The 112,587-nt window shown below is 59.2% G+C and carries 107 protein-coding genes, 1 tRNA gene, 1 pseudogene and 1 other annotated feature (1 of these 110 only partly in view); of the genes and pseudogenes, 52 read left to right on the top strand and 57 right to left on the bottom strand.

Annotation, left to right across the window (positions count from 1 at the left end; translation table 11 throughout):
* Positions 1-415, top strand: partial view of a bifunctional transcriptional activator/DNA repair enzyme AdaA gene (locus AC3EMD_RS00545; RefSeq protein WP_012967052.1) — the end only. Its footprint begins 644 nt before the window's first position; 415 of the gene's 1,059 nt are visible here — the last part of the coding sequence; its start codon lies off the left edge, out of view; it ends in the stop codon at positions 413-415.
* Between the two features lie 57 nt (positions 416-472).
* Here the strand turns inward: AC3EMD_RS00545 and AC3EMD_RS00540 are convergent, their stop codons facing one another.
* Positions 473-1,723 (bottom strand): chloride channel protein, encoded by a 1,251-nt coding sequence (locus AC3EMD_RS00540; RefSeq protein WP_032756021.1) that lies wholly within the window; start codon positions 1,721-1,723, stop codon positions 473-475.
* 275 nt (positions 1,724-1,998) lie between these two features.
* Here AC3EMD_RS00540 and AC3EMD_RS00535 point away from each other — a divergent pair, with 275 nt between their 5' ends.
* A complete protein-coding gene (locus tag AC3EMD_RS00535) occupies positions 1,999-2,616 on the top strand; it encodes a trimeric intracellular cation channel family protein (protein WP_012540300.1) in 618 nt (205 codons plus the stop codon).
* Positions 2,617-2,621: 5 nt separating this feature from the next.
* Here the strand turns inward: AC3EMD_RS00535 and ligB are convergent, their stop codons facing one another.
* Positions 2,622-4,298, bottom strand: a complete 1,677-nt coding sequence (gene ligB, locus AC3EMD_RS00530) for an NAD-dependent DNA ligase LigB (protein WP_048268328.1) — start codon at positions 4,296-4,298, stop codon at positions 2,622-2,624.
* Between the two features lie 257 nt (positions 4,299-4,555).
* Between ligB and gmk the strand changes: the two genes are divergently transcribed.
* The 7 genes from gmk to fpr all read left to right on the top strand — a co-directional run bounded on the left by gmk (position 4,556) and on the right by fpr (position 12,387).
* Positions 4,556-5,179 carry a guanylate kinase gene (gene gmk, locus AC3EMD_RS00525; protein ID WP_002922664.1) on the top strand — a complete coding sequence of 208 codons (624 nt, stop codon included), beginning with the start codon at positions 4,556-4,558 and terminating at the stop codon, positions 5,177-5,179.
* A gap of 54 nt (positions 5,180-5,233) precedes the next feature.
* Positions 5,234-5,509 (top strand): DNA-directed RNA polymerase subunit omega, encoded by a 276-nt coding sequence (gene rpoZ / locus AC3EMD_RS00520; protein ID WP_000135058.1) that lies wholly within the window; start codon positions 5,234-5,236, stop codon positions 5,507-5,509.
* A gap of 18 nt (positions 5,510-5,527) precedes the next feature.
* Positions 5,528-7,648: a bifunctional GTP diphosphokinase/guanosine-3',5'-bis pyrophosphate 3'-pyrophosphohydrolase gene (spoT, locus tag AC3EMD_RS00515; RefSeq protein WP_008806818.1), complete on the top strand. Its 2,121-nt coding sequence runs from the start codon at positions 5,528-5,530 to the stop codon at positions 7,646-7,648.
* Between the two features lie 4 nt (positions 7,649-7,652).
* Positions 7,653-8,342: a tRNA (guanosine(18)-2'-O)-methyltransferase TrmH gene (gene trmH / locus AC3EMD_RS00510; protein ID WP_008806817.1), complete on the top strand. Its 690-nt coding sequence runs from the start codon at positions 7,653-7,655 to the stop codon at positions 8,340-8,342.
* 5 nt (positions 8,343-8,347) lie between these two features.
* Positions 8,348-10,429, top strand: a complete 2,082-nt coding sequence (gene recG / locus AC3EMD_RS00505) for an ATP-dependent DNA helicase RecG (protein WP_008806816.1) — start codon at positions 8,348-8,350, stop codon at positions 10,427-10,429.
* Between the two features lie 50 nt (positions 10,430-10,479).
* Positions 10,480-11,490, top strand: coding sequence for a class II fructose-bisphosphatase (gene glpX, locus AC3EMD_RS00500; protein ID WP_016161970.1), 1,011 nt, complete (start codon positions 10,480-10,482; stop codon positions 11,488-11,490).
* A 150-nt stretch (positions 11,491-11,640) separates the two neighbouring features.
* Positions 11,641-12,387, top strand: a complete 747-nt coding sequence (fpr, locus tag AC3EMD_RS00495; protein ID WP_002922904.1) for a ferredoxin--NADP(+) reductase — start codon at positions 11,641-11,643, stop codon at positions 12,385-12,387.
* Here the strand turns inward: fpr and AC3EMD_RS00490 are convergent, their stop codons facing one another.
* A complete protein-coding gene (locus AC3EMD_RS00490; RefSeq protein ID WP_004173894.1) occupies positions 12,388-12,816 on the bottom strand; it encodes a DUF805 domain-containing protein in 429 nt (142 codons plus the stop codon). It lies immediately after the preceding gene.
* A 112-nt stretch (positions 12,817-12,928) separates the two neighbouring features.
* Here AC3EMD_RS00490 and AC3EMD_RS00485 point away from each other — a divergent pair, with 112 nt between their 5' ends.
* Both AC3EMD_RS00485 and tpiA read left to right on the top strand, forming a co-directional pair.
* Entirely contained in the window at positions 12,929-13,528 is a 600-nt protein-coding gene (locus tag AC3EMD_RS00485; RefSeq protein WP_008806815.1) for a YiiQ family protein, read from the top strand.
* Between the two features lie 109 nt (positions 13,529-13,637).
* Positions 13,638-14,405: a triose-phosphate isomerase gene (gene tpiA, locus AC3EMD_RS00480; protein ID WP_002922909.1), complete on the top strand. Its 768-nt coding sequence runs from the start codon at positions 13,638-13,640 to the stop codon at positions 14,403-14,405.
* Positions 14,406-14,497: 92 nt separating this feature from the next.
* Here the strand turns inward: tpiA and AC3EMD_RS00475 are convergent, their stop codons facing one another.
* From AC3EMD_RS00475 to zapB, 4 genes are all read right to left on the bottom strand, one after another.
* Positions 14,498-15,802, bottom strand: a complete 1,305-nt coding sequence (locus tag AC3EMD_RS00475) for an SLC13 family permease (RefSeq protein WP_302073878.1) — start codon at positions 15,800-15,802, stop codon at positions 14,498-14,500.
* 64 nt (positions 15,803-15,866) lie between these two features.
* The gene (locus AC3EMD_RS00470) at positions 15,867-16,637 is read right to left on the bottom strand and encodes a CDP-diacylglycerol diphosphatase (protein WP_162493227.1); all 771 of its coding nucleotides are present in this window, start codon (positions 16,635-16,637) and stop codon (positions 15,867-15,869) included.
* Positions 16,638-16,827: 190 nt separating this feature from the next.
* Positions 16,828-17,817 (bottom strand): sulfate ABC transporter substrate-binding protein, encoded by a 990-nt coding sequence (locus AC3EMD_RS00465; RefSeq protein WP_002922936.1) that lies wholly within the window; start codon positions 17,815-17,817, stop codon positions 16,828-16,830.
* 151 nt (positions 17,818-17,968) lie between these two features.
* Complete coding sequence (gene zapB, locus AC3EMD_RS00460; RefSeq protein ID WP_008806812.1) at positions 17,969-18,214, bottom strand: septal ring assembly protein ZapB; 246 nt, start codon at positions 18,212-18,214, stop codon at positions 17,969-17,971.
* Between the two features lie 442 nt (positions 18,215-18,656).
* Between zapB and AC3EMD_RS00455 the strand changes: the two genes are divergently transcribed.
* Together AC3EMD_RS00455 and glpK are read left to right on the top strand one after the other, a co-directional pair.
* Positions 18,657-19,508: an MIP/aquaporin family protein gene (locus tag AC3EMD_RS00455; RefSeq protein ID WP_302073877.1), complete on the top strand. Its 852-nt coding sequence runs from the start codon at positions 18,657-18,659 to the stop codon at positions 19,506-19,508.
* Positions 19,509-19,529: 21 nt separating this feature from the next.
* Positions 19,530-21,041 carry a glycerol kinase GlpK gene (gene glpK, locus AC3EMD_RS00450; protein ID WP_004873089.1) on the top strand — a complete coding sequence of 504 codons (1,512 nt, stop codon included), beginning with the start codon at positions 19,530-19,532 and terminating at the stop codon, positions 21,039-21,041.
* A 114-nt stretch (positions 21,042-21,155) separates the two neighbouring features.
* Here glpK and gltS read toward each other — a convergent pair whose 3' ends face one another.
* The gene (gltS, locus tag AC3EMD_RS00445; RefSeq protein ID WP_008806809.1) at positions 21,156-22,358 is read right to left on the bottom strand and encodes a sodium/glutamate symporter; all 1,203 of its coding nucleotides are present in this window, start codon (positions 22,356-22,358) and stop codon (positions 21,156-21,158) included.
* A 284-nt stretch (positions 22,359-22,642) separates the two neighbouring features.
* On the opposite strand from gltS, the gene AC3EMD_RS00440 reads away from it, so the two are divergent.
* The 4 genes from AC3EMD_RS00440 to AC3EMD_RS00425 all read left to right on the top strand — a co-directional run bounded on the left by AC3EMD_RS00440 (position 22,643) and on the right by AC3EMD_RS00425 (position 29,074).
* Entirely contained in the window at positions 22,643-24,034 is a 1,392-nt protein-coding gene (locus tag AC3EMD_RS00440; protein WP_008806808.1) for a nucleobase:cation symporter-2 family protein, read from the top strand.
* A gap of 140 nt (positions 24,035-24,174) precedes the next feature.
* Complete coding sequence (locus AC3EMD_RS00435) at positions 24,175-25,872, top strand: AsmA family protein (protein ID WP_302073876.1); 1,698 nt, start codon at positions 24,175-24,177, stop codon at positions 25,870-25,872.
* Between the two features lie 250 nt (positions 25,873-26,122).
* On the top strand, positions 26,123-27,682 hold the full coding sequence (locus tag AC3EMD_RS00430; RefSeq protein ID WP_012967044.1) for a PTS transporter subunit EIIC: 1,560 nt from the start codon (positions 26,123-26,125) through the stop codon (positions 27,680-27,682).
* Between the two features lie 12 nt (positions 27,683-27,694).
* A complete protein-coding gene (locus tag AC3EMD_RS00425) occupies positions 27,695-29,074 on the top strand; it encodes a family 4 glycosyl hydrolase (RefSeq protein ID WP_064171294.1) in 1,380 nt (459 codons plus the stop codon).
* Between the two features lie 674 nt (positions 29,075-29,748).
* Here AC3EMD_RS00425 and AC3EMD_RS00420 read toward each other — a convergent pair.
* From AC3EMD_RS00420 to AC3EMD_RS00410, 3 genes are all read right to left on the bottom strand, one after another.
* A complete protein-coding gene (locus tag AC3EMD_RS00420; RefSeq protein WP_012967042.1) occupies positions 29,749-30,471 on the bottom strand; it encodes a MurR/RpiR family transcriptional regulator in 723 nt (240 codons plus the stop codon).
* A gap of 158 nt (positions 30,472-30,629) precedes the next feature.
* Positions 30,630-32,948, bottom strand: coding sequence for an alpha-xylosidase (gene yicI / locus AC3EMD_RS00415; protein WP_302073875.1), 2,319 nt, complete (start codon positions 32,946-32,948; stop codon positions 30,630-30,632).
* 12 nt (positions 32,949-32,960) lie between these two features.
* The gene (locus AC3EMD_RS00410) at positions 32,961-34,355 is read right to left on the bottom strand and encodes a glycoside-pentoside-hexuronide family transporter (RefSeq protein ID WP_008806802.1); all 1,395 of its coding nucleotides are present in this window, start codon (positions 34,353-34,355) and stop codon (positions 32,961-32,963) included.
* Between the two features lie 292 nt (positions 34,356-34,647).
* Between AC3EMD_RS00410 and AC3EMD_RS00405 the strand changes: the two genes are divergently transcribed.
* The 4 genes from AC3EMD_RS00405 to AC3EMD_RS00390 all read left to right on the top strand — a co-directional run bounded on the left by AC3EMD_RS00405 (position 34,648) and on the right by AC3EMD_RS00390 (position 36,789).
* Positions 34,648-34,742: transfer RNA gene (locus AC3EMD_RS00405), tRNA-Sec, on the top strand.
* A gap of 167 nt (positions 34,743-34,909) precedes the next feature.
* Positions 34,910-35,377, top strand: a complete 468-nt coding sequence (locus AC3EMD_RS00400) for a DUF3237 domain-containing protein (RefSeq protein WP_008806801.1) — start codon at positions 34,910-34,912, stop codon at positions 35,375-35,377.
* Positions 35,378-35,489: 112 nt separating this feature from the next.
* A complete protein-coding gene (locus tag AC3EMD_RS00395) occupies positions 35,490-36,497 on the top strand; it encodes a zinc-binding alcohol dehydrogenase family protein (protein ID WP_008806800.1) in 1,008 nt (335 codons plus the stop codon).
* A 1-nt stretch (position 36,498) separates the two neighbouring features.
* Positions 36,499-36,789 carry a putative quinol monooxygenase gene (locus tag AC3EMD_RS00390; RefSeq protein WP_008806799.1) on the top strand — a complete coding sequence of 97 codons (291 nt, stop codon included), beginning with the start codon at positions 36,499-36,501 and terminating at the stop codon, positions 36,787-36,789.
* A gap of 51 nt (positions 36,790-36,840) precedes the next feature.
* Here AC3EMD_RS00390 and AC3EMD_RS00385 read toward each other — a convergent pair whose 3' ends face one another.
* Entirely contained in the window at positions 36,841-37,539 is a 699-nt protein-coding gene (locus tag AC3EMD_RS00385) for a winged helix-turn-helix transcriptional regulator (protein WP_247098696.1), read from the bottom strand.
* 371 nt (positions 37,540-37,910) lie between these two features.
* Between AC3EMD_RS00385 and AC3EMD_RS00380 the strand changes: the two genes are divergently transcribed.
* A complete protein-coding gene (locus AC3EMD_RS00380) occupies positions 37,911-38,960 on the top strand; it encodes an NAD(P)-dependent alcohol dehydrogenase (RefSeq protein ID WP_247098695.1) in 1,050 nt (349 codons plus the stop codon).
* On the opposite strand, the gene AC3EMD_RS00375 is transcribed toward AC3EMD_RS00380, so the two are convergent.
* Positions 38,957-39,910 (bottom strand): GlxA family transcriptional regulator, encoded by a 954-nt coding sequence (locus tag AC3EMD_RS00375; protein WP_070612038.1) that lies wholly within the window; start codon positions 39,908-39,910, stop codon positions 38,957-38,959. The two genes, AC3EMD_RS00380 and AC3EMD_RS00375, sit on opposite strands and share 4 nt — an antisense overlap.
* Before the next feature lie 21 nt (positions 39,911-39,931).
* On the bottom strand, positions 39,932-40,711 hold the full coding sequence (locus AC3EMD_RS00370) for an MBL fold metallo-hydrolase (RefSeq protein WP_032731505.1): 780 nt from the start codon (positions 40,709-40,711) through the stop codon (positions 39,932-39,934).
* Positions 40,712-40,878: 167 nt separating this feature from the next.
* On the opposite strand from AC3EMD_RS00370, the gene AC3EMD_RS00365 reads away from it, so the two are divergent.
* Entirely contained in the window at positions 40,879-41,439 is a 561-nt protein-coding gene (locus AC3EMD_RS00365) for an NUDIX hydrolase (protein WP_247098694.1), read from the top strand.
* On the opposite strand, the gene AC3EMD_RS00360 is transcribed toward AC3EMD_RS00365, so the two are convergent.
* The 3 genes from AC3EMD_RS00360 to AC3EMD_RS00350 form a co-directional block, all read right to left on the bottom strand.
* The gene (locus AC3EMD_RS00360) at positions 41,429-42,283 is read right to left on the bottom strand and encodes a DMT family transporter (RefSeq protein ID WP_101859455.1); all 855 of its coding nucleotides are present in this window, start codon (positions 42,281-42,283) and stop codon (positions 41,429-41,431) included. The two genes, AC3EMD_RS00365 and AC3EMD_RS00360, sit on opposite strands and share 11 nt — an antisense overlap.
* A 24-nt stretch (positions 42,284-42,307) precedes the next feature.
* On the bottom strand, positions 42,308-43,117 hold the full coding sequence (nlpA, locus tag AC3EMD_RS00355) for a lipoprotein NlpA (RefSeq protein WP_302073874.1): 810 nt from the start codon (positions 43,115-43,117) through the stop codon (positions 42,308-42,310).
* 127 nt (positions 43,118-43,244) lie between these two features.
* Complete coding sequence (locus AC3EMD_RS00350; RefSeq protein WP_302073873.1) at positions 43,245-44,150, bottom strand: AraC family transcriptional regulator; 906 nt, start codon at positions 44,148-44,150, stop codon at positions 43,245-43,247.
* 116 nt (positions 44,151-44,266) lie between these two features.
* On the opposite strand from AC3EMD_RS00350, the gene AC3EMD_RS00345 reads away from it, so the two are divergent.
* The gene (locus AC3EMD_RS00345; protein ID WP_004145017.1) at positions 44,267-44,803 is read left to right on the top strand and encodes a carboxymuconolactone decarboxylase family protein; all 537 of its coding nucleotides are present in this window, start codon (positions 44,267-44,269) and stop codon (positions 44,801-44,803) included.
* A gap of 19 nt (positions 44,804-44,822) precedes the next feature.
* Here AC3EMD_RS00345 and AC3EMD_RS00340 read toward each other — a convergent pair whose 3' ends face one another.
* Positions 44,823-45,293, bottom strand: a complete 471-nt coding sequence (locus AC3EMD_RS00340) for a nuclear transport factor 2 family protein (RefSeq protein WP_016161992.1) — start codon at positions 45,291-45,293, stop codon at positions 44,823-44,825.
* Positions 45,293-45,922 (bottom strand): pyridoxamine 5'-phosphate oxidase family protein, encoded by a 630-nt coding sequence (locus AC3EMD_RS00335; protein ID WP_050887385.1) that lies wholly within the window; start codon positions 45,920-45,922, stop codon positions 45,293-45,295. The genes AC3EMD_RS00340 and AC3EMD_RS00335 overlap by 1 nt, the downstream gene beginning before the upstream one ends.
* A 38-nt stretch (positions 45,923-45,960) precedes the next feature.
* On the opposite strand from AC3EMD_RS00335, the gene AC3EMD_RS00330 reads away from it, so the two are divergent.
* On the top strand, positions 45,961-46,932 hold the full coding sequence (locus AC3EMD_RS00330; protein WP_162493226.1) for a LysR family transcriptional regulator: 972 nt from the start codon (positions 45,961-45,963) through the stop codon (positions 46,930-46,932).
* Here the strand turns inward: AC3EMD_RS00330 and AC3EMD_RS00325 are convergent.
* Complete coding sequence (locus tag AC3EMD_RS00325; RefSeq protein ID WP_032740353.1) at positions 46,929-48,422, bottom strand: MDR family MFS transporter; 1,494 nt, start codon at positions 48,420-48,422, stop codon at positions 46,929-46,931. The genes AC3EMD_RS00330 and AC3EMD_RS00325 overlap by 4 nt on opposite strands.
* An 80-nt stretch (positions 48,423-48,502) precedes the next feature.
* Between AC3EMD_RS00325 and AC3EMD_RS00320 the strand changes: the two genes are divergently transcribed.
* The gene (locus AC3EMD_RS00320) at positions 48,503-49,150 is read left to right on the top strand and encodes a TetR/AcrR family transcriptional regulator (protein WP_023298366.1); all 648 of its coding nucleotides are present in this window, start codon (positions 48,503-48,505) and stop codon (positions 49,148-49,150) included.
* Positions 49,151-49,653: 503 nt separating this feature from the next.
* Here AC3EMD_RS00320 and AC3EMD_RS00315 read toward each other — a convergent pair.
* Positions 49,654-50,070, bottom strand: coding sequence for a GNAT family N-acetyltransferase (locus AC3EMD_RS00315; RefSeq protein WP_302073872.1), 417 nt, complete (start codon positions 50,068-50,070; stop codon positions 49,654-49,656).
* On the opposite strand from AC3EMD_RS00315, the gene AC3EMD_RS00310 reads away from it, so the two are divergent.
* On the top strand, positions 50,045-50,161 hold the full coding sequence (locus AC3EMD_RS00310; RefSeq protein ID WP_012540280.1) for a hypothetical protein: 117 nt from the start codon (positions 50,045-50,047) through the stop codon (positions 50,159-50,161). The two genes, AC3EMD_RS00315 and AC3EMD_RS00310, sit on opposite strands and share 26 nt — an antisense overlap.
* Here the strand turns inward: AC3EMD_RS00310 and AC3EMD_RS00305 are convergent.
* Positions 50,121-50,243, bottom strand: a complete 123-nt coding sequence (locus AC3EMD_RS00305; RefSeq protein WP_046620780.1) for a hypothetical protein — start codon at positions 50,241-50,243, stop codon at positions 50,121-50,123. The genes AC3EMD_RS00310 and AC3EMD_RS00305 overlap by 41 nt on opposite strands.
* Positions 50,244-50,449: 206 nt before the next feature.
* Here AC3EMD_RS00305 and eefA point away from each other — a divergent pair, with 206 nt between their 5' ends.
* The 8 genes from eefA (at position 50,450) to AC3EMD_RS00265 (ending at position 61,229) form a co-directional block, all read left to right on the top strand.
* Positions 50,450-51,574 carry a multidrug efflux RND transporter periplasmic adaptor subunit EefA gene (gene eefA / locus AC3EMD_RS00300; protein WP_049165270.1) on the top strand — a complete coding sequence of 375 codons (1,125 nt, stop codon included), beginning with the start codon at positions 50,450-50,452 and terminating at the stop codon, positions 51,572-51,574.
* A complete protein-coding gene (gene eefB / locus AC3EMD_RS00295) occupies positions 51,574-54,681 on the top strand; it encodes a multidrug efflux RND transporter permease subunit EefB (RefSeq protein WP_004151514.1) in 3,108 nt (1,035 codons plus the stop codon). Before eefA ends, eefB begins: the two co-directional genes overlap by 1 nt.
* Positions 54,682-54,684: 3 nt before the next feature.
* Positions 54,685-56,049: a multidrug efflux RND transporter outer membrane subunit EefC gene (eefC, locus tag AC3EMD_RS00290; protein ID WP_004889164.1), complete on the top strand. Its 1,365-nt coding sequence runs from the start codon at positions 54,685-54,687 to the stop codon at positions 56,047-56,049.
* A 45-nt stretch (positions 56,050-56,094) separates the two neighbouring features.
* Complete coding sequence (locus AC3EMD_RS00285; RefSeq protein ID WP_016162000.1) at positions 56,095-57,258, top strand: multidrug effflux MFS transporter; 1,164 nt, start codon at positions 56,095-56,097, stop codon at positions 57,256-57,258.
* A gap of 162 nt (positions 57,259-57,420) precedes the next feature.
* Positions 57,421-58,323: an N-acetylmuramic acid 6-phosphate etherase gene (gene murQ / locus AC3EMD_RS00280; protein ID WP_012967024.1), complete on the top strand. Its 903-nt coding sequence runs from the start codon at positions 57,421-57,423 to the stop codon at positions 58,321-58,323.
* 24 nt (positions 58,324-58,347) lie between these two features.
* Entirely contained in the window at positions 58,348-59,778 is a 1,431-nt protein-coding gene (gene murP / locus AC3EMD_RS00275; protein WP_008806779.1) for a PTS N-acetylmuramic acid transporter subunit IIBC, read from the top strand.
* Between the two features lie 151 nt (positions 59,779-59,929).
* Complete coding sequence (locus tag AC3EMD_RS00270; protein WP_002923118.1) at positions 59,930-60,832, top strand: DMT family transporter; 903 nt, start codon at positions 59,930-59,932, stop codon at positions 60,830-60,832.
* Between the two features lie 106 nt (positions 60,833-60,938).
* A complete protein-coding gene (locus AC3EMD_RS00265) occupies positions 60,939-61,229 on the top strand; it encodes a YicS family protein (RefSeq protein ID WP_002923120.1) in 291 nt (96 codons plus the stop codon).
* Positions 61,230-61,232: 3 nt separating this feature from the next.
* Here AC3EMD_RS00265 and AC3EMD_RS00260 read toward each other — a convergent pair whose 3' ends face one another.
* The 4 genes from AC3EMD_RS00260 to galB are packed head-to-tail and all read right to left on the bottom strand — an operon-like array spanning position 61,233 to position 64,635.
* Positions 61,233-62,096, bottom strand: coding sequence for an NAD(P)-dependent oxidoreductase (locus AC3EMD_RS00260; protein WP_032731515.1), 864 nt, complete (start codon positions 62,094-62,096; stop codon positions 61,233-61,235).
* Between the two features lie 2 nt (positions 62,097-62,098).
* Positions 62,099-63,184, bottom strand: a complete 1,086-nt coding sequence (locus tag AC3EMD_RS00255; protein WP_060619540.1) for a 4-oxalomesaconate tautomerase — start codon at positions 63,182-63,184, stop codon at positions 62,099-62,101.
* Positions 63,185-63,898, bottom strand: coding sequence for a 4-carboxy-4-hydroxy-2-oxoadipate aldolase/oxaloacetate decarboxylase (locus AC3EMD_RS00250; RefSeq protein ID WP_038421920.1), 714 nt, complete (start codon positions 63,896-63,898; stop codon positions 63,185-63,187).
* Complete coding sequence (gene galB / locus AC3EMD_RS00245; RefSeq protein WP_008806774.1) at positions 63,895-64,635, bottom strand: 4-oxalmesaconate hydratase; 741 nt, start codon at positions 64,633-64,635, stop codon at positions 63,895-63,897. The genes AC3EMD_RS00250 and galB overlap by 4 nt, the downstream gene beginning before the upstream one ends.
* A gap of 127 nt (positions 64,636-64,762) precedes the next feature.
* Here galB and AC3EMD_RS00240 point away from each other — a divergent pair, with 127 nt between their 5' ends.
* Entirely contained in the window at positions 64,763-65,989 is a 1,227-nt protein-coding gene (locus AC3EMD_RS00240; RefSeq protein ID WP_023323406.1) for a LysR family transcriptional regulator, read from the top strand.
* Here AC3EMD_RS00240 and AC3EMD_RS00235 read toward each other — a convergent pair.
* The 3 genes from AC3EMD_RS00235 to AC3EMD_RS00225 all read right to left on the bottom strand — a co-directional run bounded on the left by AC3EMD_RS00235 (position 65,986) and on the right by AC3EMD_RS00225 (position 69,785).
* On the bottom strand, positions 65,986-67,248 hold the full coding sequence (locus tag AC3EMD_RS00235) for a gallate dioxygenase (protein WP_008806772.1): 1,263 nt from the start codon (positions 67,246-67,248) through the stop codon (positions 65,986-65,988). The genes AC3EMD_RS00240 and AC3EMD_RS00235 overlap by 4 nt on opposite strands.
* Positions 67,249-67,261: 13 nt before the next feature.
* Complete coding sequence (locus tag AC3EMD_RS00230) at positions 67,262-68,632, bottom strand: MFS transporter (protein ID WP_008806771.1); 1,371 nt, start codon at positions 68,630-68,632, stop codon at positions 67,262-67,264.
* A gap of 211 nt (positions 68,633-68,843) precedes the next feature.
* Positions 68,844-69,785 (bottom strand): LacI family DNA-binding transcriptional regulator, encoded by a 942-nt coding sequence (locus AC3EMD_RS00225; protein ID WP_032691298.1) that lies wholly within the window; start codon positions 69,783-69,785, stop codon positions 68,844-68,846.
* 293 nt (positions 69,786-70,078) lie between these two features.
* Between AC3EMD_RS00225 and AC3EMD_RS00220 the strand changes: the two genes are divergently transcribed.
* The 4 genes from AC3EMD_RS00220 to AC3EMD_RS00205 all read left to right on the top strand — a co-directional run bounded on the left by AC3EMD_RS00220 (position 70,079) and on the right by AC3EMD_RS00205 (position 73,651).
* Positions 70,079-70,393 carry a PTS sugar transporter subunit IIB gene (locus AC3EMD_RS00220; RefSeq protein WP_004145041.1) on the top strand — a complete coding sequence of 105 codons (315 nt, stop codon included), beginning with the start codon at positions 70,079-70,081 and terminating at the stop codon, positions 70,391-70,393.
* An 11-nt stretch (positions 70,394-70,404) separates the two neighbouring features.
* Complete coding sequence (locus AC3EMD_RS00215) at positions 70,405-71,727, top strand: PTS cellobiose transporter subunit IIC (protein WP_008806769.1); 1,323 nt, start codon at positions 70,405-70,407, stop codon at positions 71,725-71,727.
* Between the two features lie 97 nt (positions 71,728-71,824).
* The gene (locus tag AC3EMD_RS00210; RefSeq protein ID WP_002923158.1) at positions 71,825-72,127 is read left to right on the top strand and encodes a PTS lactose/cellobiose transporter subunit IIA; all 303 of its coding nucleotides are present in this window, start codon (positions 71,825-71,827) and stop codon (positions 72,125-72,127) included.
* Between the two features lie 144 nt (positions 72,128-72,271).
* Entirely contained in the window at positions 72,272-73,651 is a 1,380-nt protein-coding gene (locus AC3EMD_RS00205; protein WP_012540271.1) for a carbohydrate porin, read from the top strand.
* A 164-nt stretch (positions 73,652-73,815) separates the two neighbouring features.
* Here the strand turns inward: AC3EMD_RS00205 and nepI are convergent, their stop codons facing one another.
* Entirely contained in the window at positions 73,816-75,009 is a 1,194-nt protein-coding gene (gene nepI, locus AC3EMD_RS00200) for a purine ribonucleoside efflux pump NepI (RefSeq protein ID WP_023323408.1), read from the bottom strand.
* A 211-nt stretch (positions 75,010-75,220) separates the two neighbouring features.
* On the opposite strand from nepI, the gene AC3EMD_RS00195 reads away from it, so the two are divergent.
* Both AC3EMD_RS00195 and AC3EMD_RS00190 read left to right on the top strand, forming a co-directional pair.
* Positions 75,221-75,580 carry a type II toxin-antitoxin system RelE/ParE family toxin gene (locus AC3EMD_RS00195; protein ID WP_023323409.1) on the top strand — a complete coding sequence of 120 codons (360 nt, stop codon included), beginning with the start codon at positions 75,221-75,223 and terminating at the stop codon, positions 75,578-75,580.
* Positions 75,564-75,887 carry a helix-turn-helix domain-containing protein gene (locus tag AC3EMD_RS00190; RefSeq protein WP_004173862.1) on the top strand — a complete coding sequence of 108 codons (324 nt, stop codon included), beginning with the start codon at positions 75,564-75,566 and terminating at the stop codon, positions 75,885-75,887. Before AC3EMD_RS00195 ends, AC3EMD_RS00190 begins: the two co-directional genes overlap by 17 nt.
* Positions 75,888-75,985: 98 nt before the next feature.
* Here the strand turns inward: AC3EMD_RS00190 and AC3EMD_RS00185 are convergent, their stop codons facing one another.
* Together AC3EMD_RS00185 and AC3EMD_RS00180 are read right to left on the bottom strand one after the other, a co-directional pair.
* Positions 75,986-76,510 carry an SRPBCC family protein gene (locus tag AC3EMD_RS00185; protein WP_016162009.1) on the bottom strand — a complete coding sequence of 175 codons (525 nt, stop codon included), beginning with the start codon at positions 76,508-76,510 and terminating at the stop codon, positions 75,986-75,988.
* Between the two features lie 102 nt (positions 76,511-76,612).
* Positions 76,613-77,065: a DUF1198 domain-containing protein gene (locus AC3EMD_RS00180; protein ID WP_032691299.1), complete on the bottom strand. Its 453-nt coding sequence runs from the start codon at positions 77,063-77,065 to the stop codon at positions 76,613-76,615.
* Between the two features lie 105 nt (positions 77,066-77,170).
* Between AC3EMD_RS00180 and AC3EMD_RS00175 the strand changes: the two genes are divergently transcribed.
* Positions 77,171-78,076 carry a LysR family transcriptional regulator gene (locus AC3EMD_RS00175; protein WP_022064559.1) on the top strand — a complete coding sequence of 302 codons (906 nt, stop codon included), beginning with the start codon at positions 77,171-77,173 and terminating at the stop codon, positions 78,074-78,076.
* Positions 78,077-78,123: 47 nt separating this feature from the next.
* On the opposite strand, the gene uhpT is transcribed toward AC3EMD_RS00175, so the two are convergent.
* From uhpT to ivbL, 7 genes are all read right to left on the bottom strand, one after another.
* Positions 78,124-79,515, bottom strand: coding sequence for a hexose-6-phosphate:phosphate antiporter UhpT (uhpT, locus tag AC3EMD_RS00170; protein ID WP_050887787.1), 1,392 nt, complete (start codon positions 79,513-79,515; stop codon positions 78,124-78,126).
* Between the two features lie 145 nt (positions 79,516-79,660).
* Positions 79,661-80,989: an MFS transporter gene (gene uhpC / locus AC3EMD_RS00165; RefSeq protein ID WP_110214020.1), complete on the bottom strand. Its 1,329-nt coding sequence runs from the start codon at positions 80,987-80,989 to the stop codon at positions 79,661-79,663.
* Between the two features lie 11 nt (positions 80,990-81,000).
* A complete protein-coding gene (uhpB, locus tag AC3EMD_RS00160; RefSeq protein WP_162542802.1) occupies positions 81,001-82,482 on the bottom strand; it encodes a signal transduction histidine-protein kinase/phosphatase UhpB in 1,482 nt (493 codons plus the stop codon).
* 17 nt (positions 82,483-82,499) lie between these two features.
* Positions 82,500-83,093: a response regulator transcription factor UhpA gene (uhpA, locus tag AC3EMD_RS00155; protein ID WP_002923282.1), complete on the bottom strand. Its 594-nt coding sequence runs from the start codon at positions 83,091-83,093 to the stop codon at positions 82,500-82,502.
* A 152-nt stretch (positions 83,094-83,245) separates the two neighbouring features.
* Positions 83,246-83,533: an acetolactate synthase small subunit gene (ilvN, locus tag AC3EMD_RS00150; RefSeq protein WP_002923283.1), complete on the bottom strand. Its 288-nt coding sequence runs from the start codon at positions 83,531-83,533 to the stop codon at positions 83,246-83,248.
* A 3-nt stretch (positions 83,534-83,536) separates the two neighbouring features.
* Positions 83,537-85,225, bottom strand: a complete 1,689-nt coding sequence (gene ilvB / locus AC3EMD_RS00145; protein ID WP_087498914.1) for an acetolactate synthase large subunit — start codon at positions 85,223-85,225, stop codon at positions 83,537-83,539.
* 104 nt (positions 85,226-85,329) lie between these two features.
* Complete coding sequence (ivbL, locus tag AC3EMD_RS00140; protein ID WP_002923286.1) at positions 85,330-85,425, bottom strand: ilvB operon leader peptide IvbL; 96 nt, start codon at positions 85,423-85,425, stop codon at positions 85,330-85,332.
* Between the two features lie 12 nt (positions 85,426-85,437).
* Between ivbL and AC3EMD_RS00135 the strand changes: the two genes are divergently transcribed.
* The 5 genes from AC3EMD_RS00135 (at position 85,438) to emrD (ending at position 88,977) form a co-directional block, all read left to right on the top strand.
* Positions 85,438-85,605 (top strand): hypothetical protein, encoded by a 168-nt coding sequence (locus AC3EMD_RS00135; protein WP_162493225.1) that lies wholly within the window; start codon positions 85,438-85,440, stop codon positions 85,603-85,605.
* A gap of 452 nt (positions 85,606-86,057) precedes the next feature.
* Positions 86,058-86,177 carry a type I toxin-antitoxin system toxin TisB gene (gene tisB, locus AC3EMD_RS00130; protein ID WP_004145059.1) on the top strand — a complete coding sequence of 40 codons (120 nt, stop codon included), beginning with the start codon at positions 86,058-86,060 and terminating at the stop codon, positions 86,175-86,177.
* A gap of 90 nt (positions 86,178-86,267) precedes the next feature.
* Positions 86,268-86,714 (top strand): GNAT family N-acetyltransferase, encoded by a 447-nt coding sequence (locus tag AC3EMD_RS00125; protein WP_012540266.1) that lies wholly within the window; start codon positions 86,268-86,270, stop codon positions 86,712-86,714.
* Positions 86,715-86,783: 69 nt separating this feature from the next.
* Positions 86,784-87,617 carry a DMT family transporter gene (locus tag AC3EMD_RS00120; RefSeq protein WP_012967016.1) on the top strand — a complete coding sequence of 278 codons (834 nt, stop codon included), beginning with the start codon at positions 86,784-86,786 and terminating at the stop codon, positions 87,615-87,617.
* Positions 87,618-87,792: 175 nt separating this feature from the next.
* Positions 87,793-88,977 (top strand): multidrug efflux MFS transporter EmrD, encoded by a 1,185-nt coding sequence (gene emrD / locus AC3EMD_RS00115; protein ID WP_012540264.1) that lies wholly within the window; start codon positions 87,793-87,795, stop codon positions 88,975-88,977.
* Positions 88,978-89,136: 159 nt separating this feature from the next.
* On the opposite strand, the gene dsdC is transcribed toward emrD, so the two are convergent.
* Together dsdC and AC3EMD_RS00105 are read right to left on the bottom strand one after the other, a co-directional pair.
* Entirely contained in the window at positions 89,137-90,060 is a 924-nt protein-coding gene (gene dsdC / locus AC3EMD_RS00110; protein WP_302073871.1) for a DNA-binding transcriptional regulator DsdC, read from the bottom strand.
* Positions 90,061-90,073: 13 nt separating this feature from the next.
* A pseudogene (locus AC3EMD_RS00105) lies at positions 90,074-90,193 on the bottom strand (hypothetical protein); the annotation flags it as partial.
* Between the two features lie 91 nt (positions 90,194-90,284).
* Between AC3EMD_RS00105 and dsdX the strand changes: the two are divergent.
* Positions 90,285-91,622 carry a D-serine transporter DsdX gene (gene dsdX / locus AC3EMD_RS00100; RefSeq protein WP_302073870.1) on the top strand — a complete coding sequence of 446 codons (1,338 nt, stop codon included), beginning with the start codon at positions 90,285-90,287 and terminating at the stop codon, positions 91,620-91,622.
* Positions 91,623-91,639: 17 nt separating this feature from the next.
* Positions 91,640-92,968 (top strand): D-serine ammonia-lyase, encoded by a 1,329-nt coding sequence (gene dsdA, locus AC3EMD_RS00095; protein WP_046881943.1) that lies wholly within the window; start codon positions 91,640-91,642, stop codon positions 92,966-92,968.
* A gap of 3 nt (positions 92,969-92,971) precedes the next feature.
* Here dsdA and AC3EMD_RS00090 read toward each other — a convergent pair whose 3' ends face one another.
* The 5 genes from AC3EMD_RS00090 to AC3EMD_RS00070 all read right to left on the bottom strand — a co-directional run bounded on the left by AC3EMD_RS00090 (position 92,972) and on the right by AC3EMD_RS00070 (position 97,210).
* The gene (locus AC3EMD_RS00090) at positions 92,972-93,394 is read right to left on the bottom strand and encodes a radical SAM protein (RefSeq protein WP_032430009.1); all 423 of its coding nucleotides are present in this window, start codon (positions 93,392-93,394) and stop codon (positions 92,972-92,974) included.
* Between the two features lie 74 nt (positions 93,395-93,468).
* Positions 93,469-93,831, bottom strand: a complete 363-nt coding sequence (locus AC3EMD_RS00085; protein WP_023298383.1) for a DUF202 domain-containing protein — start codon at positions 93,829-93,831, stop codon at positions 93,469-93,471.
* Complete coding sequence (locus AC3EMD_RS00080; protein ID WP_002923305.1) at positions 93,821-94,168, bottom strand: YidH family protein; 348 nt, start codon at positions 94,166-94,168, stop codon at positions 93,821-93,823. The genes AC3EMD_RS00085 and AC3EMD_RS00080 overlap by 11 nt, the downstream gene beginning before the upstream one ends.
* Before the next feature lie 100 nt (positions 94,169-94,268).
* Positions 94,269-95,591: a 6-phospho-alpha-glucosidase gene (locus tag AC3EMD_RS00075; protein WP_008806754.1), complete on the bottom strand. Its 1,323-nt coding sequence runs from the start codon at positions 95,589-95,591 to the stop codon at positions 94,269-94,271.
* Positions 95,588-97,210 (bottom strand): alpha-glucoside-specific PTS transporter subunit IIBC, encoded by a 1,623-nt coding sequence (locus tag AC3EMD_RS00070; RefSeq protein WP_124037481.1) that lies wholly within the window; start codon positions 97,208-97,210, stop codon positions 95,588-95,590. The genes AC3EMD_RS00075 and AC3EMD_RS00070 overlap by 4 nt, the downstream gene beginning before the upstream one ends.
* Positions 97,211-97,508: 298 nt before the next feature.
* Between AC3EMD_RS00070 and AC3EMD_RS00065 the strand changes: the two genes are divergently transcribed.
* Complete coding sequence (locus AC3EMD_RS00065) at positions 97,509-98,255, top strand: GntR family transcriptional regulator (protein WP_008806752.1); 747 nt, start codon at positions 97,509-97,511, stop codon at positions 98,253-98,255.
* On the opposite strand, the gene AC3EMD_RS00060 is transcribed toward AC3EMD_RS00065, so the two are convergent.
* From AC3EMD_RS00060 to ibpA, 3 genes are all read right to left on the bottom strand, one after another.
* The gene (locus tag AC3EMD_RS00060; protein WP_012540259.1) at positions 98,223-99,884 is read right to left on the bottom strand and encodes a putative transporter; all 1,662 of its coding nucleotides are present in this window, start codon (positions 99,882-99,884) and stop codon (positions 98,223-98,225) included. The two genes, AC3EMD_RS00065 and AC3EMD_RS00060, sit on opposite strands and share 33 nt — an antisense overlap.
* Before the next feature lie 145 nt (positions 99,885-100,029).
* On the bottom strand, positions 100,030-100,458 hold the full coding sequence (gene ibpB / locus AC3EMD_RS00055; RefSeq protein WP_008806750.1) for a small heat shock chaperone IbpB: 429 nt from the start codon (positions 100,456-100,458) through the stop codon (positions 100,030-100,032).
* A gap of 116 nt (positions 100,459-100,574) precedes the next feature.
* Complete coding sequence (gene ibpA, locus AC3EMD_RS00050) at positions 100,575-100,988, bottom strand: small heat shock chaperone IbpA (RefSeq protein WP_004151523.1); 414 nt, start codon at positions 100,986-100,988, stop codon at positions 100,575-100,577.
* Positions 100,982-101,057 (bottom strand) — a sequence feature (ROSE (Repression Of Heat Shock gene Expression) occurs in the 5'-region of heat shock genes and acts as an RNA thermometer to modulate expression.). (Overlaps the previous gene by 7 nt.)
* A gap of 245 nt (positions 101,058-101,302) precedes the next feature.
* Here ibpA and AC3EMD_RS00045 point away from each other — a divergent pair.
* On the top strand, positions 101,303-101,635 hold the full coding sequence (locus AC3EMD_RS00045; RefSeq protein WP_004151524.1) for a YceK/YidQ family lipoprotein: 333 nt from the start codon (positions 101,303-101,305) through the stop codon (positions 101,633-101,635).
* A 1-nt stretch (position 101,636) separates the two neighbouring features.
* Here AC3EMD_RS00045 and AC3EMD_RS00040 read toward each other — a convergent pair whose 3' ends face one another.
* From AC3EMD_RS00040 to dnaA, 8 genes are all read right to left on the bottom strand, one after another.
* A complete protein-coding gene (locus AC3EMD_RS00040) occupies positions 101,637-102,863 on the bottom strand; it encodes a YidR family protein (protein WP_046622907.1) in 1,227 nt (408 codons plus the stop codon).
* 77 nt (positions 102,864-102,940) lie between these two features.
* The gene (locus AC3EMD_RS00035) at positions 102,941-104,074 is read right to left on the bottom strand and encodes a BamA/TamA family outer membrane protein (RefSeq protein WP_080923867.1); all 1,134 of its coding nucleotides are present in this window, start codon (positions 104,072-104,074) and stop codon (positions 102,941-102,943) included.
* Positions 104,071-105,153, bottom strand: coding sequence for a hypothetical protein (locus AC3EMD_RS00030; protein WP_302073869.1), 1,083 nt, complete (start codon positions 105,151-105,153; stop codon positions 104,071-104,073). The genes AC3EMD_RS00035 and AC3EMD_RS00030 overlap by 4 nt, the downstream gene beginning before the upstream one ends.
* Before the next feature lie 149 nt (positions 105,154-105,302).
* Positions 105,303-106,115 (bottom strand): sugar-phosphatase, encoded by an 813-nt coding sequence (gene yidA / locus AC3EMD_RS00025; protein WP_008806746.1) that lies wholly within the window; start codon positions 106,113-106,115, stop codon positions 105,303-105,305.
* Between the two features lie 200 nt (positions 106,116-106,315).
* The gene (gene gyrB / locus AC3EMD_RS00020; RefSeq protein WP_012967008.1) at positions 106,316-108,730 is read right to left on the bottom strand and encodes a DNA topoisomerase (ATP-hydrolyzing) subunit B; all 2,415 of its coding nucleotides are present in this window, start codon (positions 108,728-108,730) and stop codon (positions 106,316-106,318) included.
* 28 nt (positions 108,731-108,758) lie between these two features.
* The gene (gene recF, locus AC3EMD_RS00015) at positions 108,759-109,832 is read right to left on the bottom strand and encodes a DNA replication/repair protein RecF (protein WP_008806744.1); all 1,074 of its coding nucleotides are present in this window, start codon (positions 109,830-109,832) and stop codon (positions 108,759-108,761) included.
* Positions 109,833-109,978: 146 nt separating this feature from the next.
* Positions 109,979-111,079, bottom strand: a complete 1,101-nt coding sequence (gene dnaN, locus AC3EMD_RS00010; RefSeq protein ID WP_008806743.1) for a DNA polymerase III subunit beta — start codon at positions 111,077-111,079, stop codon at positions 109,979-109,981.
* Between the two features lie 4 nt (positions 111,080-111,083).
* Positions 111,084-112,487 carry a chromosomal replication initiator protein DnaA gene (gene dnaA, locus AC3EMD_RS00005; protein ID WP_012540254.1) on the bottom strand — a complete coding sequence of 468 codons (1,404 nt, stop codon included), beginning with the start codon at positions 112,485-112,487 and terminating at the stop codon, positions 111,084-111,086.
* Positions 112,488-112,587: the final 100 nt, after the last annotated feature.

The following is a 112,587-nucleotide window of genomic DNA, read 5'->3' as shown; positions in this document are numbered from 1 at the left end:
GGAGACAGAATTCAGCGACCTGCAGCGACGGTTCGACGCCAGCATCATCGCCGGTGAAAACGCCCACACCCGGCAGGCGCAACAGGAAATAACGGAGTATTTTGCCGGGCGGCGTCAATCGTTCGAGGTGGCGCTTGATACCCCAGGCAGCGAATTCCAGCGAGCGGTCTGGCGCCATTTACAGTACGTTAGCTTCGGTGAGACGACGCATTATCAATCGATTGCGATGGATATAGGTAAACCAACGGCCACGCGCGCGGTGGCTGCAGCAAACGGCGCTAACCGCGTCGCGATTATCATCCCCTGCCATCGAATTATCGGCAAAGATGGTTCGATGACCGGTTACGGCGGCGGCGTTGCACGTAAAAAATGGCTTATTAACCATGAGGCAACCATCAGGGAAAAATGCGGCTGATTTTACTTCCCGGATGAAGGGCCCCTCCCTGTTCACTTTCACTGCGGCTCGGTAAACCTATTTTTTGTCCAGCGCCCGGCAGGTTAAAAACGCCCCTGCCGCGCACAGCAGCGCCGGAGCCAGATAGCTGTGATCCATGTGGGTGAACTCCATCACCAGCACCACCGCAGTCAGCGGCATCTGCATGGAGGCGGCGAGAAACGCGGCCGCCCCCACCAGAGCGAAGCTGCTTTTATCTCCACCAGGGAAGCCGAGCTGCCAGAGCGCGCAGAGCAGCAGACTGACCAGTCCGCCTACCGCCAGCCCCGGGGTTAACAATCCACCCTCCGCGCCGCCGCGCAGCACCGCCAGGATCACCACCATCTTCAACACTAACAGGATAGCGACCATAGAGAGAGGCAGCCCGTCGCTGAGCGCCAGCTGCATTGGTCCCTTGCCGTTGCCCGGAAGTTCCGGGAAATAAAGGCTCAGGATGGCAAGAAGGGAAAACCCCAGCAGACAGAACACCGGCATCTGCCAGTTACTTCGGACGCGTGAACGCGCTGCGCTGGTCGCTTTACGAAAGAGCCAGGCGCCGGTGCCAAGAATCGGGCCCGCCAGAATCGCCCACCAGAGAAAGGAATGCGGAAGCGTGCTGGAAACAAAATGGTATTGCGATTCATCCCCTAACCCCAGGGTAGCCGTCCACGCGGCAATCGCCGAGGTCATTATCGCCGCCAGCGTTTTTTCCCAGCTAAACGACAGCAGCATGACCTCAAGGCTGAACAACGCCCCTGCCAGCGGGACGTTATAGACCGCCGCCAGACCGGCGCCCGCCCCACAGGCGATCAGGGTGCGGGTTTCATCTTCCAGCAGGCCCAGCTTACGCGCCACCATCCCCGCCCCCAGCGCGCCCATTTCCCGGGGCGCCACTTCGCGGCCAAGCGGGGAACCCAGCGCTACGGTGACGATCTGCAGCAGGGCGTGGATCGTCGTGGTGCCTGCTGGCATGGGTACGGAAGGGTTGGCCACCGCCGCCGCAATGGAAACCCGCTTCTGCCCATAGCGACCAAGCAGCCACCAGCCAAATCCGGCGACGACGCCGCCGGCCACGATTGCCGCGATGCGGCGTGGCCAGGACGACTCCGTGACGCCCTGTAAAAATGACACCGAACCGACGATCTGCCCGGCACTGTAGCCAAAAGCCAGGTGCTGTATCGCGTGTAAAATCAGCGCCAGCACCATGCCGGCCAGACCAGCCAGAATCCCGGTTAATACCACGGCTATCAGGCGGGTCAGATTGTTTTTATTCCCGGCGGCGACGCTCATTTTCTCAGGCCTTGAAAAGGAAAAATAAAAGAATAAAGGACGAGACTTAAACATTGCGTAATCATAGTGTCTTCGATAGTGATACCCGTCGCTTCACTTAGCATTACTTTTTCTAATCAATAAAAATACCTAAAAAATCAATAAACCTTTAAATCAAGCCATCACAGATACTACTTCCATTAATTTTTCCTGGCGTAAATGATTCGCTTTAGAAAATCTCAATCGTGATCCTGCGCACAAATCGTTAACCTGCCCGCCATTATCTGGGGGGATCTATGCTGCTTCATGTTCTGTATTTAATCGGTATCACCGCGGAAGCCATGACCGGCGCGCTGGCTGCCGGGCGCCGGCGGATGGACACGTTTGGCGTCATCATTATCGCCACCGCGACCGCGCTGGGCGGGGGTTCCGTTCGCGATATCCTGCTGGGACATTATCCTCTCGGCTGGGTGAAACATCCGGAATATGTCATTATTGTCGCTGTCGCCGCCGTCCTCACCACCATTGCCGCTCCAGTGATGCCTCACCTTCGCCGGCTGTTTCTGGTGCTGGACGCGCTGGGGCTGATCGTGTTTTCCATCATCGGCGCGCAGATCGCCCTGGATATGGGCGAAGGTCCGATCATCGCCTCTATCGCCGCGGTCATCACCGGCGTTTTTGGCGGCGTACTGCGCGATATGTTCTGCAAACGCATTCCGCTGGTCTTCCAGAAAGAGCTCTATGCCGGGATCTCGTTTGCCGCAGCCGTACTCTATATTGCCCTGCAACATTACGTCAGCAGCCACGATGTGGTGGTGCTGGCTACGCTGCTGTTCGGCTTTACCGCCCGCATGCTGGCACTGCGCTGGAAACTGGGGCTACCGGTCTTCCACTACACCCATGATAGCCACTAACCGCCTCAAAATCCGGGGATGCGCTGCCCACTGAGCCATTGCGCCAGCGCCACCACATCCGGATGGTGCAGGAAGGCCACCAGCTGGCGGGCTCTGATCTCCCCCACGCCCGGCAGCGCGCGCCATTGCGCTTCACTTTTTGCCGCCAGCAGATGCCAGTTTTCGCTTTCGAGCTGCGTCAGCGCCCCCTGAGGCACCGGGAGCCCCATCGCCAGCACCCAGCGGATAAAAGGCCGTTTGCGAACGAGATCAAATTGATGCCAGAGGTGCTGCCCGCGGGCAGCGGAGATCCCTGGCACCGCCTGCAGCTGCTCCACCGTAAGCGCCAGCCAGGAAAAAATATGCGTCATCGGGTTTTGCTGCTGAATGGCGCGCCATAAATGTTCCCCCACGCCATCGACATCCAGCGCGGACTTTGATGACAGCCAGATCAGCCGGGAAAGAAACTGTTCGCTGCACTCAGGGGTGGCGAAATAGCAGGTTAGCGCATTGAATTTCGCCGCCGGCGGCGTCGGTTTATGGCGCTCGGCCGTCCGCCAGACGACGGCGTCGATCCGAGGAATACCCTGCCCTGCCAGACTGATCTGCAGCTGATCGCCAACCCCAATATCCAGCGCCTGCCAGCGGGCCACAGAGCCAACATTAACCCGCTGCACGCGTTTATCATCCAGCCGCTGGGGCTCAAGCTGGGCCACGACGTTGAGCCTGCCGCTGCGGCCAGTGCTGAAATGGATCGCCCGTACCTCCATCACTTGCGAGGCCGGAGGATACTTCCAGGCCGCCAGCCACTCTCCCTTTCCGGGAGACCAGGCACGTCCCGGCGGTTCGCGCCCTTCGCGCACAATCACGCCATCGCTGACGAAGGGAAGCGGCGAGCGATACCAGCGCTGGCGCCACTCCGCCACCTGTTCGACGCGCGTCGCCGGGTGGGTATATTGCCCGCTGTACTTAAACCCCGCCTGCGTCAGCAGCTGCTGTCGACGGCGCATATCCGACGGGCCGTCTGGCCAGGCCCAGATAAAAACGTCCAGTTGACTGAGCGCCGCCGCCGCGTCGGCTCGCATCATCAACCCGGCGACTTTCGCCCGCGCGTTCATCCCCCCAGCCTGCTGCTGAACATGGCCGTCCCGGCGCAGAAACAGCTCCCCCTGCAGCACGCTGTTGGCCAGTTCACCGGTCGTCACTTTCGCCAGCGCCGGGATCTGCCGCGCTCGGGCGGTCCATGCCTCACCGCGCAGACCATCGCCGCGGCTAATGGCCTGAACCAAACTCCCCTGGCGATAGACCAGGGTCACCGCCACGCCGTCCACTTTAGGCTGTATCCACAGGTCGGTTTTATTTTTCATCCAGTGGGCCACGCTGACCTCATCCACCAGCTTGCGCACGCCGGTATGGGCCACCGGATGACGCGCATCGCCGGTGGGCGGAGGCAGATCGTCATCTTCAGGCGTCGTGCCCGGAAAGCATTGTCGCCACTGCGCCAGGCGCAGGGTGAGCTGGTCGTAAACCTCATCGCTCACTTCGCTGGCGCCTTGTCGCCAGTAGTCCTCTTTCCAGGCGACAATTTGCTGATGAAGGCGTGAAATCTCCTGCCTTCCTCTGGCCGGCGGCCAGTCCGGACACGTCGCCAGCGCGCTGGCAGAGAACATCCCTAGCGCCAGCCACCACCCTCCTTTTCGCATAGCAGTCCCTCCTTCATCACCTGGCGGAGAGTCTGCTGTAGAACACCGCGAACCGCGATGGGTACTTTTTCGCCTTGCGAAGCGCCTTCCAGGATTTACGCCTCATTGCAGCAACGGCTGGCGAATTCAGGAAAACGGCAGGCAAAATGAAAGAAACCGCGGCAAAAAGTGTGACAATGACTGCGTCACGCCGCGGCGACGTGTATAATAGGCTCGTATGTAGGACCTCTTTCGATAACCACATACAAAAGACACTCATGGCTCAAGGCACGCTTTATATTGTTTCCGCCCCTAGCGGCGCGGGTAAATCCAGCCTGATTCAGGCTTTATTAAAAACCCAACCGTTGTATGACACCCAGGTATCGGTTTCCCATACCACGCGGGCGCCGCGTCCGGGTGAAGTGCACGGCGAACACTATTTCTTCGTGAATCACGACGAATTCCGCTCGATGATTGGCGAAAACGCGTTTCTGGAACATGCAGAGGTCTTTGGCAACTATTACGGCACGTCGCGTAAAGCGATCGAGCAGGTGCTGGCGACCGGCGTCGATGTCTTCCTCGATATCGACTGGCAAGGTGCGCAGCAGATCCGTAAAAGCATGCCCGGCGCACGCAGCATTTTTATTCTGCCGCCGTCAAAAGATGAACTGGACCGTCGCCTGCGCGGCCGCGGCCAGGACAGCGAAGAGGTGATCGCGAAACGGATGGCCCAGGCCGTTGCGGAAATGAGCCATTACGCGGAATATGATTACCTGATTGTGAACGATGATTTTGACACCGCCCTGAGCGACCTGAAAAATATCATCCGCGCTGAACGTCTGCGCATGAGCCGCCAAAAGCAGCGACATGGCGCTTTAATCACCAAACTATTGGCAGACTGAACCCACATTCAGTATCATGCCCAGTCATTTCTTCACCTGTGGAGCATTTTAAGTATGGCACGCGTAACTGTTCAGGACGCTGTAGAGAAAATTGGTAACCGTTTTGACCTGGTACTGGTCGCCGCGCGTCGCGCTCGTCAGATGCAGGTAGGCGGAAAGGATCCGCTGGTACCGGAAGAAAACGATAAAACCACCGTTATCGCACTGCGCGAAATCGAAGAAGGTCTGATCAACAACCAGATCCTCGACGTACGTGAGCGCCAGGAACAGCAAGAGCAGGAAGCCGCTGAATTACAAGCCGTTACCGCGATTGCTGAAGGTCGTCGTTAATCACACAGCGGGTCGCCCTTGTATCTGTTTGAAAGCCTGAATCAGCTGATTCAAAACTACCTGCCGGAAGAGCAAATCAAGCGCCTTCGGCAGGCGTATCTCGTTGCACGTGACGCTCACGAGGGTCAGACACGTTCAAGCGGTGAACCCTATATCACGCACCCGGTCGCGGTAGCCTGCATTCTGGCCGAGATGAAGCTCGACTATGAAACGCTGATGGCCGCGCTGCTGCATGATGTGATTGAAGATACCCCCGCCACCTACCAGGACATGGAACAGCTTTTTGGTAAAAGCGTTGCCGAACTGGTAGAGGGGGTGTCGAAACTTGATAAGCTCAAGTTTCGCGATAAGAAAGAGGCGCAGGCCGAAAACTTTCGCAAAATGATCATGGCGATGGTGCAGGACATCCGCGTCATCCTCATCAAGCTTGCCGACCGCACCCACAACATGCGTACTCTGGGCTCGTTACGCCCGGATAAACGCCGCCGCATCGCCCGCGAAACGCTGGAAATTTACAGCCCGCTGGCGCACCGTTTAGGTATCCATCACATCAAGACCGAGCTCGAAGAGCTGGGCTTTGAAGCGCTGTACCCTAACCGCTACCGCGTCATTAAAGAGGTGGTCAAAGCGGCGCGCGGCAACCGTAAGGAGATGATCCAAAAGATCCTCTCTGAAATCGAAGGGCGTTTGCAGGAAGCGGGGATCCCCTGCCGCGTCAGCGGTCGCGAAAAGCATCTGTACTCCATCTACTGCAAAATGGTGCTTAAAGAGCAGCGTTTTCACTCGATCATGGATATCTACGCCTTCCGCGTTATCGTCCATGATGCCGATATCTGCTATCGCGTGCTCGGCCAGATGCACAGCCTCTACAAACCGCGTCCAGGTCGTTTCAAAGATTACATCGCCATTCCGAAAGCGAACGGCTATCAGTCTTTGCATACCTCGATGATCGGCCCCCACGGCGTCCCGGTCGAGGTACAAATTCGTACCGAAGACATGGACCAGATGGCGGAGATGGGGGTTGCGGCGCACTGGGCTTATAAAGAGCACGGCGGCGAAAGCAGCACCACCGCGCAAATCCGCGCTCAGCGCTGGATGCAAAGCCTGCTGGAGCTGCAGCAGAGCGCCGGCAGCTCGTTTGAATTTATCGAGAGCGTAAAATCCGATCTGTTCCCGGATGAGATTTACGTTTTCACCCCGGAAGGTCGCATTGTCGAACTGCCCGCCGGTGCCACGCCGGTGGACTTCGCCTACGCGGTGCATACCGATATCGGCCATGCCTGCGTTGGCGCGCGCGTCGATCGCCAGCCTTATCCGCTGTCGCAGCCGCTCTCCAGCGGCCAGACTGTCGAAATTATCACCGCGCCGGGCGCACGCCCGAATGCCGCCTGGCTGAACTTTGTCGTCAGCTCGAAAGCGCGCGCCAAGATCCGTCAGTTGCTGAAAAACCTTAAGCGCGACGATTCGGTCAGCCTTGGCCGTCGTCTGCTCAATCACGCGCTGGGCGGAAGCCGCAAACTCGCCGAGATCCCGCCGGAGAATATCCAGCGCGAACTCGATCGCATGAAGCTGGCCACGCTTGACGATCTGCTGGCGGAAATCGGTCTGGGCAACGCCATGAGCGTCGTGGTGGCGAAAAACCTGCAGCAGGGCGAAGCCGCTGCGGCGCCGGTACCGGCTAACGCGTCGAACCACGGCCATCTGCCGATCAAAGGCGCCGATGGCGTGTTGATCACCTTCGCCAAGTGCTGTCGCCCGATCCCAGGTGACCCGATTATCGCCCACGTCAGCCCGGGTAAAGGGCTGGTTATCCACCATGAATCCTGTCGTAACATTCGCGGCTACCAGAAAGAGCCGGAGAAATTTATGGCAGTTGAGTGGGATAAAGAGACCGCTCAGGAGTTCATCACCGAAATCAAGGTGGACATGTTTAACCACCAGGGCGCGCTGGCTAACCTGACGGCGGCGATCAACACCGCGTCTTCCAATATCCAGAGCCTGAATACGGAAGAGAAAGATGGCCGCGTATACAGCGCCTTTATCCGCCTGACCGCGCGTGACCGCGTGCATCTGGCGAATATCATGCGCAAAATCCGCGTCATGCCGGACGTGATTAAAGTCACCCGTAACCGAAACTAGCTTTATGAACTCAAAGCGCTACGAGCGTATCTGCGAGATGCTCGCCAGGCGTCAGCCTGACCTGACGGTCTGCATGGAGCAGGTCCATAAGCCTCATAACGTCTCTGCGGTCATTCGGACCGCAGATGCCGTTGGCGTACACGAAGTGCATGCCGTCTGGCCAAGCAGCCGGATGCGTACCATGGCCTCCGCCGCCGCGGGCAGCAACAGCTGGGTGCAGGTGAAAACCCACCGCACCATCGCAGATGCCGTCGGCCACCTGAAAGGCCAGGGTATGCAAATCCTCGCCACTCACCTTTCCGACAAAGCCATCGATTTTCGTGAAATCGACTATACGCGTCCAACCTGCATCCTGATGGGCCAGGAGAAAACCGGCATCACCCAGGAAGCGCTGGCGCTGGCCGATCAGGACATCATTATCCCGATGATCGGCATGGTGCAGTCGCTGAACGTCTCCGTCGCCTCGGCGCTGATCCTTTACGAGGCGCAGCGCCAGCGGCAAAACGCCGGGATGTACCAACGCGCCAACAGCATGCTGCCGCCGGAAGAGCAGCAGCGCCTGCTGTTCGAAGGCGGTTATCCGGTGCTGGCCCGCGTCGCCCGACAAAAAGGTCTGCCTTACCCCCACGTCAACGAGCAGGGCGAAGTGGAAGCCGATGACGCATGGTGGGCTACCATGCAGGCAACGAGGTAAACCTGATGTCAGGCCGCCTGCTCGATGCCGTTCCGCTCAGCTCACTCACCGGTGTGGGCGCTGCGCAAAGCAGTAAACTGGCGAAGATCGGCCTGCATACGGTTCAGGACCTGCTGCTGCACCTGCCGCTGCGTTACGAAGATCGCACCCATCTTTACCCGATAGCCGAGCTGCTTCCCGGGGTTTATGCCACCGTGGAAGGCGAAGTGCTCAACAGCAATATCACCTTCGGCGGCCGGCGGATGTTGACCTGCCAGATCAGCGACGGCACCGGCATCCTCACCATGCGCTTTTTCAACTTTAACGCGGCGATGAAAAACAGCCTCGCGACTGGTCGTCGGGTGCTGGCCTACGGTGAAGCCAAACGCGGGAAGTACGGCGCCGAGATGATCCACCCGGAATACCGCGTCCAGGGCGATATGAGCACCCCGGAGCTTCAGGAAACGTTAACTCCGGTCTATCCGACCACCGAAGGCATCAAGCAGGCGACCCTGCGCAAGCTCACCGACCAGGCGCTTGAGCTCCTGGAAACCTGCGCGATTAGCGAACTCCTCCCACCGGAGCTGGCGCAGGGGATGATGAGCCTGCCGGAAGCGCTGCGTACGCTGCACCGTCCGCCTCCCTCCTTGCAACTTAGCGAGCTGGAAAGCGGCAAGCACCCGGCGCAGCAGCGTCTGATTCTGGAAGAGCTGCTGGCGCATAACCTCAGCATGCTGGCGCTGAGGGCAGGCGCCCAGCGCTATCACGCCCTGCCGCTCGGCGCCAACGATACCCTGAAAAACCAGCTGCTGGCCTCCCTGCCCTTTAAGCCCACCGGCGCGCAGGCGCGGGTTACCGCCGAGATCGAACACGATATGGCGCTGGACGTGCCGATGATGCGCCTGGTGCAGGGCGATGTTGGCTCCGGTAAAACGCTGGTCGCCGCGCTGGCCGCCGTGCGCGCTATCGCCCACGGCAAACAGGTGGCGCTGATGGCGCCCACCGAACTGCTTGCCGAACAGCACGCCAATAACTTCCGTAGCTGGTTTGAACCGCTGGGCATAGAAGTCGGCTGGCTGGCGGGCAAACAGAAAGGCAAAGCCCGTCAGGCGCAGCAGGAGGCTATCGCCAGCGGCGAAGTGCAGATGATTGTCGGCACTCACGCCATCTTCCAGGAGCAGGTGCAGTTTAACGGCCTGGCGCTGGTGATTATCGACGAACAGCACCGCTTCGGCGTGCATCAGCGGCTGGCGCTGTGGGAAAAAGGTCAGCAGCAGGGGTTCCACCCGCATCAGCTGATCATGACCGCCACGCCTATCCCCCGCACCCTGGCAATGACCGCCTACGCCGATCTGGACACCTCGATTATCGACGAGCTGCCGCCGGGCCGAACCCCGGTGACCACCGTCGCCATCCCGGACACCCGGCGCAGCGATATTATCGACCGCGTACGCAACGCCTGCACCCACGAAGGGCGCCAGGCCTATTGGGTTTGTACGCTAATTGAAGAGTCCGATCTGCTGGAAGCCCAGGCGGCGGAAGCGACCTGGGAAGAGCTCAAACTGGCGCTGCCGGAACTTAATATCGGCCTCGTCCACGGGCGGATGAAACCGGCCGAGAAGCAGGCGGTAATGCAGGCCTTCAAGCAGGGCGAGATGCATCTGCTGGTGGCCACCACGGTGATTGAAGTCGGTGTTGACGTGCCTAACTCAAGCCTGATGATTATCGAAAACCCGGAACGTCTGGGTCTGGCGCAGCTGCACCAGCTCAGAGGGCGCGTCGGGCGCGGCGCGGTCGCTTCCCACTGCGTGCTACTCTATAAATCGCCGCTCTCCAAAACGGCGCAGAAACGCCTGCAGGTCCTGCGCGACAGCAACGACGGTTTCGTCATCGCCCAGAAAGACCTCGAAATCCGCGGTCCCGGCGAGCTGCTCGGCACCCGCCAGACTGGCAACGCCGAATTTAAAGTAGCGGACTTGCTGCGCGATCAGGCGATGATCCCCGACGTTCAACGCATTGCTCGCCATATTCATGAACGCTATCCGCTGCAGGCCCAGGCGCTTATCGAGCGCTGGATGCCGGAAACCGAACGCTATTCCAACGCGTAGCGCGCGATTTTGCCGCGCTGCGGGCAATTTTTCTACACAACGAGTGGATTATGAAACGAGAACTGGCCATCGAATTTTCGCGTGTCACCGAAGCCGCCGCGCTGGCGGGCTATAAATGGCTGGGCCGCGGCGATAAGAATACCGCCGACGGCGCAGCGGTTAACGCCATGCGCATTATGCTTAACCTCGTCAATATCGACGGCACCATCGTCATCGGCGAGGGCGAAATCGATGAAGCGCCGATGCTCTATATCGGCGAAAAAGTGGGTACCGGCAAGGGCGATGCGGTAGATATCGCTGTCGATCCCATCGAAGGCACCCGCATGACGGCGATGGGCCAGGCCAACGCCCTGGCGGTGATGGCGGTCGGCGATAAGGGTTGCTTCCTCAATGCGCCGGATATGTATATGGAAAAGCTGATTGTCGGCCCCGGCGCCAAAGGCGCTATCGATCTCAATCTGCCGCTGGAAGATAACCTGCACAATATCGCCCGCGCCCTGAACAAGCCGCTGGGCGAGCTGACCGTCACCGTGCTGGCGAAACCGCGCCACGACGCGGTCATTGCCCAGCTGCAGCAGCTGGGCGTGCGTGTATTCGCGATTCCCGATGGCGACGTCGCGGCCTCTATTCTCACCTGCATGCCGGATAGCGAAGTCGACGTACTGTACGGCATCGGCGGCGCGCCGGAAGGGGTGGTTTCCGCCGCGGTGATCCGCGCCCTCGACGGTGATATGCAGGGGCGTCTGCTGGCTCGCCACCACGTGAAGGGCGATAACGAAGAGAACCGCCGCATCGGTGAAAACGAGCTGGCGCGCTGCAAAACCATGGGCATTGAAGCAGGCAAAGTGCTGCGTCTGGATGAAATGGCGCGCAGCGATAACGTCGTCTTCTCCGCCACCGGGATCACCAAAGGCGATCTGCTGGACGGCATCACCCGCAAGGGCAACATGGCCACCACCGAGACGCTACTGATCCGCGGCAAGTCGCGCACTATCCGTCGTATTCAGTCGATTCATTACCTCGACCGTAAAGATCCGGACATCCAGCAGCACATCCTGTAATACCGCTTTTTCTCTCCCAGGCAACCGTCCGCAGGCGGTTGCCCTGTTCTTCGTTTATATTTGATCAATAGAGCTTTCTTGTACCTTCGGGGTGGAAATCTTGCTCGTCTGGACCGAAGATAAGGCATCGCTTGGCAACAGGAGAAGACGATGGCGGACTGGGTTAGCGGCAAAGTGACAAAAGTGGAGTACTGGACGGATGCCTTGTTCAGTTTATACGTGCGGGCGCCTGTTCATCCGTTTACCGCCGGGCAGTTTACCAAGCTCGGACTGGAAATCGACGGAGAACGCGTGCAGCGCGCCTACTCCTACGTCAATGCCCCCGGCAATCCCGATCTCGAGTTCTATCTGGTCACCGTCCCGGAAGGCAAGCTGAGCCCGCGTCTGGCGTCGCTGAAGCCGGGCGATGAAGTCCTGGTGGTGAGTGAAGCGGCAGGTTTCTTCGTCCTTGAGGAGGTACCGGATTGCGATACCCTGTGGATGCTGGCGACCGGCACTGCCCTCGGGCCGTACCTGTCAATTTTGCAGGAAGGCAAAGATCTTGAACGCTTTAACAACCTGGTGCTGGTCCACGCCGTCCGCTACGCCGCGGACCTGAGCTATCTGCCTCTGATGCGCGAGCTTGAGCAGCGCTACGCCGGTAAATTACGCATCCAGACGGTGGTCAGCCGCGAAACCGTGGAAGGCTCGCTGACCGGCCGGGTGCCGTTCCTGATTGAAACCGGCGCGCTGGAAGAGGCGGTTGGCCTGCCGATGACCACCGACACCAGCCATGTAATGCTGTGCGGCAACCCGCAAATGGTGCGCGATACCCAACAGCTGTTAAAAGAGACCCGGCAGATGACCAAACATCTGCGTCGCCGGCCAGGCCACATGACGGCTGAGCACTACTGGTAATCAGGCGTCCGCTTTCCAGCGCACGTCCTGGGTCTCCTTGCCGAACTTATTCTCGCCCTGGGTGCCGACAAACGCCCCCAGGTCGATCAACATCATGACGATAATCAACGTCGGCACAAAGCGCCCGACGCCCCACTGCCAGACCTGCGGCAGCATCGCCCAGTTCCCCGCCAGCAGCATCCACGCCAGAATCATCAGCAGCGCCCACAGTCCGGATTTGCCGCGATCGTGCAGCCGCTTGACCACCACCGCCGCCGTCGGCCACAGCAGGCAGACGATAATAAACGCCGCCGTCTGCAGGTTGAGAAGATTGCTGCCTGCCAGGGTAAACAGGGCGCTCATGGTCACCAGCCAAATGGCAATCCAGATCCAGAAATCGCGGCGGCCAATGCGCCCTTTAATTGAGAATAACCACTGCTGTAGGGTCATGCGTTTTTCCTTATCATCATCGTCTGCGTAGTTTACCCTGGCGTCGTGACTTTTTGACAAGCGCCGCGCTTCCCGATTTAATCGTCAGCAGGCAAAAAAAGGAACGACGGGCATGAAGAAGTGGACAATCTTGTGTTTAAGTGGGCTGATGGGCCTGACCGTCGGCCCGCACGCGTTGTCCGCAGAAAGCGAATCGGCGACAGCGGCGCCCTATCTGCTCTCTGGCGCCCCGAGTTTTGACCTGTCGATCAGCCAGTTCCGGGAAAAATTTAACGCCGATAACCCGAAGCTGCCCCTGAACGAATTCCGTTCCATCGCCACCAGCCGGGATCAGGCTAATCTGACCCGCGCCGCCAGCAAAATTAATGAAAATCTCTATGCCTCGACCGCGCTGGAGCGCGGCACGCTGAAGATCAAATCCATGCAGATCACCTGGCTGCCGATCCAGGGGCCGGAGCAAAAGGCGGCGAAAGCCAAAGCGCTGGAGTATATGAGCGCCATGATCCGCGCCTTTGTCCCCACCCTTAGCCCGGCGCAAAGCCAGCAAAAGCTGCAGAAACTGCTGACCGCCGGCAAGGGCAAACGCTACTTTGCCGATACCGAAGGCGCTGTACGCTATGTGGTGGCAGATCATGGCGAAAAGGGTCTGACCTTCGCCATTGAACCGATTAAGCTGGCGTTATCTGAAACGCTGGAAGGCAACAATAAATGACAAAAAGCAAAGCCTTTCCAGTGACGAGTCTCTATACTGTTTCACAGACCATGCTGCCCTCTGGGGCGGCTATATTCCTTAATTCGCTTAAGTAGCGTGGAGAATTAAAATGCGACATCCTTTAGTGATGGGTAACTGGAAACTGAACGGCAGCCGCCACATGGTAAACGAACTGGTTGCGAACCTGCGTACCGAGCTGGCTGGCGTAAGCGGCTGTGCAGTTGCCATCGCCCCGCCGGAAATGTATCTGGACCTGGCTAAACGTGCGGCAGAAGGCAGCCACATTCACCTGGGCGCGCAGAACGTTGACGTGAACCTGTCCGGCGCATTCACCGGTGAAACCTCCGCCGAAATGCTGAAAGATATCGGTGCACAGTACATCATCATCGGCCACTCCGAGCGTCGTACCTACCACAAAGAATCCGACGAGCTGATCGCGAAGAAATTCGCTGTGCTGAAAGAGCAGGGTCTGACCCCGGTACTGTGCATCGGTGAAACCGAAGCCGAAAACGAAGCGGGCAAAACCGAAGAAGTTTGCGCACGTCAGATCGACGCCGTGCTGAAAACGCAGGGCGCTGCCGCTTTCGAAGGCGTGGTTATCGCTTACGAACCGGTATGGGCTATCGGTACCGGCAAATCCGCGACCCCGGCTCAGGCTCAGGCGGTGCACAAATTCATCCGTGACCACATTGCTAAAGCTGACGCGAAAATCGCTGAGCAAGTGATCATCCAGTACGGCGGTTCCGTTAATGCTGGCAACGCAGCAGAGCTGTTCACCCAGCCGGACATCGACGGCGCGCTGGTTGGCGGCGCCTCCCTGAAAGCTGACGCTTTCGCGGTGATCGTTAAAGCAGCAGAAGCAGCGAAAAAAGCGTAATTCGCTTTTCCCGGTGGCGACACGCGACCGGGGTGACTGACAAAACTCGGGAGCCCGGCTTAGCACAGCGCAAGCCGGGCTTTCTTTTGCCGTTACAGTTTCCCCAACAGCTGATACCACGCGTAGTCCAGCGGCAGTAAAATCAGATAACTCACCGCCGCCAGCGCCAGACACAGTTGCATCCCCGCCCTCGCCGGGACCTTGCCTAACCCCATCGCCACCACGATCGGCGACGCCTGATAGGGCAGCAGCGGCGTGGAATAACCCAGCACCTGAATCATGATCACGCTGAGCAGCGGAAAGCCGGTCGCGTCGGCAAAGCTCTGCGCAAAAGTGGTATACAGCGCCGGCACGCCGTTGGCGGTCATAATAAAGTTCAGCGCGCTGGTTATCCCGGTCAGGGCGAGGAAGCTGGTGAACGGATTGTCTTTATCCAGCGGCATCACCTGCAGCAGCGCATTGCCCACCGCACCGCCAATTCCGGTTTGGGTAACGGCGATCGCCAGTCCCAGAATCCCGGCGACGTAAATGCAGGTGCGCATATTCACCCCGCTGGCAAACTCCTCACCGTTGATAAAGCCCACCCGCGGCAGCAGCGTGACCACTGCCGCCGCCAGGCCGGTCCACGCCGGGCCGACGCCGTGCCAGCTCTCGGTCACCCATAGCGTAAGGACTACCGCCAGCAGCCACGCCAGACGTTTCTCGTCGCGGCTCATCGGCGGCAGCGGCGCCAGGTCACGCGGTGGATGCGGCTTGCCGGGAAACAGCCTGCAAATCAGCGCCACCAGCACCGCCCCTTTCAGCCAGCCAAGCACCGGCGTATGCAGCAGCAAATAGGGAACATAATTCAGATGGATACCGTACGAGCCTTCCGCCGCGCCGCTCATCACCAGATTTGGCACGTTAGCGGGCAAAATCGTCGCCGAAAGCTGAAAGGTGCCGAACCCCACCGCCAGCGCCAGGCCGAACCAGCCGCGGCTGCCATCGACAATGCCCGCGCGGCGGGCCATCGCCGCCACGATCGGCATCAGCAGCGCGATACGTCCCATGTTGGAAGGCATGACAAACGCCAGCGCGTAGCTCAGCAACACCACGCTGCCGACCATCCGCGGCCAGGAGTCAGTGAGCCGCGCAGACAGCGCCTGCGCCGCCCGGTCCGCCAGCCCGGTTTTACGGATCGCGATACCGAGCACAAAGCCGCTGAACACCAGCCAGAACGCCGAGGAGGCAAAGCCGCCGAAGATCACCTCCGGCGGAGCGATTTTGGCCATCATCGCCGCCGCGAAGAACAGCAGCGCGGTGATAAATTCCTGCAGCAGCGACGTCGCCCAGAGCACAATGGTGACGCCGACAATCAATGAAGGAAGGAACAGCGGGTGGGTAAGCCAGAGCGACATGCCTGTCTCCTGTCGTTTTTTTCAGCAAGAATACGACGACAGGTAAGACAGGTAAACGCCAGAACTAGTGGTTTGCGTTAAGGATGGCGCAACGATGATCCTGAATTTCTTCCGCTGAAGCCCGGTTCAGGGTCAGCAGGTTACGCTCCGTCGCCAGCAGCACCAGCGAGCCGTCGCTCTGCTGCGCCATCGCCAGCGCGAAGCGTCCCATATGTTCACGCGCCTCCGGCACCTCTTCCGCCAGCATCAGGAACGGGCTGCGCTGGGCCAGTTCGGCCTCCGTCACCCGGCGCGCCAGGTATTCATGGCCCTGAAGCCCGCCCGGCAGCGGCAGCCAGCGGCTGCTGACCGCCGCCGCATCCTTATCTAACTGCGCGCGCACATCGGGGCGCAGGCAGGAGATATGAATATGGAAATGGTTTTGCGTGCGTCCGCTGCGCGAGTTAATCGCCAGCGATATCGCGTTATCGGGAACCGGCGCGCCGTGACGCTGACTCATGATTTCTCGTCCCTGCCAGGCCTGCCAGAAGAAGTTCGGCGTCAACGGGTCCAGCAGCAGCGGGCTTTCGGTGCCGTTAATGCGGTAGGTCGGCATCAGCAAATACTGCAGCGGGCCGTTACGGTCTTTAAACAGCACATAGCCGCCCTTGAGGTTCACTTCCGCGCACGGCGACGGGTTTTGCTGCTGTTGCTGATGGGGTACGCACTGCTGCAGGACAATCTTGCGTAATGCGTCCGGGTTGCCGGAGTGCAGCCAGTAGTAGCCGCCCGCCAGCGCCGCGAGGATCGCCACCAGCAGCGCCAGCAAAAAGTATCTTACTCTTCTCATTTTCATTCCCTGTTAAGCCTGAAGCGGAAGAGTAACGTAATTTGATGACTAAATGAAAACAGATGGCGGGCGGGGAGTTATCCCGGGTAGCGGCTGACGCCTTACCCGGGCTACGGACGGTGCAAATAGTAGCCCGGGCTACGTACGGCGCAAAACTGTAGCCCTGCTAAGCGTAGCGCAAGCAGGGACAAGAGGATTAACGCTGGCTAATCTGGTCGAAGGTGCCGCCGTTGGAGAAGTGCTCTTTCTGCGCTTTCGTCCAGCCGCCGAACTCCTGATCGATAGTAAACAGCTTCAGTTTCGGGAACTCGTTAGCATATTTCTTCGCCACATTCGGATCGCGCGGGCGGTAGAAGTTCTTCGCCGCAATCTCCTGGCCTTCCGGCGAGTAGAGATACTTCAGGTACGCTTCCGCCACCTGGCGCGTGCCTTTCTTATCTACCACTTTGTCGACCACCGAGACGGTCGGCTCAGCCAGAATCGACTCACTCGGGGTCACGATTTCAAACTTGTCTTTGCCCAGTTCGTTGGTCGCCAGCAGCGCTTCGTTTTCCCAGGCAATCAGCACATCGCCGATGCCGCGTTCTACGAAGGTATTGGTCGAACCACGCGCGCCGGAGTCCAGCACTTCCACGTTTTTATACAGTGCTTTGACGAATTCCTGGGCTTTCGCCTGGTCGCCGTGATTCTGATGCAGGGCATAGCCCCAGGCTGCCAGATAGTTCCAGCGGGCGCCGCCGGAGCTTTTCGGATTCGGGGTAATGACCGACACGCCCGGTTTGATCAGGTCGTTCCAGTCATGGATCTGTTTCGGGTTGCCCTTGCGGACGAGGAACACGATGGTTGAGGTATACGGTGCGGAGTTATCCGGCAGGCGTTTCAGCCAGTTTTTATCGATACGGCCGCGTTCAGCAATGGCGTCTACGTCGTAGGCCAGCGCCAGCGTGACCACATCCGCTTCAATACCGTTAATCACTGAGGTCGCCTGTTTGCCAGAACCACCGTGCGACTGGCGGATCACCACGTTGTCGCCGGTCTCCTGCTTCCAGTGCGCGCTAAACGCTTTGTTGTACTGTTCGTACAGCTCGCGCGTTGGATCATAAGAAACGTTTAAAAGCTGAATGTCTTTTGCCAGAACGCTGGCGGATGCCAGCAACAGAGTTAACCCTACGCCCCACTTATTCATCGCACCGCTCTCTTTATGTGTGTTGTGATGGGCTAAGCGTGCCAGAAAGCGATTCAATGATTAAAGAATAAAAAAAGATTGGCTATAACTTGTGGATATAAAGAGGTGAATAAGGATTGCCCCCTCCCGGGCGGGAGAGGGCGCGAAGCGATTAGACTTCTTCCATGCGGCCCAGCAGCGCCTGCAGGCGATCCTGCCAGCCCTGCTGTTGCTCTTTCAGCTGGCTGTTTTCGCGCTCCAGCTCTTCACGACCGTGCTGCGCGCTCTGAACTTCCTGAACCAGGGTGTTGTTCTTTTCTTTCAGCTCTTCGATTTCCATCTGCAACAGAGTGATGGTATCAATCGCCTGCTGAACTTTAGATTCTAATTTCTCAAACACTTCTAATGACATCGTCATACCTCTCCTGAACTTGCAAGGCGTTGATAGAAACTCGTGTTTCGTATACGCGGTCCCGCCTTAACGAAAATTAGCGCACATAGCGGTGTTATCGTCGATTGTATGAATCCCCGCCGCCCCTGTCCAGCGGCAAGCCGCGCAGATTGCGGTTTGCAACACTTTTCAGTCTTTACCTGGTGCTTTCAGCGCAGTTCGCTCGTACTTCATGGGTCATTGTTAATTTTATGGTTAACAAAATGCGAGGTGAAACGCTCCGGCACCGGTCTCAATGCGCGCGGATGGCGCGAAAACGCTCATTTTCTTGACGCGGTACACACATTTGAAGTTCGATATTTCTCGTTTTTGCTCGTTAACGATAAATTAACACTATGCCTACATGGCAATATGGTCGTCTGTGACCACCCTACATACAATAATCATCACCACGCTTCAGGATTCGATTATGAGCCAAACATCAACCTTAAAAGGCCAGTGCATCGCAGAGTTCCTCGGTACCGGGTTGTTGATCTTTTTCGGCGTTGGGTGCGTGGCTGCGCTCAAGGTCGCGGGAGCCAGCTTCGGGCAATGGGAAATCAGCATCATCTGGGGTCTGGGCGTCGCCATGGCGATCTACCTGACCGCTGGGGTCTCCGGTGCGCACCTTAACCCTGCGGTAACTATCGCACTCTGGCTGTTCGCCTGCTTCGATGGCCGCAAAGTGGTCCCTTTTATCATTTCGCAATTCGCTGGCGCCTTTTGCGCTGCGGCATTAGTTTACGGGCTTTACTACAATCTTTTCCTCGATTATGAAACCACCCACCATATGGTCCGCGGCAGCGTAGAAAGCCTCGATCTGGCCGGCATCTTCTCCACCTATCCGAACCCGCATATCAATTTTGTGCAGGCCTTCGCGGTAGAGATGGTGATTACCGCTATCCTGATGGGCGTCATCCTGGCGCTGACCGACGATGGCAACGGCGTGCCGCGCGGCCCGCTTGCTCCGCTGCTGATCGGCCTGCTGATTGCGGTGATTGGCGCCTCCATGGGACCGCTGACCGGCTTCGCCATGAACCCGGCGCGTGATATCGGCCCGAAAGCCTTCGCCTGGCTGGCAGGCTGGGGCGACGTCGCCTTCACCGGCGGCAAAGATATTCCTTGTTTCCTGGTGCCGCTGTGCGCACCGGTGGTCGGCGCGGCGCTGGGCGCATTCAGCTATCGTAAGCTGATTGGCCGTCACCTGCCTTGCGACACCTGCGTGGAGGAAGAGCAACAGAGCCCCTCCTCTTCCACCACTCAACATAAAGCTTCGCTGTAATCTGACTACGGGACACCGACTATGACCGACAAAAAATATATCGTTGCGCTTGACCAGGGCACTACCAGCTCCCGGGCCGTTGTGATGGATCATGATGCCAATATCGTCAGCGTCTCCCAGCGAGAATTTGAACAAATTTATCCTAAGCCAGGCTGGGTCGAACATGACCCGATGGAAATCTGGGCTTCCCAAAGCTCGACGCTGGTCGAAGCGCTGGCCAAAGCGGATATCAACTCCGATCAGATCGCGGCCATCGGCATCACCAACCAACGTGAGACCGTGGTGGTGTGGGAGCGTGAGACCGGCAAACCGATCTATAACGCCATCGTCTGGCAGTGCCGCCGCACCGCAGAGATCTGCGAGCAGCTCAAGCGTGACGGGATGGAGGAGTATATCCGCAAGGCCACTGGCCTGGTGGTGGACCCCTACTTCTCCGGCACCAAGGTGAAATGGATCCTCGACCATGTCGAAGGTTCCCGTGAACGTGCGAAGCGCGGTGAGCTGCTGTTCGGCACCGTGGACACCTGGCTTATCTGGAAGATGACCCAGGGTCGCGTGCACGTCACCGACTACACCAACGCCTCGCGTACCATGCTGTTCAACATCCACGACCTGGACTGGGACGACAAGATGCTCGACGCGCTGGATATTCCGCGCGCCATGCTGCCGGAAGTGCGCAAGTCGTCCGAAGTGTACGGCCAGACCAACATCGGTGGTAAAGGCGGGACCCGTATCCCTATCGCCGGGATCGCCGGTGACCAGCAGGCGGCCCTGTTCGGCCAGCTGTGCGTCAAAGAAGGGATGGCGAAAAACACCTATGGCACCGGCTGCTTTATGCTGATGAACACCGGTGAAAAAGCGGTCACCTCCACCCACGGTCTGCTGACCACCATCGCCTGCGGCCCGCGCGGCGAGGTGAACTACGCGCTGGAAGGGGCGGTGTTTATGGCCGGCGCGTCCATTCAGTGGCTGCGTGACGAGATGAAGCTCATCAGCGATGCCTTCGATTCCGAGTACTTCGCCACCAAAGTGAAGGATACCAACGGCGTATACGTGGTACCCGCGTTCACTGGTCTTGGCGCACCATACTGGGACCCGTATGCCCGCGGCGCGATTTTCGGCCTCACCCGCGGCGTGAACTCCAACCACATTATCCGTGCGACGCTGGAGTCCATCGCCTATCAGACCCGCGATGTGCTGGAGGCGATGCAGGCAGACTCTGGCATTCGTCTGCACGCCCTGCGCGTGGACGGCGGCGCGGTGGCTAACAACTTCCTGATGCAGTTCCAGTCCGATATCCTCGGCACCCGTGTCGAGCGTCCGGAAGTACGCGAAGTGACGGCGCTGGGCGCAGCCTATCTGGCGGGTCTGGCGGTCGGTTTCTGGCAGAATCTGGACGAGCTGCAGGAGAAAGCGGTGATTGAGCGCGAATTCCGCCCGGGGATTGAAACCACTGAGCGTAACTATCGTTACAGCGGCTGGAAGAAAGCGGTGAAACGCGCGTTAGCGTGGGAAGAGCACGACGAAGCGTAAGATTGTGGAGGTATTCCCGGCTTGCGGCGTAAACGCCTTAGCCGGGCTACAAAACCCCAAACAGCACGATCTTGTAGCCCGGACAGGTGCGCAGCACCGCTTCCGGGTTTTTTATCAGCCAAACATCGGCAGCAGCAGGTATAGCTTAATCACCAGTGCGTTGACGATGTCGATAAAGAACGCGCCCACCATCGGCACCACCAGGAAGGCCATATGTGACGGGCCAAAGCGGTCGGTAATCGCCTGCATATTAGCAATCGCCGTCGGCGTTGCGCCCAGACCAAACCCGCAGTGGCCCGCCGCCAGCACCGCGGCATCGTAATTCTTGCCCATCATCCGGTAGGTAACGAACACCGCATACAGCGCCATCGCCAGCGCCTGCACCGCCAGGATAATAATCATCGGCAGCGCCAGCGAGGCCAGCTCCCACAGCTTGAGGCTCATCAGCGCCATGGCGAGGAACAGCGACAGGCTGACGTTGCCCAGCACCGATACCGCCCTATCGAACACCCGGTACAACCCCGCCAGCGCCAGGCTGTTGCTAAGGATCACACCGATAAATAGCACGCAGACGAAAGTCGGCAGCTCGAAGACACTGCCCGCCAGCAGTTGCGCAACCACCTTGCCTACCGTCAGACAGATGGCAATCAGGGCGATACTTTCGATCAGCACCAGCGAGGTGATCACCCGCCCCACGTCCGGTTTTTCAAAGGCGGTTGGCGCCACCTGATCGTCCGGTGTGCCGTCCGGAGAGGAAGAGTGCTTCACCAGGTAGCGAGCCACCGGACCGCCGATCAGGCCGCCCAGCACCAGGCCGAAAGTCGCGCAGGCCATCGCCACTTCGGTGGCGTTGGCAAAACCGTAGCGTTCAACGAACAGCTTGCTCCACGCCGCCCCGGTGCCGTGGCCGCCGGATAAGGTAATCGACCCGGCCAGCAGGCCCATCAGCGGATCCAGCCCCAGCAGCGTCGCCATGCCGATACCGAGGGCATTCTGCAGCAGCAGCAGGCCAACCACCACGATCAGGAAAGTGCCCAGCACCTTGCCGCCGGCCCGCAGGCTGGCGAGGTTGGCGTTAAGACCGATGGTGGCGAAGAACGCCAGCATCAGCGGGTCTTTCAGACTCATATCGAAATCAATTTCGATATCCATGCTTTTCTTCAGCACCAGCAGCGCCAGCGCCACCAGCAAACCGCCGGCAACAGGTTCAGGAATGGTGTATTTCTTGAGGAAGGGAACGGTTTGCACGAGTTTTCTGCCGAGCAATAGCACAAGCGTTGCGGCAACGAGCGTCGATAAGGTATCGAGGTGAAACATAAAAAGCTCCTTATGGGCGCATGATCCATTCACACGCGACGTAATTCCTGGTGTCTTTAGCTTCTCATCATGAGGAGTCAGAAGGGGATTTTACGCAGAACGGCGGAAAAAATGACAGAAAAAGATATTTTGTATCCTTAATGATGCGATTTAGCATACAAAATGTTAATAACCTCGTTGCGCATATTCACGGCATAAATTTTTATGACCAAATGCTGGCAAACGTTTGCTTTTGGTCTACAGTCCGATAAAATTCCCGCTTTGCCACCTTGGGATTGCTTGTGATGTCCGTTAACACCGCAGAGTCAGAAAATGCGCAACCGGTTGCGCATAAATCAGCTAGCGAATTAATCTACCGCCTCGAAGATCGCCCACCGCTACCGCAAACCCTGTTCGCCGCCTTCCAGCACCTGCTGGCGATGTTTGTCGCGGTGATCACTCCAGCGCTGTTAATCTGCCAGGCTCTCGGTCTCCCGGCGCAAGATACCCAACATATCATCAGCATGTCGCTGTTCGCTTCCGGTGTCGCCTCTATTATTCAGATCAAAGCCTGGGGTCCCGTCGGCTCCGGATTGCTCTCCATTCAGGGCACCAGCTTTAACTTTGTCGCCCCGCTGATCATGGGCGGTACTGCGCTGAAAACCGGCGGCGCCGACGTCCCCACCATGATGGCTGCCCTGTTCGGCACCCTGATGCTGGCCAGCTGCACGGAAATGGTGCTCTCCCGCGTCCTGCACCTGGCGCGCCGCATCATTACCCCGCTGGTCTCCGGCGTGGTGGTAATGATTATCGGCCTGTCGCTGATTCAGGTCGGACTGACTTCCATCGGCGGCGGCTACGCGGCGATGGCCGACCACACCTTCGGCGCGCCGAAGAATCTGCTGCTGGCGGGCATCGTGCTGGCGCTGATTATCATCCTCAACCGCCAGCGCAACCCGTACCTGCGCATCGCTTCGCTGGTGATCGCCATGGCGGCGGGCTATCTGGCGGCATGGTTCCTCGATATGCTGCCGGCCAATACCGCCCCGACCAACAGCAGCCTCATCACCGTGCCGACGCCGCTCTACTATGGTCTCGGTATCGACTGGAGCCTGCTACTGCCGCTGATGCTGGTGTTTATGATCACCTCCCTGGAAACCATCGGCGATATCACCGCCACCTCAGACGTCTCCGAACAGCCGGTTTCCGGCCCGCTGTATATGAAACGCCTGAAAGGCGGTGTGCTGGCTAACGGCCTCAACTCCTTTGTTTCCGCGGTCTTCAACACCTTCCCTAACTCCTGCTTCGGCCAGAACAACGGCGTGATCCAGCTGACCGGCGTCGCCAGCCGCTACGTCGGCTTTGTGGTCGCCCTGATGCTGATCGTCCTCGGCCTGTTCCCGGCGGTGAGCGGCTTCGTGCAGCACATCCCTGAGCCGGTGCTCGGCGGCGCCACGCTGGTGATGTTCGGCACCATTGCCGCGTCCGGCGTGCGCATCGTCTCCCGTGAGCCGCTGAACCGTCGGGCGATCCTGATTATCGCCCTGTCGCTGGCAGTGGGCCTCGGCGTGTCGCAGCAGCCGTTGATCCTGCAGTTCGCCCCAGACTGGCTGAAAAACCTGCTCTCTTCGGGGATTGCCGCCGGTGGTATCACAGCGATTGTTCTGAATTTAATTTTCCCGCCAGAAAAAGCCTGATCTGACGCGCTCCCGGTCGTGCTATCGGCCGGGACGCTCTCCACGACCTGCCTCATCACGGAAATAAACCACGCCCGCCTTGAGAAGTGCGCCTAAATCGGGCATAACACGGTGATGTGCATCTCACAGAATGGAAGACCATGAAATTTCTTGGAAAGCTGATTCTCTGGCTGCTAGTCGCTCTGCTGCTCGTCATTGTTGGCGCGTGGTTCCTGCTGCAAACCCACTGGGGCGCCCGCCAGGCCAGCGCCTGGCTCAGCAATGGCACCGGCTGGCAGGTCTCCTTCGATGCGATGGAACACGATTTCTCCTCCCCTCTTCATGTGCAGTTGCAAAACGTCACCTTTGGCCGGGAAGGCAAGCCGGCCACCCTGGTGGCAAAAACGGTCGATATTGGCTTCAGCACCCGCCAGTTTAGCGATCCGCTGCATGCGGATGAGATAGTCCTTAACGACGGCACTCTGAATCTGTCACCCCACTCTGCCGACCTGCCGTTCGCTGCCGACCGGCTGATGTTGCGCAATATGGCTTTCAACAGCCCGGAAACCGGCTGGGCGCTCAGCGCGCAGCGCGTCACCGGCGGCGTCAGCCCATGGACGCCGGAAGCGGGCAATGTGCTGGGGAAAACGGCGCAGATCCAGATGAGTGCGGGCTCGATGACGCTCAATGGCGTCGAAGCCAGCAACGTTCTGATTCAGGGCAGGATTGATCAGGGCGAAGTGACCCTCTCCACCCTCGGCGCCGATGTCGCCCGCGGCACCTTAACCGGCAATGCGAAACGCAGCGCCGACGGCAGCTGGCTGGTGGATAACCTCCAGCTCAATGAGATTCGACTGCAGAGCCCCGCCTCGCTGGCCGACTTTTTCGCGCCGTTAACCACGGTCCCCTCTCTGCAGATTGGCCGCCTGGATATCACCGACGCCCGCCTGCAGGGGCCGGACTGGGCGGTAACCGACCTCGACCTGAGCCTGCGCAACCTGACGCTCAGCCACGGCGGCTGGCAGAGCCAGGACGGCACGCTGTCGATGAACGCCAGCGAATTTATCTACGGCTCGCTGCACTTCTTCGACCCGATTTTGAATGCTGAATTCTCTCCCCAGGGTATTGCGCTGCGCCAGTTCTCCTCGCGCTGGGAGGGCGGCATGGTGCGCACCTCCGGCAACTGGCTGCGCGCTGGTAACGCGCTGGTGCTCGACGACACCGCCTTCGCCGGACTGGAGTACACGCTGCCGGCGAACTGGAAACAGCTGTGGATGGAGCCAATGCCGGCCTGGCTGCAAAGCCTGACGCTGAAAAAATTCAGCGCCAGCCGTAACCTGATCATCGATGTGGATCCTGCCTTCCCGTGGCAAATTACCGCCCTCGATGGCTATGGCGGCGAGCTACAGCTGGTGAAAAACGGCAGCTGGGGAGTATGGAACGGCAGCGCGACGCTGAACGCCGCGGCGGCGACTTTTAACCGGATCGACGTGCGCCGCCCGTCACTCAAGCTGAGCGCGACGGCGTCGACGGTCAATATCAATGAGCTTAGCGCCTTCACCGCGCGCGGCATTCTGCAGGCCACCGCAGCGGTATCGCAGCTACCCCAGCGCCAGGTTAATCTCAGCCTGAACGGCCGCGGCGTACCGCTGGGTATTCTGCAGGCCTGGGGCTGGCCTTCGCTTCCCATTAACGGGGACGGCAATCTCCAGCTGACCGCCAGCGGCAGCGTGCGGGCCGATGTCCCGCTCAAACCGACGGTTAACGGGCAGCTCAGCGCCGTGAATATGGAGAAACAGCAGGTGGCGCAAACGATGCGCAACGGCGAGGTCAGCCCCGCCCCCGCCGCGCCGCAGTAAAATCCCCCTTATCTGGCCCTCTCCTCACGGTGAGAGGGCATGCTTTCCGACAAACTCCGCTCTGGCCACTCCCTCTCCCTTTCAGGGAGGGGGTTAGGGTGCGAGTCCTGAAACCTGTGTGCAATACGCGGCTATCTGTACCTATTTAGCGCAACTGGTTCCTTTCAAATATCAGAATTGCTATAACCAAATTACTGGAAGTCGATAAAAAACCGCTCCCTGTACCTACAAAAATATAAAAGGATCAATCATGCCTGAAATACGTCAGCGTATTCTGGAGAATATGCAAAAATTCTCCCGGGCCATGATCGGCGCCGTATTGTTCTTGCCGGTCATTGGCTTAATTCTGGCCCTCAGTTCAGTATTAACTAATCCGACATTAATTGCTGAAACCAGTTTCTTACATCAGCTTGGGCAAATGCTCGGCGACACCTTTTGGCCTTTATTTGGCAACCTCGGCTTATTATTTTGCGTCGGCATTAGCTATGGCCTGGCAAAGGATAAAAAAACCGAAGTCGCGCTGGTTGCAGTGATGTGCTTCATTATGTTTCTTGGCGCCAACCACTCCTGGCTGGAACACACCCACGGACTCGCCGAAAAAATTAACGGTGAATATTATGGCACCGGGCAAACCCAGCTGCTGGGCTTTGTGGTGGTGGATATGGGCGTTTTCCTGGGCATTATTCTCGGCTGCACGATTGCGTGGGTGCACAATAAAGTCTCTGCCATTGAGCTGCCTGGCGCGCTGTCGATGTACGGCGGCGCCAAGCTGACGCTGGTGGCGATGACGCCGGTGGTTATCTTCTACGCCATCGCCTTTACCTGGATTTGGCCCTTTATGACCCACGGCATCTCCGCCCTCACCGGTTTTATGAAAAATGCCGGGGTCGCCGGGGTCTTTGTCTATGGTTTCTTTGAAAAATTCCTTATCCCCACCGGCCTGCACCATTTCGTCTGGTCCCCCTTCCAGCTCACCCAGATTGGCGGCACCCTGAACGTGGACGGTCAGGTGGTCTCCGGGACCCAGGCCATTTTCCTCGCTTATATGCGCCACCCCGACCTGACGCCGGTCATGAACGACGCATTACGTTTTTCGCAGCAAGGGATGACCACTATCTTTGGCCTGGCGGGCGCCTCGCTGGCGTTCTACCACACCGCGAAACCGGAGAAGAAAGTGATGGCGAAGGCGATTCTGCTGCCGGCGATCATCACCTCGATGCTGACCGGTATCACCGAACCGATCGAGTTCACCTTCTTGTTTGTCTCGCCGCTGCTGTGGGTGATCCACGCGACGTTAACCGCCGCCTCGCAGGCCATTTGCGACATTTTCACCGTACGTCCCTGGGGAGCATCGGGCCTGATCGAGTTTCTGATCTATAACCTGCCGCTGCCGGTCTCCTTAACGCGCTGGCCGGGCTATGTCCTTATTGGTATCGGCCAGTTCGCCGTTTACTACGTGATTTTCCGCACCCTGGTGGTGAAGCTGAACCTGAAAACGCCGGGCCGGGAAGATGACGAGAACGTGAAGCTTTACAGCAAAGCAGAGTACCGCCAGAAAGTCGCGCAACCGCAGTCGGTCACCGATGACATTATCCGCGGCCTCGGGGGCAAGGAGAATATTCTCTCCGTCGATAATTGTTTTACTCGTCTGCGCGTGGCCGTGCGCGATATGGCGCGGGTTGATGACGCGCAATTAAAAAATACCGGCGCCAACGGCGTCGTACGAAATCGTAATGAAGTTCAGGTTATTTATGGCGTCAAAGTGGGACAGGTACGTTCCCGGGTTGATAACTGGTTAGCAGAAAATTAATGAGGAGTTTGTATGAAATTAACCGTATTAGGCGGGGGCGGCGTTCGCTCTGCATTTTTAGCGAAATCTCTGGCCTATAACGCTCACCGCATTGGTTTAACAGAAGTGGTTTTTCTCGATAACTCTGCTGATAATCTGGCGATATTTGGCGAAATTGCCCGCTATGTATTTAATACTATTCGCCCGGATATTCAGTTTAGTACCACTACCGACCCGATCGCAGCGCTGCAGGATGCCAACTATATCATTACCACCCTACGGGTTGGCGGTGACGAAAGCCGCATTCGCGACGAACGCATTGCGCTACAGCATAACACCCTCGGCCAGGAGACCACCGGCGCCGGCGGTTTCGCGATGGCCATGCGTTCGATCCCGGCGATCCTTCGCTATTGCCGGCTGATCGAAGAACATGCCGCCGAAGACGCTATTCTGTTTAACTTTACCAACCCGTCAGGCCTGGTGACGGAAGCGATCGTCAAGTCCGGTTTTAAGCGCCGGGTCTATGGGATCTGCGATGCTCCCTCCGAGCTGATTCGTGAACTGCCGGCGATCCTTGGTTGTGAAGAACGCGACCTCAGCGTGGAATGCTATGGGCTGAACCATTTCTCATGGTTTACCCACTTCACCGTACGCGGGGAAGAGGTAACCGAACGGCTGATCGCCAGCCCGGAACTGTACCAGAAGACGGCGATGCAGTACTTCTCCCCGGAGCTGGTGCGGCTTTGCGATAATCAGCTCCTCAATGAATATCTCTATTATTACTACTATCGAGAGGTGGCGCTGAAGGCGATTCAGGATGCCGGCGAGACGCGCGGAGAGCAGATCGCCCGTATCAATCAGGAGATGCGCGAAGCGCTGCGCACTGTGGATGCCAGAACGCAACCGGAAGCCGCTTTCACCATCTGGATGCAGCATTACCTGCGCCGGGAAAACAGCTATATGCAGAATGAGTCGCAGCAGGAAAAATTCCACACCCGCGAACCGCTGACGCTGCGCCAGTTTATCGAAGAGCCGGACACCGGCGGCTATGCCGGGGTGGCGCTGGATATCCTGGAAGCGGTGAACAGCACCACCACCAAGCGTATCGTGGTATCGATCCAGAATCACGACACGCTCGACTTTTTGCGCCCTGACGACGTGATCGAGATCAGCTGCGACCTGAGCCGGGATGGCCTCAAGCCGGTGACGCCGGTGAAGGTGCCGACGGCGCAGAAGAATATGATTTCCTGCGTGAAGGAGTATGAGCGGCTGGCGGTGGCGGCAATCCTGCAGCAGGATAAATCGCTGGCGGTGCGGGCGCTGATGGCGCACCCGCTGATCGGTTCCTATTCGCTGGCGAAAACCCTGGTCGAAGCCTATCTCGACGATGAGCAATTCGCCGCCTGGCAGTAACCCGCATTGCCGATGGGATTCCCCCCCGCTCGCGCTGCGCTTAGCGGGGCTACGAACGGAGCGGTTTGTGTTTTATGTAGGCCGGGTCAGGCGTAAGCCGCCTCCCGGCAAAATAGCCGCATCACCCGGTAGCCCGGATAAGGCGCCAGCCGCCATCCGGGAACTCCCCCGCTCGCGCTGCGCTTAGCGGGGCTACGAACGGAGCGGTTTGTGTTTGATGTAGGCCGGGTCAGGCGTAAGCCGCCACCTGACAAAATAGCCGCATCACCCGGTAGCCCGGATAAGGCGCCAGCCGCCACCTGACAAAATAGTCGCATCACCCGGTAGCCCGGATAAGGCGCCAGCCGCCATCCGGGAACTCCCCCGCTCGCACCGCGCTTAGCGGGGCTACGAACGGAGCGGTTTGTGTTTGATGTAGGCCGGGTCAGGCGTAAGCCGCCACCCGGCAAAATTGCCGTATCACCCGGTAGCCCGGATAAGGCGCCAGCCGCCATCCGGGAGCTCCCCCCGCCCGCACCGCGCTTAGCGGGGCTACGAACGGAGCGGTTTGTGTTTTATGTAGGCCGGGTCAGGCGTAAGCCGCCTCCCGGCAAAATAGCCGCATCACCCGGTAGCCCGGATAAGGCGCCAGCCGCCATCCGGGAGCCCCCCGCTCGCGCTACGCTTAGCGGGGGCTAACTATTGCTGCGTAGGCTGGTAAACCACATCTTCAATAGTCGCTCAAAGCCTAAGATGCAGTAGCCGAAAAACGGGTTGCTCCAGTAAATATCATCGTCGAACTTCTGCGGGTCGTGAATAATAAACGCCGTATCCGCAGCCTGCGCCAGCGGGCTTTGATAGTCGCCGGTAAAGCAGACCAGATTAATCTCCTTCCCCTCCAGGGCCTTCACCCAGTTGAGCGCCGAGCTGCTGCGCCCGGATTTAGAAACGATCCAGATGGAGTCGAAGCGGGCGGCGTTTTTCTGTTCGAGGATTTCATAATCCGGCCACAGCGCCAGGCTGGCATTCACGCCGGTGACGAGGAACTTGTTGTAAATATACTGGGCGATTAGCTGCGAAAAGCCGCTGCCGTGGATCAGGATGCGCTGCTGTTTAAGGCTTGCCAGCAGCGGCGTCAGCGCTTCTTCCGGCTGAACGCTCATGTAGTCGATATCGTTGGTGACATCGAGCTTCGGCATGGTGATATTGAACTTGATGAAATAGACCAGCTCCAGCCAGCCGCTGAACTTCAGTTTCTTCGCCAGCCGGACCAGCGAAGAGGGGTTGCTGTAGCACTGTTCGGCCACAGCGCGGACTCCCTGGCGGATACACTGCTCCGGGTCGTTCTGAATAAAGCGCAGCACGGTCATTTCCGTTTTGCTTAGCTTCACGTCACGAAAGATATTTTCTAAGTCCATGGCGGGCTCCTCTCAACGGCAGAATACGCTAACACCGTTCGGCGACAGCGTCTGCGGCCTGAGTCACCACTATGAAATGAACGTTACTTTTTGTACAAAAATGAAATAAAAAAACCCTCGCCGCTGGCGGAGAGGGTTGCAGCCGTTAAGATGGTGTTTTACAGGGTAATCGTCAGCGTATTGCCCTCGGCGCTCACTACCACACCCCATTCGCTGCCGGCCTGAGTCCCGCCCTGCACGCCCGCGACCTGCGGGATATTGCGCAGGCACAACGTCCAGCCGCGGGCCTCGCCTTCGCCGCTCACGGCGATGGTGTTGCCCTGGCGCCTGGCCTTCAGGGTGAAAATCGTCGAGCCGTCTGCCGCCGGAACGTCACAACGTGCCTCGCGTCCATCCTCGAGGTGGAACAGCTGGAAGGCGGTGCCCTCATGCCAGGCATAATCGGGTTTCTGGTCATTGTTGCCCAGCGCCAGCAGGGTGTTGTCGCGAACGTAGACCGGCAGGCTCAGCGCATCGTGATGCTGCTTATGCCAGCGGCTACCCGGTAATTCATCGTTATGCCACAGGTGCGTCCAGCGCCCATCCGGCAGATAAAATTGCACCTCGCCCGCTTCGGAGAACACCGGCGCCACCAGGACCGAATCACCGAGCATATACTGGCGGTCAAGATAGTCGCAGGCCGGATCGTCCGGGAACTCGAGCATCATCGCACGCAACATCGGCGTGCCGAACTCGTTGGCCAGCGCCGCCTGGCGATAGAGATACGGCATCATGCGGCATTTCAGCTGCGTGAAGTGGCGCACCACGTCGCAGGACTCTTCGTCGTAAGCCCATGGCACCCGATAGGATTTGCTGCCGTGCAGCCGGCTGTGGCTGGAGAGCAGGCCGAAGGCGCACCAGCGCTTGTAGACGTGGGCCGGCGCGGTGTTTTCGAAACCGCCGATATCGTGACTCCAGAAACCGAAGCCGGACATGCCGATCGACAGCCCGCCGCGCAGGCTTTCCGCCATCGATTCGTAGTTGGCGTAGCAGTCGCCGCCCCAGTGCACCGGGAACTGCTGCGCGCCCACCGAGGCGGAACGGGCGAACAGCACCGCCTCCTGCTCGCCGACGGTCTCTTTCAGCACCTTCCACACCAGCTCGTTATAGATGAATGCGTAGTGGTTGTGCATTTTCTGCGGATCGGAACCGTCAAACCACTGGACGTCGGTCGGGATACGCTCGCCGAAGTCGGTCTTGAAGCAATCGACCCCCATCGCCACCAGGCCTTTTAACTTGTCGGCGTACCACTGGCAGGCTTCCGGGTTGGTGAAGTCATAAATCGCCAGCCCCGGCTGCCACTTATCCCACTGCCACAGCGAACCGTCCGGGCGCTTCAGCAGGTAGCCCTTCTCTTTCAGCTCCTTGAACACCGGCGAGCGCTGGCCGATGTACGGGTTGATCCACACGCAGACCTTCAGCCCTTTCGCCTTCAGGCGTTTGATCATCCCTTCCGGGTCCGGGAAAGTTAGCGGATCCCATTCAAAATCGCACCACTGGAAGGCCTTCATCCAGAAGCAGTCGAAGTGGAAGACGTGCAGCGGCAGATGGCGCTCAGCCATGCCGTCGATAAAGCTATTTACCGTCGCTTCGTCATAGTTGGTGGTGAACGAGGTCGTCAGCCACAGACCGAACGACCATGCCGGCGGCAGCGCCGGGCGGCCGGTGAACTGCGTATAGCGGTTAAGCACCGCTTTCGGCGTCGGGCCGTCGATGACGAAGTACTCAAGGTATTCGCCTTCAACGCTGAACTGGACTTTAGAGACTTTCTCCGAGCCCACCTCGAAGGAGACGCGCTGAGGATGATTGACCAGCACGCCGTAGCCGCGGTTGGTCAGATAGAGGGGGATATTTTTGTAGGATTGCTCGGTGCTGGTGCCGCCGTCTTCGTTCCAGGTTTCTACCGTCTGGCCGTTGCGCACCAGCGCGGTAAAGCGCTCGCCGAGGCCGTAGACGGTTTCGCCGACGCCGAGGTCGAGGCGCTCAAACATGTAGTTGCGCTGGGTCTTACTATCCTGCACGTAGCCGTTGTTTTTCAACTGGCTACCGGTGATGCGCACGCCGTCGCGCAGAAAATCCAGCGCCCAGAATTCACCTTTAGTGACGCGCACGCTGAGGTTGCCGCTTTTCAGCTCGGCGAACCCGGCCGTATTTTCTATTTCGACATGGACGTCTTTCTGCACGTTCAGCGGATAGTGCGGGCCGTTATCCAGCGCGCCCTGGAAGTGCGCCATGCGCACGCCGATTATCCCTTCCTGAGGCGAGAAAAAGCGCAGGGTGAACAATGGCGTATCCAGCTGCCAGGCACGTTCGCGAACATCGCGCGGCGCGGCATAGACCACCATTTCATTCCCCTGCTGTTCCACCTCGTAAACCTGTACGGGTTGGATCAGGTTGAGCCCTGGTTGAATGAGCCAGTTTCCATCACTGATTTTCATTAAAACGTCCTCTTAGTTTTGCCATTCTTTATCGATCGGGGCTGCGGTGAAATCTTGTTCGTTGCGACGCGCGCCCTCGGCCAGCTCGGCCATCATTTTTTTCAGGAACGGCGTTTTCAGCGTGTAGTAGCGTTTGGCGATCACCGCGCTCAACAGGTAGCACACCGCCGGAACGAGGGTGAACAAGGCGATAATGATGGTGAGGGTGGCGCTGTTCTGGGTTTTAGCGGCGGCGTCATAGCCGCCGCCGGCCAGCATCCAGCCGATCAGCGCGCCGCCCAGCGCCAGCCCCAGCTTGAGCACAAACAGGGTGCCGGCGAAGCTGATGCCGGTCAGGCGTTTGCCGTTACACCATTCGCCGTAGTCGACGGTGTCGGACATCATCACCCACTGGATTGGCGTCACCAGCTGGTGCAGTACGCCAATGATGAAGATAAAGACGAACATGGTGATTTCGGCGTCCATCGGTACGAAGAACATCGCCACGCTGAGCACAGCCAGGAGGGCGTTGGTCCACCAGAAGACGCTGACTTTGCATTTCCAGTCGGTCAGCGGTTTCGCCAGCGCCGAGCCAATCAGGTTGCCGACGCAGTAGGTGGTGAGGAAGACGGTGAACAGCGCCGCCGAGCCCATGATCCAGGTGGTGTAGTACATCATCGCGCCGCCGCGAACGCAGACCGCGAGGATATTGAGGATGGTGAGCACGCCAACCACCCGCCACTGGTCATTGCGCCAGATATCGCGCAAGTCTTCACGCATCGAAGTGCTGCTCGGCGGCGCTTCGACACGCTCTTTGGTGGTGAAAAAACAGAAGGCCAGCATCAGGAAGGCGACCACCGACAGCACCGCGATGCCCCCCTGGAAGCCGAGCGCTTTGTCTTCGCCGCCGATAAAGTTGACCAGCGGCATCATCAGCACGGTGGAGAGCATGCCCCCCGCCGTCGCCAGCACGAAGCGCCAGGACTGCAGCGAGATGCGCTGTGTGGGGTTGTCGGTGATCACGCCGCCCAGCGCGCAGTAGGGGATATTCACCACGGTGTAGAGCAGGGTCAGCAGCGTGTAGGTCACGGCGGCGTAGATCAGCTTGCCGTTGTGGCTTAAATCCGGCGAGCTGTAGGCCAGCACGCAGACGAGGCCGAACGGGATGGCGCCGAAGAGGATCCATGGGCGGAACTTACCCCAGCGGCTGCGGGTACGGTCGGCAAGCAGGCCCATGCACGGGTCAGAAATCGCGTCCAGCGCGCGCGCCAGCAGGAACATGGTGCCTACAAAGCCGGCGGGGATACCAAAAATATCGGTGTAGAAAAACATCATGTATAACATGACGTTATCAAAAATGATGTGGCTGGCGGCGTCACCCATGCCGTAGCCAATTTTCTCTTTGACGGACAAAATATGATCTTTCATATGCGCACTATTCCCTTAGCGGCACCGCGGATTGGTACCGGTTACGATTTTTGTAAACCTTTGCCGCAGTAAGATGAATTGCGATATCTCGTTATCAGATTACGTTTCTTGTTTTCTGTGATCGTGGTAGGGAATCAGGGAGTGAAAAAGTGTAACTCACGGATTTTGTGAGGATTTGTCCAGGACTGTTCTGTAAAGTCCAGTTTTAACAGTAAAAAAGTGCGTTTAGGTATGTGGTAAACGGCTGAAAGTAGCTATAATGCGCCCCGCCTCCATGTAGCAATCGAGGCGCGGAAGATCGTCATCTCCGGTGAGGTGGCTGGACTTCAAATCCAGTTGGGGCCGCCAGCGGTCCCGGGCAGGTTCAACTCCTGTGATCTTCCGCCAGTTTGCCTCTGCTCCCCCAAAGCCACGCCATACCAACCTGAGCACCCCCAAACTCATCATCCCAGCCAATCATTTTCATCCAAACCCTGCGTTATTTTGTCTCTCGCAAACCCGTTACACTGGCGCGGTGGCCGCGTGCCGTTGCCAACCGAAACAGGAGAGCCATAATGACCCCCGAACTCAGACACTGTTTTTCCATTACCATCCAGGTTGATAAACCGATAATTGTCTCCCGCAGCCCGCAGACCGGTAAGCGCCAGCTGATCCCGATTATCGGCGGCAGCGTCTCGGGTCAACTTCGCGGCCACGTGCTGCCCGGCGGCGTCGACAGCCAGATAATCGAACCCAACGGCACCTGCAGGCTGTCCGCCCGCTATGCCCTGCAGGTGGCGGAAGGGACCGTCTATGTGGAAAACAATGGCATCCGCCGGGTGCCGGCCCAGTATCATGACCAGCTATTCGCCGACGATATGCGCTTTTTTAGCGATATTCCGCCAGAAGCCATCTATTTTCGCACCGTTCCCTCCTTCGAGGTGGATACCCCCGCGCTCAGCTGGCTAACCACCTCGCTGTTTATCTGCGCCGGTGGCCGGACCCAGGATGGGGTAATGCTCGATTTCTATCAGGTGGGCTGATTTTCACTTTCTGCATATAACTGTTATTGCCGTTAGCCCGTTTTTCCCCTCCCGGCAGCGGTCTACTATCGCGTCATCTTTTCATTCACCCGAATCACAGACCGGAGCAGTTATGAAAGCTATCGCCATTACTCAAGCCGCCGCTGACGGCAACAACATCCCTTCTTTAACTGAGATCGACCTGCCGGTCCCCACCGCCCACGGGCGTGACCTGCTGGTCGCCGTGAAAGCCATCTCGGTCAATCCGGTAGACACCAAAGTGCGCGCCGGCTTCCAGGGCGACACACCGCGGGTGCTGGGCTGGGACGCCGTTGGCGTGGTGCAGTCCGTCGGTGAGGAGGTGACGTTGTTCGCCCCGGGTGATGAGGTCTGGTACGCCGGCGCGCTGGGCCGGGCCGGCAGCAACAGTGAATATCAGCTGGTGGACGAGCGCCTGGTGGCGCACAAACCGCGCACCCTCGATAACGCCGCTGCCGCCGCGCTGCCGTTGACGGCGATCACCGCCTGGGAGCTGCTGTTTCACCGTCTCGGCGTTAAGGAAGGCGGCAATGCGGGCGACACGCTGCTGATCGTCGGCGCGGCGGGCGGCGTGGGGTCAATCCTGACCCAGTTGGCCAGCAAACTGACCGCCATGACGGTGATCGGCACCGCCTCGCGTCCGGAGAGCCAGCAGTGGGTCCGCGAGGCGGGCGCGCACCATGTGATCGATCACAGCAAGCCGCTCGCCAACGAGCTGGCGCGCATTGGCATCAGCGCGGTGACCCATGTCGCCAGCCTGACCAACACCGAGCAGCACTTCAACGCGCTGATCGACGCCCTCGCCCCGCAGGGCAAGCTGGCGCTGATTGATGACCCGGAGACCCTCGACGTGGTGCCGCTGAAAGCGAAAAGCCTGTCCCTGCACTGGGAATTTATGTTCACCCGTTCAATGTTTGAGACGGATGATATGATTGCCCAGCATCAGTTGCTCACCCGCGTGGCGGCGCTGATCGACAGCCACACGATCAAAACCACCCTCGGCGAACACTACGGCGCCATCACCGCCGCCAATCTGCAGAAAGCGCATCGCCAGCTGGAAACCGGGCGTGCCGTCGGCAAGATTGTGCTCGAGGGGTTTTAAGATGATATCGCTTATCGCCGTGCTCAAGGCGAAACCGGGCCAGACGGACGCCCTGCGCCAGGCCCTGCAGGCGCTGCTCCTGCCGACAAGACAGGAGCCGGGCAATCTCGACTACGCCCTGTTTCAGCTGCGCGACGCGCCGGACACCTTCTACATGCGCGAGGCGTGGCAGGGACAGGACGCCCTCGATGCGCATGTCGCGATGCCCTATTTTCAGGCGTTTATGACGCAGATGGAGTCCCTGCTGGCTGAGCCGCTGCGGCTGGACTACCTGACGGCGATTGAGCCTTAGCAGGTTCGATTCACGAGGGGTGGGAAAATCACGCCCCTCCGCCGCACGGGCTTAAAAGTGGGCGGGAAGCGGGTGAGCGATGGTCCTCAGCACACCGCGATGGATCGTAATATAATCACCTTTACGCAGCTCCGACAGAATCGACATAATGCGGCTACGCGACAAGTTGGTACGGCGCTGAATAAAGCTCAGGACGTTGATTTGGCGACGATATGCCTCCGGATAGTCCGCCAGCTCTGTTAGCAGGGTTCGCACCATCAGGTAAGAATCCACCCCCATCATCTCCTGCGAACGCATGCTCAACACCATCAGCCGCTGCGCCAGAACATGGGCCATCTCCTGCCACAAGTTTTGCGCATTGAGGATCTCGACCGCGGCCTGATGCGCTATCCAGTGTCCGCGCAAATCTGTCTCAGCAAACAGAGAGCAGTGGTGTTTTTCCGGAATACCGTTAAAGACGCCGTAACCATCGATTAATCCCAATAGCGAAGGGGAAAATATCGTTGATATCACCATGTTGTTTTCCGCATGGCATAGCGAGGCAATCCCCTCTTCGAGCAGAATTAATCCGGATTCAGCCTGGGTCGGCGGAAAACGATAATAGGTCGATCGCGGCAGCGCAAAGGGTGAGCTGGCGGGCAGGAACGCAGATAACAGGGATTCCACCGCGAATAACGGCTTTGTCTGTCTTCCGTAATAAAAAGACGGTAACGCCTGGTCGGTAGAGGGGCTGGCTGCAGTTATCGACATGGTTTTTATGCTATCGGTCAGGTTGAAAAAGAGATTCGTTGAGAATCATAGTATCAACAGGTGAAATAACGAATAAAAGACAAGACGTTACGGAGATAAAAAGAGTGTAAGCATCGTTATCTACAATAATTATTTCTCTCTATTTTACAGGATTAAATAATATTATTTGCCGTAAATACCTATAAGGCTTAGCGGCGATAAAGATAAGGCCAGCTTATTATTTACTGCGCTGGCTTACGCCGCGCCTGAGGGTTTCTCAACCGCTTTCCCCCTCGCATCTCGGCCAGTCCAGGCTACGCTTATCGATGCCACTGACCACCCGCTTTCCCCTCCCGTTCTATTGAGTCCATTCATCAAGAAGAGGTTTCGCTATGCTGATCAACGCTATTGGTACCTACTCCGCCAGCCAGCCGCTGGAATCAATGGCCATCACCCGCCGCGAGCCGGGGCCACAGGATGTACAGATCGCCATCGCTTACTGCGGCGTCTGCCACTCCGATCTCCACCAGGCGCGTTCGGAATGGGCGGGAACGCTCTATCCCTGCGTGCCGGGGCATGAAATTGTGGGTCGGGTGACCGCGGTCGGCAACGCCGTCTCGCGCTACGCCGTCGGCGATCTGGTGGGCGTCGGCTGCATGGTCGATAGCTGCCAACAGTGCGAAGAGTGCGCTGGGGGGCTGGAAAACTACTGCGACCACATGGTGCTGACCTATAACGGCCCGACCCAGGACGCGCCGGGCCACACTCTGGGCGGCTATTCCCAGCAGATCGTGGTCAAAGAACACTACGTGCTGCGGATAACCCATCCCGAAGCGCAGCTGGCCGCCGTCGCGCCGCTGCTGTGCGCCGGGATCACGACATACTCGCCGCTGCGCCACTGGCACGTCGGGCCGGGTAAAAAAGTCGGCGTGGTCGGCATCGGCGGCCTTGGGCATATGGGGATCAAGTTGGCCCACGCCATGGGGGCCCACGTGGTGGCCTTTACCACCTCGGAATCCAAGCGTAATGCGGCCAGAGCGCTGGGCGCCGATGACGTGGTGGTGTCGCGCAACGACGACGAAATGGCGGCCCACGTCAAAAGCTTCGATTTTATCCTCAACACCGTGGCGGCGCCGCACAATCTCGATGCCTTCACCACGCTGCTGAAACGCGATGGCACCGTGACCCTCGTAGGCGCTCCGGCCACGCCGCATCCGTCGCTGGAAGTGTTCAATCTGATCTTCCGCCGTCGGTCGATTGCCGGCTCGATGATCGGCGGTATACCGGAAACTCAGGAGATGCTCGACTTCTGCGCCGAACACGGCATCGTCGCCGATATCGAGCTGATCCGCGGCGATGAGATCAACGAAGCCTGGGAAAGAATGGTCAAGGGTGACGTGAAATACCGCTTCGTGATCGACAGTGCGACCCTCGCCGGCTAAGCGCCGCGACGAAAGGTGCGCCGCCACTCCGTCGGGCTGACGCCAAAGCGCGCCTTAAACTGCTGGCGCCAGGTGACCGCTGAAAGATAGCCCACCGCCTCCGCCACCTGTTCGACCGGCAGATCGCCCGCCTCAAGCAGAGTCTGGCTGCGGCGCAGACGTTCGGCGGTCAGCCAGTCGGTAATGCTCATCCCGGTCGCCCTGGCGAAGTGGCGGGTCAGGGTACGGCGGCTCATCGCCACCACCCGGGCCAGCGAATCGAGACTGTGCGGCTCGGCAATATGCTGCTGCAGATAATCCAGCAGGCAGTTGATTCGCGCATCGCGGGTGTTTTTCGGCACCGGCTGGGCGATAAACTGCGCCTGGCCGCCTTCGCGGTGCGGCGAAACAATCATCCGCCGGGCGATCTGGTTGGCCGCGAGGCTGCCGAAACGCTGGCGGATGAGGTACAGGCAACAGTCCAGCGCCGCCGCGGTGCCCGCCGAGGTGATCACCCGCTGGTCATCGACATACAGGGCATTGATATCCAGCTGCACCTGCGGAAACAGGCGCTGGAAATCCTGCTCGAACTCCCAGTGGGTCGCCGCTCGCCTGCCGTCCAGCAGCCCGGCGTAGCCGAGGACAAACGCGCCGAGACACAGGCCGACAATCTCCGCGCCGTTATCCCGCGCCCGCACCAGGCTATCAAGCAGCGCCTGCGGCGGACGCCGATCGACCTCGCCCCAGTAAGGCACCACCACGATATCCGCCTGTTCCAGCGCGGCGAAATCGCCGGTGGCGTACAGCGCAAAACCATCGCGGGCGCGCAGCAGCCCCGGCCGCTCGGCGCAAATGTGCAGATTAAAGCGTTTGATTTCAGAGACCGAATCGCCAAACAGCATGCAGGGGACGGCGTAGTGAAACGGGCTAAAGCCCTCTACAGCGACAATCGCCACGTCGGTGAGTTTCATCGTCCTTTCCCCTTGCGCATGTTAATAAACCACGGTTTCCCCATCCTGCGGGATACTCACCACATCGGCAATCTGATTATCCAGCGCATACTGGCGCATCTCTTCCCGGCTCACCAGACAGTGGTTGACCGCCTCGAGGTGGATAGCCATGATTTTCGCTTCCGGCAGGGCGAAGTGCACGTTAAGAAGATCTTCCTTGCCCATGATTATCGGGCCAAAGCCGATGACGTGGGCGTAGCCGGCGTTCAACACCACCACGTCCGGGCGCAGCTTCAGCAGATCAGCTTCAATTTCATCACGCCAGATGGTATCCCCCATCAGCCACAGCGTCTTCTCCTGCGGATGGCGAAACACCACGCCGCAGGCTTCTCCCAGGCGCTCAGCCATCGCCGGCACCGCGTAGGTCCGGTCGCTGCCGTGTTGGCCGGAGGTGGTTTTCTGCAGGCGCACGCCGGCAAATTCGCTGTCTGCCGACAGCAGGCGCAGATCCTGAAATCCCTGGCTGCGCAGCAGCGCGGCGTCGGCCTCATGCTGGACGAACACCGGTAGGGTTTTCGGGATCGCGGCGATCGCCGCCGCGTCCCAGTGATCGTCATGGGTATGGGTGACGATCACCGCATCAACATCGATAATTTTATCGCGGGAAAACGGTAGCTCGACCAGCGGATTGCGCAGCTCGCTGCGCGCAGTGCCAGGAAAACCTGGCCAGGCGCCCTTGTCAGCCAGCATCGGGTCGATGAGAAATCTTTTCCCGGCGTAGTCAATCCTCTGGGTCGCATTACGGATGTGGGTGATGTTCATGTTGGTGTTCCTCAGTGGGGTCATCTGACGAACATCGTACTGAGTCCGCACCTGGCTCAACAGGGGCATTTGGGCAATGATCGATGGAATCGGGCCAACCTGCAGCGGTTGCCATCCTCCTCCGGCTATGTTGTTCTTAAGGCTCAATTTTTGACAGGAGTGGCAGGATGAAAAAGAAACTGACCGCCGCCGATATGCACGACCCGCAGGTCATCGCCGAGACGCCGTGGTTCAGCATGTGTAAGGTGGGTATTGATGTCGCCTCCGGCGAGCGCCGCGACTTTTATTCCATTCATTACCCGCGCCCGGCGGTGGGGATCGTGGCCATCCAGGATGAGAAAGTACTGCTGATTCGCCACTACCGCTACCTGATCGACAAGGTGGTGTGGGCCATTCCGTCAGGCGGCGTCGATGAAGGGGAAGATCCGGCGGTCGCCGCGCTGCGCGAGCTGCGGGAAGAGACCGGCTGGCAGGCGCAACGCGTCGAGGAGATCATTCGCTTCAACCCCTCCTACGGCAGCAGCGATCAGCTGTTTATCACCTGGCTGGCCACCGGTTTACGCTGGGTGGGGATGGATGCAGATCAGGATGAGGTGATGGAGACCGGCTGGTTTACCTTCGAGGAGATAAACCAGCTGATCGCCCGCGGCGAAATGCCGGACGGGCTGTCGCTGGTGCCGCTGCTGCAGCTGATGGCGCAGCGGCGAAGCGGCCCGCTTACGGCTTAAGCATCCGCCAGCGGAACCACAGCTGGGCCACCAGGATCAGCACGCCGCCGATAATCTTCTGCAGCGGCAGCTGTTCGCCGTACCACAGCGCGGCGGCAATGACCGTCAGCAGCGGTTCGAGCACCATGATGATCGCCGCGCTGGCCACCGCCGCGTACTTCTGCCCCTTCATCTGCAGACCGAAGCGCAGGCTGGTGGCGATGACAATGCTGGCCACCAGCCAGCCGAGAGTCGGCAGGGTCATCGGCTGGTCCCAGCGTTCAACGGCAGCGGAGATGGTCAACCCGACGATACCGGTGATCGCCAGCTGCACGGTGGTCAGGGGGATCAGCGGTACTTCACGCGCGCAGCGGCTGGTGTAACAGAACCAGATCGACTGCACCAGCGCCGTCAGCAAAAACCAGCCCTGGCTGGGGTGGAAGGCTATCGGCATATGCAGACTGAGCAGCCCCAGGCCTACCACCGCGATCGGCAGGCACTCCCACCAGGCGCGAGGCGGGCGCACCTTCATCATCACCCACGCGGTTAGCGGGACGAACATCATCGACAGGCTCATGATAAACGCCCCTTCGCCGAGCGACGCCGTCGTGGAGACCGAATAGATCCACAGGCAGAGGTTGAGCGCAAACCAGAGTCCGCTGATGAGGAGCTTTGGCCAGTGCTGCTTTTGCGGGCGAAAACCGCGGCAGAACGGCAGCAGCAGCAGCGCGGCGAAGAAAAAGCGCAGCCCAAGAAACGCGAAAACCGGCATGCCGGCGATCGCCTCGCGGGAAAATATCCAGCCGCAGGCGGCAATCACCGTCGCGGCAATCAGCAGCAGGTCAGCCTGCCGTTGGCGTACCATACGCGCCTCTCCCTGTGTGTTGGCTTACCAGCCCGGCACCGCGCCGCCGTTGAAGATAGTCTCTGCCGCCTTCGCCACCTCCGGCGACTGGTACGACTGCATAAACTCCTTCACGTTTTCCGCGTCTTTATTGTCTTCCCGGGTCACGATGATGTTCACGTAGGGCGAGTTTTTATCTTCGATAAAGATGCCGTCACGAACCGGCGACAGCCCGGTTTGCTGCAGGTAGGTGGTGCTGATGATGGCCACATCGACTTTGGGATCGTCGAGCACGCGCGGCAGTTGCGCCCCTTCCAGCTCCATGATCTTCAGGTTATGCGGGTTGTCGGTGATATCCACCACCGTCGGCAGCAGGCCGGTCCCGGCTTTGAGGGTAATCAGCTTCTCTTTTTGCAGCAGCAGTAGCGCCCGCCCGAGGTTGGTCGGATCGTTGGGGATAGCGATCGTCGCGCCGTCTTTCAGTTCGGCGACTGACTTGATCTTGCGCGAATAGCCGGCCATCGGGAAGACGAAGGTATTGCCGACCGCCACCAGATGATAGTTATGCGCTTTGTTGTCCTGCTCGAGGAAAGGCCGATGCTGGAAGACGTTGGCGTCCAGATCGCCGGCATTGGTCGATTCGTTAGGCAGCAGCGAGCCGCTGAATCCCACCAGTTCGACGTCCAGACCGTACTTCTCTTTGGCCACCTTCTTCGCCACTTCCGCCACATCCTGCTCGGCGCCGTTAATCACACCGACCTTAATGTGCTTCTCTTCATTACCCTTTTGGTCGCAGCCGACCAGCGCCAGACCCGCCAGCATCACTGCGGCGGCGGCCCGTAAACGTAATCTCATCCTCTTCACCCTGTCTGTCCTGACTGTCATTGTTTTTTTCGTGCAAAACTATAGCGACTTTCGGGTCGGGTAATAAACAGCAAACCACGCAACTGGAAATAAAATCATCTTCGCGAAACGCGAGGCGCTAGCCCCGTCGCCACTCGCCCGGCGTCACGCCATAGCGCATTTTGAAGCGCTTCGAGAAGGACGCCAGCGACTGAAAGCCGCAGCGTTCGGCAATGACCTCGAGGTTGGTCTGACGCTCCAGGCGCAGCAGCCGGGCGGCCAGCGCCATTCGCAGCTGCGACAGCCACGCCTGCGGCGTCAGGTGATAAACGCGGGCAAAATGACGGGCAAAGGTGGCCCGCGAAAGAAAGGCACGGGCGGCCATGGTTTCCAGCGTCCACGGCTGCTCCGGGGTCGCCATCACCGCCAGCACCGCCGGCATCAGGCGTTCATCGCTCATCAGACGCAGCAGTCCGCCGGGCGGCTGTTGCTCGCCAAGCAGCATGCGCAGCAGGAGCACCAGCAGCGTATCGCCGAGGCTGCGCACGATAGCGCTGCCGCCGGGACGCTGCGCCAGGCTCTCGCGCACCAGTATATTAAGCAGCGCGTCCAGCTCCAGGCAGTCTTCACGCGCATCGGTATGGAGATGGATCAGCGTCGATGCTTCACTGAACAGCCAGCTGACGTGCGGACCAAAATAGAATTCGCCGCACAGCATCTCCAGCGCCCCCTCCGCCGGGCCGGCGCGCATTTCCGTCACCGTGCCGTTAAACCGGTGCGCTACCGGCAGCACCTGGCCCCACTCCACCAGGCTCTCCATCAGATGCGGCGAACCGTGGGGCAGGAGGACCACATCTCCCGCGCGCAGGTGATGAGTCTGGCCGCCGACGTTGAGCCGCCCCTCGCCGCGCAGCACCACGTGCCAGGGCACCACGCCGCTGCGCATTTGCTGGTGCCCGGCCTGCCAGCGGCCGCCGAAGCGACAGTGCAGGTTCACTTCGCAGCGCGGCGCCAGCAGCGCCAGCAGATGACTGAGACTGTCCATGCTTCTCCTGAGACGATAAGACAAAAAGGTGAGACGAAGACCGCCAGTCTAGCATGCGGCAAGCGCCTAAGATGACCCCATTGCCAACACACCCTCGATAACAACAGGAGTTAACCATGAGCCGTTTAGCAGATATCCGTGAACAAGACGCCACCGGCAAAGCCGCCGATATTTTCGCCGGGATCAAAAAAGCGATGGGCAAAGTGCCGAACGCCTATCTCACCATCGGCGGCCACTCGCCGGCGGCGCTGCAGCAGGCGCTGGCGCACAATGCGATGCTCCATAAAGGCAGCCTCAGCGCCCAACAGCTGGAAGCGATTAACCTGTCGGTCAGCGAAGCCACCGGCTGTGACTACTGTCTGGCCGCGCATACCCTGATGGCGAAAAAAGCCGGCTTCAGCAGCGAACAAATCCACGCCCTGCGCCGCGGGGAGTATGCGGAAGAGGCGCAGCTTGATGCGCTGGTGAAATTCGCGCAGACCCTGGTGACCACCACCGGTACGCTGCCGGAAGCCGACGTCGCCGCGCTGCGCAACGCCGGTTTTAGCGACCAGCAGGTGATTGAGATTATCAGCGCCATCAGCGCCATCCTGTTCACCAACATGGTGAACCGGGTTAACGACACGGTGGTCGACTTCCCGAAAGCCGATTAACCCGTCGTCGCGCGCCTGTTTACAGTCCCAATTCGCTTAGCCCCGGATGATCGTCCGGGCGGCGCCCCTGGGGCCAGTGGAACAGGCGCTCGCTTTCGGCGATCGGCAGGTCGTTGATGCAGGCGTAGCGCGTCTGCATCAGTCCGTGCTTATCAAACTCCCAGTTCTCATTGCCATACGAGCGAAACCAGTTGCCGCTGTCGTCGCACCACTCGTAGGCGAAGCGCACGGCAATGCGATTCTCCTGCCATGCCCACAGCTCCTTAATCAGCCGGTATTGCTGCTCCTTGCGCCATTTTCGCTGCAGGAATTCAACAATTTGCCCCCTGCCGTGGACAAATTCGCTGCGGTTGCGCCATTCGCTATCCACGGTGTAGGCCAGAGCGACTTTTTCGGCATCGCGACTGTTCCAGCCATCTTCCGCGGCGCGGACCTTCTGGATAGCGCTGTCGCGGGTAAACGGCGGTAACGGGGGACGTTGCTCATTCATCAGGAGTCTCCTTTTGAGGCTAATTGCTGCTGCAGGCGCTGATTCTCCTGCTCCAGGTCATGAATACGTTGCTGCAGGTTCTGGCTGTACTCCGCCACCTGCTGCGCGCTGTAGCGCGGCGTAATGTGCTGCGGGCAGTTCCAGTCAAACGCCTGCAAATGAAAAAGAAACAGACGTTCGATGCGAGCGCGATAGTTTACCGGCGCCACCTGCGCCAGCAGCTGCGGATGGTCCTCTGCCGCCACGACTTCGACGGTGGCGTAGATTTTCAGCCTGGCACGGCGCGGATAATCCATCAAAAACAGGCAGGCCCGGTCGCTGCCACGCAGATTGCCGGTGGTGATGTACTGGCGGTTGCCGCCGAAATCGGCCATCGCCAGGGTGGTGTCATCCAGCAGATGCAGAAACCCCACCGGGCCGCCGCGATGCTGAATGTAGGGCCAGCCGCTCTGCGACACCGTCGCCAGATAAAAGCTGTCGCGGGTGGCGATCATCCCCGCTTCGCTGTCGCCGAAGCGGTCGGCCTGGCGGCGACTGTGCGGCGTTTGCCACAGCGAGTCGCTGCCCATTTCATGCTGCACATCCATCACGTCCGGGGTGATGGCGATATCGAGAAAGGTTGCTGCCATAGCGCCTCCTGTTGTCTGGCGCCATCATGGACTGTACTGTGAAGAATGATAATACGGGTAAAGTGGCAATCATCTTTCCGAAAAACGGGAGAATAATGGATCGATTAAGCGCGATGGCGCTACTGGTGAAAGTGACCGAGCTGGGGAGCATGTCGGCGGCGGCGCGGGCGCTGAATATGCCGTTGACCACCGTCAGCCGCCATATTGGTGAACTGGAGAGCGCGCTGGGCGTGCGCCTGCTGGCGCGAACCACCCGCAAACTGACGCTCACCGACGCCGGGGTCGATTATGTCGCTGCCGCCCGGCGGATCCTTGAGGAGGTGGAAAACGCCGAACGCCAGGCGACGGGCGAATATCAGGAACCGAAGGGCGAGCTGGTGATCTCCGCGCCAACGATGTTTGGACGCCAGCACGTTCTTCCGGTAATCAGTGAATTTATCGCCCGCTACCCGCAAATTCGCGTCCGTTTGCTGCTCAGCGATCGCAATGCCGACCTGGTGAGCGACCATGTCGATCTGGCGGTGCGGATTGGCGACCTGGCGGACAGCAGCATGGTGGCCACCCGCCTCGGCACCATGCGGATTGTGGCCTGCGCCCATCCGGCGCTGCTGGCGAAATACGGCGAGCCGCAGCGGCCGCGCGATCTGGCGGCGTTGCCGATCATCCGCATTGAATCGCCGATGCCCTATCGCGGCTGGCGCTTTCGCGCCGCTGAGCGCGAGGACCAGCTGATTAACCTGCCGCCGGTGCTATCCGTCACCACGCCAGAGAGCGCCGCCGATGCCGCGCGGCTGGGGGTGGGGGTGGCCCGCTTACTGCATTATCAGGCGCTGGATGGCCTGCGCCACGGGGAGCTCCGTCTGCTGCTGGAAAACGTCGAGCCGGATCCGGCGCCGGTCCATTTGCTGTATACCGCGCGGGATCTGGCGCCGCTTAAGCTGCGGAAATTTATCGATTTTGCCGCGCCAGCGCTGCGTCAGGCACTGCTGCGCATCGCCGGGGCCGCTTAATGCGTCGCGGTCTTCAGCGGTGCCTCCTTTAACAGCCATGAGAGGACAAACGCCACCGCCATAATGCCGGCCGCCATCAGAAACGCCGCGTGGATCGCCGCGCCGAAGGCGTCGAGGTAGTCGAGGCGGATATCCGCGGGCAGGTGCTGGACCGCCACCGGATTCATTCCCGGCGGCAGCACCGCGCCTTCCGGCAGCAGTTGTTGCAGGTTGCTCTGCAGCACGTGCGTGAACACCGCGCCAAACAGCGCCACGCCGATCGAGCCACCAATCGAGCGGAACAGGGTCACGCCGGAGGTGGCGACGCCGTACATCTGCGCTGGCATCGCGTTCTGCACCGCCAGCACCAGCACCTGCATCACCAGCCCCAGACCCGCTCCCAGCACGCCGGTAAACAGGTACAGCTGCCATAGCGGCGAGTGAATGGTGATGCGGGTCAGCAGTACCATGCCGGTCACGCCGAGCAGGGTGCCGAGGATCGGAAACAGGCGATATTTACCGGTACGGCTGATAATCCGCCCGCTGATAATCGAGGTCAGCAGCAGGCCGCCCATCAGGGGGATCAGCTGCAGCCCGGCCTCGGTGGGCGTCGCCTCCTTCACCACCTGCAGATAGAGCGGCAGGAAAGTGACTGACCCGAACAGCGACATGCCGATGACGAAGCCAATCAGGCTGCACAGCAGGAAGCTGCGGTTGCGGAACAGCGCCAGCGGAATAATCGGTTCGATGGCGATCCGCTCTTCGTACATAAAGCCGATGATCCCCACGATGCCGAAGGCCAGAATGCACCACAGCTGCGGGTCATTCCACGCGTGGACGCTGCCCCCTTCCGAGGTAAACAGAATGATGCACAACAGCGCCATGCTGAGGTAAATCGCCCCCAGCCAGTCAATCTGATGCTGGCTGCGTTTATTGCTGCTGTGGAATACCGCGCCGATCACCAGCAGCGCGAACAGGCCGAGCGGCAGGTTGATATAGAAGATCCAGCGCCAGGAGGCGTGCTGCACCAGAAAACCGCCGATCAGCGGGCCGATCACCGTCGCCAGGCCAAAAACACCGCCGAACAGCCCCTGATAGCGGCCGCGGTTGGCGGGTGGGATGACGTCGGCGACCGCCGCCATGCTGATCACCATCAGGCCGCCGCCGCCGAGCCCCTGCAGGCCGCGCATCAGCACCAGCTGGGTCATGTTCTGCGCCAGCCCGCAGAGCACGGAGCCGACGAGAAACAGCCCAATCGCCACCTGCAGCACGATTTTGCGACCGAACAGATCGCCGAATTTCCCGTACAGCGGCACCGCGATGGTGGAGCTGAGAATATAGGCCGTGACCACCCAGGAAAGCTTGTCCAGCCCGCCCAGTTCGCCGACAATCGTCGGCAGCGCGGTGGAGACAATGGTCTGATCCAACGCCGAGAGCAACATCACCAACAGCAATGCGCTGAACAGCAGGCGTATCGACTGCACCGGTGGGTTAGCGACTTCAGAAGTCATTACAACGCTCGCTTGAAATTAATTAAATGCATAATTAATATTTAGTGAAAGAATGAGTCGGGTCAAGAGATCGCCATACCATGACAGCACAAAAGGATCAGGATGCCCCCCGCCGCCCGGGTCGGCCGCGCGGTAAAAAACCGGATACTGCCAATCGCGAGCAGCTGATGGACATTGCCCTGATGCTGTTTGCCCGCGACGGGGCGGGCCGCGTATCGTTGAACGCCATCGCCAAAGAGGCCGGGGTGACGCCGGCGATGCTGCATTACTACTTCAGTTCCCGGGATGCGCTGGTGACCCAGCTGATTGAGGAGCGCTTTATGCCGCTGCGCAATCACATCAGCCGCATTTTTGTCGATCATCCGCAGGATCCGGTGCTGGCGCTGACGATGATGGTCGAGACGCTGGCGCATATGGCGGAGAAAAACGCCTGGTTTGCGCCGCTGTGGATGCAGGAGATCATCGGCGAGATGCCGATCCTGCGTCAGCATATGGATGCCCGCTTCGGCGAGGAGCGTTTTCAGGTGATGCTGGAGACGGTGCGTCGCTGGCAGCTGGAGGGCAAGATCAATCCGGCGCTGTCGCCGGAGCTGCTGTTTACCACGGTGATTAGCCTGGTGCTGGTGCCATTTTCACGCATTCACAGCGATCCGCGTTTACAGGCGGTCAACCGCCAGACCATCATCAGCCACGCGCTGGCGTTAATGGGCCACGGCGTCGGAGGTTAAGGCGTGGTTTTGACGCTTTTGTAGCCCGGATAAGGCGCCACGCGCCGCCATCCGGGAGTTTCCCTGCTCGCGCTACGCTTAGCAGGGCTACAACTTCTATGTTAATTCCCGGCAGATTGCGCTCCCGGTTGATCTTCTGCGTTATGTCTCTTATGCCGCAGGGAGCGCACAGGGGGCGGCCAGTCGCCGCCGCCCCCTGTACCCCCGGGCTCCGGCCAGCAAAATCGCCGCTACGCGGTCCCTTCGACTTATCCCTGCAGGCTTCGGGTCGGGCCGAGGCAGCGTCCGTGCAAAACACGGCCCTCAGCCCGCATCCATGCGGGCTGCCCCGGCCTTCCGGGAACGTCTCAGCGATTTTGAGGCCGCCAGCACCGGCAGTTTCAGTCGCGCAAGTGGGTATATCAATAACAGGCCGCTCGGAACGTAGGCCGGATAAGGCATTTATGCCGCCATCCGGCACAACCACAGGTAGGGTACCTGACCGCCCGGGGATACCAGGATCGTTACAGCGCCTTCGACAAATAGTGGCGCTGCATGCCTGCGTGGGGGAAGTCGGGCAGCGACATCTGCAGCTGATAGCCTAATTTCTGATAAAACGGCAGCGCCTGGAAGCTAAAGGTATCCACCAGCAGATGGCTGCAGCCTAGCGCCCGCGCCTGCTGTTCCGCCTCCTGCATCAGCTCGCTCCCCAACCCGCGCCCGCGCGTCGCCTCGCTAACCCACAGATACTCAATGCACAGCCAGTTGCCCTTGCGTTTGGCAATCAGCCCGCCCTGCATCACCCCTTGCGCATCGCGGGAGTAAACCCCCAGATCGCCAAACTGCGCCGCATCGAGATACTGCTGATTATAGTGCCGCAGACCGGCAAACAATTCTTGTTGATCGTCGGGATTAATGCTTTTTGTAATGATTAGTGTCATTAACTATCTCCAGTATCGCGATGCCGAATGGTTATTTTCCCTCTCCACTTTCACAAAATATTCTTATTTTCTCCATGATTATTTGCCTTAATTTTTTGCGTTCTAAAAGTAAGCAAAAAAACCTTTCCATTATCGCGGCGGATCGTATAATGGAGAAAAATGAGAATGATCATTCTCACCACAAAACCAGAGGAGATGCGCTTTTCACCTCCTGAAGACCGAAGAGGTTGGCTTCAACGGAGACACAATAACAATCACGTTCAGGAACATCTGTGTTCCTTTTTTGTCATTTTCGCTCACCCGAAAATGCCTCAGCGCCCAACCTATTCCCTCGTTTTTAAATAAACGGGGCGGACGTCTTATATCTTGAGAAAATATAATGAAATACATCATAGCTCCCATCGCGACTGCATTATTTCTCCTTAGCGGATGCGATAATGCGCAGACATCTGCCCCGCAGCAATCCACGCCGGAAGTGGGCGTGGTCACCCTGCAAAGCCAGCCGGTGCCGGTAGTTAGCCAGCTCACCGGGCGCACCACCGCCTCGCTCAGCGCCGAAGTACGCCCCCAGGTGGGCGGCATCATCCAGAAGCGCCTGTTTACCGAAGGCGATATGGTGAAGGCCGGGCAGGCCCTTTACCAGATCGATCCCTCCAGCTATCGCGCGACCTGGAACGAAGCGGCGGCCGCACTGAAACAGGCCCAGGCGCTGGTGGTCTCCGATTGCCAGAAGGCCCAGCGCTACGCGTCGCTGGTCAGGGATAACGGCGTTTCCCGCCAGGATGCCGACGACGCCGCCTCCACCTGCGCCCAGGACAAGGCCAGCGTGGAATCGAAGAAAGCGGCGCTGGAGAGCGCGCGCATCAACCTGAACTGGACCACCGTCACCGCACCGATAGCCGGGCGCATCGGCATCTCGTCGGTTACGCCGGGGGCGCTGGTCTCCGCCGATCAGGATACCGCGCTGGCGACGATCCGCGGGCTCGACACCATGTATGTCGATCTGACGCGATCCAGCGTCGATCTCCTGCGTTTACGCAAACAAAGCCTGGCCAGCAACAGCGACACCCTCAGCGTGACGTTAACCCTGGAAGATGGCAGTACCTACCAGGAAAAAGGGCGTCTGGCGCTCACCGAAGTCGCCGTCGATGAATCCACCGGCTCGGTGACCCTGCGCGCTATCTTCCCCAACCCGCAGCACGTCCTGCTGCCGGGGATGTTCGTCCGCGCGCGCATCGATGAAGGCATCATGAACGACGCGATCCTCGCCCCACAGCAGGGGATCACCCGCGATGCCAAAGGCGACGCCACGGCGCTGGTGGTCGATGCCGCCAACAAAGTTGAGCAGCGTACCGTGGAAACCGGCGACACCTATGGCGATAAATGGCTGGTGCTGAGCGGCCTGAAAGCAGGCGATAAGCTGATTGTCGAAGGCACCAGTAAAGTGGCCCCCGGACAGACAGTGAAGGCCGTTGCCGTCAACAATAACGGAGGCAATGCCTGATGTTCTCCCGTTTCTTCGTGCGTCGCCCGGTCTTTGCCTGGGTGATCGCCATTCTGATTATGCTCGCCGGGGTGCTGGCGATCCGCACCCTGCCGGTAGGCCAGTATCCGGACGTCGCCCCGCCGGCGGTGAAAATCTCCGCCACCTATACCGGGGCGTCCGCCGAAACCCTGGAGAACAGCGTCACCCAGGTGATCGAGCAGCAGCTTACCGGCCTCGACCATCTGCTCTACTTCAGCTCCACCAGCAGCTCCGATGGCTCGGTCAGCATCACCGTCACCTTTGAGCAAGGGACCGACCCGGACACCGCCCAGGTGCAGGTGCAAAACAAAGTCCAGCAGGCGGAATCGCGGCTGCCGAGCGAAGTCCAGCAGTCCGGCGTAACGGTGGAAAAATCGCAGAGCAGCTTCCTGCTGATCCTCGCGGTGTATGACAAAACCAATCGCGCCACCAGCTCCGATATCTCCGACTGGCTGGTCAGCAATATGCAGGACCCGCTGGCGCGCGTGGAGGGTGTCGGCAGCCTGCAGGTATTCGGCGCCGAATACGCGATGCGCGTCTGGATGGACCCGACCAAACTCGCCTCCTACTCGCTGATGCCTTCCGACGTTCAGTCGGCGATTGAGGCGCAGAACGTGCAGGTTTCCGCCGGTAAAATCGGCGCGCTACCGTCGTCCAATGCCCAGCAATTGACCGCCACCGTGCGGGCGCAATCCCGGCTGCAAACCCCTGACCAGTTCAAAGCGATCATCGTGAAAAGCCAGGCCGACGGCTCGGTGGTGCGCCTGAGCGATGTCGCGCGGGTGGAGATGGGCAGCGAGGATTACACCGCTACCGCTAATCTGAACGGCCATCCGGCCGCCGGGATCGCGGTGATGATGGCCCCCGGCGCCAACGCGCTGGACACCGCGACCCTGGTGAAAAGCAAAATCGCCGAATTCCAGCGTCAGATGCCGCAGGGCTACGATATCGCCTATCCGAAGGACAGCACCGAGTTCATCAAAATCTCGGTCGAGGATGTGATTCAGACCCTGTTCGAAGCGATCATTCTCGTGGTCTGCGTGATGTATCTGTTCCTGCAGAACTTCCGCGCGACGCTCATTCCGGCGGTGGCGGTGCCGGTGGTGCTGCTTGGCACCTTTGGGGTGCTGGCGCTGTTCGGCTACTCGATTAACACCCTGACGCTGTTCGCCATGGTGCTGGCGATCGGCCTGCTGGTGGATGACGCCATCGTGGTGGTGGAAAACGTCGAGCGCATTATGCGCGACGAAGGGCTCCCCGCCCGCGAAGCCACCGAAAAATCGATGGGCGAAATCTCCGGCGCGCTGGTGGCGATCGCCCTGGTGCTGTCGGCGGTGTTCCTGCCGATGGCCTTCTTCGGCGGATCGACCGGGGTCATCTATCGCCAGTTCTCGGTAACCATTATTTCGGCAATGATGCTGTCGGTGGTGGTGGCGCTAACCCTCACCCCGGCGCTGTGCGGCGCGCTGCTCAGCCACTCCAAACCACACACCAAAGGGTTCTTTGGCGCCTTTAACCGCCTGTGGGGGCGCACGGAAGCAGGCTACCAGCGCCGCGTACTCGGCGGCCTGCGCCGGGGCGCAGTGATGATGGGCGCTTACGCGTTGATTTGCGGGGCGATGGCGCTGGCGATGTGGAAGCTGCCGGGCAGCTTCCTGCCGGTGGAGGACCAGGGGGAGATCATGGTCCAGTACACCCTGCCCGCCGGGGCCACCGCGGTGCGTACCGCTGAGGTGCGCCGCCAGGTGACCGACTGGTTCCTCACCAAAGAGAAAGCCAATACCGACGTCATTTTCACCGTCGACGGCTTCAGCTTTAGCGGCAGCGGCCAGAACGCCGGGATGGCCTTCGTGTCGCTGAAAAACTGGTCGCAGCGCAAAGGGGACGACAATACCGCCCAGGCCATTGCCCTGCGCGCCACCAAAGAGCTGGGGACGATCCGCGACGCCACCCTGTTCGCCATGACCCCGCCGTCGGTGGACGGCCTCGGACAGAGCAACGGCTTCACCTTCGAGCTGATGGCCAGCGGCGGTACTGACCGCGACAGTCTGATGAAGCTGCGCAGCCAGCTGCTGGCGGCGGCCAACCAGAGCAGCGAGCTGCAGTCGGTGCGCGCTAACGATCTGCCGCAGATGCCGCAGCTGCAGGTGGATATCGATAACAACAAAGCCGTCTCGCTGGGGCTGTCGCTGAGCGACGTGACCGATACGCTCTCCAGCGCCTGGGGCGGTACCTACGTGAATGACTTTATCGATCGCGGCCGGGTGAAAAAGGTCTATATCCAGGGCGAAAGCGACGCGCGCGCGGTGCCGTCGGACCTCGGCAAATGGTTCGTTCGCGGCAGCGATAACAGCATGACGCCGTTCTCCGCCTTCGCCACCACCCACTGGCAATACGGCCCGGAAAGCCTGGTGCGCTACAACGGCTCCGCCGCCTTTGAGATCCAGGGCGAAAACGCCGCCGGCTTCAGCTCCGGCGCGGCAATGGACAAGATGGAAAAGCTGGCCGACAGCCTGCCGGCGGGCTCCACCTGGGCGTGGAGCGGCATTTCGCTGCAGGAAAAGCTCGCCAGCGGCCAGGCGATGAGCCTCTACGCCATCTCGATTCTGGTGGTGTTCCTGTGCCTGGCGGCGCTGTATGAGAGCTGGTCGGTGCCGTTCTCGGTGATCATGGTTATCCCGCTCGGCCTGCTCGGCGCGGCGCTGGCGGCGACGCTGCGCGGTTTAAGCAACGACGTCTACTTCCAGGTGGCGCTGCTGACCACCATCGGCCTGTCGTCGAAAAACGCCATCCTGATCGTGGAGTTCGCTGAATCCGCCGTGGATGAGGGGTATTCGCTCTCCCGGGCGGCGATCCGCGCCGCGCAGACCCGTCTGCGCCCGATTGTCATGACCTCGCTGGCGTTTATCGCCGGGGTACTGCCGCTGGCCATCGCCACCGGCGCCGGAGCCAACAGCCGCGTGGCGATCGGCACCGGCATCATCGGCGGCACCCTGACGGCCACCCTGCTGGCGGTGTTTTTCGTACCGCTGTTCTTCGTGCTGGTGAAACGTCTCTTCACCCGCCAACGTCCTTCTCAGGAGTAAGGTATGTTTCGTTTGAGTTTTATGTTTATCGCGCTCCTGACCGCGGGCTGCGTCTCGCTTGACCCGCATTATGATCGCCCGGCCGCGCCGGTGCCGGCCACCCTGCCCGGGGCGCACGGCGAATCGACGGCGGTGGTCGGCGACTGGCAGAAAGTGGTCAATGACGCGCGGCTGAAAAAAGTGGTCAGCATCGCGCTAAACAGCAACCGCGATGTGCAAAAAGCGCTGGCCGATATCGAGGCCGCGCGCGCCCAGTACGGCGAGACGCGGGCGTCGCTGTTTCCCACTGTCGATGCCGAGCTGAGCCATACCCGCAGCAAAACGGTAGCCAGCGGCCTGAGCTCCGCTTCGCAGGCCGACGGCGCGGTCTCCAGCTTCGAACTGGACTTGTTCGGCAAGAACCAGAGCCTGTCGCGCGCGGCGCGCGAAACCTGGCTTGCCAGCGAATTCACCGCGCAGAATACCCGGCTGACGATGATTGCCGATTTGACCACCGCCTGGGTGACGCTGGCGACGGATAACAGCAATCTGGCGCTGGCGCAGCAGACCATGGACAGCGCAGCAAACTCGCGCAACATCGTCGCCCGCCAGATGGCGGTGGGTACCGCTTCCGCCGGCGATGTAAGCTCGGCGGAAAGCGTCTATCAGCAGGCCCGCGCCAGCGTCGCCAGCTATCGCACGCTGGTGGCGCAGGATAAAAACGCCATTAACCTGCTGGCGGGGGAAACCGTGCCGGAGAGCCTGTTGCCCGGCACCCTCGAGAGCCTCGGGGATAACAGCATCGCGCTGGTGCCGGCGGGCGTGTCGTCGTCGGTGCTGCTGCGCCGGCCGGACATTCAGGAAGCGGAGCACAATCTGAAGAGCGCCAATGCCGATATCGGCGCGGCGCGGGCGAACTTCTTCCCGTCGATTTCCCTGACCGCCAGCGCCGGGGTCGGCAGCGACTCGCTGTCGTCGCTGTTCAGCCACGGGATGCAGGTGTGGTCGTTCGCCCCCTCCATCAGCCTGCCGCTGTTCACCGGCGGCAGCAACCTGGCGCAGCTGCGCTATGCGGAAGCGGAGAAAAAGGGGTTGATTGCCACCTACGAGAAATCGATTCAGAGCGCCTTTAAGGACGTTGCCGATGCGCTGGCGCGCCGGGAAACGCTGAGCGAAGAGCTCGATGCCCAGCGGCAGTACGTCGCCGCCGAGCAGACATCGCTGGATATCGCCATGAAGAGCTATCAGGCCGGAGTCGGCGATTATCTGTCGGTGCTTACGGCCCAGCGCACGCTGTGGTCGGCGAAGACGACGCTGCTGTCCCTGCAGCAGACCGACCTCAATAACCGGATCACCCTCTGGCAGTCGCTGGGCGGCGGCGCCAGTTAATTTCACCCGCCGGGCGGCCGCGCCCGGCTTCTGTAAGGAATCGTTATGCCACGTGTTTCCCTCTCCTGGGCGCTGATCCTCGGCCTGCTGTCGGGTATCGGCCCGCTGTGCACGGATTTTTATCTGCCGGCGCTGCCGGAGATCACTCAGCAGCTGCAGGCCACCAGCACCCAGACCCAGCTGTCGCTGACCGCCGCGCTGATTGGCCTCGGCCTGGGTCAGCTGTTTTTCGGCCCGCTGAGCGATCGCATTGGCCGCCTGAAACCGCTGGCGCTGTCTCTGCTGCTGTTTATCTTTGCTTCAGCGATGTGCGCCCTGACCCGGGATATCAACATGCTGATTGTCTGGCGCTTTTTACAGGGCTTCGCCGGCGCCGGCGGCTCGGTGCTGTCGCGATCCATCGCCCGCGATAAATACCAGGGCACCCTGCTGACCCAATTTTTCGCCCTGCTGATGACCGTGAACGGTATTGCGCCGGTGCTGTCCCCGGTGCTGGGCGGCTACGTTATCACCGCCTTCGACTGGCGAATTCTCTTCTGGACGATGGCCGCCATCGGCGGCGTGCTGCTGGTGATGAGCCTGACGATCCTGCGGGAAACGCGCCCGGCCACAGCAACGCATGCCGCCCGCCAGCAACGCGGCCAGCCAGTGCTGAAAAATCGCCGCTTTCTGCGCTTCTGCCTGATTCAGGCCTTTATGATGGCCGGGCTGTTCTCTTACATCGGCTCCTCTTCCTTCGTGATGCAGAGCGAATACGGCATGAGCGCCATGCAGTTCAGCCTGCTGTTCGGTCTGAACGGTATCGGGCTGATTATCGCGGCGATGATCTTTTCCCGCCTGGCGCGCCGCTTTAGCGCCGAAAGCCTGCTGCGCGGCGGCCTGACGCTGGCGGTGAGCTGTGCGGCGATCATGCTGCTGTTTGCCTGGCTGCAGCTGCCGGTGCTGGCGCTGGTCGGCCTGTTCTTTACCGTGTCGCTGATGAGCGGCATCAGCACCGTCGCTGGCGCGGAGGCGATGAGCGCCGTCGATGCCGCGCAGTCCGGGACCGCGTCCGCGCTGATGGGCACCCTGATGTTTGTCTTCGGCGGCATCGCCGCGCCGCTGGCAGGCCTCGGTGGTGAAACGATGCTGAAAATGAGCCTCGCGATGGCCATCTGCTACCTGCTGGCGCTGCTGCTGGGCCTCAGCAAACCGCGCAGCGCGCGCTAATCTCCTGCTGCGGTAATAAAATATTCCAGATTTATTACCGCACTATTTCCCGCCATACCTACCATTCTCCTATTATTCTCCGCGTACTAATCGTGATACTCTTCACAGGCAAGGAATAAATAATTCCTTATACTGCGCGCCACTGAGAATAACGAGGTTTCTATGAGTATCGACCTGAGCAAACTGCTGACCGAGCGACGCAACGCCAACAGCGCCAACATTGACACCCTCTCCACCCTCGACATGCTGACGGTGATAAACCAGGAAGACCAGCAGGTAGCCCAGGCGATTACGCCCTATCTGCCGCAGATTGCCGAGGTGGTGGATAAGGTCGCGACGGCGCTGCAGGCCGGTGGCCGCTTGATTTATATCGGCGCGGGTACCTCAGGGCGTCTGGGGATCCTCGATGCCAGCGAATGCCCGCCAACCTTCGGCACCCGCCCGGAGCAGGTGGTGGGGATCATCGCCGGCGGACATAAAGCGATTCTCAGCGCCGTGGAAAACGTGGAAGACAACAAAGCGCAGGGGGCGATGGATCTGCAGAACCTGAACTTCAGCCACCGCGATGTGCTGGTGGGACTGGCGGCCAGCGGACGCACGCCGTACGTCATTGGCGCCATGGAATACGCCCATAGTCAGAATGCCTTTGTCGCCATCGTCAGCTGTAACCCGCATGGCGAAATGGCCCAGCTGGCGGATGTGGCGATCACCCCGGTGGTCGGCCCGGAAGTGGTCACTGGCTCTACCCGTCTGAAAGCCGGTACCGCGCAGAAGCTGGTGCTGAACATGATCTCCACCGGGGCGATGATCCGCGTCGGCAAGGTGTACAGCAACCTGATGGTCGACGTCGAAGCGACCAACGCCAAGCTGATTGAGCGCCAGGTCTCTATCGTGATGGAGGCGACCGACTGCGATCGTCCCACTGCCCGGAAGGCGCTGGAGGCCTGCGGCCGCCACTGTAAAACGGCGATCGTGATGGTGCTGGCGGACTTAAGTGCCGAAGACGCGCAGTCGCTGCTGGCAAAAAACAACGGCTATATCCGCAAGGCGCTCAGCAACACCTGAGCACCGACAGACAGGTAACGGGCAATGGCAAAAATAACGAAAGAAATGATAGCGCGGATCCTCGCCCACGTAGGCGGCGCCGCAAACGTCGCGCAGGCGGGCAACTGCATGACGCGCCTGCGCTTGACCCTGCGCGATGAAAGTCTGGCCGACAGCGCCGCCATCCGCCAGATTGACGGCGTAATGGGGGTGATCGTCAGCGACGAGCAGTTCCAGGTGGTGCTCGGCCCCGGCAAGGCGCAAACCGCCGCCGAGATGATGAACGTCCTGCTGGAGGAGGCGCCCGCCGCGCCGACGCTGGCCGACGTCGCAGCGGAGAAAAAGCAGGCGCTGAAGGGCAAGCAGACCAGCGCGGTGCAGAAGTTTCTCGCCAAATTCGCCACCATCTTTACGCCGCTGATCCCCGGCTTTATCGCCGTCGGGCTGCTGCTGGGCTTTGCTACCCTGGCGGAACAGGTCTTCGTGCTGGAGAACGCCCATCCGAACGCCAGCCTGGTAGCGCTGATTGGCTATATGAAGGTCTTCAGCAAAGGGATGTTCACCTTCCTGAGTATCCTGATTGGCTATAACGCGCAGAAGGCGTTCGGCGGCTCCGGCGTGAACGGCGCGATTATCGCCTCGCTGTTCGTGCTGGGCTACAACCCGGAGGCAACCAGCGGCTTCTACGCCGGCATTTCCACCTTCTTCGGCCACGGCATCGATCCGCGCGGCAATATCATCGGCGTATTGATCGCCGCTATCCTTGGGGCGTGGGTTGAACGCCAGGTGCGGCGGGTAATGCCGGCCAACCTCGATATGATCCTCACTTCGGCGGTGACGCTGCTGATCATGGGCGCGGTGACCTTTACGGTGATCATGCCGATTGGCGGCTGGTTGTTTACCGGCATGTCGTGGCTGTTCCTGCATCTTAACGGCAACCCGTTTGGCTCGGCGGTGCTGGCCGGCCTGTTCCTGCTGGCGGTGATGTTCGGCGTCCATCAGGGGTTTGTCCCGGTCTATTTTGCGCTGGTGGACGCCCAGGGCTTTAACTCGCTGTTCCCGATCCTGGCGATGGCCGGGGCCGGGCAGGTGGGGGCGGCGCTGGCGCTATTCTGGCGGGCGAAGCGCGATTCGCTGCTGCGAACCCAGATTAAAGGGGCGATTATTCCGGGCTTCCTCGGGATTGGCGAGCCGCTGATCTACGGCGTCACCCTGCCGCGGATGAAGCCGTTTGTCACCGCCTGCCTCGGCGGCGCCTGCGGCGGGTTCTTCGTCGGACTGATCGCCTGGCTGGGGCTGCCGGTCGGCCTGAACACGGTGTTCGGCCCGTCCGGGCTGGTGGCGCTGCCGCTGATGACCTCCGGCAGCGGAATTTACGCCGGGATGGCGGTCTACGCCGGCGGGCTGGCGGTCTCCTACCTGTGTGGCTTTGTCCTCACCTGGCTGTTCGGCAGTAAAAATGTCGATTTAAGCTAGAACGCGACTGTCGGGTAGTGCCCGGTGGCGGCTTCGCCTTACCGGGCCTGCAACATCGTTACGCCGCCGCGCCCGACTACCATTTCCTGCCCCGCCGCCCGGGCTGGCGCATGCTATGATTCCCCTTTGTCATATTTCGCTTGAGGAAAAGATGGGCTCCAGCAAAAAAGGGATGCTGAACGTACTGATTGCCGCCGTGCTGTGGGGCAGTTCCGGGGTGTGTGCGCAGTTTATTATGCAGGAAAGCCAGATGTCGTCGCCGTTTCTGACCATGACGCGTCTGCTGTTCGCCGGGCTGATCCTGTTGATGCTCGGCTTTGTTCACGGCGACCGCATTTTCCGCGTGCTGCAAAACCGCCGCGACGCCCTCAGCCTGCTGTTTTTCTCGCTGTTTGGCGCGTTAACCGTGCAGTTCACCTTTCTGATGACCATTGAAAAATCCAATGCCGCCACGGCCACGGTGCTTCAGTTTCTGTCGCCTACGATCATCGTCGCCTGGTTCGCCCTCGCCCGCAAAGCGCGTCCCACTCCGCTGGTGCTGGGAGCTATCTGCACCTCGCTGGCGGGCACCTTTCTGCTGGTGACCCACGGCAACCCAACGACGCTGTCGATTTCGCCGGCGGCGCTGTTCTGGGGGATCGCCTCGGCGTTTGCCGCCGCCTTTTATACCACCTATCCCTCGACGCTGATTGCCCGCTACGGGACGCTGCCGATCGTCGGCTGGAGCATGCTGTTCGGCGGCGCGATGCTGCTGCCGTTTTACGGCGGCCAGGGCACCGATTTTGTGGTGAACGGTAGCCTGCTGTTAGCCTTTTTCTACCTGGTGGTGATCGGTACTTCGCTGACCTTCAGCCTTTATCTTAACGGCGCGCAGAAAATTGGCGGCGCGAAGGCCGGGATCCTCAGCTGCGCCGAACCGCTGAGCAGCGCCCTGCTGTCGCTCCTGCTGCTGGGGATCACCTTCACGCTGCCGGACTGGCTGGGCACTCTGCTGATCCTCGCGTCGGTGGTGCTGATCGCCATCGACTCGCGGCGGCGGGTGAGAGCCGCCTGAGCAGGCGATAAAAATTGCATTTTCAATAAGTTAAACTGACCACTATTTGCGTGTTTTCGCGCCTGCGCATATAGTTGACGGAAGCGATTACGGAAGGAGAAGCCTGATGAAAGCATGTTGGATGGTATGCCTGGTCACCGCCCTGAGCGCCACGTCGGCGTGGGCCGAATCACCGCTGCAAAGCCTGCAGTTCGAGCAGCAAAAACAGCAGGTGCTCAAAGCGGTGAAGGAAAAATGCGCGCCAGCAAGCCACCTCAGCGACAACGATTTTGCCAATAAAGTGCTGGCGACCGACGGTAACAAGAACGCGGTCCGCGAAGCAACGCTGGCGAAAGAGCGCAATAACCAAAAAAGCTACCAGGCCGCAATCGACAAAATCGTCTGTCCGGCCAAATAGCGGTTATTTCAGCCTGGCGACCAGCGTTTTCCAGTCAAACGGCGTCAGCTGCCTGTAGCTCAGGCTACGGGCGGCCATCTGCTCCGGCAGCTGGCGCTGGCTTTTCGCGATCGCCTCGCTCATTATCCCGGCGCTCCCCACGTCACGCAGGGTTTTCACCACCTCTTCCATCTCTTCGCTGCGCCGAATGCCATGTTCCGCCACCCGGCTGATCAGATAGTCGGGGAACGCTCCTGTCCAGCCCAGAGAGGGGAAACTATGATGCAAGGAGCTAAGCACCTCCTCCTCGACGCCATATTCACGAGCCGCGAACAGGCATTCTGTGGTAAGCGCTTCAAGACCTTTGATCATCACGCTACGGCACATTTTTATCGCCGACACCTGGCCCACCGTACTGGCGCCATAGCGGGCATTCAGCCCCAGCCCCTGCAGACGCGGCGCGATCGCCTCCGCCTGCGGCCCGCCGATCAATAACGGTGTCTGCAATCGGGCCGGCGGTACCGGCGCCATCACCGCGACATCGATGTAGGTGCCCGGCAGAAAATGTTCAGCCGCCTGCCGTTTCGTCTCCGGCGCCACGGAGTTGAGATCGAGGAAGTATTGCCCCGGCTGCAGCAGCGCGGCCGCCTGCTGCGCCACCTTTAGCGCCTCACCGGCGGTCACAGTAGAAAAAACCAGCGTGGCCCCCTCCAGCGCCTGCGCCAGCGAATTTCCCACCTGAACGCGCGAATCACGGGCTTTTTTGCCCATCGCCTCTCGCGCCGGGCCATTGAGCTTGCAATCCCACATGGTCACCGCATGCTCACGGGCAAGATCCGCCGCCAGAATGCCACCCGCCTCGCCAAAACCAATAAACGCGATCGTCATCATTACTCCTCACGCGGCCAGACGCGGGCCGGAATAAAAACCTCGCCAGCAAACAGCAGTCGCGCCGTGCGTAACAGGCCGCAGCCAGCCAGGGCGCCGTCAGCATCAAGCTGAAGCGTTACGCTAAATTCGCCTGTCGGATGCTCAACGCTGAGCAGCGGCGTATCGCCTGGCGCTACCTGCGCCAGGCCCTGCGCGACAGAGCCGGGGAGCAGACAAGCGCTGGCCACGCTCACCGCGCCAAACACGCCGATTGACGCGTGGCAGCGGTGGGGGATAAAGGTGCGGCTGCTGATGGCGCCGCCGTGTCGCGGTTCGGCGATCAGGGTCATCTTGGGCACCGTGCGCTGGCTGACGTCGCCAAGCTGCATCAGCGGCCCGGCCTGCAGGCGAATCGACTCCAGGCGACGTTTAAGCGCATCGTCATTATCCAGCTGTTCGCGCGTCTCATAGCCGGTGCAACCGAGGTCGGAAGCGCGCAGCAGGATCACCGGCATACCGTTATCGATGCAGGTCACCTCAACGCCGTCAAAACGGTCACGAACCCGGCCGGTCGGCAGCAGCGCCCCGCAGCTGGAGCCCGCCACATCAAGAAAATGGAGCAGGATCGGGCTGGCGCTGCCCGGCACGCCATCGATACGACTCTCGCCGGCGTAGTCGACCCCGTCGGCATCGCAGGGGATCTCTGCCACCGCCAGTTGCCCCGTGTTCTCCATATAAATACGCACCCGAGTGAGCGGCGCATCGTGGCGAACCAGACCACGCTCGATGGCGAAAGGGCCAACGGCGGCAAGAATATTGCCGCAGTTTTGGCCGTAATCCACGGTGGCCGCCGCCACGTTCACCTGGGCAAACAGATAGTCCACATCGGCGTCAGACCGTGCGGAGCGGCGGATAATCGCCACTTTACTGGTCAGCGGATCGGCGCCGCCGATCCCGTCAATTTGCCGGGGATCAGGCGAGCCCATCACCGCCAGCAGCACCGCATCACGTTGCACCGGATCGGCAGGCAGATCGTCAGCCAGAAAACAGGCTGCCTTCGAGGTGCCGCCGCGCATCCATAGACAGGGGATTCCGCGTTGCGCCATTTATTCCTCCACCTCGTCTGCGCGGTCATAATACCGCAGCCCCTTTTCCGCCAGACGCGGGCGCATCGCGTAAATATCCAGCCCCAGCTCGCCATGGCGCATCCGCTCACGCTTCGCAAGCTCATTGCTCATGCGGGCTTCCGCTTTATCAAGCACATCACGGACCTGCGCGTGAGGCAGCACCACGACGCCATCGTCGTCGGCCACCACGACATCGCCCGGCTGCACAAGCTGACCTGCGCAAATCACCGGGACGTTAACCGAACCGAGGCTCTCTTTCACCGTTCCCTGGGCATAAACCTGACGGGACCAGACGGCGAATCCCATCTCCCGCAAAGTCTGCGAATCACGAATGCCGATATCGCCCACCAGACCGACCACGCCGCGCGATTGGAGAGACGTCGCCAGCAGATCGCCGAAGAAGCCATCGCCGCACGGCGACGTCGGGGCCACCACCAGAATATCGCCGGCGCGGCACTGCTCGACCGCGACATGAAACATCCAGTTGTCGCCTGGCGTCACCAGCACGGTTACCGCGTTGCCCGCCCGGCTGACGCCCTGCTGAATCGGACGGATTACCGGCCCCATCAGCCCCTGGCGCTCCCAGGCTTCATGGAGCGTCGCCACCCCGGCCGCCTCACAGCGGCGCAAAACCGCCTCGTCATGGCGCGGCAGATGGCGGATCACAAGGCCTTTTTTATTTAACAGGTTCATGCCAGGTTCTCCGTTACGCGGGGGAAGATGCTCTGGAAGGCTTCGCCGTGAACGATATCGCGCGCGGCCGTGATGCCGATATTGCGTTTGGCCTGCACTCCGCGCTGCAGCGCCACGCGGGTGTAGTATTCCCACAGATGCTCCTGACCCTGCATGCACTGAATGGCCTGATACTTCTTCTCCCAGACGGCGGTGATGTCCAGTAACACATCGGGTTTCCAGTTGCACTGCTCCGGCTGGTGCGGTTCGAAACAGTAAACCGGGGGAGCAGCGACAATTTTCTCGCCGGGGCGATAGCCTTCTGCCTGAGCGATAATCCGAGCCTCCTGCGCCAGATGGGAGGCCAGCGGATGATCGTAGTTATAGGGATCGTGCAGGGAGTGCGTCAGGACAAAGTGGGGCTGGATACGGCGATACACATCCGCCAGACGAAACAGCGTCTCTTTATCGGCGCGCAGCGGATAGTCGCCGATATCAAAGAATTCGACGCTGGCGCCCAGGATCTCAGCGGCGGCCTGCGCCTCTTCGCGACGCACCTGCTTCACCGCCTCCTCGGTCATGTTGCCTTTGCGCCACAGTTTGGCGGACTCGCCGCGCTCGCCAAAGGATAAACAGACCACATGGACCTGATAGCCCTGCAGGGCATGCAGCGCTATCGCACCGCCCGCGCGCCAGACGAAATCGGCTGAGTGGGCGCTGACGACAAGGGCACTTTTTTCGCTAACCGGATGAGACATGATGGCTTCCTCTGTTGTTTTTTTCAGCTTGTCATGTCCCGTCGCAGGGAGGTAATTCGTTAACTTGCGAAGGCTATGATTTTTATTTATGTTGTCGACTCACTCACTGTTTCAGGCCTGACGAACCATGCTGAAGAAAAAGCACGATAAAATCATAAATATCATGCAGCTGCGCTTTTTCTGTCAGGTCGCGCTGCGCGGCAGCGTCTCGCGTGCGGCCGATGACTTATTCCGCACGCAGTCAGCGATAACCCGGGCGATCCGCGACCTTGAATCCGCCTTGAACCTCACGCTGTTCGAACGCCATTACAGCGGCATGGTGCCCACCGAGTATGGCAAGTGCATCCTGCCGCGCGCCCGGCGGGCGATTGACGACCTGCAGGCCATTCCGGCGCTGTTGCAGAAACACCATACCCGCACCAGCGGCCCGCTGGCGGACGCCGGCTGGCTGTTCAATACCCGCCGGTTAGCCATATTTATTCAGCTCTATCACGTCAACCATACCCAAACCGTCGCGCAACAGTTGGGGATCACCCAGCCGGCGGTCAGCGCCGCGCTGAAGGTCCTGGAGAAAGGGGCGGATTCGGCGCTATTTCGCCGGACGCCAGAAGGGGTGCGCCCCACGCCCGCCGCGGAGCTACTCTATCCCCCGGTAAGCAGAGCGCTCAACGAGCTGGAAAACATCTGGAGCGATATCGCCGCCCGTCGCGGGGTGCTGGAGGGCACCGTGCGCATTGGCGCCCTGCCGCTGAGCCGGACCCGGCTACTGCCCTCCGCCATCGCCGCCTTTCTGGCTCAGCACCCGGGCATTACCCTCATGACCAATGAAAGCCCGTATGAGTCGCTGGTCGCCGATATGCGGGCAGGTAATATCGATTTTATTATCGGCGCCCTGCGTCAGGATGAAGATCTTCCGGACCTCTGTAGCGAGGCGTTATTTGAAGAGGATATGTTGATTTTACTGCGTAATAACCACCCGCTGCTGCGCCATCCGGATCCGCGCAGCCAGCTGGCGACCGCGCAATGGGTGCTGCCGCGCGCCAACGCGCCGGCGCGCCATTTGCTGGATAAGGCGTTTATCACCCTGGGGCTGCCGCTGCCCCAACCGACGGTGGAGACCGGGGATGCGGCGATGGTGAGAGGATTGCTGCAGGACTCCGACATGCTGGCGGCGGTCTCCGCCAGCCAGATGCGTTTTGAAACTGACAATGGGCTGCTCAGCGTGTTGCCGGTCCCCCTGCCCGATACCACCCGGCGTATCGGGCTGACGTTTCGCGCCGGCAGCCTGCCCTCCCCGGCGACGCAGGCGCTGTTGCGTTTTATCTATCAGCAGGTTCAGGACGGGACCGTTTAACGTTTACCCGCCACCGAATAGGTTACCTGTTGGTTGCGCGTTTGCTGAAACGCCTCCAGCGTCTGCCCGCGCATCGCGGCGTAAATATGCAGGTTGGATACGCCGACCACCGCGCCCATTTTCTCCAGCAGGAAGAAACTGGCGCCATACTGAATCAATCCCCGCCAGTCGCGTGCGTTGAGCAACTGCTGTTCCTCCTCACTCAGTCCGGCTTCGGCATAAAGCGACTGAGGCGACTGCAGAAAACGTTCGCGCCAGGCAGGCTCAATCAGCCGATGCAGGAAACGGTTAAGCCGCAAGCCATTCAGGCTGCGCTCGTGGGTAAAAGGATAGGTTCCCGGCAGTTTCTCCACCCCGGCCAGCTGCTGCGCCATATGCTGGCGATGGCGCGTCAGGGTATCGACGGGGGGCAGGCGCGCATTGTTCTCAAGGATCAGCGTGGCGATACCGGTCATCGACGGCAGGTAATAGTCGCGCCAGGTTTCGGTGACATTGGCTGATAGCGCGCCGCGCATCACCAGCCACATGATCACTTCGGACCCCTCCATCCCCCCCAGCTCAGCATATTCGCCAAGGGTCATTTCGGTGAGCTTTTCCGGGTCATTAACCAGCATGTCAACAAACTGGGCATCCCAGTCGGGATTATTAAATCCGCAGCGCTCGCCATGAACCTGATGCGAGAGCCCGCCGGTCGCGACAATCGCCACATTGATATCTTCCGGGAAGCTTTCAATTGCCCGGCGCAGCGCCTGGCCGAGTTTGTAACAACGGCGCGCGCTCGGTACCGGAAATTGCAGCACGCCGATCTGTAACGGGATCACCGCCGTCGGCCACCCCTGCGCTTCATCCCAGGGCAGCAGCGCCGAAAGCGGCGAGAAAAGGCCGTGGTCGAGCTTTTTATCCATAAAGAACGACATATCAAACTCATCGGCCATCAGGCTGGCGCCAATGTGCCTTGAGAGCGCCGCATTGCCCTGGACCGGCGGCAGACAGCGTGGTCCGCCGCCTTCATCGGCAACGTCATATTGACTGTCGATTCCCAGCGTAAAAGTCGAATAGTGATCGAAGAAAAAGGCGGTCACATGATCATTAAAGATGTACACCAGCGCATCCGGTTTTTTCTCCTCCAGCCAGCGCTGCAGCGGTTCGAAGCTCTGGAAGATCGGCGACCACGCCGGGTCCTGCTGTTTATGATGATCGACCGCGAAGCCGATAGTCGGGGTATGAGAGACGGCGATACCGCCGAGAATGTTAGCCATCAGATAACTCCACTTATCGGTGTTCCAGGGGGGATGACAAAGCGTCCAGTTCTGCCTCTGTGAGTCGAGGCTTAGCGTGATTCATACGGTGCAACAAAATACAGATCCCCGCCAGGCAGGCCGGCAGCGCAAGCACCAAAAAGATCGACGAGTGTCCCGGCACGGCCAGCATCAGCATCCCACCCAGCGTGGAGCTGAGAATAGCCCCGGTACGGCCGATACCATGCATCCAGCTGACGCCGGTAGCACGGATCTCGGTTTGATAATAGGCTGGCGAATAGGCCTGCAGACCGTTCTGCGCGCCGTTAATGCACATCCCGCTGATAAAAATCAGCACCGACAGCGCCGCCGATCCGAAATCCATCAACCCCTGGGACAACAGGCACAGGCAGCCGAGGAAATAGGTTGCCGCAATCACGGCTTTCGCCGAAGCACGATCCATCAGCATACCGACAAGGATCCCGCCCAGCGGGCCGCCGAGCTGGAACAAGCCGGTCATCATCGCCGCCTGCTGCAGCGACAGCCCGCCGGAGCGGAGAATGGTTGGCAGCCAGCCGTTCAGCAGATATATCACGAACAGCCCCATAAAATAGGTCAGCCACAGCGCTATCGTGCCGCGGGCATAGCCATGCCGAAACAGCTGCGCCACTTTATTGCTGCGCGTGATGGGCGGCGCATTCAACTGAAAAACGGTTTCCGCCGTAAACTGGCCCCCAAGCCGGTTAAGCGCCCTGGCGATCTGCTCGCCCGGTAGCCGGCGCGCCACCATGTTCATCGCCGACTCCGGTAACATCACGATCATAAAGGGGAGCACCACGAGCGGCAGCACGCCGCCAAAAATCAGCGCCGAGTGCCAGCTGTAATGCGATAACAAACCGGCGGCGATAAAGCCGCCGAGGCCGGAACCCACGTTAAAACCGCTGTACATCAGGGTGATCATCACCCCTTTACGCCGCTCCGGCATATATTCTGCCACCAGCGTGACGCAGTTGGGCATCACCGCGCCAAGGCCAAGGCCAGTAAGAAAACGCATCAGCGCCAGTTGCGATGGGCTTTGCGCCACGGCGCCGGCCAGGCTGAACAACGCAAACAGCGCCACCGACCAGAGTAAAATGCGTTTTCGGCCGTAGCGGTCAGAAAGCGGGCCCGCCACCAGGGCGCCAATGGCGACGCCGAACATGGCCGCCCCAAGAATCGGCCCCATTTCAGCCCGGCTGATGCCCCAGTCCTCAATGAGCGCCGGGGCGACAAAGCCCATCACCGCGGCGTCATACCCATCCAGCATAATGATGATGAAACAGAGCAGCAGCACGTTCCATTGAAAGCGCGAGACCGGACGGGCATCTATCCACGCTTTCACATCGACAACGTTCATGTGATTCATAGGGTCACTTCCTTAAGCAGGCGGTACGAATGTTCTGGTTAGTGTTTTTTGAGTGGAACTTTCGTACTCAACTTAAGGCAGGTCACGCAGGCTGTCCGGTTCGAAAACCCGGCGTCAGATATGAGTTTTATTTATAATGTGAGGGATACGACAAAAACCAGCCAGCAAAAAACCCGCAGCCAACGGCGGCGGGTCAGGGCAAGAGCGGTGTTCAGTGCTTCGGAATAATTAAATCGCCGCGCAGCGGGCTGCCGCCCGGGTTGTCCGTTTTCTCGGTCAGCCAGTTGACGATCCGCGACGCCATCGCGTCCATGGAATATTCAATGGCCGGAATGGTGGGGATACCGGGCAGCTGTAACGATCCGGCGAGGCTAAACACCATCACATTTTGCGGAACGGCGCGGTTAAACGCCTGCAGCTGCGGCACCACGCGCTGCGCCTGCTGTTCATCGCTCACCAGCAGCGCGTTAAAGTTCAGCGTCGTGGCGTTATTGACCAGCTCCTGCACCGCCACCGACGGCGAGGTGTTATCCAGAAACACCAGGTTGCGATTAAACGGCAAAAAGTTTTTTTCCAGCGCGTGCTTGTAGCCCAGCAGCACCTGGTCGGCAAAGCCGCTGCTCTGCGGATGAATCAGCGCAATCTGCCGTCTCCCCTGGCTAATCAGATAGTGGCAGGCGGTTTCGGCAGCGAAGGCATGATCGAACTGAATGCTGTTGTCGCCCTCGCTGTCGAGGCAGTCCACCAGCACCACGTCCGGGCGGTTAATATTCAGGGGAAAACGCGCGCCGATGATCAGCACGTTATCGCACAACCCGCAGGTCAACTCCTCCAGCGAGCTCATCACGCCGTTGCTGGTGTTGGCGAAGCGCAGCAGCAGGTGCTTCTGGTGCTGGCTGAGCTGTTTTTCCAGGGCGTAGAGATAGCTGGTGGTTTGGTTGATGTTGTCCTGGGCGCAGATGACGCCGATACAGCCGGTGGACTGGCTGAGCAACGACTGGGCTATCATGTTTGGCCGGTAATTGAGCGCTTCCGCCGCCTGCAGCACCGCCTGACGACTGGCTTCCTTCACGCCACGTGAGCCGCTCAACACTCGCGACACCGTGGCTTTGGAAACCCCGGCAAGTCGTGAAACATCATTGATTGTCGACATCATTTTCCCCTGCGCGGGCGCCGCGTCCCGCCAAAATCCTGTAAACCTGAATCGCTTCAATTGTGACCAGCGCAGTATATCCATTTCACCATTTGTTTGGAAACCGATTTTCCATTTCAGCGCAAAACATCGCCAAATCGACAGAATAATGTGAGCGAAATCCAATAAATCCGCCCCATAAGCAGGAGATCTTGACCACTATCACAGTTCTGCTTTTTATGAATGGAAACCGGTTTCCGTCTGATATCAAATCATCCACGCAATAACTTTTTACATTTTGAGGATGGTCGTCGATGTACAAGATTATGCTGTGCTGCTCTGCCGGGATGTCCACCAGTCTGCTGGTCAGAAAGATGGTGGAGGCGGCGAATGAACGTGACCTGCCGGTGCAGATTGATGCCTATGGCGTTTCCGAATTTGACATGCAGTTTCCGCAGTATCAGGTGGTGTTGCTTGGCCCCCAAGTGAAATACATGTTGAAAACCCTGTCTGACAAAGCGGCTTCCCTGAACATTCCCGTTCAGCCCATCGATACGATGGACTACGGTATGCAGCGGGGAGACAACGTCCTGAATTATGCTCTGTCGCTGATCCCAGCGGCGCACTGAGAGGTGTTGAAATGAGTTCTCTGTATCAGTCCATGATTGCCGTGATCGAGCAATCTATTACTCCGCTGGCAGGACGCCTTGGGCAGCAGAAATACGTTATCGCTATCCGCGATGGCTTCACTGCCGCCTTGCCGTTTATGATCATCGGCTCTTTCATGCTGGTATTTATCTTTCCGCCGTTTTCACCCGATACCACCAACGGCTTTGCCCGCGGCTGGCTTGATTTCTCCCAGCACTACCGCGAACAGCTGATGCTGCCGTTTAACCTCAGCATGGGCGTGATGACCTTCTTTATCTCGGTCGGCATTGGCGCCAGCCTCGGTCGTCAGTTTCAGCTCGATCCGGTGATGTCCGGTCTGCTGGCGTTTATGGCCTTCCTGCTGGTCGCCGCGCCCTATGCCGATGGCAAAATTTCCACTCAGTATCTGTCCGGTCAGGGCATTTTCACCGCGCTGATCACCGCCATCTACTCCACCCGCGTTTATGCGTGGCTGAAGCAAAACAACATTACGATTCGTCTGCCGAAAGAGGTCCCCACCGGCGTCGCCCGTTCGTTTGAAATCCTGATCCCGGTGCTGGTGGTCATTGCGACTCTGCATCCGCTGAACCTGTTTATCGAAGCGCAGACCGGGATGATCCTGCCGCAGGCGATCATGCATCTGCTGGAGCCGCTGGTTTCCGCCTCCGACTCGCTGCCGGCGATTTTGCTCTCCGTTCTGATGTGCCAGATTTTCTGGTTCGCCGGGATCCACGGCTCACTGATTGTTACCGGCATTATGAACCCGTTCTGGATGGCCAACCTGTCGGCAAACCAGGCGGCGCTGGCGGCGGGTACGGTGCTGCCGCACGTCTATCTGCAGGGCTTCTGGGATCACTATCTGCTGATTGGCGGTGTCGGTTCGACTCTGCCGCTGGCTTTCCTGCTGCTGCGTAGCCGGGCCACTCATCTGCGCACCATCGGCAAGATGGGCATTGTGCCGAGCTTCTTTAATATCAACGAGCCGATTCTGTTCGGGGCGCCAATCATCATGAACCCGATGATGTTTATCCCCTTCGTCTGCGTGCCGATGGTCAACGCGGTGCTGGCTTACGGCGCGACGCGTCTTGGCTGGCTGAGCCAGGTGGTGTCCCTCACTCCGTGGACCACGCCGGCACCGATTGGCGCGTCGTGGGCGGCCAACTGGACCCTGAGTCCGGTGGTGATGTGCGTTATCTGCATGGTGATGTCGGCGGTTATTTACCTGCCGTTCCTGCGCGCCTATGAACGTTCCTTAATGAAAACCGAAGTTGAGAAAGCCAAAAATAGCGTTCCAGTGGCAGAAACCGTTAGCTAATCCCTCTCCTTCCGGAGAGATAATAAGATGACAGCGTAATAATGCAGAAAATGGACTTTCACTGCATTATTAAATAATAAATACCTCAGGAATACACATGATTGAATTAGAAGATGCGGTAATGGAAATTATCGTTAATGCGGGACAGTCACGCTCATTATGTTTTGAAGCGCTGCATGCGGCCCGAACCGGAAATATCGACGAAGCGCGCTTACTCTTAAATGAGGCCGACGGCTACGCCCGCCGGGCGCATCAGATGCAGACCCAGCTCATCGGGCAGGATGCCGGTGAAGCGCGTCAGCCTATGACGCTGATTATGGTACATGCCCAGGATCATCTGATGAATTCGCTGCTGGCCCGTGAGTTCTCAGAAGAATTAATCCATCTGTACCAGCGTTAATTAATATGGAATAACGTCAGCGAGAATATTATTCTCCGGCGTCGCTGTACCCTAAAAAACAAATCAGCTTATTTTGGTTATTTATTTTAGCCAGAATGGGATGGTTATTATCTGAAATATATTAATTATTAAAGCGAGATAACCATGAATACTGTGAAAAAACTGCCTTTAGCCATGGCGGTGGTCGCCGCGCTGTGCCCAATTTCTGTCATGGCGCAAGAATTTACGCAGGAACAGATCGACGCCATCGTTGCCAAAGCCGTTGATAAAGCGCTGGCCGACCGCCAGGCGAAAATCGACGCCGCGGCCAACAAAAAGGTCGACGTGATCACCAACCCGCAGACAACCGCCGCCTCGCCGGATATGGCCATTCCGTTCGGCCTCAAGTTCAGCGGCTATGCCCGCTATGGCGCCCACTTCCAGACCGGCGACCAGAAATATGTCGGCGTCGACGGCTCCTATAACGGCGCCTCGGCGATCGGCCGTCTCGGCAACGAAAGCAACGGCGGCGAATTCCAGATCAGCAAGGCCTTCAAAAGCGCGCAGGGGGCTATCTGGGATCTCAACGTGATGTTCGACCACTGGAGCGACGAAGTTAACCTGAAGAAGGCCTACGTCGGCGTCACCAACGTGCTGGAATCCAACCCCAACGCCTATATCTGGGCCGGCCGCGACTTCCACCAGCGTCCGCAACAGGGGATCAACGACTACTTCTGGATGAACCACGACGGCCAGGGCGCCGGGGTGAAGAACTTTGATATCGGCGGCGTGCAGTTTGACGTGGCGACGGTGTCGCAGGTGAAATCCTGTAGTCCGGAAGTGATGGCAGACGAGACCAACCCGTCGCGTATCACCTGTACCGGCAGCTCCGACACCGGCGACAACGGCCACTACGCGCTGACCACCAAAACCCACAACATCAAGGCCGGGCCGATCGACGTCGAGGTGTACGCCAACTACGGCTTTGACTCGAAGGCGGTGGACAGCGACGCGCGCCTCGAAGCCTGGCAGGGCGGCCTGGTGCTGAGCCACACCAACGACAGCGGGGTGAACAAGGTGATCCTGCGCTACTCCGACAACTCGGATAACAGCGTCTACAACAAAACCGACGACCTGACCACGGTCTACGCCAGCTTCGAGGGCAGCCATAAGTTCACCCAGCAGGCGCAGATCGAATACCTGCTGGCTTTCCATGACTACGACAACGGCAAGGACAACACCGACAACCGTAAAAACTACGGCGCCATCGTCCGGCCGATGTACTTCTGGAACGACGTGCACTCCACCTGGCTGGAAGCGGGCTACCAGCGCGTGGATTACGACCAGGGCGGGGATAACCACGGCTGGAAGCTGACGCTGTCGCAGAACATCGCCATCGGCATGGGGCCGGAGTTCCGCCCGATGCTGCGCTTCTATGTGACCGGCGGTCAGGTGGACAACGAGCATACCGCGAAGGTTAACGGCACCCAGGACCAGCAGCTGGATTCACTGAACGTCGGTGGAATGTTTGAGGCGTGGTTCTGATGCGATAGCGTTGTCGAAGGAGCGTTCCCGGCTGGCGCTACGCTTAGCCGGGCTACGACTGAGGAGGCCTGCGGGATACCACCCGTAGGCCCGGCAAGCGCAGCGCCGCCGGGCGGTCAGGCGCCGTACCCGCGGTAGTGCCGGCTGGCAAAAGGCGAGCGGCCTTAAGCGGGTGGATTCACCTTCACTTTGGTCGCCACCAGCAACCCGGTAAACAGCATTAATATTCCTGACAACACCAGCGGCGACAGCAGCCCTAAGTGGTCGAGCGCAATACCGCCGACCGCGGCGCCGCAGGTGTTGGCCAGCTGGATCACCGCCACCTGAATCGACCCGGCTTTTTCCGCCTGATCGGAGAGCGAACGGGTGATCCACGTTGACCACCCAACCGGGATCAGCGCAAACGCGAAGCCCCAGATAATCGCCACCGTCGAGGCGACGATTTTGCTTTCTCCCCACAGCACCAGCGCCACCGCGCAGGCGGTCAGTACCAGTGGCGCGATCGCCAGCGCCGCTTTTACCGAACGCTTGAGAAGCACCGAGGAGAGCGAGGTGCCGATAAAGCTGGCGATACCAAAGCTCAGCAGCACCAGCGTCAGGCCGTCGACATCAAACCCGGCGAGGGTCATGTACACCGGACGTATATAGGTAAAGAAGGCGAACTGCCCGGCAAAGGCCATGAAAATGGCGCACATCCCGGCCATCACCCCCGGACGCTTCAACAGACCAAACATATTTTGCTGCTGAGAAGCCGATTCACCGGGCAGCGACGGCAGCGCTTTCAGCACCCAGAGCGTACACAGCACGCCCATCACCGCCGCGCCGTTAAAGACGTTGCGCCAGCCGATAAGCCCGCCAAGGAAACTGCCCAATGGGGCGGCGATCACCAGCGCGATTGATACCGCGCCGAAGATAATCGATAGCGCTTTCGGCACCACGCGCATCGGCACCAGCCGCATGGTCAGCGAGGCCGACATCGCCCAGAAACCGCCGAGCGCCAGGCCCAGACAGGCTCGTCCCAGCAGCAGCAGGGTGAAGCTATCGGCAAACGATACCAGCAGGCAGGAAAGGGTCAGCAGCAGCGAAAACAGGATCACCACGTAGCGGCGATCGGTTTTGCCAATGATGGAGGTGATAAACAGGCTGGAGAACATCGCTACGAATGCCGTCGTCGTCACCGACTGCCCGGCCATCCCTTCGGAGATGCCTAAATCCAGCGCCATCGGCGTCAGCAGACTGACCGGTAGAAATTCGACGGTAATCAGGCAGGCAACGCAGAAAGCAACCGCGAAAACCGCCGACCAGTTTGGTCGCACCAGCTCGCGTGCATGGGGTTTGGCTTCATTTGAATGACTCATGAGTGACCTGCGAAGAAAGTGGCTGAAAGCCGCGCAGTGTAACATTTTGTTTGTGACGAATTTAACGTTTTCGCAACTCTTCTCGCTTTTCATAAGAGGATGCGTAGCTGTTCGCATGTTTAAAAAAACGATGCTTGCTATCGCTTTTACAAATCTCAGGAGAATTTAATATAGCACCATGTGCTATACTTTTAACGACAGGATGTCAGCAATGCGTATCTTTAAAACCAAATGGTTTGCCAGAGAGGCTAGCTCTCATGGCATTTCCGACGACGAGCTCTATCAGGCAATTCAATCTGTGCTTCAGGGCAAGGTGGTTGATTTAGGAGGAGGGGTTTATAAAAAGCGACTCAACAAGAATCGCGATCGCGCAATCATCCTTACCAAAAGCGCAGGGCATTGGTTTTATGTCTTTCTGTACGCCAAACAGGATATGGCCAATATCAGCCATCGCGAATTAATGGGGTTTCGTGAGCTTGCAAAACACTATGCCAATCTCTCTGAAGAGAAAACGACGGCCTTAGTTAAAAGTAAAGAATTGGTGGAGATTTGCGATGACAGCAAAAAATAAATACAAAAGCCCGGCTTTCGAAGCGATCCATAGCGCTGCGTCGGGGCTATTCAGCGTTGGCGCAATCCCACAGGAAACAATGCGCCATTTTGATGAATCATGTCTCGGTAGCGTAGCCGCACTTCAACCCATTGAAATTAAAGCGCTACGTGAACAACTCAATGTTAGCCAACCCGTGTTCGCTCGTTATCTGAATACCAGTGTGTCTACCGTGCAAAAATGGGAGACTGGCGCTAAACGACCGAGCGGAATGTCATTAAAATTGCTTAGCGTCGTACAAAAACACGGCCTGAAAATCCTACTGTAGTTATTCTGCCGGATGGCGCTTACGCTTATCCGGCCTACAAGTGACGAGTGCGGAAACCGTAGGCCGGATAAGGCGCAGCCGCCATCCGGCACTCGGATTTACTCACCGCGAGCCGATTTCACCAGCCCGCAGATCCACTCCTGGTGACCGTTAATCATCGGATTGGGCAAGGTACGCGCCAACTCCTGCGCCGGAACGCCTTTTTGCGACTCCTGGGTGAGGATACGTACGCGCCCGCCGGGCAAATCTTCAAATAGCCACGCGTGGATCACATCAAGACGCGTCGTTGCATCCCCTTCCGCCCAGCCGTGCCAGGCTACGCGCGCCGCCTGCCCGGCAGCGGGAGGTACATACTCTGTAATCTGCGCCTCAATCGGGAAGCCGAAGGTGCTGAAGCGGAAACGGGCGTTGGCGCTGAGGGTCGGGCCGCTGCCGTCATGGAAATGGATATCGGCAACGTTGCTGTAATAGCCCGGCCACAGCGTGGTGTCATCGAGCTGCGCCCATATCTGAGCTGCCGTCAGGCCGCTGACGATAATTTCATTAGAGGCAAAATTGTCGGTCGTGCCTGGCAGATACTCTTCCGGCCAGACGATGGCGCTTTGCAGCAGGGGCTGTTTCATGATTAACCTCGTGAACGATTGTTTTAACGAGGTTAATCATGCGTCGGTGAGTGATATAAATCGAATCACCATCCTTGATAATACACATAAGCAATTATGATATCAGTGCAGCCAGTGCACGCCGTCTTCCGGCAGAAACAGCGCGTTATAACGCTGCTGTAGGTTATGCAAATCGCTTGCATCCGGATCCAGCTCGCGCAGAAACCCTTGCGCAAGACGAATTTGCGCGTCGGTAATCGGCGCCGCTAAACGCGCTTTTTGCATCAGGCGATACCAGTAATGCAGGTTTTTTTCGCTGGCATCGACGATAGCGGTCTGCCAGATCAGCAGTACCTGTGCGGCGTTCTGCAGATGCGCTTCATTCGGCCGCTCCAGGTAGCGCAAATACTCATTACCGGCGGTTTTTCCCAACTGATCGATCATCGATTCCAGCGGAACAGGCGTTATGCCAAGGCGTTCGCTCAGGCGACGAATCGCGCGGCGTGAATCAGAGGTAAGCACCCGAAATCCCACAACAAATACCACTACCAGGGTGGCCAGTCCTATCCAGATCATGCATCCTCTCATCCAATCGCAGCCTCACTATCATAATGGGAATTTGCCTGCTGTCGACTACCGGGCATACCATAATGTGACTTATCGCGTTTGCGGATAGCTATCATGAAATCTGATATCAGAAACCTCGATCTCAACCTGCTGAAAGCCCTGGATGCGCTGCTCGATGAGCGCAGCGTCACCCGGGCGGCAGCGCGGCTGGCGCTCACCCAGCCGGCGGTCAGCGGCATGCTCACCCGCCTGCGCGACGCCTTTAATGACCCGCTGTTTATCCGCGCCCCGCACGGTATGGTGCCGACGCTGCGCGCTCAGGCGCTGGCGGCTCCGGTAAAGCAGCTGCTGATCGATGCTGAAACCCTGCTGCAACCCGCCATCTTCGAGCCGCTGGAAGCCAATTTTACCTGGACCATCGCCGCGACGGATTATGCGTTGAAAGCAGTGATCGTGCCATTTATCGCCGCGCTGAAGCCACTGGCGCCGGGTATCCGCGTGCGCATCATTCCCGAATCACCGGCCACGCTGCTGGCACAGTCCGAACGTGGTGAAGTGGATATTGCGCTATTGACGCCCCACGATACGCCGCCGGCGCTGCACAGCCGGGCGCTGTATCAGGAAGACTATGTCTGTCTGATGCGCGAAGACCATCCGCAGGCCAGCCAGCCGCTGACGCTCGACCGCTTCTGTGCGCTGGAACATGTGCTGGTTTCATGGCAGGGCGATAGCTTTCGCGGCGTGACCGACGACGCGCTGGCGGCGCTTGGTCGAACCCGGCGGGTGGGATTGTCGGTGAGCAGTTTCCTGGTGTTGCCGGAAATACTGGCGGTGAGCGACATGATCGCCGTGGTACCGCGCCGACTGGCGAAAAGAGCCAGCGGCATGAAAATAGCCCCACCGCCGCTGACGATCCCGGGTTTCACCAAAAGCATGGCCTGGCACGAGCGTAACCATCATGACCCGGCGCAGCAGTGGCTGCGGGAGCTACTCCTGCAATCCAGCCAGCAAGAACAATAAAAAAGCCCGGCGCAATGGCCGGGCAAGGTTACCAAATACCTGGTAAATCAGGCAGTCTGCAAAATACGGTTCTTTTTCTCGCGGCGAATTTTACGCTCTTCAAAGATAGCCACAATGGCCATCAGGCAGATACAGCCGATGGCGGCGGCGTCCAGCGCCGCAAAGGTGCCGGCCCAGCCGGTCAGGCCGAAGACCGGCGTGCCGTCGGCGATCATCCCGAGACCCAGCTTGGCGAAGCTATCGCCGATCAGATAGGCGAAGGTGCCCTTGATTCCATCGGCGGCGCCGATCGCTTTTTTCGGCACAAAGCCGACGGCGGCGACGCCGATCAGCAGCTGCGGACCAAACACCAGGAAGCCCAGTGCAAACAACGAGGCCAGATAGACGTACTGGTTGCTGGCGTGTTGGTAAACCCCGAGGGTGGCGATAATCAGCGCCAGCGCGATGCAAGCCACCAGCGCGCGGCGGCCGTTGGCCAGATCCGACAACCAGCCCCACAGCAGCGTGCCGACCAGCGCGCCGACCTCAAACAGGGTAAAGCCCTGAATCGCCACCTCTTTCGTCAGCTTCAGCTCCTGGAAGGCGTACACGGTGGACCACTGATCGATACCGATACGCACCACGTAGAGGAAGATGTTGGAGAAGCACAGCAGCCAGATCACTTTGTTTTTCAGCACGTACTCAACAAAGATCTGCCACTTGGTCATCGCATTTTCTTCGGTCTCTTTGTCCTCTTCGCTGATCGCTTCGCCAAACAGCTCTTCCGCCGTGCCGAGGCCATAGGATTCCGGCGAGTCGCTACCGTAGCGCAGGCCAATAAAGCCGACGATCAGCGCAATAATCGACGGGAAGATAAACATGCCGATCACATGGCCGTCGAACAGATAGTTGGCGCCAAACAGCGCCACGCCCGCCGCGCCCGCGCCGCCGAGGTTGTGGGAGATATTCCAGAAGCCGAGGAAGGTGCCGCGTTTGCGTCTGGGCGTCCACTTGGTGATGGTGGAATAGCTGCACGAGCCGCCGGTGCTCTGGAAGAAGCCGCTCAGCGCATAGAAGGCGATCATCAGGAACAAGCTGGTGGAGCCCGCGCCCATGCTGGCGCTAAAGCCCAGCATACAGATGGCGGAGAGGATCAGCATAAACGGCAGGAACTGCTTGGTGTTTTTACCGTCGGCATAATAAGACACGAGCGTCTTGCCCACGCCGTAGGTGATGGAGAAGCCCAGGCCAATCATCCCCAGCTGCGTCATGCTCAACCCGTAGGTGGAGATCATGTCGTTCTGCGCGATGTTAAAGTTCTTGCGGATCAGGTACATGGTCAGGTAGCCGATGAAGACCACCAGATAGGACTGCATGAAAGGTTTGAACCACATTTTGCGCCGCACATCGAGCGGCAGATCCAGGGTCGGCTTGCGCACCTGATTCAGAAAGGCCAGCATGGGTATCTCCTGAGCTGATTTTTTATGCCTGCGTCATAACCAGGCATTGTAAAAACCAGCGCGCCGTCTGGCCTGAGACGGCGTCCAGGTGAAACCGGGAAAATTTCTTAGTTTTGCTCCGTTCGCGGCCAAAGGGTGAGCTACATCACGCTTCGCTGGCGGTACGCGGCGCCTGCGCGTTTAAAAACGGCAGCAGCAGCAGCGCGGAAATGCCGGCGGCAATCGCAATCACCACGAAGAATCCGGTCCAGTGCCAGATATCCATCACCTGCGCCAGCGGCCAGCCGGAAAGCGAGGCGCCAAGATAAGCGAACAGGCCGACAAACCCGGTTGCCGCCCCGGCGGCTTCTTTATGCGAACATTCCGCCGCCGCCATGCCGATCAGCATCTGCGGGCCGAAGACGAAGAACCCGGTGGTGAAGAAGCAAGCCGCCTGCATGACGTAGCTGGCAAACGGCATCAGCCACAGCCCGCCAACCGACAACAAAATTCCGGCGGCGAAAATCAGATTCATCGGCCCACGGTTGCCGTTAAACAGCTTATCCGAGCCCCAGCCCGCCACCAGCGCGCCGATAAAACCGCCCAGCTCAAACATGGTCACCGCCGAGTTAGCGGTCACCAGATCGACGCCGAGCGTCTCCGACATATACAGATTACCCCAGTCGTTAATCGCCGCCCGCACCACGTACACCAGCACATAGCACAGCGACAGCAGCCAGATATAGGGATTGGCCAGCACGTAGCGGGTCAGGATCGCTTTGCGCGTCAGCCCGGCCCCCTCCTGCTGCTGGGCGATTTCCAGCGCATCGTGACGCCAGTCGCCCACGGCGGGTAACCCCACCGCCTGCGGGCGATCGCGCAGCCGCCAGCACAGATACAGCCCGGCGAGGATCGCCAGACAGCCGGCAATCGTCATCCCTGCACGCCAGCCGTAGTGCAGCGCCGCCGCCCCCACCACCATCGGGATCAGCGCGCCGCCGACGTTATGCGCGGTATTCCATAGCGCCCACCAGCTGCCGCGTTCGGTCCGCGAATACCAGGCCGTCAGCAGCCGGGCGCAGACCGGAGAGCCCCAGCCCTGGAAGAAGGCATTCAACGCCCACAGCAGCGCAAAAGCCCACAGCGAGGTGGAAAAACCGAACAGAATATTCACCACCCCGGTAGCGATAAGCCCCAGGCCCATAAAATAGCGGGCGTCGGAGCGGTCGCTAACGATACCGGAGAAAAATTTCGACAGCCCGTACGTGATATAGAACAGCGTGGCCAGCAGGCCAATATCGCTACGAGTCAGCACATTGCTGGCAAGAATTTCAGGCACCGCGGCATTAAAGCTTTTGCGGGTGAAATAAAACAGCGCGTAGCCAAGCCAGATAGTGAGCAGAATATGTCGACGCCAGTAACGATAACGCTCGTCCAGCTCGCGTTTATCGCTAACTGGCGCGGCGTCCGGCGGCGCTTTTAAAAAGGCAAACATCGGCGCTCCTCTCAGGCGTAACGCAGCGGTAGATTGACGCACACGCGGGTACCGTGTGTGCAGGAGATAGTTAACGTACCGCCCAGCGCGGTCACACGTTCGCGCATGCCGGTCAGGCCGAACCCCTGCAGATTCGACCCCGGCGGCAGGCCGCAACCGTCATCTTCCAGCACCAGCATTAGTCGCTCATCCTGCTGCCAGCCCTGGAGGGTGACAGCGCTGGCGCTGGCGTGCTTGACGATATTATTCAGCCCCTCCTGGCAAACGCGAAACAGCGTCACACGCTGGTTTTCGCTCAGCCCCGCCTCGTTAATCCGCCAGTCGAGATGGCTGACAATGCCGCGGTCCTCCAGCTCCATCTCGCGCATCAACGAACGTACCGCCTGCTCCAGCGGCAGGTCGTCGAGCTGACGCGGACGCAGACGGCCTAGCAGTCTACGCACCGAGTCGTACACCCCCAGCGACAGCTGTTCTATCAACTGGCCGCTCTGCCGTACGCTGGCGTTATTCGGCGCCAGACGCTGCACGATCCCCGCCTGGGTGCGAATTGCCGTGATAGTCTGGCCAATATCATCGTGGAGCTCGCGCGCCACGTCACGCCGCACGCTCTCTTCCGTTTCCAGCAGACGTTCCGCCAGCCGCCGATTTCGCGCCAGCTCGTTCTGTAGCGACAGGTTAAGCTCGCGCAATCGCTGGATCCCCGCCCCCAGCAGCAGTCCGGTCAGGCTCTGCGCCAACAGCGAAAGCAAGAGATCGACCGGGTGATCGTGCCAGGTCTGGCTGGCAATCAGCGCAATGGCGTTCATCAGGGTGGCGATCAGCGCCCCCTGCCAGCCGTAGTGCCAGGCGAGAGCGATAATCGGCAGCGCGAGGCAAAACGGGGTAAAGCGGGAGAGCTCGGCGGGCAGCCCAAGCTGCAGCCACAGGCTAATGGTGAATAACAGCAGGTACCAGATCAGATGCCGGCCGCGCCAGTTAATCGGCTGCGAGACCAGCGCGGGCCCCAGTGGCCGCCAGACGGTACTGGTAAGATAGTGCCAGATAACCAGGCAGGTCGGCGCCAGCGTCAGACCGCCGGTTAGCGTTAACAGCAGGGCGGTCAATCCTTCGCTCCCTTGCGCCAGCCACGGCAGCGATTGCAGCAGCGAGGCGGCGATCAGCGCCCCGCCCTGGCGCAGCAGCGTCAGCCAGTCGCGCTGATGGCGATAGCGAGAGATCAACGCCACCGGCAGCAGGGTCAGTAGACTTCCGGTCATCAAAATTATCGGGTGCGCCAGCGCCACTTCCTGCGCCAGCCAGAAGATAAGCAGCCACTCGGCTCCCAGCAGCACCGGCCAGTAGCCACGCGGGCATTGCAGCATCAGCCCTAAACGCAGGCCAAAGGGAAACAGCAGCACCGCTAAATCCGCACGCTCCACCAGATGCAGACTGATGCTCCACAGGCAGAACCAGGCTGCGGAGAAGATAAAGGCGCAGCCGATCACCGACAGCAATCGTGAGACGACAGCCTTCATTGCCAGCTATCGAACATGCGGCGCGCCAGCTCAACGTCGTTGCTGACGCCCAGTTTTTCCAGCAGGTTGGCGCGGTGAACGTGAACGGTTTTCGGCGACAGGCCGAGCTCGGCGGCAATCTCTTTCACCGCCATGCCCTGCGCTAGCTTTTCCGCCACCTGGCGTTCGCGTTTGGTGAGCGGATCCTGGCGCCCGGCGGCCAGCTTCATGGCGATATCCGGCGTGAGATAGCAACCACCCGCCGCCACCGTGCGGACCGCGGCGATCAGTTCATCCGGGCTGCAGCGTTTCGACAGGAAGCCGCGCGCGCCGGCGTTCAGCGCCTGCTCGATCAGCGCCGGGCTGTCGTGTACCGACAGCATGATGGTCGCCATCCCCTTCGGCAACTGGCTGAGCAGCTCCAGCCCGGAAATATCCGGCATGGAGATATCGCAGATACAGACCTGTACGCCGCGCCCCGGTAGCCCCGTCAGCGCCTCGCGGCCGCTACCAAATTCAGCGACAACCTGAAAATCAGCTTCCAGCCCCAGCAGCTGAGCAAAACCGGAGCGGACAATCAAATGATCGTCAATAAGGGCGATGGTAGTCATGGTGTTTCCTGGTGCCTGAAAGCGCCGGATGGCGGCGTAAACGCCTTATCCGGCCTACGGATCCACTCCCTGTAGGCCGGATAAGCGCAGCGCCATCCGGCAAAGGCGCTTACCTTAACCATAAGCACCTTACCGTTCAAGCCTTGCGCGATTTACTCGAAGAACACCGCAATTTTGTTAAACATGGTGGGATCGGACTGGTTACGCGCCACTTTGGTGACATCTTCCAGCTTTTCAATCTGGCTAATCATCTGCCCCAATCGCTGGTCATCATTTACCAGCAGCCAGATGCGGCTGTGTTCGCTGCCCTGAATTGGCAGACAGAGAATGCCTTCGACGTTAAACGCCCGACGGGCAAATAGCCCGCAAACGTGGGTCATGACGCCGGGATGGTTGCGGACGGTGAGTTCCAGAATGACGTTATCACATTGTTTTTGCATGGCTTATTCCCCCACCATTTCAGTATTGGCCGCACCCGGCGGTACCATCGGATACACTTTCTGCTGTGCGTCGATACGCACGTGGATCAACGCCGGACCTGGGCGGTCGATAATCGCCTGCAGCGCCGCCTGCGGATCGGCTTCGTTATTTAAATCACAGGTTTGCAGGCCAAAACCGGCGGCAATCTGCATAAAGTTAATCATCCCCGGATAGGTGGCGGCGAACACGCCCTGCTGATAAAACAGGCTCTGCTGCTGGTGCACCAGCCCCAGCGCTTCGTTGTTCAGCAGGATAATTTTGACATCCAGCTGATTTTCGGCGGCGGTAGCCATCTCCTGAATATTCATCATCAGGCTGCCGTCGCCGGAGAAGCAGATAACCTTGCGCTGCGGATTCGCCAGCGCCGCGCCGATGGCCGACGGCAGGCCGAAGCCCATGGTGCCGAGGCCGCCGGAAGTCAGCCACTGGCGCGGACGGTTGAGCGGGTAGGCCTGCGCTGTCCACATCTGATGCTGACCCACATCGGTGGTGATGATCGCCTCATCGTCAACGCAGGCGGCCACGGCGTTAATCAGGCCGTAATGGGAGAGCGGGTCGCTTTCCTGCGGGATGGCGCAAGGGAATTCACGCTGCAAATCGGCCACCAGCTGGCGCCACTCATCGCGCGGCTGCGCCTCAATCTGCGGGATCAGCTGGGCTAAGACTTCCGCCACATCGCCCTGAATCGCGACGTGCGGTTGCTTGATTTTACCCAGCTCAGAGCGGTCGATATCGACGTGGATAATCTTCGCGTTCGGGCAGAACTGCTCGGTCTTGCCAATCGCCCGGTCATCAAAACGCGCGCCTAAAACAATCAGTAAATCCGCTTCCTGCAGAATAAAGTTGGTGCTGCGCGCGCCGTGCATGCCCAGCATCCCCAGCGACAACGGATGCGCCTTCGGCAGCATCCCCAGCGCCATCAAGGTCATGGTGGTCGGCAGGTTGGCTTTTTCCGCCAGGTCCCGAATCGGCTGCGGCGCGTTAATCACGCCGCCGCCCAGATAGAGCACCGGGCGCTTCGCCGCATTGATCATTGCCGCCGCTTCGCGCACGCTTTCGGGGGCGAATGCCGGTGCCGGGGCGCGCTCGCCCGGCTCTGGCAACGTTTCCAGCTCAATGGTCGCCGCCTGTACGTCCTTAGGAATGTCTATCCACACCGGCCCGGGACGCCCGGACTGGGCAATACGGAAGGCGTCGCTGATCACCTGCGGCAGCTCGGCGATGTCGCGCACCAGGTAGTTATGCTTGGTGATGGGGATAGAGATGCCGTAGGTGTCCACTTCCTGGAAAGCGTCGGTGCCGATCATGGAGGCCGGCACCTGGCCGGTGATGCAGACCAGCGGGATTGAATCGAGGCGGGCATCGGCGATCGCCGTAATCAGGTTGGTGGCGCCAGGGCCGCTACAGGCCATACAGACTGCGGGTTTGCCTTCGGTTCGCGCCATCCCCTGAGCGATAAAACCCGCGCCCTGCTCGTGGCGCGCCAGGATGTGGCGGATCTGCGTGCTTTGGCTTAAGGCATCGTAGATGGGCAGGATAGAACCGCCCGGGATGCCGCTGACCATAGTGATGCCCTGGCGTTCCAGTAAATGAACAACCAGCTGCGCGCCGGTAAAGCGCATTGTGTTTGATGTGGTGCCCGAACTTGCCATGCTCCAGTCCTTTTATTCTGGGCCGACTTTACCGGGGGGCTCGCCAACAAAAAACCCCGCTCGGTTTGCGCCGGCGGGGTTTGGAATTCGTGTTGTTCCGGACCCTACGGCGCGTTGCCGACGACGACCACCACAGACACGACGACCACCGCGGCTGGCGCGGTTTTTAGTAGGGTCGAAGCGATCAGGGTTGCGTTCATTAGGGACCTGTTGTGTCGAAAAATAAGCTGAATTTATACAAACACAGGTTTTGCGATTTCACAATGGATTTATTTTCATCCACGATAATTTGCGCGAAAGATCACAATTCGGCGCAAAAGGGCAGAAAACAAAAAACCCCGCCGGAGCGAGGTTTTTATCAGCATGGTTACAGGTGGTAGCCGCAAGCACACTGTATTACGTCAACGCCAAAAGTATACGCGATCGCTGCAGTTCGCGCAATTTAAGGTCGATTTTTCTCTGTCATAGAGTATGGATGAGAGGGGCGTATTTGTCCAAAAAATACTGTTCATCCATACAGTATTTATCTATACTGGGTGTGTTCACTTTGTGCCATTCGGGGGCCGCAAGTTTGACCGGCGCAACGAAGTCCTGGCTGAAACGGGTGGTGCCGTCAGTGCCTTAACCCCGAGAGAGCACACTGTGTTACGTCAACAACGTGCAGTCACTGGCCCGCGCGGCAACGCGTGGCTCAGCGCTGCGCACCCCTGTCGTTGCAGGCGGCGGGCCGGGAAGCCGTTCATGGAAAGGATGAACTATCGGCCAGGGCAGACGCCGCCGGCGACAGGCAGGGATAAGCTGGCAACGGGCAGCGGAAAGGTACGTCAGCTTATTGTGCTCCTTAACCACAGGAGACGCGCGTATGGGCGGAATGGATATTATTATTTTAATCCTGAAACTCATGGTTGCTGTGTTGCAACTACTTGATGCAGTCCTGAAACAGTTCCGCTGATTCAGGTTCAAGTCGCACCTGAGGGGGGCGGGAAACCGCCCCCCTGCAGGCGCCCGCCGGGCGTCCCGGGATGACTTGATGGAGGAAGCTATGCCACCCCTGTTAATTGCCGCCACAACGCCGGACGATCCGGGGTTCGTTGCGCTGCGCACTGAAAGCCTTGAACAGCATTTCAACATGCTGCGCCGCCTGGCGGAAAACTGGCAGAGCGGCAAAAACCGCTTTAACGCGCCGGGCGAAACGCTGCTGGGCGCCTTCGTCAACCACCAGCTGGTAGGGGTATGCGGCATCAATAGCGATCCCTTCAGTCCGCAGCCGCGGGTCGGGCGCATTCGCCATCTCTACATTAGCGAACGTTACCGTCGCCGGGGCATCGGCCAGCAGCTGCTGGTCTCGGTCATTACCCACTCCAGCGCCTGGTTCGATTTTCTTAACACCCATGCCCCGGCGCAGGCCTGGCCCTTTTATGAAAGGCTTGGTTTTCGCCCGGTTTACGATGAACCGCGGGTGACGCATCGCCTGTTTTGTTCGCTTTAACCCCCCCGCTGGCAGGCAGCGCGGGCGCGTGTTACATTCCGGTGACCTTCACTGTTGAACCTGTCTGCGATGACCCTCACCGTATTCTGCATTTTGCTGTTCGCCGCCCTGCTGCACGCCAGCTGGAACGCTATCGTCAAAGCCAGCGGCGATAAAATGTACGCGGCGATCGGCGTCAGCGGCTCGGCCGCGCTGATCGCCCTGGTGATGCTGCCCTTTGCCCCGCAGCCCGCGCTTGCCAGCGCCCCCTATCTGCTGGCGTCGTGCGCGTTACAGGTGGTGTATACGGTGCTGGTGGCGAAGACCTATCAGGTGTCGGATATGAGCCAGACCTACCCGCTGATGCGCGGCACCGCGCCGCTGCTGGTCGCGGCGATAAGTGTGCTGTTCCTCGGCGATCGTCTGTCGCCGCTGGCCTGGCTGGGCATCGGCGTTATCTGCCTGGCGATTCTGGCGATGGCCTTTCACGGCAGCGTTAGCTCCCGCAAAGGCATCGTGCTGGCGCTGATCAACGCCTGCTTTATCGCGGGATATACACTGGTGGACGGCACCGGTGTCCGGCTGGCGGGCTCGGCGCTAGGCTACACCCTGTGGACCTTTTTTATGAATGGTTTCTGCCTGCTGTGCTGGGCCATGGTGGCGCGACGGCGAGAGGCCAGTCGTTATTTACGTCAGCACTGGAAAAAGGGCATCCTCGGCGGTGTCGGCACCATGGGCTCCTACGGCCTGGCGCTATGGGCGATGACCCAGGCCCCGCTGGCGGTGGTCGCCGCGCTACGTGAAACCTCCATTCTCTTCGGCGCGCTGATCGCCTTTATCGTTCTGAAAGAACAACTGATGCCGCTGCGCATCGTGGCCGCCTGCGGGATTGCCGCCGGGGCGATCCTCCTGCGCCTGGCGTAGCCTGAAATGGCAACATTAGTTGCCGTTCCTGTTTACATAATCTGCCTGGAATTCCCTCAACAATCGGCGCTTTGCAGTTGTCCTGTCATTTTAATATGGTAGATTCCTCCATCGTTTACGGGATGTGCCAGTCACATATTCTTTATTTCTCTTTACTCGCAAAGTATTCATCGACATGAAACGGCATAAGAACTTCAATTTGTTGTTGATGCTGGTACTGCTGGTGGCCGTCGGCCAGATGGCGCAGACCATTTATATTCCGGCCATCGCCGACATGGCGGTCGCGCTGAACGTCCGCGAAGGAGCGGTACAAAGCGTGATGGCAGCCTATCTGCTGACCTATGGTATTTCACAGCTGTTCTACGGCCCGCTCTCGGACCGCGTCGGTCGCCGTCCGGTGATCCTCGTCGGGATGTCGATTTTTATGCTGGCGACGCTGGTAGCTATTACCACCCATAGCCTGCCGGTGCTGATCGCCGCCAGCGCCATGCAGGGGATGGGCACCGGGGTCGGCGGCGTAATGGCGCGCACCCTGCCCCGCGACCTGTACGAAGGCGCGCAGCTGCGTCATGCCAATAGCCTGTTAAATATGGGTATTCTGGTCAGCCCGCTGATTGCGCCGCTGCTCGGCGGCATCCTCGACACTCTGTGGAGCTGGCGCGCCTGCTACGCCTTCTTGCTGGTGCTGTGCGCGGGCGTGACCTTCAGCATGGCGAAGTGGATGCCGGAAACGCGCCCGGAAGGGGCGCCACGCACTAAACTCCTGACCAGCTACAAAACGCTGTTCGGTACCGGGGCGTTTAACTGCTATCTGCTGATGCTGATCGGCGGCCTGGCCGGGATTGCGGTGTTCGAAGCCTGTTCCGGGGTGCTGATGGGCGCGGTGCTCGGCCTGAGCAGCATGGCGGTGAGTATTCTGTTTATTCTGCCGATCCCGGCGGCGTTCTTCGGCGCGTGGTTTGCCGGCCGGCCGAACAAGCGTTTCCCGACGCTGATGTGGCAGTCGGTGATCTGCTGCCTGCTGGCAGGTTTGATGATGTGGATCCCTGGACTGCTGGGCATCATGACCGTCTGGACCCTGCTGGTGCCGGCGGCGCTGTTCTTCTTCGGCGCCGGGATGTTATTCCCGCTGGCCACCAGCGGCGCGATGGAGCCGTTCCCGTTTCTCGCCGGAACCGCCGGGGCCCTGGTGGGCGGCTTGCAGAATATCGGCTCCGGCGTGCTGGCCTGGTTGTCGGCGATGATGCCGCAAACTGGTCAGGGCAGCCTCGGCCTGCTGATGATGCTGATGGGCCTGTTGATTCTGCTGTGCTGGCTGCCGCTGGCCTCGCGCTTCACCCACCATCAGCAGCCGGTATAAGCGCGGCGGTCGTTCCCCGGATGGCGGCTGACGCCTTATCCGGGCTACCGGACGGGTCGTCTGTAGGCCCGCGTAAGCGCAGCGCCGTCATTTTGCCGGGTGGCGGCTCACGCCTTACCCGGCCTGGCCAACAACACAGAGGGGTAGCCCGGCTCATTTTCAGGTCAGGCTATGCAGCCACTCGATAAAGGCGTCGATTTTCGGCCACTGACGGCCCGGCAGGGTCGTCACGTAATAATGCTGATGGCATTTCAGCGTCATGTCGCCAAAAGGCGCAATCAGCTCGCCGCTCTCCAGCCGCTTCTGCACCAGCCGTTTACGCCCCATCGCCACCCCTACATGGTTCATTGCCGCAATCACTGCTAAATCGGATCGATCGAAGCCAATGCCCGACGATTGCGGCAATTCAATTCCAAATTGCTGTGCCCAACTGAACCATTCATCGGTGCCGGAATCATTGCTCCATGCCTGGCGATCGTGAAGCAGCGTACAGTAGCGCAGACTGGCAGGATTTGACGTTAACTGCAGCTGGCGGGCGTAATTCGGCGTACATACCGGCACGATCGCCTCATCCATCAGAAAATGATGGCTCAGCTGTGATGACGGCGCATCATCAAAATAGATTGCCAGATCGATACCCGCCCGCTGCAGGTTGACGTTATCGTTGCCGGTCAGCACAGTCAGCGAGATGGCCGGGTAGCGGTGAGTGAAATCCCCCAGCGCCGGCACCAGCCAGCATTGGGCTATCGACGGGCGCGAATAGACCGTCAGGCTGCCAGAGAGCTCCTGGTTTTTGATGTCCAGAATCTCCTGATTGAGGCCATCCAGCGACGACTTCAGCGCCCAGTAAACGCGCTTCCCTTCTCGCGTCAGCTCCACTTTGCGGTGCGAGCGGACAAAGAGCTGGATCCCCAGCTCCTCTTCCAGCTGATTAATCCGGTGACTGACGGCGCTTGGGGTGAGCGCAAGCTCGTCTGCGGCCAGGGCGAACGACTCGTGCCGCGCCGCCACCTCAAACGTCGACAGCCTGGAGAGTTGCCAGCCGTTGAGCAACCGGGTACCTAAGGTTTTGAGTACATCCATTATGCGCTCCTGGCAAAAAAGGGGATCTGGATGATAAAAAAATAACGCCAGAACTTCCGCTCAAGGATGAATTAATTTGACCCATAGCATATTCATAGGTCGCTTTTAGAGCTAAATCACCTTTTTGATTCAATTTGGCTCACCTGAAAGGCCATTTATATCGTTTGTCAGCCCATGCCGAGTTTCTGTTCAATAACCACACGTTACTTACGGCGAGGTGGGGTATGGAATCGCAAATCTGGGTTGTGAGCACGCTGCTGATTAGCATCGTGTTAATCGTCTTAACGATCGTCAAACTGAAGTTTCATCCGTTTCTGGCGCTGCTGCTGGCGAGCTTTTTCGTCGGGGCGATGATGGGGATGGGCCCGCTGGAGATGGTCAACGCCATTGAGAGCGGCATCGGCGGCACGCTGGGCTTCCTGGCGGCGGTGATCGGTCTCGGTACCATCCTCGGCAAGATGATAGAAGTCTCCGGCGCGGCGGAGCGCATCGGCCTGACGCTGCAGCGCTGCCGCTGGCTGTCGGCGGACGTGATTATGGTGCTGGTCGGCCTGATCTGCGGTATTACCCTGTTTGTCGAAGTCGGCGTGGTGCTGCTGATCCCGCTGGCGTTCTCCATCGCTAAAAAAACCAATACCTCGCTGCTGAAGCTGGCTATTCCGCTGTGTACGGCCCTGATGGCGGTGCATTGCGTGGTGCCGCCGCATCCGGCTGCGCTGTTCGTGGCGAATAAACTGGGCGCCGATATCGGGACGGTTATCGTCTATGGCCTGCTGGTCGGTCTGATCGCCTCGCTGGTCGGCGGCCCGCTGTTCCTCAGGCTGCTCGGCAACCGCCTGCCGTTTAAATCGGTGCCAGCCGAGTTTTCCAACCTCGACGTTCGCGAAGAATCGACGCTGCCCTCGCTCGGCGCTACGCTATTTACCGTGTTGTTACCGATTGGGCTGATGCTGGTGAAAACCGTCGCTGAACTGAATATGGCGCAAGGCGGCACGCTGTATACAGTGCTGGAATTTATCGGCAACCCCATCACCGCGATGTTTATTGCCGTTTTTGTCGCCTATTACATTCTCGGCATTCGTCGGCAGATGGGGATGGGCGTCCTGCTGACTCATACTGAAAACGGCTTCGGATCGATCGCCAACATCCTGCTGATTATTGGCGCTGGCGGCGCGTTCAACGCGATTTTGAAATCCAGCGGCCTGGCCGATAGCCTGGCGGTGATCCTCTCGAATCTGCATATGCATCCGATTCTGCTGGCCTGGCTGGTGGCGCTTATCCTGCACGCCGCCGTCGGCTCCGCTACCGTGGCGATGATGGGCGCTACCGCCATCGTTGCGCCGATGCTGCCGCTTTATCCTGGCGTAAGCCCGGAGATCATCGCCATTGCCATCGGTTCCGGCGCCATTGGCTGCACGATCGTCACCGATTCCCTGTTCTGGCTGGTAAAACAGTACTGCGGCGCCAGCCTCAGCGAAACGTTCAAGTACTACACGACAGCGACATTTATCGCGTCACTACTTGCACTGGCCGCCACCTTCCTGCTTTCTTTCATTATCTGAGCGCAAAGAGACGTATGATGAAACACGCTGACCTGACCACCTTAACCGCGACCTTCCCGCTTGTGCAGGATCTGATCGCCCTGAAAGAAACCACCTGGTTTAACCCGGCCACCACCACCCTGGCGCAAGGGTTACCTTACGTCGGTCTGACCGCCGACGATGTGCAAGACGCCCATGCCCGCCTTCAGCGCTTCGCGCCCTATCTGGCGGAAGCTTTCCCGGAAACGGCCGCCAGCGGCGGGATTATCGAATCGGAAGTGGTTGCCATTCCGGCAATGAAACGCAGCCTTGAGCAAAAGTTCGGCCAGCCGATTAGCGGCGATCTGCTGCTGAAAAAAGACAGCCACCTGCCGATTTCGGGTTCCATTAAGGCGCGTGGCGGGATTTATGAAGTGCTGACCCATGCGGAAAAGCTGGCGCTGGAGGCCGGACTGCTCACCACCGCAGATGATTATCGCAAATTGCTGACACCGGAATTTAAACAGTTCTTCAGCCAGTACAGCATCGCTGTCGGCTCCACCGGCAACCTCGGGATGTCGATCGGCATCATGAGCGCGCGCATCGGCTTTAAGGTTACGGTACATATGTCGGCGGATGCCCGGGCGTGGAAAAAAGCCAAACTGCGCAGCCACGGCGTGACGGTCGTTGAGTACGAAGAGGACTACGGCGTCGCCGTCGAACAGGGGCGCAAGGCAGCGGAATCCGACCCGAACTGCTTTTTCATTGATGATGAAAACTCGCGCACGCTGTTCCTCGGCTATGCCGTAGCCGGCGAGCGCCTGAAGGCGCAGTTTGCCAAAGCAGGGCGCGTGGTCAATGCCGATCACCCGCTGTTCGTCTACCTGCCGTGCGGCGTTGGCGGCGGCCCCGGCGGCGTGGCATTCGGCCTGAAGCTGGCCTTCGGCGACCACGTTCACTGCCTGTTCGCCGAACCGACCCACTCGCCCTGCATGCTGCTCGGCGTCTATACCGGGCTTCATGACCAGATTGCGGTGCAGGATTTAGGCATTGATAACCTGACCGCTGCCGACGGTCTGGCGGTCGGCCGGGCGTCCGGGTTCGTTGGCCGGGCAATGGAGCGCCTGCTCGACGGGTTCTATACCCTTGATGATCAGACGATGTACGACATGCTGGGCTGGCTGGCGAAAGCGGAAAACATTCGCCTTGAACCGTCCGCGCTGGCCGGAATGGCCGGGCCGCAGCGGGTCTGCGCCAGCAAAGCGTACCATCAGCTGCAGGGACTGAGTGAGCAACAGCTGCAGCAGGCCACCCACCTGGTGTGGGCCACCGGCGGCGGCATGGTGCCGGAAGAGGAGATGGCGCAATATCTGGCGAAGGGGCGCTAATCTTCAGCGCAGCAGCGGCATCAGCGCCTCTGGCGGCCGCTGCTGTCGGCGCAGGTCCCGCATCACTCGCATATAGGGCCCGCTAAGATCGTAGAACTGCCGGTAACCCGCGCACAGCGGGTCTTCCTGTTCGCCGCAGCGGCACAGGCGCAACCACGGGCAGCCGTAGCAGGTACTGTTGGCCGCTGGCGCGCCTGGCTGGGTCAGCGTCTCGCCGCACCAGGCGCTCAGCGTCTCACTAAACAGCAAAATATTGATGCGCCCAATATCTTCCCGCACCCAGCGGTGAAAGACAGCACAGAGAAACTCCCCCCAGAGCGCGGCGTCGCCGGCCGCCAGCTGCGGAATAAAATGGATAGCGGTGAGCCCCTGTTGACGCAGTTGTGCATAGAACGCCTGCGGCTGATGGCAATGATGCGCCTCCACCACGACAGCCTGAAAGGGTGTGTCATGTTGCTGGCCGGGGGCATGAGTGAGAGGCAAATTCGCCGGACATCCTGTCATGACATATCCCTAATGAATAAAACGATCGGTTGAAGGTGAGTAACAGCAAACAGGAATGCCAGAGAAAGTACTGCGAGTGCGATCAAAAATTTGTCACGAACCGCCCGCGGCTGTAAAAAATCGCTATCGTCGACGTCCATCAGATGACGACGGCGGGTATAGCCCCAGAGGATCACCGCCACTATCGCCAGCACGCCGATCGACAGCCAGAACGGCAGGCCGGCGCGGTGCCAGCTGTGCTTAATCGCCAGCGCCATCAGCGCGCCATAGCCCAACAGGGTGCGAAACCAGGCCAGAGAGGTGCGCTCTGGCTGTAGTCCCGGATCGCTTTCCCGCCGCGTCCGGCGTTTATCCGCCATACACCACCAGCAGCATCACCGCGGCCACCACCGCCAGCAGCAGAATGCTAATCACCAGCAGCGTGCGGGTATAGGGAAGGTCCTGCTTCAGACGCATCGCCTTCTCGTTATTCAGCCAGCGCAGATAGCCATAGATGGCCATGCCGCCGGCAAAGAGACACAGCAGCAGGGCAAGAATTTCACGGATCAGCGGCGTGGCAAAGTCCGGCGCTAACTGGTCAAGGCCGACGCCGGCGGCGAGAAAACCGAGCGCCGTGCGGATCCACGCCAGAAAGGTGCGTTCGTTAGCCAGCGAAAAGCGGTAATCCGGCGCTTCGCCGAGGCGGGAGATTTTCATTACAGTTCCTTGTTCATCGCGCTGCAGGCTTCAGCATAGCGTAAATCAGGAACCGGGGAGAAGAACCGGCGCCCCGCGGGCGCCGGTCAAACAGCGGGGATTAATGCAGCTCAGGCCAGTAATCTTTGTTGGCCGCAATCAGGTCGTCGAGGATCGCTTTCGCCACCGAGGCGCTCGGTACGGTTTTCGACAGGGTAATCGCCTGCCACAGCTTGTGGTAAGAGCGCTGTTCCCAGGCATCGACCACCAGTTTTTCCACTGCTACCTGCTGGCTCATCATCCCTTTCTGGAAGTGCGGGATGTCGCCAACCGTCAGCGGTTCCGGTCCGTTGTGACCCACCAGACAAGGGATCTCCACCATCGCGTCAGCGTCAAAGTTATGGATCGCGCCGTTGTTTGGCACAATCAGCAGCATCCTTTCCTGCGTGTTAAAGGCGATGGCCGTCGCCAGATCGACGATATACGACGCATGCTCGTCAATCTCCAGATCGCCAGCGGTGGATTTCCCGGCGGCAATAATCGCCCGGCAGGCGCTGAAGACGTTTTTCTCCCGATGATCCATCACCTCATTGGCGCGAGTACGCTCCGGGTTGGAGTGAGCCACCACGTAGTCCGGGAACAGGTAATATTTCAGGTAGGTGTTCGGCATGGTCTGCGGATCCAGCGCCTGCACGTCTTTCGCTTTAGCAAAGGTATCGTTCCAGCTGGCCTCGGTGTGCGGATCGTTAGAGGGCGGCACATAGCCATATTTCGCCACATATTCACGCAGCTTCGGCATCAAATCGTTGCCGTCGAGGTCCTCAATCGACGTCCACCAGCCGAAGTGGTTGAGGCCGTAGTAGCGCACGCGCATCTGTTTGCGATCTTTGAGGCCGACAATCTGCGCCATCCGCCCTTCAATGCCGATCGGCATATCGCAGATATTGAGGATTTTGGCGTTTGGCCGCAGACGTCGGGTGGCTTCCGCCACAATCGCCGCCGGGTTGGAGTAGTTAAGCATCCAGGCGTTCGGCGAATATTTTTCCATATAATCCACCAGCTCCAGCACGCCGCCGATAGAGCGCATACCGTAGGCGATCCCGCCCGGTCCGCAGGTCTCCTGGCCCAGCACGCCGTGGCGCAGCGGGATTTTCTCATCCTGTTCACGCATCGGATATTTACCGACGCGGATATGCGCCATGACGAAATCAACATCGGTAAACGCCGCCTGCGGATCGGTGGTATAGCTGAACTCAATCTCCGGCGCCTGCTCTTTGAGGATCACTTTGCACGCCTCGGCGATGGTCTCCTGACGCGCGCCGTCGTTGTCGTAAAATTTCAGCGACCGCAACGGAAAACGATCCTGGTTTGCCAGCAGCATCAGAACAATGCCCGGGGTGAAGGTGCTGCCGCCGCCTGCGATAACAACTGAGAATTTTTTCATGATACTGCCTCCGTCATGGTGGTATGTTCGGTCGAAAGAGAATCTTTCATCAGGTTTTCCAGCTGGTCGCGCACCTGGGGAACGTGCAGGCCGACGATGACCTGAATCCCGTTGCCGCGGCGTACTACCCCGTGGGCGCCCAGCGCTTTAAAGACGTCGTCACTTTGCGTTTTCGCCATATCGACCAGCGCGATGCGCAGTCGGGTGGCGCAGTTGTTGATGCTTTCAATGTTGTCGGCGCCGCCGAGGGCCTGCAAGAAGCCAGCGGCCTGACCCAGCCGGGTCTCTGGCGCGGCGGCGGCCGTGGTTTTACCTCGTGCCGCCTGGTAATCGGCCTTGCTGTAGAGCTTGATTTCGCTCTCTTCCCGGCCAGGCGTCTTCAGGTTCAGACGCAGGATCAGGGTGCGGAAGACCACGAAGTAGAGGGCGGTGAAACAGAGGCCGATGCCTATCTGAATGAACATCATCGAGGCGTGGTGATGGAACATCGGGATCCAGTTTTGCGGCAAGAACTGGTCGAGCAGACCGCCGCCGAAATTGCCTACCACGCCGCAGATGTACATCACCGTCGCCATGGTCGCCGCCAGCACCGCGTGAACGGCGAACAGCAGCGGCGAGATGAACAGGAAGGTGAACTCCAGCGGTTCGGTGATCCCGACCAGCATCGCGGTCAGGGTGGCGGGGATCAGCAGGCCGGCGACCTTGACGCGATTTTCCGGCGCGGCAGTGAAGTAGAGCGCCAGCGCAATCCCCACCGAACCAAACACTTTCGAGTTACCGTGCAGAGCAAAGCCGCCCTCCGGGAACAACGTCTTCAGCGGTTCCGTACTCTGACTGAACGCCTGCAGATGCTCCGCCCAGTAGACCTGCAGACCGCCCTCCACCACCGCCGGGCCAAAGATGAACGGGCCATAGACGAAGTGGTGCAGGCCGGTGGGGATCAGAATGCGCTCAAGGAAGATGTAGACCCACACCCCAAGCGCCCCGGCTGAGCGCAGGAAGGCCTGCAGCGATTCAATGCCCAGCTGAACCTTTGGCCAGCCGAGCAGGGTCAACCAGGCGCAGGGGATCATCGCGAGGAAAGCGACAATGACCACAAACGATGATCCCTGAAAGATGCCGAGGAACACCGGCAGGGGTTTATCGAAATAGCGATTGTGCAGGGCCGTCACCAGACCGGAGATGACGATGGCGCCGATAATGCTGGTGTCGAGGGTTTTGATCCCGGCAATCATCGTCAGGCCGCTGCCTGCCGTGGGTTCAACGGAAAAGTCGACGCCGAAGAAGTGGCCCCAGGTCATCCCCATGGCGTTAATAAAGTAGTTCCAGGTGAGAAAACTCACCAGCACCGTCAGACAGGCCCGGCCCTGGGCCTGTTTCGCCAGGCCGATCGGCAGACCGACGGCGAAAATCAGCGGCATATTACGAAAGACGGTCCAGCCGCCCTCTTCAATGATGTGAACGATCTGGGCAAACAGGCTGTCGGGTGCGGTCAGCGCTTCGCCGACGAACATCGGGTTGCGCAGCATGATGGCGATACCGACCACGATTCCGGCAAAAGGAAACAACAAAACCGGAGTAAACATGGCGCCGCCAAAGCGTTGTATTTGACTGAGCATTTGAAAATCCTCATGTAACAACTCGTAGGGTGAGTGGCCTTCTTTTTCTTGATTACCGGCCTGACTCGAGAATAGAAATTTGCCCGTCCGACAACATGTCGCGCCGTTGCGATTCGTGATCCCATTCATGGTTTTAATTTGGCCAAAGTCGTCTACTTCGATAACCAAAGTTAGACATCGATAAGTCAGACAGTGGAATTAACGAAATGAATGAGTATTAATTACTTGTAATAAATCTATTTTTTTAACGAAAAGAGAAGACAGCGACATTCCACTTTCCTGCACAAGAGGACTACTGGTGATCTACAAATCCATTGCTGACCGCCTGCGGCTGCGGCTGAATTCCGCCGACTTCGCCATCGGTAGCCCGCTACCGGGAGAGAAAAAACTGGCCGAGGAGTTCGGGGTGGCGCGCATGACTATCCGCAAAGCCATCGACCTGCTGGTGGACTGGGGATTGGTTGTGCGTCGCCACGGCTCGGGGACGTTCGTGGCGCGTAAGGACGTCCATCATGAAACCAGCAATCTCACTGGCCTGGCGGAAGTGCTGCGCAAGCAGGGTAAAGAGGTGGTGAGTCAGGTGCTGGCCTTCGAGGTGATGCCTGCTCCGCCGGCCATCGCCAGCCTGCTGCGGATTAAAATTGATGAACGGATCTACTTCTCACGGCGGGTGCGCTACGTCGATGGCAAGCCGCTGATGCTGGAGGATAGCTATATGCCAGTGAAGCTGTTCCGCAACCTGTCGCTGAGCCATCTGGAGGGTTCGAAATTTGATTATATTGAGAAGGAGTGCGGGATCATCATCAGCGGGAATTATGAAACGCTGACGCCAGTGCTGGCGGACAAGCAGCTGGCGCGCTCAATGAACGTCCCGGAGCAGACGCCGCTGCTGCGTATTACCTCCCTTTCCTACAGCGACAGCGGCGAGTTTCTTAACTATTCCGTCATGTTCCGCAACGCCAGCGAGTATCAGGTGGATTACCACCTGCGCCGCGTCCAGGCGCAAAGCCCGCTAGCTCAGCCCCCAGAACAGCACGGCGAGTAGCTGCGGGGTGATAATCCGCAGGAACATCACCAGCGGATAGACGGTGGCGTAAGAGAGCGCCGCCGCGCCGCTGGTGGCGTGCAGATTGTTGGCGAAGGCCAGCGCCGGTGGGTCGGTCATGGAGCCGGCCAGCATGCCGCACAGCGTCAGATAGTTCATTTTCGCCAGCATGCGCGCGAGAATGCCTACCGTTAGCAGCGGAATGGCGGTGATGAAAATGCCGTAGGCGATCCAGCTCAGGCCCTCGCCCTGGGTCAGAGTGGCGACAAAGTCGCCCCCCGATTTTAGCCCGACCACCGCCAGAAACAGCACGATCCCCAGCTCGCGCAGCGCCAGGTTGGCGCTCGGCGGCATAAACCAGTACAGCTTGCCGATGCTGCCGATACGCCCGAGGATCAGCGCCATAATCAGCGGCCCACCGGCCAGCCCCAGCTTCAGTGCGGCAGGAAAGCCGGGAATAAACAACGGGATAGACCCCAGCAGTACCCCGAGTCCGATGCCGATAAACACCGGCAGCATCTGGACCTGCTGCAGCTTCTGCTGAGCGTTACCCAGTTCGGCGGCCACGGCGTCAATCGCCTCCTGACGACCGACCAGGTTGAGGATGTCACCAAACTGCAGGCTGGCGCTGCTGCTGGCCACCAGCTCGACGCCAGCGCGATTCAGCCGGGAGATCACCACGTCATAGCGCTGTTTGACGTGCAGATCGCGTATTTTCTTCCCCAGCACTTTTTCGTTAGTGACCACCACCCGCTCGACTTTCAGATCGGTGCCGCGCGTCGACAGCGAGGTGGCCACCTCCTGGCCAATCACCAGCTGCGCATTGTGCAGATCCTCCGGTCGCCCCACCAGGTGCAACAGGTCGCCCGCCTGAATAAGGGTGCCCGGAGCAGGTACCATCAACAGCTCACCGCGCTTCAGCCGCGAACAGACGATGTTGTCGCTATTGAGCATCGGCACATCCTGAATCGCCATCTGGTTGAGGTTGGGGTTCTCCACCCGCACGTTAATGGTGTGCAAATGAGCGTGGCCGTTGCCGCTGCTCTCCTCAAACCGCTGGGCCTCTTTCTCCACATTGATTCGGAAGAACAGGCGCACCAGCCACATGGTCAGCAGAATGCCGCAGATGCCGAACGGATACGCCATCGCGTAACTCATCCCCATCTGATCGACCACCTCGAACGGTACGCCGAGATCGCGGAGAATTTGCTGCCCGGCCCCCAGCGCTGGCGTGTTGGTCACCGCACCGGAGAAGATACCGAGCACCACCGGGAGAGGAATATCGAACAGTTTATGCAGCACCGCGGTCACCAGGCCGCCGAGGATAACAATAAGGATAGCGAACAGATTGAGCCGCAGGCCTGAGACCCGCAGCGAGGCGAAAAAGCCCGGCCCCACCTGAATACCGATGGTGTAGACGAACAGGATCAAGCCGAATTCCTGAATAAAATGCAGCATCGGGCTGCTGAGGGCGACACCCGCCTGATCGACAAAGTGGCCGACAATAATCCCGCCAAACAGGACACCGCCAATGCCAAAGCCGACGCCGCGGATTTTGACATTGCCGATCCACAACCCCACTACCGCCACCAGCGCCAGCACGCTGACCGTCAATGCTATCTCACTCATGGTATCGTCCCTGTGAATAACACCATTAACTACAGGGATTATGACCGCAGCCAGACGGGTTGTATGCCGCCTGGCGCACAATACCAGCAAACAGACCGGCACAAAAAAGCCCCGAAAAACGGGGCCTTATCAGTAGGTTACTTTATTAGCTATTTAGCGCCGGTCGTTCGCTGATGGCGATACGCTGCGGGGCAATCTGCTCAGGCTCATTGCGGGTCAGATCGATATGCAGCAGGCCATTGGTGAAGGTCGCGCCAGAGACCTCCATGTTGTCGGCGAGGGTGAAGCTCAGGCTGAAGGCCTGGCTCACCAGCCCCTGGTGCAGCCATGTGGTCTCTTTTTCCGGCTGCTGCGGCGTGCCTTTCACCACCAGACGGGTGCCTTCCAGTTGAATATCCAGATCTTCCTGACGGAAACCGGCCAGCGCAAGGGTAATGCGATAGTGGTTATCGTCGCTTTTTTCGATGTTATAGGGCGGGAAGCTCTGGCTTTCACCGGCGGTTTGCAGGGCGTTGGCCAGTTTGTCAAAGCCGATCCATTGACGCAGCAGGGGGGATAAATCGTAGTTACGCATAGTGTTTTCTCCTTCTAAGAAGCGAGTGAATACCTGCGAATTCTGTCAATTCGCATCTGCTCCCTGACGGCGAGCAGGTTGTGACATCAGGCCGCCACGCGGCCTGAAACGGACAATTAGTTGATTTCGATGCGGCGCGGCTTGTTCGCTTCCGGGATCACGCGTTCCAGATCGATATACAGCAGGCCGTTCACCAGGTTGGCGCCGCGGACGTGAATATTTTCCGCCAGCTGGAATTTGCGCTCGAAGTTACGCTCGGCGATCCCCTGATACAGGTAGGTCCGCTCTTTCTGCTCGGCGGCGTGGGCGCCTTTGACGATCAGCAGATTGTCCTGGGCCGTGATCTCCAGCTCGCTTTCAGCAAAGCCAGCCACCGCGATAGCGATGCGATAGTGGTTTTCGTCTACCAGCTCGACGTTATACGGAGGGTAGCCGCCGTTGCTCTGGCTTTGATTGTTTTCCAGCAGGTTGAACAGGCGGTCGAAACCAATGGCTGAACGATATAGCGGGGAGAGATCGAAGTTACGCATAGTAAATAGCTCCTGAAAATCAGCGAGAATCAAATGACCTTCCATCGTGGACAGGCCGCGGTAATCCGGAATACCCCTCAGGCGTATTCTCAGTGGGTTACACCTATAAAATGGGTTTCTCCCCGTGCTTTTCAAGGGATTGAGGGCGAATTTTTTTGCAGTTTGCCGATGATTGCTTAGACTGGGGGGAGGAGCACAAAAAGCAAAGTGCGATGCCCGCCACAGTGCGGCGCAATAACGCTATGCATTCACGGGTTGGCCCGATATAACCGCTGAAAGGTTATCTCAACGCCCGAAACGACGATGGAAGAACAATGAAAAGCAGACGACTGTTAAAGCTGGTCCTGTTCAGCGGGATAATAAGCCTGAGCGGTTGCTCCAGCGTAATGTCACATACCGGTGGCAAAGAGGGAACCTATCCGGGCACGCGATCCAGTGCGCAAACGCTGGGAGACAGCGATACCAACTGGGGTGTGAAATCACTGGTGGCGCTGGACATGCCGTTCACCGCCGTCATGGATACCCTGCTGCTGCCGTGGGATATGTTCCGCACCGACAGCTCAATCAAATCACGGGTCGAAAAAAGCGAGAAGGCCACGCTGGCGACCAACTCGGTGATACCGCCAGCGCCGATGCCTGCCCAGTAAGTTATCGTCCGGTCTGTGTGACCCACAGCTGGCGATAACCGTCCACCTCCTCCATCCAGGCAATCTGTTTACCGTCTGGCGAAAAGACGATCGCATCAGCCGAGGGCGCATGCGCATGCACCTTGGTTAAAAAGGTGATATCGCCTGTGCCGGCATGGCAGCAGGCAATCCGATCCTCCAGCACAAAGCCCAGCCACTCTCCTGATGGATGCCAGTTAAACGCCGACTGGATACCCGACGCATGATACGTCAACTGACGCGGCTCGCCCCCCTGCGGTGAAATAAGCCACAGCTGCACCACGCCGGCGTCATCGCGCATCAGAAAGGCTATCGCCGTCGCCTGGGGATTGGCGCGCACCCAGTGGCGCGGGACGTTCACCAGTCCCGGGTAGCGGCGATGGTGGGTGAAGGTCAAACGACGCTGACTGACGCCCGCCGGCGGCGCCGGCATTGTGGTTGCGGTACCGGCCAGCGGCGCCCCGCCAGGCTGCTTCCAGCCGGCTTCATCCTGCGGCAGATCGACAATAAACAGCTCAGGCACTTTATCGCCATTTTCCGCCAGGGTATCGCCAATAAACGCCAGCGCATGGTTCCCGACCCAGCCCTCTTCATAGGCGCGATTAATCTCATCGCTGCCCGGCACGGGAGTCGGTGTCGTGCGGCTTACCAGCACGCACCAGTGGCTGCCGCTATATTCGCGCGGATGCTTTCCCTGCGGCGTCACCGGCCCATATGGCGCCGCCACGCCGACGTTGCGCAAGTCCAGCGCCGGGTCGCGCTCGTGCAGCACGTGGTCGTTATAGGTAAAGCTGACGAACTGACCGTTGGGGCTATAGACATGGACGTGGCTGCCGCCGCGCAGCGCGCCGGGTGTGTAAGGGGCGGTAATGTCCATGGCGTCCAGATTCTCGACGGCCCCCTGAAAGGCCACCACCCCGCGGCGATGATGAAAATCATACTGCCACTGCGCATCCGGCTGCTCGGGGCCATGAATAAACACATAGCGCTCCTGGGTTGGATGCACGGTCACCACGCCGACATGCGCGCCTTGCGTGGCATGATAGACGGTCTCCACAGTACCGCTGTTTACGTTCACTCGCTCAATGGTTTCACCGGTGAACGACGCGCCGGACGGGCGGACGTCGAACACCAGCCACTGGCTGTCGGGGGTCCAGGTGCGGGTGTTAGTGAGCTGGTGGTTGCGAGGGGCAAAGGTAACTTGTTTCATGGCGTGCTGACCGGGCCGATATAAGAGTGGCGTTAGCATACCGCAATCCGCGCGGGGTTGAATGCCCGACAATGTGCTTAAAACGCTTCTCCAACCTGGAAATAGAACCCGCTGCTGCCTTTGCCGATGCCGTAATCAAGACGGATATTGACCCGCGGCTTGAACTCGAAACGATAGCCAACGCCGCCGGTAGGCAGCCAGCGGCCATTGTTCAGCGATGACAGCGACGGCCCCATGGTTCCCGCCCCGACCCAGGCCACAATCCCGTGCCGCCAGGTGAGCTGCCGACGGTATTCCAGTTGGCTGCTAACGACGTTTTTATCCCGGTAGCGCCCCTGATAGTAGCCGCGCATCCGCTCGTCGCTGCCCAGCAGGGGCATCATGCTCCACGGTACATCCCCTTGGGTGAAGGCGCCATCGGCCTCCCAGGCGAGCACGCTTTTCTCGCTCAGGGCATGATAATGGCTATAGTGCAGCTGAAATTCATCAAAACGGGTATCGCTGCCTAACCCGGGGGCGTAATGGGTGTAGCGGAAGTTGGCATACTGGCCCCGGCGCGGGTTGGGGACAAAGTCGCGATCGTCCCAGTTGATATCGATGCTGGCGCCAGAGCTGAATACCGACGGTCCCTGTGGGGTACTTTCTATTTTCGGTAAAACGTCGTGGTCCATCTCATCGGCATTCTGCGCCGCCAGCGACCACCCCGCGCCGAGATAAACATTGTCGATCAGTTGCCGGTAGATTGTCGGGCGCAGGGTCAGCACCTGGGCGGTATATTTTTCCTTCTCGTTGTCTTTATCTCCGGCGTGAAAACCCTGCCCCCAGTAGTAAGTCGGGGTATTGGCCATCGACCCTTCAACAAATACGCGCCACAGATCGTTGTCGAAAAAGGCGTAGTTTTTCACGCTGAGGCCAAACGCGCCGGTGGAGCTGGCGTAGCCGCTGAGCGTCAGGGTGGAATTCTGGCTGGTGGTATCCTGCGGATCGGGGCGATACATGCCGACGACCGCGGTGCCGATGCCCAGCCCCAGCTCCGGCGTATAGAACGGACCGGGCATCACGCCCCAGTCGATGCCTTTGCTGGCGTCGAACTTATCGCTGGCGCCGAGATGCTGCAGCCAGCCGTTGATTTTCTCGCGGCTGAGCGTCTCGGCCTGGCTGCAGATCGGGTAGGTTAACAGCAGCAGAAAAAGGATAAACAGTCGGCTCAAAAGCGATACTCACCGGCGATAAAAAAACTGTTACGTTCGGCAAAGCCAAACTCGGTAGTAATATTGAAATGCTGCGTCAGCTCGTACTGCGCGCCCACCAGTACGTTCCACGGCGACTGCAAATGCTGTTTCACATCGAAGCGACCGTTATTGTCCTGATTGGCCAGATTGACCATATTTTGCAGCATCGGCGACGGCATTGAGAGATCGTTGAGACTGCCCTTAAACTCCTGCTGTACGTCCTGATACATGCTGCCGACCCACAGGTTCAGCTTTCCGGCGGGGAGATGCAGCGTATCGACCGATGGCGTATTAAAACGATAGCCTACGCGCGGCGAAAAGGTAAACGCGTCGATACTTCCGTCGAGGATATCAAAGCGCGTTTGCGTGTAGTTGGCGTCCAGCACGGTAAACCAGTTGCCGACGCCGCCCACCAGGGTGGTGCCCATCCCGTAGGTGGTGCCTTTAAAATCGAGACGAAAGTCGAGATCCTGCATCCCCGGCAGGGGCACTACTTTACCGTTTGGCCCCTTCAGACCAACGGCAATCTGCGAAATCGAATGCCCTTCGGTGTGTCCGACGAGGCCATAAACGTTCATAAATGGCAGCAGCCAGGCATCCAGCTTAAGCGTCTCGGTTTTGCTGCTTTCCCGCGTATTACCGACGCCAATCTGGAAGGCGTTATCCAGCGAGACCGGTCCATTAGCGAAAATGTTATTCACGGCGTGTTTGCAGACAGGATCCTTACCGCAATCGATGTTACGGCCATCCAGCGACAGCCCGGTGAAGTTAATGCTGTCGACATTAATATTCTGCCGCATATCCATATAGTTCATGCTGACGCCGAACGGCAGCGGCAGGACGTAGCCGCGTTTTCTGGCCTCATCGCCTAAAAAAGACAATATCGCGGTTGGTTCCGCTACTGCGGTCTCGGTTTTGACCGGCGCAGGCAGATCCGCCGGTTCTGCGCCGTGATAGGCGTATACCGGCTCAAGCGGCGCCGTTGGTTCCGCGGCCACGCAAATCTGTACAGAGGCGAATGGCAGCGCAACCAACATCAAACGGTGGTATATATTCATGAAAATTATGATGTTAGTGAAGCATTGCGAAAAAGAGGGCGGGTAGCTTATAGAATCCCCTGTACGGAATAAGGGATTTAAATGCGGATTAACATCTGTTCATGAAAAAAGAGAAGATCGGCCCGGACAACGCCGGGCCTGAAGAACGCTTACGCTAAAACGTATTTTTCAATGGCGAAGGCGACGCCATCTTCGAGGTTAGATTTTGTGATGAAGTTCGCCGCTTCTTTGACCGCGGGAATGGCGTTATCCATCGCCACGCCGACGCCGGCAAACTCAATCATCGCGATATCATTTTCCTGATCGCCAATCGCCATAATCTCTTCCGGTTTGATACCCAGCGCATCGGCCAGGGACTTCACGCCAGTGCCTTTATTGACGCGTTTATCCAGAATTTCGAGGAAGTACGGCGCACTTTTCAGCACGGTGTACTTCTCTTTCACTTCCGCCGGGATACGGGCGATGGCCTTATCCAGGATCGCCGGCTCATCGATCATCATCACCTTCAGCAGCTGGATCTCAGGGTCCATTTTTTCCGCTTCACAGAACACCAGTGGGATGGTCGCCACGTAGGATTCGTGGACGGTGTAGTAGCTGATATCGCGGTTCGCGGTGTAGAGCGTGTTGCGATCGAGCGCGTGGAAGTGAGAGCCAACCTCGCGGGAGAGCTGCTCGAGGAAACGATAGTCGTCATAGCTTAGCGCGGTTTGCGCAACGGTACTGCCGTCACCGGCCTTCTGCACCAGCGCGCCATTGTAGGTAATGCAGTAATCACCCGGCTGCTCCATATGCAGCTCTTTCAGATAGCTGTGGACGCCAGCGTAAGGGCGACCAGTGGTCAGCACCACGTTGACACCCCGCTCGCGCGCCGCAGCGATGGCGGCTTTCACCGCAGGAGAGATGGTATGGTCTGGCAGCAGCAGCGTGCCGTCCATATCGATTGCAATCAGTTTAATAGCCATAGGATCCCCGGGTAAGATGAGTCTTCCCTCATGCTAACGCGATTCCGCTCAAAAAACAGTAAAAGTGTCGGGCAGAAAGGGGGATGGAAGCGGGAGCGAAGAATCCCCTTTTAGCAGCAAAAAAAAGCCCGGTCACGCAATGCGACCGGGCTTACACATCCTGTTGCCCCGGTAAAACGCGTTACCGGGAAATACGCGGCTTAAATATCGATATTCGCCGCTTTCAGGGCGTTCTCTTCGATAAAGGCGCGACGCGGCTCAACGGCATCGCCCATCAGGGTGGTGAACAGCTGGTCGGCAGCGATCGCATCCTTAACGGTTACGCGCAGCATGCGGCGGCTGTCCGGATCCATGGTGGTTTCCCACAGCTGATCCGGGTTCATCTCGCCCAGACCTTTATAGCGCTGGATGGAGAGACCGCGACGGGACTCCTTCACCAGCCAGTCGAGGGCCTGCTCGAAGCTGGCTACCGGCTGACGGCGTTCGCCGCGCTCGATGTAGGCATCTTCTTCCATCAGGCCGCGCAGTTTCTCGCCCAGGGTGCAGATACGGCGATATTCCGGCCCCATGATGAACTCGTTATCCAGCGGATAGTCGGTATCCACCCCGTGGGTACGGACGCGGATAATCGGCTCAAACTGCTGCAATTCACCGTTCTCGCGGACATCAAATTTCCACTGGCTGCCGTGCTGCTCTTTCTCATTCAGCTCGGAAACCAGGGTGTTCACCCAGCGGGTTACCTTCTGCTCGTCAGCCAGATCGGCCTCGGTCAGGGTCGGCTGATAGATAAGCTCTTTCAGCATCGCTTTCGGGAAGCGGCGCTCCATGCGGCCAATCATTTTCTGGGTGGCGTTGAACTCGGCAACCAGTTTTTCCAGCGGTTCGCCCGCCAGCGCCGGCGCATTGGCATTGGTATGCAGGGTCGCACCGTCAAGAGCGATAGCGATCTGATACTGATCCATCGCTTCGTCGTCTTTAATGTACTGTTCCTGCTTGCCTTTCTTCACTTTGTACAGCGGCGGCTGGGCAATGTAGACATGGCCGCGTTCGACGATTTCCGGCATCTGACGGTAGAAGAAGGTCAACAGCAGGGTACGAATGTGCGAGCCGTCGACGTCCGCATCGGTCATGATGATGATGCTGTGATAGCGCAGTTTATCCGGGTTGTACTCATCGCGGCCGATGCCGCAGCCAAGGGCGGTGATCAGCGTCGCCACTTCCTGGGAAGAGAGCATTTTATCGAAGCGGGCTTTCTCAACGTTGAGGATTTTACCCTTCAGCGGCAGGATCGCCTGGTTCTTACGGTTACGACCCTGTTTAGCAGAGCCGCCCGCGGAGTCCCCTTCCACGAGGTAGAGTTCAGACAGCGCCGGGTCGCGTTCCTGGCAATCCGCCAGTTTGCCCGGCAGGCCTGCCAGATCCAGCGCGCCTTTACGGCGGGTCATTTCACGGGCGCGACGTGCGGCCTCACGGGCGCGCGCGGCGTCAATAATTTTGCCGACCACGATTTTGGCATCGGATGGGTTTTCCAGCAGGTATTCGCTCAGCAGTTCGTTCATCTGCTGTTCTACCGCAGACTTCACCTCAGAGGAGACCAGCTTGTCTTTGGTCTGTGAGGAGAATTTCGGATCCGGCACTTTCACCGATACCACGGCGATCAGACCTTCACGCGCGTCGTCGCCGGTGGCGCTGACTTTCGCTTTTTTGCTGTAGCCTTCTTTATCCATGTAGGCGTTGAGGGTACGGGTCATCGCCGCGCGGAAGCCCGCCAGATGAGTACCGCCGTCACGCTGCGGAATGTTGTTGGTAAAGCAGTAGATGTTTTCCTGGAAACCGTCGTTCCACTGCAGCGCCACTTCCACGCCGATACCGTCTTTTTCGGTGGAGAAATAGAAGATATTCGGATGGATCGGCGTTTTGTTCTTGTTGAGATACTCAACGAACGCCTTGATGCCGCCTTCGTAGTGGAAATGATCTTCTTTGCCGTCGCGCTTATCGCGCAGGCGGATAGAGACCCCTGAGTTCAGGAACGACAGCTCGCGCAGACGTTTCGCCAGGATGTCATATTCGAATTCAGTAACGTTGGTGAAGGTTTCATGGCTCGGCCAGAAACGCACCATGGTGCCGGTTTTATCGGTCTCGCCGGTCACCGCCAGCGGCGCCTGCGGTACACCGTGCACATAAATCTGTTTGTGGACTTTGTTATCGCGCTGGATAACCAGCTCCAGCTTCTGCGACAGGGCGTTAACCACCGAGACGCCTACGCCGTGCAAACCGCCGGACACTTTATAGGAGTTATCATCAAATTTACCGCCGGCGTGCAGGACGGTCATGATAACTTCCGCTGCGGAGACGCCCTCTTCCGGGTGAATGCCGGTTGGGATGCCGCGACCGTCATCCTGTACGGAGACGGAGTTATCGCTGTGGATAGTGACAACGATATCTTTGCAGTAACCCGCGAGCGCTTCGTCGATAGCGTTATCCACAACCTCGAATACCATGTGGTGCAGACCGGTGCCGTCATCCGTGTCGCCGATATACATACCCGGGCGCTTACGCACCGCATCCAGCCCTTTCAGGACTTTGATACTGGAGGAGTCATAAGAATTCGACATCAACGTTTCTCGCTCATTTAATCTTGGGTTAATCCGTTATTTTACCTTTTTCCACGCGGAACATCTTCGAATTTTTGTCCGACATGTCCATAACGTGTTCAGCGCTGATCGCGCTGACGAAAACCTGCGACTGCGTCGCTTTCAGGCGGCTGGATAACAGACCGCGGCGGGCATCATCAAGTTCCGAGGCAAAATCATCTATCAGGTACAGGCAGCGCCGCCCGCTGACGCGGGTGAGGAACTCACCTTGCGCCAGACGCAGGGCGCACATCAGCAGTTTAAGCTGCCCGCGCGACAAGGTATCTTCCACCGGCGCCCCGTCGGCGCGAATACGGAAATCCGCTTTATGCGGGCCGTGGGCGGTGTAGGTTAACATTCTGTCGCGCTCGAAATTCCGCTCCAGCACCTCGGCGTAGTCCGTTTCTTTTTCCCAGCCGCGCTGGAAAGAGAAGGTGAGGGTGAATTCCGGTAAAAATTGCTGACAGGTATCCGCCATGTCTTCGACAATAGCGGCGCTGTATTCGGCACGCCAGCGGCTGATCTGCTCCGCCAGCGGGATTAATTCCAGATCCCACGGCCGCAGCTGGGCATAGCGGCTCACCTGACGCAGCGCGGCGTTGCGCTGCTTGACCAGGCGCTTCAGGTTGCTCCAGGCGGTGAAGAATCCGGCTTCGTTGTGAAAACATCCCCAATCGAGGAATGCTCTTCTGTATTTGGGGCCGCCGTTGAGTAAAGTAAACCCCTCCGGCGTAATCAGCTGCATCGGCATCAGGTGCGCCAGTTCCGCCACTTTGTGGCCGTCGGTGCCGTCGATGCGCACCTTGCTGTCACCCTGTTTGTCTTTGGTCAGGCCGATGGCGGTTTCCCGCTCTTCGCCCTGCAGGCGGCCGTGCAGGACAAAAGCCTCCTGCTCGTGGCGGATCACCCGGCCAATTTGCAAACTACGAAACGCCCGGCCATGACCGAGCGTATAGATAGCTTCCAGCACGCTGGTTTTGCCGCTGCCGTTCGCGCCAACCAGGAAGTTAAAGCCGGGAGATAAAGCGAGATCCGCGCTTTCAATATTGCGGAAGTCTTTGATGAGCAAGCGCGTCAGTGACATATCAGCGTTCTTTGGGCCAGGGCGTTATCGGCGCAGCCAGTTTCAACGCGGACTGCGCGCAGACCCTGGAGCGTACACGAAGTACGTGACAGGGGCGAGCACAGCCCAGGTTGAAAATGGCAAGTAAGATAGCCTGATATTTTCCACTACAATCTCATAGGCATGACGACATAGGCGGCGGATTGTGAAGCCGCATCCTCAATCTGCACGCTCGACACCGAATCCGTCAGCAGAATGCGCACATTCTCGCATTTCAGCGCATTGAGCACATCCAGCACGTAGCTAACGTTGAAGCCAATCTCCATCTCCGTTCCGGCGTAGGTCACGTCAAGGATCTCTTCCGCCTCTTCCTGCTCCGGGTTGTTAGCGGTGATTTTCAGCTGATTTTCGCTGACGTACAGCCGCACGCCGCGGAATTTCTCGTTCGAGAGGATTGCCGCGCGGGCGAAGGCCTGCTTGAGAATGTCACAGCCAGCATCGAGATGTTTATCCGGATTTTTCGGCAATACGCGGCGATAATCCGGGAAACGGCCATCAACCAGCTTCGACGTAAAGATAAAATCGCCCACATGAGCGCGGATATTGTTGCTGCCAATCTGCACGCGCAGCGGGGTATCGCCGCCGTCGAGCATCCGCATCAACTCAATCACCCCTTTACGCGGCACGATCACCGAATGGTTCGGCAGCGACGCTTCCAGCGGCATCGAACAGACCGCCAGGCGGTGACCATCGGTGGCCACCGTGCGCAGTTCGCTGCCTTCGGTTTCAAACAGCATGCCGTTTAAGTAGTAACGAACATCCTGGTGCGCCATCGAGAACTGAGTGGCTTCGATCAGACGCTTCATGGTCGCCTGCGGCAGGGTAAATTCCACTTCGCTCTGCCAGTCATCCAGATTCGGGAAATCGGCAGCAGGCAGCGTCGACAGCGAGAAGCGGCTGCGGCCGGAACGCACCAGCATCCGATCGCCTTCCAGCTGAACCGCGATCTCCGCGCCTTCCGGCAGGCCGCGGCAGATATCAAAGAATTTACGCGCCGGAACGGTCGTTGCGCCCGCTTCGTGCGGCTGAACCAGCGCCACGCGCGCCACCATCTCCATTTCAAGATCGGTACCGGTCAGCGACAGTGCGCCGTCCGCGACCTGAAGCAGCAGGTTACCGAGAATGGGCAGCGTCGGACGACCACCTAACGGACCGCTCACCTGTTGCAGCGGTTTTAATAAATGTTCACGTTCTACGGTAAATTTCATAGCGTCACGAGGATAATGTTCTGATTAAATTGGAAAAATCTTCTTTAATGTCGTGGCTTTCTTCACGCAACTGCTCAATCTTACGGCAGGCGTGCAGCACGGTGGTATGGTCGCGGCCGCCAAACGCATCGCCGATTTCCGGCAGGCTGTGGTTGGTCAGCTCTTTGGCCAGCGCCATCGCCATCTGGCGAGGACGCGCCACCGAACGGGAGCGGCGCTTGGACAGCAGATCCGCTACCTTAATCTTGTAGTACTCCGCCACCGTCTTTTGAATATTGTCGATGGTGACCAGTTTTTCCTGCAGCGCCAACAGATCGCGCAGCGCTTCGCGCACGAAATCGATGGTGATCGCCCGGCCGGTGAAGTTGGCGTTGGCGATAACGCGGTTCAGCGCCCCCTCCAGCTCACGCACGTTTGAGCGCAGTCGCTTGGCAATAAAGAACGCCACTTCGCCCGGCAGGCGAATGTCGTTTTCATCGGCTTTTTTCATCAGGATCGCGACGCGGGTTTCCAGCTCCGGCGGCTCGATCGCCACCGTCAGACCCCAGCCGAAGCGGGATTTCAGACGATCTTCTACGCCGTTGATCTCTTTTGGATAACGATCCGACGTCAGGATGATCTGCTGATTACCTTCCAGCAGGGCATTGAAGGTGTGGAAAAACTCTTCCTGGGATCGCTCTTTATTAGCAAAGAACTGAATGTCATCGATCAGCAGGGCGTCAACGGATCGGTAGTAGCGTTTAAACTCTTCGATGGCGTTGTTTTGCAGCGCTTTGACCATGTCCTGGACGAAACGCTCGGAGTGCATATAGACCACTTTGGCGTTCGGCTTACGCGCCACAATGCCGTTACCCACCGCGTGCAACAGGTGGGTTTTCCCCAGACCGGTGCCGCCATAAAGGAACAGCGGGTTGTAGGCCCCGCCCGGGTTATCCGCCACCTGACGCGCCGCCGCGCGGGCCAGCTGGTTAGATTTACCTTCGACGAAGTTATCAAACGTGTGTTTCACGTTAACGTTAGAGCGGTAGGTCGGCTCCGCTGGCGCCGGGACATTATCCCAGCCTGGGCGCACGATCGTCGGCGCCACACGCGCGGTCTGCACCTGCGCCGCCGGAATGGCCGCCGCAGCCGGGCTTACCGCTCCTTTCTGCAGCGAGCTGGCTGGCTTAGCACCCACCTCAAAACGCAGCTGCGGGGCATCAGCACCGCAAAAGTCATTGAGGAGTCCATTGATATTATTGAGGTATTTGTCCCTTACCCAGTCGAGCACAAAACGGTTTGGCGCATACAGTGCCAGCGTGTTATCGCTCAGTTCCGCCTGCAATGGGCGGATCCACATGCTGAATTCTGTGGCTGGTAACTCATCCTGCAATCGGGCAAGACACTGCTGCCAAAGCGAAAGTGACACGGCGGACTCCACTCGAACATAAAATCGATATCAAAGAAAAACAGAAACAATCATGATTGTTGGCACACGTCGACAAGACCCTGCATTAGCCGAAAAGCCC

The sequence above is a fragment of the Klebsiella sp. PK18 genome, from assembly GCF_057784655.1.
Note: the sequence above shows the minus strand (reverse complement) of the source record. Positions and strands in the feature narration are given on the sequence as shown.

What these genes read in the sequence shown, in the direction of transcription:
- AC3EMD_RS00540 (WP_032756021.1), bottom strand. Translation starts at nt 1,723, where the DNA reads ATGAGCGTCGCCGCCGGGAATAAAAACAATCTGACCCGCCTGATAGCC.
- AC3EMD_RS00535 (WP_012540300.1), top strand. Translation starts at nt 1,999, where the DNA reads ATGCTGCTTCATGTTCTGTATTTAATCGGTATCACCGCGGAAGCCATG.
- ligB (WP_048268328.1), bottom strand. Translation starts at nt 4,298, where the DNA reads ATGCGAAAAGGAGGGTGGTGGCTGGCGCTAGGGATGTTCTCTGCCAGC.
- gmk (WP_002922664.1), top strand. Translation starts at nt 4,556, where the DNA reads ATGGCTCAAGGCACGCTTTATATTGTTTCCGCCCCTAGCGGCGCGGGT.
- rpoZ (WP_000135058.1), top strand. Translation starts at nt 5,234, where the DNA reads ATGGCACGCGTAACTGTTCAGGACGCTGTAGAGAAAATTGGTAACCGT.
- trmH (WP_008806817.1), top strand. Translation starts at nt 7,653, where the DNA reads ATGAACTCAAAGCGCTACGAGCGTATCTGCGAGATGCTCGCCAGGCGT.
- recG (WP_008806816.1), top strand. Translation starts at nt 8,348, where the DNA reads ATGTCAGGCCGCCTGCTCGATGCCGTTCCGCTCAGCTCACTCACCGGT.
- glpX (WP_016161970.1), top strand. Translation starts at nt 10,480, where the DNA reads ATGAAACGAGAACTGGCCATCGAATTTTCGCGTGTCACCGAAGCCGCC.
- fpr (WP_002922904.1), top strand. Translation starts at nt 11,641, where the DNA reads ATGGCGGACTGGGTTAGCGGCAAAGTGACAAAAGTGGAGTACTGGACG.
- AC3EMD_RS00490 (WP_004173894.1), bottom strand. Translation starts at nt 12,816, where the DNA reads ATGACCCTACAGCAGTGGTTATTCTCAATTAAAGGGCGCATTGGCCGC.
- AC3EMD_RS00485 (WP_008806815.1), top strand. Translation starts at nt 12,929, where the DNA reads ATGAAGAAGTGGACAATCTTGTGTTTAAGTGGGCTGATGGGCCTGACC.
- tpiA (WP_002922909.1), top strand. Translation starts at nt 13,638, where the DNA reads ATGCGACATCCTTTAGTGATGGGTAACTGGAAACTGAACGGCAGCCGC.
- AC3EMD_RS00475 (WP_302073878.1), bottom strand. Translation starts at nt 15,802, where the DNA reads ATGTCGCTCTGGCTTACCCACCCGCTGTTCCTTCCTTCATTGATTGTC.
- AC3EMD_RS00470 (WP_162493227.1), bottom strand. Translation starts at nt 16,637, where the DNA reads ATGAAAATGAGAAGAGTAAGATACTTTTTGCTGGCGCTGCTGGTGGCG.
- AC3EMD_RS00465 (WP_002922936.1), bottom strand. Translation starts at nt 17,817, where the DNA reads ATGAATAAGTGGGGCGTAGGGTTAACTCTGTTGCTGGCATCCGCCAGC.
- zapB (WP_008806812.1), bottom strand. Translation starts at nt 18,214, where the DNA reads ATGACGATGTCATTAGAAGTGTTTGAGAAATTAGAATCTAAAGTTCAG.
- AC3EMD_RS00455 (WP_302073877.1), top strand. Translation starts at nt 18,657, where the DNA reads ATGAGCCAAACATCAACCTTAAAAGGCCAGTGCATCGCAGAGTTCCTC.
- glpK (WP_004873089.1), top strand. Translation starts at nt 19,530, where the DNA reads ATGACCGACAAAAAATATATCGTTGCGCTTGACCAGGGCACTACCAGC.
- gltS (WP_008806809.1), bottom strand. Translation starts at nt 22,358, where the DNA reads ATGTTTCACCTCGATACCTTATCGACGCTCGTTGCCGCAACGCTTGTG.
- AC3EMD_RS00440 (WP_008806808.1), top strand. Translation starts at nt 22,643, where the DNA reads ATGTCCGTTAACACCGCAGAGTCAGAAAATGCGCAACCGGTTGCGCAT.
- AC3EMD_RS00435 (WP_302073876.1), top strand. Translation starts at nt 24,175, where the DNA reads ATGAAATTTCTTGGAAAGCTGATTCTCTGGCTGCTAGTCGCTCTGCTG.
- AC3EMD_RS00430 (WP_012967044.1), top strand. Translation starts at nt 26,123, where the DNA reads ATGCCTGAAATACGTCAGCGTATTCTGGAGAATATGCAAAAATTCTCC.
- AC3EMD_RS00425 (WP_064171294.1), top strand. Translation starts at nt 27,695, where the DNA reads ATGAAATTAACCGTATTAGGCGGGGGCGGCGTTCGCTCTGCATTTTTA.
- AC3EMD_RS00420 (WP_012967042.1), bottom strand. Translation starts at nt 30,471, where the DNA reads ATGGACTTAGAAAATATCTTTCGTGACGTGAAGCTAAGCAAAACGGAA.
- yicI (WP_302073875.1), bottom strand. Translation starts at nt 32,948, where the DNA reads ATGAAAATCAGTGATGGAAACTGGCTCATTCAACCAGGGCTCAACCTG.
- AC3EMD_RS00410 (WP_008806802.1), bottom strand. Translation starts at nt 34,355, where the DNA reads ATGAAAGATCATATTTTGTCCGTCAAAGAGAAAATTGGCTACGGCATG.
- AC3EMD_RS00400 (WP_008806801.1), top strand. Translation starts at nt 34,910, where the DNA reads ATGACCCCCGAACTCAGACACTGTTTTTCCATTACCATCCAGGTTGAT.
- AC3EMD_RS00395 (WP_008806800.1), top strand. Translation starts at nt 35,490, where the DNA reads ATGAAAGCTATCGCCATTACTCAAGCCGCCGCTGACGGCAACAACATC.
- AC3EMD_RS00390 (WP_008806799.1), top strand. Translation starts at nt 36,499, where the DNA reads ATGATATCGCTTATCGCCGTGCTCAAGGCGAAACCGGGCCAGACGGAC.
- AC3EMD_RS00385 (WP_247098696.1), bottom strand. Translation starts at nt 37,539, where the DNA reads ATGTCGATAACTGCAGCCAGCCCCTCTACCGACCAGGCGTTACCGTCT.
- AC3EMD_RS00380 (WP_247098695.1), top strand. Translation starts at nt 37,911, where the DNA reads ATGCTGATCAACGCTATTGGTACCTACTCCGCCAGCCAGCCGCTGGAA.
- AC3EMD_RS00375 (WP_070612038.1), bottom strand. Translation starts at nt 39,910, where the DNA reads ATGAAACTCACCGACGTGGCGATTGTCGCTGTAGAGGGCTTTAGCCCG.
- AC3EMD_RS00370 (WP_032731505.1), bottom strand. Translation starts at nt 40,711, where the DNA reads ATGAACATCACCCACATCCGTAATGCGACCCAGAGGATTGACTACGCC.
- AC3EMD_RS00365 (WP_247098694.1), top strand. Translation starts at nt 40,879, where the DNA reads ATGAAAAAGAAACTGACCGCCGCCGATATGCACGACCCGCAGGTCATC.
- AC3EMD_RS00360 (WP_101859455.1), bottom strand. Translation starts at nt 42,283, where the DNA reads ATGGTACGCCAACGGCAGGCTGACCTGCTGCTGATTGCCGCGACGGTG.
- nlpA (WP_302073874.1), bottom strand. Translation starts at nt 43,117, where the DNA reads ATGAGATTACGTTTACGGGCCGCCGCCGCAGTGATGCTGGCGGGTCTG.
- AC3EMD_RS00350 (WP_302073873.1), bottom strand. Translation starts at nt 44,150, where the DNA reads ATGGACAGTCTCAGTCATCTGCTGGCGCTGCTGGCGCCGCGCTGCGAA.
- AC3EMD_RS00345 (WP_004145017.1), top strand. Translation starts at nt 44,267, where the DNA reads ATGAGCCGTTTAGCAGATATCCGTGAACAAGACGCCACCGGCAAAGCC.
- AC3EMD_RS00340 (WP_016161992.1), bottom strand. Translation starts at nt 45,293, where the DNA reads ATGAATGAGCAACGTCCCCCGTTACCGCCGTTTACCCGCGACAGCGCT.
- AC3EMD_RS00335 (WP_050887385.1), bottom strand. Translation starts at nt 45,922, where the DNA reads ATGGCAGCAACCTTTCTCGATATCGCCATCACCCCGGACGTGATGGAT.
- AC3EMD_RS00325 (WP_032740353.1), bottom strand. Translation starts at nt 48,422, where the DNA reads ATGACTTCTGAAGTCGCTAACCCACCGGTGCAGTCGATACGCCTGCTG.
- AC3EMD_RS00320 (WP_023298366.1), top strand. Translation starts at nt 48,503, where the DNA reads ATGACAGCACAAAAGGATCAGGATGCCCCCCGCCGCCCGGGTCGGCCG.
- AC3EMD_RS00310 (WP_012540280.1), top strand. Translation starts at nt 50,045, where the DNA reads ATGCTTTTTGTAATGATTAGTGTCATTAACTATCTCCAGTATCGCGAT.
- AC3EMD_RS00315 (WP_302073872.1), bottom strand. Translation starts at nt 50,070, where the DNA reads ATGACACTAATCATTACAAAAAGCATTAATCCCGACGATCAACAAGAA.
- AC3EMD_RS00305 (WP_046620780.1), bottom strand. Translation starts at nt 50,243, where the DNA reads ATGATCATTCTCATTTTTCTCCATTATACGATCCGCCGCGATAATGGA.
- eefA (WP_049165270.1), top strand. Translation starts at nt 50,450, where the DNA reads ATGAAATACATCATAGCTCCCATCGCGACTGCATTATTTCTCCTTAGC.
- eefB (WP_004151514.1), top strand. Translation starts at nt 51,574, where the DNA reads ATGTTCTCCCGTTTCTTCGTGCGTCGCCCGGTCTTTGCCTGGGTGATC.
- eefC (WP_004889164.1), top strand. Translation starts at nt 54,685, where the DNA reads ATGTTTCGTTTGAGTTTTATGTTTATCGCGCTCCTGACCGCGGGCTGC.
- AC3EMD_RS00285 (WP_016162000.1), top strand. Translation starts at nt 56,095, where the DNA reads ATGCCACGTGTTTCCCTCTCCTGGGCGCTGATCCTCGGCCTGCTGTCG.
- murQ (WP_012967024.1), top strand. Translation starts at nt 57,421, where the DNA reads ATGAGTATCGACCTGAGCAAACTGCTGACCGAGCGACGCAACGCCAAC.
- murP (WP_008806779.1), top strand. Translation starts at nt 58,348, where the DNA reads ATGGCAAAAATAACGAAAGAAATGATAGCGCGGATCCTCGCCCACGTA.
- AC3EMD_RS00270 (WP_002923118.1), top strand. Translation starts at nt 59,930, where the DNA reads ATGGGCTCCAGCAAAAAAGGGATGCTGAACGTACTGATTGCCGCCGTG.
- AC3EMD_RS00265 (WP_002923120.1), top strand. Translation starts at nt 60,939, where the DNA reads ATGAAAGCATGTTGGATGGTATGCCTGGTCACCGCCCTGAGCGCCACG.
- AC3EMD_RS00260 (WP_032731515.1), bottom strand. Translation starts at nt 62,096, where the DNA reads ATGACGATCGCGTTTATTGGTTTTGGCGAGGCGGGTGGCATTCTGGCG.
- AC3EMD_RS00255 (WP_060619540.1), bottom strand. Translation starts at nt 63,184, where the DNA reads ATGGCGCAACGCGGAATCCCCTGTCTATGGATGCGCGGCGGCACCTCG.
- AC3EMD_RS00250 (WP_038421920.1), bottom strand. Translation starts at nt 63,898, where the DNA reads ATGAACCTGTTAAATAAAAAAGGCCTTGTGATCCGCCATCTGCCGCGC.
- galB (WP_008806774.1), bottom strand. Translation starts at nt 64,635, where the DNA reads ATGTCTCATCCGGTTAGCGAAAAAAGTGCCCTTGTCGTCAGCGCCCAC.
- AC3EMD_RS00240 (WP_023323406.1), top strand. Translation starts at nt 64,763, where the DNA reads ATGCTGAAGAAAAAGCACGATAAAATCATAAATATCATGCAGCTGCGC.
- AC3EMD_RS00235 (WP_008806772.1), bottom strand. Translation starts at nt 67,248, where the DNA reads ATGGCTAACATTCTCGGCGGTATCGCCGTCTCTCATACCCCGACTATC.
- AC3EMD_RS00230 (WP_008806771.1), bottom strand. Translation starts at nt 68,632, where the DNA reads ATGAATCACATGAACGTTGTCGATGTGAAAGCGTGGATAGATGCCCGT.
- AC3EMD_RS00225 (WP_032691298.1), bottom strand. Translation starts at nt 69,785, where the DNA reads ATGTCGACAATCAATGATGTTTCACGACTTGCCGGGGTTTCCAAAGCC.
- AC3EMD_RS00220 (WP_004145041.1), top strand. Translation starts at nt 70,079, where the DNA reads ATGTACAAGATTATGCTGTGCTGCTCTGCCGGGATGTCCACCAGTCTG.
- AC3EMD_RS00215 (WP_008806769.1), top strand. Translation starts at nt 70,405, where the DNA reads ATGAGTTCTCTGTATCAGTCCATGATTGCCGTGATCGAGCAATCTATT.
- AC3EMD_RS00210 (WP_002923158.1), top strand. Translation starts at nt 71,825, where the DNA reads ATGATTGAATTAGAAGATGCGGTAATGGAAATTATCGTTAATGCGGGA.
- AC3EMD_RS00205 (WP_012540271.1), top strand. Translation starts at nt 72,272, where the DNA reads ATGAATACTGTGAAAAAACTGCCTTTAGCCATGGCGGTGGTCGCCGCG.
- nepI (WP_023323408.1), bottom strand. Translation starts at nt 75,009, where the DNA reads ATGAGTCATTCAAATGAAGCCAAACCCCATGCACGCGAGCTGGTGCGA.
- AC3EMD_RS00195 (WP_023323409.1), top strand. Translation starts at nt 75,221, where the DNA reads ATGCGTATCTTTAAAACCAAATGGTTTGCCAGAGAGGCTAGCTCTCAT.
- AC3EMD_RS00190 (WP_004173862.1), top strand. Translation starts at nt 75,564, where the DNA reads ATGACAGCAAAAAATAAATACAAAAGCCCGGCTTTCGAAGCGATCCAT.
- AC3EMD_RS00185 (WP_016162009.1), bottom strand. Translation starts at nt 76,510, where the DNA reads ATGAAACAGCCCCTGCTGCAAAGCGCCATCGTCTGGCCGGAAGAGTAT.
- AC3EMD_RS00180 (WP_032691299.1), bottom strand. Translation starts at nt 77,065, where the DNA reads ATGATCTGGATAGGACTGGCCACCCTGGTAGTGGTATTTGTTGTGGGA.
- AC3EMD_RS00175 (WP_022064559.1), top strand. Translation starts at nt 77,171, where the DNA reads ATGAAATCTGATATCAGAAACCTCGATCTCAACCTGCTGAAAGCCCTG.
- uhpT (WP_050887787.1), bottom strand. Translation starts at nt 79,515, where the DNA reads ATGCTGGCCTTTCTGAATCAGGTGCGCAAGCCGACCCTGGATCTGCCG.
- uhpC (WP_110214020.1), bottom strand. Translation starts at nt 80,989, where the DNA reads ATGTTTGCCTTTTTAAAAGCGCCGCCGGACGCCGCGCCAGTTAGCGAT.
- uhpA (WP_002923282.1), bottom strand. Translation starts at nt 83,093, where the DNA reads ATGACTACCATCGCCCTTATTGACGATCATTTGATTGTCCGCTCCGGT.
- ilvN (WP_002923283.1), bottom strand. Translation starts at nt 83,533, where the DNA reads ATGCAAAAACAATGTGATAACGTCATTCTGGAACTCACCGTCCGCAAC.
- ilvB (WP_087498914.1), bottom strand. Translation starts at nt 85,225, where the DNA reads ATGGCAAGTTCGGGCACCACATCAAACACAATGCGCTTTACCGGCGCG.
- ivbL (WP_002923286.1), bottom strand. Translation starts at nt 85,425, where the DNA reads ATGAACGCAACCCTGATCGCTTCGACCCTACTAAAAACCGCGCCAGCC.
- AC3EMD_RS00125 (WP_012540266.1), top strand. Translation starts at nt 86,268, where the DNA reads ATGCCACCCCTGTTAATTGCCGCCACAACGCCGGACGATCCGGGGTTC.
- AC3EMD_RS00120 (WP_012967016.1), top strand. Translation starts at nt 86,784, where the DNA reads ATGACCCTCACCGTATTCTGCATTTTGCTGTTCGCCGCCCTGCTGCAC.
- emrD (WP_012540264.1), top strand. Translation starts at nt 87,793, where the DNA reads ATGAAACGGCATAAGAACTTCAATTTGTTGTTGATGCTGGTACTGCTG.
- dsdC (WP_302073871.1), bottom strand. Translation starts at nt 90,060, where the DNA reads ATGGATGTACTCAAAACCTTAGGTACCCGGTTGCTCAACGGCTGGCAA.
- dsdX (WP_302073870.1), top strand. Translation starts at nt 90,285, where the DNA reads ATGGAATCGCAAATCTGGGTTGTGAGCACGCTGCTGATTAGCATCGTG.
- dsdA (WP_046881943.1), top strand. Translation starts at nt 91,640, where the DNA reads ATGAAACACGCTGACCTGACCACCTTAACCGCGACCTTCCCGCTTGTG.
- AC3EMD_RS00085 (WP_023298383.1), bottom strand. Translation starts at nt 93,831, where the DNA reads ATGGCGGATAAACGCCGGACGCGGCGGGAAAGCGATCCGGGACTACAG.
- AC3EMD_RS00080 (WP_002923305.1), bottom strand. Translation starts at nt 94,168, where the DNA reads ATGAAAATCTCCCGCCTCGGCGAAGCGCCGGATTACCGCTTTTCGCTG.
- AC3EMD_RS00075 (WP_008806754.1), bottom strand. Translation starts at nt 95,591, where the DNA reads ATGAAAAAATTCTCAGTTGTTATCGCAGGCGGCGGCAGCACCTTCACC.
- AC3EMD_RS00070 (WP_124037481.1), bottom strand. Translation starts at nt 97,210, where the DNA reads ATGCTCAGTCAAATACAACGCTTTGGCGGCGCCATGTTTACTCCGGTT.
- AC3EMD_RS00060 (WP_012540259.1), bottom strand. Translation starts at nt 99,884, where the DNA reads ATGAGTGAGATAGCATTGACGGTCAGCGTGCTGGCGCTGGTGGCGGTA.
- ibpB (WP_008806750.1), bottom strand. Translation starts at nt 100,458, where the DNA reads ATGCGTAACTACGATTTATCCCCCCTGCTGCGTCAATGGATCGGCTTT.
- ibpA (WP_004151523.1), bottom strand. Translation starts at nt 100,988, where the DNA reads ATGCGTAACTTCGATCTCTCCCCGCTATATCGTTCAGCCATTGGTTTC.
- AC3EMD_RS00045 (WP_004151524.1), top strand. Translation starts at nt 101,303, where the DNA reads ATGAAAAGCAGACGACTGTTAAAGCTGGTCCTGTTCAGCGGGATAATA.
- AC3EMD_RS00040 (WP_046622907.1), bottom strand. Translation starts at nt 102,863, where the DNA reads ATGAAACAAGTTACCTTTGCCCCTCGCAACCACCAGCTCACTAACACC.
- AC3EMD_RS00030 (WP_302073869.1), bottom strand. Translation starts at nt 105,153, where the DNA reads ATGAATATATACCACCGTTTGATGTTGGTTGCGCTGCCATTCGCCTCT.
- yidA (WP_008806746.1), bottom strand. Translation starts at nt 106,115, where the DNA reads ATGGCTATTAAACTGATTGCAATCGATATGGACGGCACGCTGCTGCTG.
- gyrB (WP_012967008.1), bottom strand. Translation starts at nt 108,730, where the DNA reads ATGTCGAATTCTTATGACTCCTCCAGTATCAAAGTCCTGAAAGGGCTG.
- recF (WP_008806744.1), bottom strand. Translation starts at nt 109,832, where the DNA reads ATGTCACTGACGCGCTTGCTCATCAAAGACTTCCGCAATATTGAAAGC.
- dnaN (WP_008806743.1), bottom strand. Translation starts at nt 111,079, where the DNA reads ATGAAATTTACCGTAGAACGTGAACATTTATTAAAACCGCTGCAACAG.